Annotated in this window: 97 protein-coding genes, 3 tRNA genes and 1 pseudogene (1 of these 101 running past the window's edge); 42 read left to right on the plus strand and 59 right to left on the minus strand. The window is 39.6% G+C overall.

What is annotated here, in order from left to right; translation table 11 throughout:
* Positions 1 to 185: 185 nt before the first annotated feature.
* The 10 genes from E4661_RS11430 to E4661_RS11475 all read right to left on the minus strand — a co-directional run bounded on the left by E4661_RS11430 (position 186) and on the right by E4661_RS11475 (position 19684).
* Positions 186 to 587: a hypothetical protein gene (locus tag E4661_RS11430; RefSeq protein WP_136467454.1), complete on the minus strand. Its 402-nt coding sequence runs from the start codon at positions 585 to 587 to the stop codon at positions 186 to 188.
* Entirely contained in the window at positions 584 to 2347 is a 1764-nt protein-coding gene (locus tag E4661_RS11435; RefSeq protein ID WP_136467456.1) for a hypothetical protein, read from the minus strand. The genes E4661_RS11430 and E4661_RS11435 overlap by 4 nt, the downstream gene beginning before the upstream one ends.
* Positions 2348 to 2428: 81 nt before the next feature.
* On the minus strand, positions 2429 to 2809 hold the full coding sequence (locus E4661_RS11440) for a hypothetical protein (RefSeq protein ID WP_136467458.1): 381 nt from the start codon (positions 2807 to 2809) through the stop codon (positions 2429 to 2431).
* Position 2810: 1 nt separating this feature from the next.
* The gene (locus E4661_RS11445) at positions 2811 to 6080 is read right to left on the minus strand and encodes a fibronectin type III domain-containing protein (protein WP_168796365.1); all 3270 of its coding nucleotides are present in this window, start codon (positions 6078 to 6080) and stop codon (positions 2811 to 2813) included.
* A 144-nt stretch (positions 6081 to 6224) separates the two neighbouring features.
* On the minus strand, positions 6225 to 7580 hold the full coding sequence (locus E4661_RS11450) for a PKD domain-containing protein (RefSeq protein ID WP_136467462.1): 1356 nt from the start codon (positions 7578 to 7580) through the stop codon (positions 6225 to 6227).
* Complete coding sequence (locus E4661_RS11455; RefSeq protein ID WP_136467464.1) at positions 7577 to 10774, minus strand: T9SS type A sorting domain-containing protein; 3198 nt, start codon at positions 10772 to 10774, stop codon at positions 7577 to 7579. Before E4661_RS11455 ends, E4661_RS11450 begins: the two co-directional genes overlap by 4 nt.
* 3 nt (positions 10775 to 10777) lie before the next feature.
* Entirely contained in the window at positions 10778 to 12877 is a 2100-nt protein-coding gene (locus E4661_RS11460) for a fibronectin type III domain-containing protein (protein WP_205728952.1), read from the minus strand.
* Between the two features lie 92 nt (positions 12878 to 12969).
* A complete protein-coding gene (locus tag E4661_RS11465) occupies positions 12970 to 17691 on the minus strand; it encodes a hypothetical protein (protein WP_205728953.1) in 4722 nt (1573 codons plus the stop codon).
* Positions 17692 to 17931: 240 nt separating this feature from the next.
* On the minus strand, positions 17932 to 19518 hold the full coding sequence (locus E4661_RS11470) for a sulfatase family protein (protein WP_136467470.1): 1587 nt from the start codon (positions 19516 to 19518) through the stop codon (positions 17932 to 17934).
* Between the two features lie 94 nt (positions 19519 to 19612).
* A tRNA-Gln gene (locus E4661_RS11475) sits at positions 19613 to 19684 on the minus strand.
* Between the two features lie 169 nt (positions 19685 to 19853).
* Here E4661_RS11475 and E4661_RS11480 point away from each other — a divergent pair.
* Together E4661_RS11480 and E4661_RS11485 are read left to right on the plus strand one after the other, a co-directional pair.
* Positions 19854 to 23180, plus strand: a complete 3327-nt coding sequence (locus tag E4661_RS11480; RefSeq protein ID WP_136467472.1) for a glycosyltransferase family 117 protein — start codon at positions 19854 to 19856, stop codon at positions 23178 to 23180.
* A 236-nt stretch (positions 23181 to 23416) separates the two neighbouring features.
* On the plus strand, positions 23417 to 23758 hold the full coding sequence (locus E4661_RS11485; protein WP_136467474.1) for a hypothetical protein: 342 nt from the start codon (positions 23417 to 23419) through the stop codon (positions 23756 to 23758).
* 229 nt (positions 23759 to 23987) lie between these two features.
* Here the strand turns inward: E4661_RS11485 and E4661_RS11490 are convergent.
* A pseudogene (locus tag E4661_RS11490) lies at positions 23988 to 24152 on the minus strand (thioredoxin family protein); the annotation flags it as partial.
* A 224-nt stretch (positions 24153 to 24376) separates the two neighbouring features.
* Here E4661_RS11490 and E4661_RS11495 point away from each other — a divergent pair.
* Positions 24377 to 24733, plus strand: a complete 357-nt coding sequence (locus E4661_RS11495) for a hypothetical protein (RefSeq protein WP_136467478.1) — start codon at positions 24377 to 24379, stop codon at positions 24731 to 24733.
* Positions 24734 to 24735: 2 nt separating this feature from the next.
* Complete coding sequence (locus E4661_RS11500; RefSeq protein ID WP_136467480.1) at positions 24736 to 25287, plus strand: hypothetical protein; 552 nt, start codon at positions 24736 to 24738, stop codon at positions 25285 to 25287.
* Positions 25288 to 25561: 274 nt separating this feature from the next.
* Here E4661_RS11500 and E4661_RS11505 read toward each other — a convergent pair whose 3' ends face one another.
* The 3 genes from E4661_RS11505 to E4661_RS11515 all read right to left on the minus strand — a co-directional run bounded on the left by E4661_RS11505 (position 25562) and on the right by E4661_RS11515 (position 27966).
* Entirely contained in the window at positions 25562 to 25858 is a 297-nt protein-coding gene (locus E4661_RS11505) for a thioredoxin family protein (RefSeq protein ID WP_136467482.1), read from the minus strand.
* Positions 25859 to 25949: 91 nt separating this feature from the next.
* Complete coding sequence (locus E4661_RS11510) at positions 25950 to 27185, minus strand: metallophosphoesterase (RefSeq protein ID WP_136467484.1); 1236 nt, start codon at positions 27183 to 27185, stop codon at positions 25950 to 25952.
* Between the two features lie 58 nt (positions 27186 to 27243).
* The gene (locus tag E4661_RS11515; protein WP_136467486.1) at positions 27244 to 27966 is read right to left on the minus strand and encodes a copper homeostasis protein CutC; all 723 of its coding nucleotides are present in this window, start codon (positions 27964 to 27966) and stop codon (positions 27244 to 27246) included.
* Positions 27967 to 28005: 39 nt separating this feature from the next.
* Between E4661_RS11515 and E4661_RS11520 the strand changes: the two genes are divergently transcribed.
* The 3 genes from E4661_RS11520 to E4661_RS11530 all read left to right on the plus strand — a co-directional run bounded on the left by E4661_RS11520 (position 28006) and on the right by E4661_RS11530 (position 32861).
* Positions 28006 to 29004, plus strand: a complete 999-nt coding sequence (locus tag E4661_RS11520; RefSeq protein WP_136467488.1) for an isoaspartyl peptidase/L-asparaginase family protein — start codon at positions 28006 to 28008, stop codon at positions 29002 to 29004.
* Positions 29005 to 29151: 147 nt separating this feature from the next.
* Positions 29152 to 31986: a DNA polymerase I gene (polA, locus tag E4661_RS11525; RefSeq protein WP_136467490.1), complete on the plus strand. Its 2835-nt coding sequence runs from the start codon at positions 29152 to 29154 to the stop codon at positions 31984 to 31986.
* 14 nt (positions 31987 to 32000) lie between these two features.
* Positions 32001 to 32861 (plus strand): YihY/virulence factor BrkB family protein, encoded by an 861-nt coding sequence (locus tag E4661_RS11530; protein WP_136467492.1) that lies wholly within the window; start codon positions 32001 to 32003, stop codon positions 32859 to 32861.
* A gap of 15 nt (positions 32862 to 32876) precedes the next feature.
* Here E4661_RS11530 and E4661_RS11535 read toward each other — a convergent pair whose 3' ends face one another.
* A complete protein-coding gene (locus E4661_RS11535; RefSeq protein ID WP_136467494.1) occupies positions 32877 to 33314 on the minus strand; it encodes a MarR family winged helix-turn-helix transcriptional regulator in 438 nt (145 codons plus the stop codon).
* A 135-nt stretch (positions 33315 to 33449) separates the two neighbouring features.
* Between E4661_RS11535 and hppD the strand changes: the two genes are divergently transcribed.
* The 5 genes from hppD (at position 33450) to hisC (ending at position 39155) form a co-directional block, all read left to right on the plus strand.
* Positions 33450 to 34583: a 4-hydroxyphenylpyruvate dioxygenase gene (gene hppD, locus E4661_RS11540; RefSeq protein WP_136467496.1), complete on the plus strand. Its 1134-nt coding sequence runs from the start codon at positions 33450 to 33452 to the stop codon at positions 34581 to 34583.
* A 69-nt stretch (positions 34584 to 34652) separates the two neighbouring features.
* Positions 34653 to 35810 carry a homogentisate 1,2-dioxygenase gene (locus E4661_RS11545; RefSeq protein ID WP_136467499.1) on the plus strand — a complete coding sequence of 386 codons (1158 nt, stop codon included), beginning with the start codon at positions 34653 to 34655 and terminating at the stop codon, positions 35808 to 35810.
* 85 nt (positions 35811 to 35895) lie between these two features.
* On the plus strand, positions 35896 to 37116 hold the full coding sequence (gene fahA / locus E4661_RS11550; protein WP_136467501.1) for a fumarylacetoacetase: 1221 nt from the start codon (positions 35896 to 35898) through the stop codon (positions 37114 to 37116).
* Positions 37117 to 37146: 30 nt separating this feature from the next.
* Positions 37147 to 38058 (plus strand): flavin reductase family protein, encoded by a 912-nt coding sequence (locus E4661_RS11555; RefSeq protein WP_136467503.1) that lies wholly within the window; start codon positions 37147 to 37149, stop codon positions 38056 to 38058.
* The gene (hisC, locus tag E4661_RS11560) at positions 38058 to 39155 is read left to right on the plus strand and encodes a histidinol-phosphate transaminase (RefSeq protein WP_136467505.1); all 1098 of its coding nucleotides are present in this window, start codon (positions 38058 to 38060) and stop codon (positions 39153 to 39155) included. Before E4661_RS11555 ends, hisC begins: the two co-directional genes overlap by 1 nt.
* A gap of 13 nt (positions 39156 to 39168) precedes the next feature.
* Here hisC and E4661_RS11565 read toward each other — a convergent pair whose 3' ends face one another.
* Positions 39169 to 41829, minus strand: a complete 2661-nt coding sequence (locus tag E4661_RS11565) for a DUF5916 domain-containing protein (protein ID WP_136467507.1) — start codon at positions 41827 to 41829, stop codon at positions 39169 to 39171.
* 238 nt (positions 41830 to 42067) lie between these two features.
* Here E4661_RS11565 and rplM point away from each other — a divergent pair, with 238 nt between their 5' ends.
* The 9 genes from rplM to rpoN all read left to right on the plus strand — a co-directional run bounded on the left by rplM (position 42068) and on the right by rpoN (position 52072).
* A complete protein-coding gene (rplM, locus tag E4661_RS11570; RefSeq protein WP_136467509.1) occupies positions 42068 to 42523 on the plus strand; it encodes a 50S ribosomal protein L13 in 456 nt (151 codons plus the stop codon).
* Positions 42523 to 42909, plus strand: a complete 387-nt coding sequence (rpsI, locus tag E4661_RS11575) for a 30S ribosomal protein S9 (RefSeq protein WP_136467511.1) — start codon at positions 42523 to 42525, stop codon at positions 42907 to 42909. The genes rplM and rpsI overlap by 1 nt, the downstream gene beginning before the upstream one ends.
* A 219-nt stretch (positions 42910 to 43128) precedes the next feature.
* Complete coding sequence (gene rpsB, locus E4661_RS11580; RefSeq protein ID WP_136467513.1) at positions 43129 to 44235, plus strand: 30S ribosomal protein S2; 1107 nt, start codon at positions 43129 to 43131, stop codon at positions 44233 to 44235.
* An 80-nt stretch (positions 44236 to 44315) separates the two neighbouring features.
* Complete coding sequence (gene tsf, locus E4661_RS11585) at positions 44316 to 45140, plus strand: translation elongation factor Ts (RefSeq protein ID WP_136467515.1); 825 nt, start codon at positions 44316 to 44318, stop codon at positions 45138 to 45140.
* Between the two features lie 143 nt (positions 45141 to 45283).
* On the plus strand, positions 45284 to 45991 hold the full coding sequence (gene pyrH / locus E4661_RS11590) for a UMP kinase (protein ID WP_136467517.1): 708 nt from the start codon (positions 45284 to 45286) through the stop codon (positions 45989 to 45991).
* A 41-nt stretch (positions 45992 to 46032) separates the two neighbouring features.
* Positions 46033 to 46587: a ribosome recycling factor gene (gene frr, locus E4661_RS11595; protein ID WP_136467519.1), complete on the plus strand. Its 555-nt coding sequence runs from the start codon at positions 46033 to 46035 to the stop codon at positions 46585 to 46587.
* A gap of 76 nt (positions 46588 to 46663) precedes the next feature.
* Positions 46664 to 49048, plus strand: coding sequence for an efflux RND transporter permease subunit (locus E4661_RS11600; RefSeq protein WP_136467521.1), 2385 nt, complete (start codon positions 46664 to 46666; stop codon positions 49046 to 49048).
* 90 nt (positions 49049 to 49138) lie between these two features.
* Complete coding sequence (gene asnS / locus E4661_RS11605) at positions 49139 to 50572, plus strand: asparagine--tRNA ligase (protein ID WP_136467523.1); 1434 nt, start codon at positions 49139 to 49141, stop codon at positions 50570 to 50572.
* A gap of 45 nt (positions 50573 to 50617) precedes the next feature.
* Positions 50618 to 52072, plus strand: a complete 1455-nt coding sequence (gene rpoN / locus E4661_RS11610; RefSeq protein ID WP_136467525.1) for an RNA polymerase factor sigma-54 — start codon at positions 50618 to 50620, stop codon at positions 52070 to 52072.
* A gap of 596 nt (positions 52073 to 52668) precedes the next feature.
* Here rpoN and E4661_RS11620 read toward each other — a convergent pair.
* The 10 genes from E4661_RS11620 to E4661_RS11665 all read right to left on the minus strand — a co-directional run bounded on the left by E4661_RS11620 (position 52669) and on the right by E4661_RS11665 (position 59055).
* Positions 52669 to 53355, minus strand: coding sequence for a porin family protein (locus E4661_RS11620; RefSeq protein WP_240751468.1), 687 nt, complete (start codon positions 53353 to 53355; stop codon positions 52669 to 52671).
* Between the two features lie 85 nt (positions 53356 to 53440).
* Entirely contained in the window at positions 53441 to 53908 is a 468-nt protein-coding gene (locus E4661_RS11625; protein WP_136467529.1) for an ExbD/TolR family protein, read from the minus strand.
* 11 nt (positions 53909 to 53919) lie between these two features.
* Positions 53920 to 54540 (minus strand): ExbD/TolR family protein, encoded by a 621-nt coding sequence (locus tag E4661_RS11630; protein WP_136467531.1) that lies wholly within the window; start codon positions 54538 to 54540, stop codon positions 53920 to 53922.
* A 170-nt stretch (positions 54541 to 54710) separates the two neighbouring features.
* Positions 54711 to 55193, minus strand: coding sequence for an ExbD/TolR family protein (locus E4661_RS11635; RefSeq protein WP_136467534.1), 483 nt, complete (start codon positions 55191 to 55193; stop codon positions 54711 to 54713).
* Positions 55194 to 55202: 9 nt separating this feature from the next.
* Positions 55203 to 55808: an ExbD/TolR family protein gene (locus E4661_RS11640; RefSeq protein WP_136467535.1), complete on the minus strand. Its 606-nt coding sequence runs from the start codon at positions 55806 to 55808 to the stop codon at positions 55203 to 55205.
* 12 nt (positions 55809 to 55820) lie between these two features.
* On the minus strand, positions 55821 to 56258 hold the full coding sequence (locus E4661_RS11645; protein WP_136467538.1) for a hypothetical protein: 438 nt from the start codon (positions 56256 to 56258) through the stop codon (positions 55821 to 55823).
* A 27-nt stretch (positions 56259 to 56285) separates the two neighbouring features.
* Entirely contained in the window at positions 56286 to 57020 is a 735-nt protein-coding gene (locus E4661_RS11650) for a MotA/TolQ/ExbB proton channel family protein (RefSeq protein ID WP_136467540.1), read from the minus strand.
* Positions 57021 to 57097: 77 nt separating this feature from the next.
* Positions 57098 to 57185: transfer RNA gene (locus E4661_RS11655), tRNA-Ser, on the minus strand.
* 68 nt (positions 57186 to 57253) lie between these two features.
* Positions 57254 to 58285 (minus strand): asparaginase, encoded by a 1032-nt coding sequence (locus E4661_RS11660; protein ID WP_136467542.1) that lies wholly within the window; start codon positions 58283 to 58285, stop codon positions 57254 to 57256.
* A 2-nt stretch (positions 58286 to 58287) separates the two neighbouring features.
* On the minus strand, positions 58288 to 59055 hold the full coding sequence (locus E4661_RS11665; RefSeq protein WP_136467544.1) for a TatD family hydrolase: 768 nt from the start codon (positions 59053 to 59055) through the stop codon (positions 58288 to 58290).
* Positions 59056 to 59092: 37 nt separating this feature from the next.
* On the opposite strand from E4661_RS11665, the gene E4661_RS11670 reads away from it, so the two are divergent.
* Positions 59093 to 59536: a retropepsin-like aspartic protease gene (locus tag E4661_RS11670; protein WP_136467546.1), complete on the plus strand. Its 444-nt coding sequence runs from the start codon at positions 59093 to 59095 to the stop codon at positions 59534 to 59536.
* A 290-nt stretch (positions 59537 to 59826) separates the two neighbouring features.
* A complete protein-coding gene (locus E4661_RS11675) occupies positions 59827 to 60438 on the plus strand; it encodes a hypothetical protein (RefSeq protein ID WP_136467548.1) in 612 nt (203 codons plus the stop codon).
* Positions 60439 to 60564: 126 nt separating this feature from the next.
* Here the strand turns inward: E4661_RS11675 and odhB are convergent, their stop codons facing one another.
* The 6 genes from odhB to E4661_RS11705 all read right to left on the minus strand — a co-directional run bounded on the left by odhB (position 60565) and on the right by E4661_RS11705 (position 68641).
* A complete protein-coding gene (gene odhB, locus E4661_RS11680) occupies positions 60565 to 61785 on the minus strand; it encodes a 2-oxoglutarate dehydrogenase complex dihydrolipoyllysine-residue succinyltransferase (protein ID WP_136467550.1) in 1221 nt (406 codons plus the stop codon).
* A 25-nt stretch (positions 61786 to 61810) separates the two neighbouring features.
* A complete protein-coding gene (locus E4661_RS11685) occupies positions 61811 to 64606 on the minus strand; it encodes a 2-oxoglutarate dehydrogenase E1 component (protein ID WP_136467553.1) in 2796 nt (931 codons plus the stop codon).
* Positions 64607 to 64704: 98 nt separating this feature from the next.
* Positions 64705 to 65061, minus strand: a complete 357-nt coding sequence (locus E4661_RS11690) for a hypothetical protein (protein ID WP_136467555.1) — start codon at positions 65059 to 65061, stop codon at positions 64705 to 64707.
* 32 nt (positions 65062 to 65093) lie between these two features.
* Positions 65094 to 66371, minus strand: coding sequence for a metal-dependent hydrolase family protein (locus E4661_RS11695; RefSeq protein ID WP_136467557.1), 1278 nt, complete (start codon positions 66369 to 66371; stop codon positions 65094 to 65096).
* 114 nt (positions 66372 to 66485) lie between these two features.
* Positions 66486 to 67502: a UDP-glucose 4-epimerase GalE gene (galE, locus tag E4661_RS11700; protein WP_136467559.1), complete on the minus strand. Its 1017-nt coding sequence runs from the start codon at positions 67500 to 67502 to the stop codon at positions 66486 to 66488.
* 2 nt (positions 67503 to 67504) lie between these two features.
* Positions 67505 to 68641: a DegT/DnrJ/EryC1/StrS family aminotransferase gene (locus tag E4661_RS11705; RefSeq protein WP_136467561.1), complete on the minus strand. Its 1137-nt coding sequence runs from the start codon at positions 68639 to 68641 to the stop codon at positions 67505 to 67507.
* Between the two features lie 79 nt (positions 68642 to 68720).
* Here E4661_RS11705 and E4661_RS11710 point away from each other — a divergent pair, with 79 nt between their 5' ends.
* Complete coding sequence (locus tag E4661_RS11710; protein ID WP_313779658.1) at positions 68721 to 69965, plus strand: 3-deoxy-D-manno-octulosonic acid transferase; 1245 nt, start codon at positions 68721 to 68723, stop codon at positions 69963 to 69965.
* A 30-nt stretch (positions 69966 to 69995) separates the two neighbouring features.
* Positions 69996 to 71342 (plus strand): sugar porter family MFS transporter, encoded by a 1347-nt coding sequence (locus tag E4661_RS11715; protein ID WP_136467565.1) that lies wholly within the window; start codon positions 69996 to 69998, stop codon positions 71340 to 71342.
* 279 nt (positions 71343 to 71621) lie between these two features.
* Here the strand turns inward: E4661_RS11715 and E4661_RS11720 are convergent, their stop codons facing one another.
* Together E4661_RS11720 and E4661_RS11725 are read right to left on the minus strand one after the other, a co-directional pair.
* A complete protein-coding gene (locus E4661_RS11720; RefSeq protein WP_136467567.1) occupies positions 71622 to 72248 on the minus strand; it encodes a hypothetical protein in 627 nt (208 codons plus the stop codon).
* A gap of 16 nt (positions 72249 to 72264) precedes the next feature.
* Positions 72265 to 72564: an HPF/RaiA family ribosome-associated protein gene (locus E4661_RS11725; RefSeq protein WP_136467569.1), complete on the minus strand. Its 300-nt coding sequence runs from the start codon at positions 72562 to 72564 to the stop codon at positions 72265 to 72267.
* 183 nt (positions 72565 to 72747) lie between these two features.
* Between E4661_RS11725 and hemN the strand changes: the two genes are divergently transcribed.
* Together hemN and E4661_RS11735 are read left to right on the plus strand one after the other, a co-directional pair.
* Positions 72748 to 74106 carry an oxygen-independent coproporphyrinogen III oxidase gene (hemN, locus tag E4661_RS11730; RefSeq protein WP_136467571.1) on the plus strand — a complete coding sequence of 453 codons (1359 nt, stop codon included), beginning with the start codon at positions 72748 to 72750 and terminating at the stop codon, positions 74104 to 74106.
* A gap of 18 nt (positions 74107 to 74124) precedes the next feature.
* The gene (locus tag E4661_RS11735) at positions 74125 to 74946 is read left to right on the plus strand and encodes a universal stress protein (protein WP_136467573.1); all 822 of its coding nucleotides are present in this window, start codon (positions 74125 to 74127) and stop codon (positions 74944 to 74946) included.
* Between the two features lie 85 nt (positions 74947 to 75031).
* Here E4661_RS11735 and E4661_RS11740 read toward each other — a convergent pair whose 3' ends face one another.
* From E4661_RS11740 to E4661_RS11785, 10 genes are all read right to left on the minus strand, one after another.
* Positions 75032 to 76300 (minus strand): acetyl-CoA hydrolase/transferase family protein, encoded by a 1269-nt coding sequence (locus tag E4661_RS11740; protein ID WP_136467575.1) that lies wholly within the window; start codon positions 76298 to 76300, stop codon positions 75032 to 75034.
* A gap of 33 nt (positions 76301 to 76333) precedes the next feature.
* On the minus strand, positions 76334 to 77044 hold the full coding sequence (locus tag E4661_RS11745; protein WP_136467578.1) for a sulfite exporter TauE/SafE family protein: 711 nt from the start codon (positions 77042 to 77044) through the stop codon (positions 76334 to 76336).
* A gap of 3 nt (positions 77045 to 77047) precedes the next feature.
* Positions 77048 to 77494 carry a FixH family protein gene (locus E4661_RS11750; protein ID WP_136467580.1) on the minus strand — a complete coding sequence of 149 codons (447 nt, stop codon included), beginning with the start codon at positions 77492 to 77494 and terminating at the stop codon, positions 77048 to 77050.
* A gap of 12 nt (positions 77495 to 77506) precedes the next feature.
* Positions 77507 to 78916 carry a cytochrome c oxidase accessory protein CcoG gene (gene ccoG, locus E4661_RS11755; protein WP_136467582.1) on the minus strand — a complete coding sequence of 470 codons (1410 nt, stop codon included), beginning with the start codon at positions 78914 to 78916 and terminating at the stop codon, positions 77507 to 77509.
* Between the two features lie 71 nt (positions 78917 to 78987).
* Positions 78988 to 79875: a cbb3-type cytochrome c oxidase N-terminal domain-containing protein gene (locus tag E4661_RS11760; protein WP_136467585.1), complete on the minus strand. Its 888-nt coding sequence runs from the start codon at positions 79873 to 79875 to the stop codon at positions 78988 to 78990.
* Between the two features lie 4 nt (positions 79876 to 79879).
* A complete protein-coding gene (locus E4661_RS19425; protein WP_136467587.1) occupies positions 79880 to 80065 on the minus strand; it encodes a CcoQ/FixQ family Cbb3-type cytochrome c oxidase assembly chaperone in 186 nt (61 codons plus the stop codon).
* A 103-nt stretch (positions 80066 to 80168) separates the two neighbouring features.
* Positions 80169 to 82373: a cytochrome-c oxidase, cbb3-type subunit I gene (ccoN, locus tag E4661_RS11770; protein WP_136467589.1), complete on the minus strand. Its 2205-nt coding sequence runs from the start codon at positions 82371 to 82373 to the stop codon at positions 80169 to 80171.
* A gap of 2 nt (positions 82374 to 82375) precedes the next feature.
* Positions 82376 to 82585: a cbb3-type cytochrome oxidase assembly protein CcoS gene (gene ccoS / locus E4661_RS11775; protein ID WP_136467591.1), complete on the minus strand. Its 210-nt coding sequence runs from the start codon at positions 82583 to 82585 to the stop codon at positions 82376 to 82378.
* A gap of 59 nt (positions 82586 to 82644) precedes the next feature.
* A complete protein-coding gene (locus E4661_RS11780; RefSeq protein ID WP_136467593.1) occupies positions 82645 to 83100 on the minus strand; it encodes a hypothetical protein in 456 nt (151 codons plus the stop codon).
* Entirely contained in the window at positions 83093 to 85486 is a 2394-nt protein-coding gene (locus tag E4661_RS11785) for a heavy metal translocating P-type ATPase (protein ID WP_136467595.1), read from the minus strand. The genes E4661_RS11780 and E4661_RS11785 overlap by 8 nt, the downstream gene beginning before the upstream one ends.
* Before the next feature lie 102 nt (positions 85487 to 85588).
* Between E4661_RS11785 and E4661_RS11790 the strand changes: the two genes are divergently transcribed.
* The 4 genes from E4661_RS11790 to E4661_RS11805 all read left to right on the plus strand — a co-directional run bounded on the left by E4661_RS11790 (position 85589) and on the right by E4661_RS11805 (position 89038).
* Positions 85589 to 86278, plus strand: a complete 690-nt coding sequence (locus E4661_RS11790; protein ID WP_136467597.1) for a Crp/Fnr family transcriptional regulator — start codon at positions 85589 to 85591, stop codon at positions 86276 to 86278.
* A gap of 62 nt (positions 86279 to 86340) precedes the next feature.
* Entirely contained in the window at positions 86341 to 87030 is a 690-nt protein-coding gene (locus E4661_RS11795) for a Crp/Fnr family transcriptional regulator (RefSeq protein WP_136467599.1), read from the plus strand.
* 84 nt (positions 87031 to 87114) lie between these two features.
* Positions 87115 to 88017 (plus strand): universal stress protein, encoded by a 903-nt coding sequence (locus E4661_RS11800; RefSeq protein ID WP_136467601.1) that lies wholly within the window; start codon positions 87115 to 87117, stop codon positions 88015 to 88017.
* 85 nt (positions 88018 to 88102) lie between these two features.
* On the plus strand, positions 88103 to 89038 hold the full coding sequence (locus E4661_RS11805) for a threonine/serine dehydratase (protein ID WP_136467603.1): 936 nt from the start codon (positions 88103 to 88105) through the stop codon (positions 89036 to 89038).
* 4 nt (positions 89039 to 89042) lie between these two features.
* Here E4661_RS11805 and E4661_RS11810 read toward each other — a convergent pair whose 3' ends face one another.
* The gene (locus E4661_RS11810) at positions 89043 to 90146 is read right to left on the minus strand and encodes a bestrophin family protein (RefSeq protein ID WP_136467605.1); all 1104 of its coding nucleotides are present in this window, start codon (positions 90144 to 90146) and stop codon (positions 89043 to 89045) included.
* 109 nt (positions 90147 to 90255) lie between these two features.
* On the opposite strand from E4661_RS11810, the gene E4661_RS11815 reads away from it, so the two are divergent.
* Positions 90256 to 91173, plus strand: coding sequence for an AraC family transcriptional regulator (locus E4661_RS11815; RefSeq protein WP_136467607.1), 918 nt, complete (start codon positions 90256 to 90258; stop codon positions 91171 to 91173).
* Positions 91174 to 91230: 57 nt separating this feature from the next.
* Here the strand turns inward: E4661_RS11815 and E4661_RS11820 are convergent.
* Positions 91231 to 91312: transfer RNA gene (locus E4661_RS11820), tRNA-Leu, on the minus strand.
* Positions 91313 to 91409: 97 nt separating this feature from the next.
* On the opposite strand from E4661_RS11820, the gene E4661_RS11825 reads away from it, so the two are divergent.
* The 7 genes from E4661_RS11825 (at position 91410) to E4661_RS11855 (ending at position 100326) form a co-directional block, all read left to right on the plus strand.
* Positions 91410 to 92798, plus strand: a complete 1389-nt coding sequence (locus tag E4661_RS11825) for a dipeptidase (protein WP_136467609.1) — start codon at positions 91410 to 91412, stop codon at positions 92796 to 92798.
* Positions 92799 to 92908: 110 nt separating this feature from the next.
* A complete protein-coding gene (locus tag E4661_RS11830; protein ID WP_136467612.1) occupies positions 92909 to 93793 on the plus strand; it encodes a DMT family transporter in 885 nt (294 codons plus the stop codon).
* Positions 93794 to 93868: 75 nt separating this feature from the next.
* Positions 93869 to 94240 (plus strand): BlaI/MecI/CopY family transcriptional regulator, encoded by a 372-nt coding sequence (locus E4661_RS11835; RefSeq protein WP_136467614.1) that lies wholly within the window; start codon positions 93869 to 93871, stop codon positions 94238 to 94240.
* Complete coding sequence (locus E4661_RS11840) at positions 94237 to 96609, plus strand: M56 family metallopeptidase (RefSeq protein WP_136467616.1); 2373 nt, start codon at positions 94237 to 94239, stop codon at positions 96607 to 96609. Before E4661_RS11835 ends, E4661_RS11840 begins: the two co-directional genes overlap by 4 nt.
* Before the next feature lie 216 nt (positions 96610 to 96825).
* Entirely contained in the window at positions 96826 to 97926 is a 1101-nt protein-coding gene (locus E4661_RS11845) for a DUF4407 domain-containing protein (protein ID WP_136467618.1), read from the plus strand.
* A 343-nt stretch (positions 97927 to 98269) separates the two neighbouring features.
* The gene (locus E4661_RS11850) at positions 98270 to 98653 is read left to right on the plus strand and encodes a hypothetical protein (RefSeq protein ID WP_136467620.1); all 384 of its coding nucleotides are present in this window, start codon (positions 98270 to 98272) and stop codon (positions 98651 to 98653) included.
* A 32-nt stretch (positions 98654 to 98685) separates the two neighbouring features.
* Entirely contained in the window at positions 98686 to 100326 is a 1641-nt protein-coding gene (locus tag E4661_RS11855; protein ID WP_136467622.1) for a hypothetical protein, read from the plus strand.
* Between the two features lie 72 nt (positions 100327 to 100398).
* On the opposite strand, the gene rfbD is transcribed toward E4661_RS11855, so the two are convergent.
* Genes rfbD through rfbB form a run of 4 tightly spaced genes read right to left on the minus strand, consistent with a single transcriptional unit; the run spans position 100399 to position 103742 of the window.
* Positions 100399 to 101268 (minus strand): dTDP-4-dehydrorhamnose reductase, encoded by an 870-nt coding sequence (gene rfbD / locus E4661_RS11860; RefSeq protein WP_136467624.1) that lies wholly within the window; start codon positions 101266 to 101268, stop codon positions 100399 to 100401.
* Positions 101269 to 101280: 12 nt separating this feature from the next.
* Complete coding sequence (gene rfbC / locus E4661_RS11865; protein WP_136467626.1) at positions 101281 to 101829, minus strand: dTDP-4-dehydrorhamnose 3,5-epimerase; 549 nt, start codon at positions 101827 to 101829, stop codon at positions 101281 to 101283.
* A 3-nt stretch (positions 101830 to 101832) separates the two neighbouring features.
* A complete protein-coding gene (gene rfbA, locus E4661_RS11870) occupies positions 101833 to 102693 on the minus strand; it encodes a glucose-1-phosphate thymidylyltransferase RfbA (protein ID WP_136467628.1) in 861 nt (286 codons plus the stop codon).
* An 11-nt stretch (positions 102694 to 102704) separates the two neighbouring features.
* Positions 102705 to 103742, minus strand: a complete 1038-nt coding sequence (gene rfbB / locus E4661_RS11875) for a dTDP-glucose 4,6-dehydratase (RefSeq protein WP_136467630.1) — start codon at positions 103740 to 103742, stop codon at positions 102705 to 102707.
* Positions 103743 to 103967: 225 nt separating this feature from the next.
* Between rfbB and E4661_RS11880 the strand changes: the two genes are divergently transcribed.
* Complete coding sequence (locus E4661_RS11880) at positions 103968 to 105101, plus strand: hybrid sensor histidine kinase/response regulator (RefSeq protein WP_136467632.1); 1134 nt, start codon at positions 103968 to 103970, stop codon at positions 105099 to 105101.
* Between the two features lie 54 nt (positions 105102 to 105155).
* Here the strand turns inward: E4661_RS11880 and E4661_RS11885 are convergent, their stop codons facing one another.
* Both E4661_RS11885 and E4661_RS11890 read right to left on the minus strand, forming a co-directional pair.
* A complete protein-coding gene (locus E4661_RS11885) occupies positions 105156 to 105656 on the minus strand; it encodes a hypothetical protein (protein WP_136467634.1) in 501 nt (166 codons plus the stop codon).
* 429 nt (positions 105657 to 106085) lie between these two features.
* Positions 106086 to 106610 carry a hypothetical protein gene (locus E4661_RS11890; RefSeq protein ID WP_136467636.1) on the minus strand — a complete coding sequence of 175 codons (525 nt, stop codon included), beginning with the start codon at positions 106608 to 106610 and terminating at the stop codon, positions 106086 to 106088.
* Between the two features lie 427 nt (positions 106611 to 107037).
* Here E4661_RS11890 and E4661_RS11895 point away from each other — a divergent pair, with 427 nt between their 5' ends.
* On the plus strand, positions 107038 to 107874 hold the full coding sequence (locus tag E4661_RS11895; protein ID WP_168796366.1) for an RNA polymerase sigma factor: 837 nt from the start codon (positions 107038 to 107040) through the stop codon (positions 107872 to 107874).
* Positions 107875 to 107950: 76 nt separating this feature from the next.
* On the plus strand, positions 107951 to 108292 hold the full coding sequence (locus E4661_RS11900; RefSeq protein ID WP_205728954.1) for a hypothetical protein: 342 nt from the start codon (positions 107951 to 107953) through the stop codon (positions 108290 to 108292).
* 408 nt (positions 108293 to 108700) lie between these two features.
* Here the strand turns inward: E4661_RS11900 and E4661_RS11905 are convergent, their stop codons facing one another.
* From E4661_RS11905 to E4661_RS11935, 7 genes are all read right to left on the minus strand, one after another.
* Complete coding sequence (locus E4661_RS11905; protein ID WP_136467640.1) at positions 108701 to 109909, minus strand: glycosyltransferase family 2 protein; 1209 nt, start codon at positions 109907 to 109909, stop codon at positions 108701 to 108703.
* Positions 109910 to 110062: 153 nt separating this feature from the next.
* Positions 110063 to 110698: an acyltransferase gene (locus E4661_RS19635; protein ID WP_136467642.1), complete on the minus strand. Its 636-nt coding sequence runs from the start codon at positions 110696 to 110698 to the stop codon at positions 110063 to 110065.
* An 11-nt stretch (positions 110699 to 110709) separates the two neighbouring features.
* On the minus strand, positions 110710 to 111915 hold the full coding sequence (locus E4661_RS11915) for a glycosyltransferase (protein WP_136467644.1): 1206 nt from the start codon (positions 111913 to 111915) through the stop codon (positions 110710 to 110712).
* The gene (locus E4661_RS11920; RefSeq protein ID WP_205728955.1) at positions 111908 to 113074 is read right to left on the minus strand and encodes a glycosyltransferase family 4 protein; all 1167 of its coding nucleotides are present in this window, start codon (positions 113072 to 113074) and stop codon (positions 111908 to 111910) included. The genes E4661_RS11915 and E4661_RS11920 overlap by 8 nt, the downstream gene beginning before the upstream one ends.
* Before the next feature lie 3 nt (positions 113075 to 113077).
* Positions 113078 to 114286 (minus strand): glycosyltransferase family 2 protein, encoded by a 1209-nt coding sequence (locus E4661_RS11925; protein WP_136467646.1) that lies wholly within the window; start codon positions 114284 to 114286, stop codon positions 113078 to 113080.
* Positions 114287 to 114312: 26 nt separating this feature from the next.
* Positions 114313 to 115281 (minus strand): UDP-glucuronic acid decarboxylase family protein, encoded by a 969-nt coding sequence (locus tag E4661_RS11930; protein WP_136467648.1) that lies wholly within the window; start codon positions 115279 to 115281, stop codon positions 114313 to 114315.
* Positions 115282 to 115291: 10 nt separating this feature from the next.
* Positions 115292 to 115343 carry the final stretch of a UDP-glucose dehydrogenase family protein gene (locus tag E4661_RS11935; RefSeq protein ID WP_136467650.1) on the minus strand. It continues 1301 nt past the right edge of the window, so the window shows 52 of its 1353 coding nt (coding positions 1302-1353); the start codon falls outside the window, past its right edge; its stop codon occupies positions 115292 to 115294.

Consider the following 115343-nt stretch of genomic DNA (forward strand, 5'->3'; position numbering starts at 1 on the left):
CAGATAGGTGATGTTGATCAGCCCCCAACCGGAGTATCGGCCACCACCATGGTCGGTCACCGATTTTACGGTCACGGGAAAATCGCCCGCAGTGAACACCTGGTTCACCCCGAGGCTGGGCAAGGGGCGACTTAGTTTAATATGTCAAAGAACGTTCTTTATGCTTTTATGGCACGAGCATCCTGTTAGCCACTAGCTTGGAAAATTTTCTTTTTTATATATCCGCACAATTTTACCATGTCCTTTTGAGATAAAACCGCAATCTCTTCATGTCCATTTTTAGATAAAAAACTTATATAATCAATCCCATACTTTCTTTTTAAAACATATATTTCTAATGGTTCTATTGTATAGTTTTTTCTACTGCCATAACTATGCATTATCCAAGGCAACCCCCCAGAAAAATTTTCAATCCAACTAATTAGTTTTGGATAAATCTTATCCGTTTTGTCCAAATCTTTAAAATGAAAGCTAAAACTAGAGATACTTAATTTATCAAGTGGATTAAAAGAATTTATTTGAGGAGAACCAAGTTTATGGTAAGAATTAAGTGTATAATAAAGATTTTTTTCCAATTTAAGCATCATTGACGTATTATAGTGATTTTAACATCTATCGAATTGACCTCATTAATATGTTGTATAAAGTCATCATATCTGACCGGGTAATCATCAAATCTTACATCATAAACTTTTTCTTTATAAACATAAATTTCATGGTACTGAAACTCATCTACAAAACCCAGTTGTTTTACCTTTATCCAATTTCCATTTTTTCCTTCGACTCTAATAATTTTGCCCTCACCCACTGCTTCAAAAATATCTTCAGCAATTTCGCTACAATCATAACCAGACCAAACTTTAGTTTGATTTTTTGCTTGGAGGAATGCGTCATCTGCTTTTTTAAGCAAATCGGTCCCAACATTAGAGATTTCATCTCCATACTTTCTGCCCAGGTCATCCCATTGCTTTTGGGTAAAGTTACGCAAGGCCAGTAGAATATCCTTGACCTTCTTTATCTTGGTTACTGCCCCCAATCCCGTTGCAACAGAAAATATTTGAAGGTCGAGCAATGCCCTCTGGTACCGATCTTCGTTCACAAAGGAATAGTACCGATAAACCTTTAAGGTTTCTACAAGCTTCTCTGACACTTGACCGTACAACCTCTTCACCTCCTTCCAATCGGCAATAAAATCATAAAAATCCTCCACTGCTTGCCTGGTTTCATCGTACCTTTTGCATTGGTCTAGGTACTGCTCCAATTTTTCCTTTCTTTCCTTATCATCGAGCACAAACTTGTCAAGTTGCTCCTTCATCCAATCAAGAAGCTCTTTGCGTTCCTCTGCCACCTCAATGGTCTCTAAAAGCTTTGTAAGGCGATCTTGGTTTGCTTTTACAGCCTTTGGATTGCATTCTATATATGCTACTGTAAAAGAGTAGATAAGCTGTTGAATACCGTTACCCAAATCTTTCAATAACTGTGGCAGCTTTAAAATTTCTTTCCCTTCGATATAGGCTCCATCCACTAAACCTGAAAGATATGGAAGGTCACTGACAGAGTACAGATGTTCACCTGCTACCTCTGCGTCCCTCCAAAGACAATGGGGGACGACTCCCTTGGCTTGATAACTTGTCCAATGTTCATTATTGCACTGTTGCAAAAAGTCATATACTCTTTCCAATTTTTCTATGGTTTGCCAAAATGGGATACTTTTTTCTGGGTCGTTCAGAATTTGTGCCCCTATTTCTACAAAGGCATGGTTCTCTACAATGGTGGCGATTTCATTGATCCGTTCCCTACGCTCTGCATCGGCAATCTTGATATCCTCGATTTCTTGGAGCGACAATTGCCCTGTTCCTGCAATGCCCGCTTCTTGTTTTAGGTCTTGGAGCTCTTGTTGCAATTCTTGGGGCAGATGCTCCTTACCGGGGATATTGTCTATCTGTTGGGCAATGGTCACCTCCACATCATTGATCTTTGAGATGATATTCTGTTGCTCTTCCACACTTTGGGTTTCCGAAAGTTGGTCCAGCAAATCTTCCTTTTGGGAAAAAAGATCATTGAACAGGTTCTTGATGCCCCCGATTACGGCATCAATGGTATCATCCACATCCACAATTCCATTCCCATCGGCATCATAACTGGCCACCACCAAGCCCGCAACCATTTGGTGGTCGGTATTGATCTTGATATTGTTAAAAGTTACCCGGACATTGGCATCCCCCAGATAGGTGATGTTGATCAGCCCCCAACCGGAGTATCGGCCACCACCATGGTCGGTCACCGATTTTACGGTCACGGGAAAATCGCCCGCAGTGAACACCTGGTTCACCCCGAGGCTGGGCAAGGGGACTACTTAGTTTAATATGTCAAAGAACGTTCTTTATGCTTTTATGGCGCGACCGTCACGCTCGTACTAGTGGGAATACTAAACAAGAATTTTCATTTCTTTTAAATATTTTATGGCTTTTTGTTTGTTTAAATTGTCCTTTTGTTCATTACTTTTCTTGCCAAGAACATAATCAACGAATTCATTATTAATTTCTATATTATATTTTTCTAGATAATAGATTAAATAATTTGTCCAAATCCAATTACCATCAGTAAAATAAACTACCCCCCCTATAATATTATCATCTCCATTATAAAGTGATTTAATGATGTTCATTGTAACTGCTATAGTTTCTCCTGTTTTCAAATATTTTAGAATTTCATTCTTATATGGATTAATTGAATAATGAAATTCTTCAAAATTCTTAACCTCATTATTCATATTCTCATGTTCCTTTACAAATCCTAAAGCTTTCATATTATTGACCCGGTTTAAAAATTCTCCACTCTCCACTATTTGAGATAAGGTATGAACCATCCTCAAACACTGTAATTAATCCTTTAGGTGCTTTCACTTCAACTCCAATTTTATTTGCAAGATCTTTACCAATGGCATCTGGAAATACACCTGTATTACAAGATATTAATCGAATTGGTTTATTTTGGGAATATCCCATACTTTTTAGAAACTTCACCAAATTTCTATGAGTTATTTTCACCCATTTGCTGTCTGTGTTTACCATAAAATTGTCTGGAGTTCCATGAACAACAACATCATACCAGCCATTTTCTGGTTTAATCCATTTCGAAGCAAGCAAAGTTGCATCATCCATTCCCAACTTTGTAGCATCTAATATGACACCTATCTTTCCAGATGATTTTTCAATTTTTAATACTCCTTTTTTAATAAATACTTTGATTCTTTCCGGGATACTTGCCAGCCCCTGTAATAAATTGGAGGTCAACTTACCCGTCTTTAGCAATGCTTTTGCCTCCGCTATGCCAAAAAAGGCGCTGGCCACCTCAAAGATTAGTTTGCCCTGATTGTAGCGTCCCTGTGCATCTAAGGAAAGGGTCTCATCAATATATTTTTCAACCTCGTTCTTGACCAATGTCTTTATCCGTTCAAGGGAATCATCTGCATCTATCAATTTTTTCAGCATGGCCAGTACATCCATTGTTTTTTGCCGTATATCCATGCCCGTTTGGGTATGGAAGACAGGGTGAAGAGGGTTCCATGCACCAGAAACCTCTGCAATGCCATAGCCCATTTCTGCAATTTCCCAAGCACCATCTATGAAACCAGCATAGTAGGCTGCGGCAAGTGTATAAGGGTTTTCATTGTCCCACAGGCATCGTGGCACCAATCCTGTTTCTTGTTTTCCATAGCTTTCCCCGCATTCCCGGGCAAAACCAAGACTAAACTTGAGTAGGTCGTAGGCCGTGGTGCCCGCTATTATTTCAGTATCTATCTGTGGGAGTTGGTCATGGTAGGTTTCCAACAAATCATCCAAACCTACGGATAGGGCCACAATGGACGAGCCTATGGTATCCCTAAGGTCAAAACTTAGGGCATCGTTCATCAACTCCACCACCTGGTTTTGGGTAATCAGATTATCTGGGTAGTAATTGTTGCCAAAGGCAACTTTGTATTTTACTTGGCTGGCCTTAAGGTCGTAATGTATCCACAGCATATAATCTAGATTACCCACCGAAGCTATTCTCTGCTTTATTTGGGCAACATCCTCATCGGAACCAATGTTAGCCGTATTGGAAATAGAGACCAACAGTTGTTTGTTGTTGCTCAATGTTGTCTCCGTAACCCTTACATATTTCTCATCATCATTTTCGGGAAGCATTTGGGATAGATTCACCAATTCAGGTCCATCTTTAGGTCTTTCCTCTATATTGTCATCCACAACGATAAAGTCAATGACACCATCAAAATAGCCATCTCTACTTATTTGACTCCCACCATTGCTCTGAATGTTTGTATTGGCTTCTGCCTCTCTTACCCTATCCATAGCTTGTTGCGTGGCAGTTTTTACAGCTGTTACGCTTTCTCCTTTCGGGTTTTCACCTTGATTTATCAATGCATCGGTACTGGTATTTAAATCTTCCTTTGCTTCTTTAAGTTCTGCCACAGTTTCAGCATTTTGGGCAGTTTTGTTTATAGCATTGTCCAATTCATTGTCAAGAGTCTTTTTATGTCCTTCCAGTTCTTGAATTTGCTCGGGAGTTCCCGCCCAATTATCTAACAATTGGATTATTTGATCAATGGTATCATCCACATCCACAATTCCATTCCCATCGGCATCATAGCTGGCCACTACCATACCCGCTACCATTTGGTGGTCGGTATTGATCTTGATATTATCAAAGGTTACCTGGACATTGGCATCCCCCAGATAGGTGATGTTGATCAGCCCCCAACCGGAGTATCGGCCACCACCATGGTCGGTCACCGATTTTACGGTCACGGGAAAATCGCCCGCAGTGAACACCTGGTTTACCCCTAGGCTGGGCAAGGGGTCATGGTTGGTTATCTCTAATTCGGGAGGGATGCCACAGTTGTAATGGGCCATCTCCTCTTCTTTGGGGGTGGTCAATATATGTATGGCGGAGTAGGCCAACCCACCGTTCGGGCTGCACTCCCCGCCAACACGGAACTCGTACTCGGTATCCTCTTCAAGATCGCGTATGGTGGCCTTGTTGTTTTGCGTCCATAACCCAAACCAGTTATTGTCTCCATACCCCTTTTTGCGGTACTGTACCCGGTAGCGCAAATGCGGGCCATTCTGCCAGGTCACCTCCATCGCCCGAGAGTTGAGCGCCTTGGAGATTACATACCTTGGAGGGGAACAGTCGGCTCGGTACGTAAAATGGTAGATTTCGCTCTGGCCACTGTTCCTGAAGCCTGCGGTCGCTCCAAGGCCGTTGTCGGCAAAGGCTTTTACCTGCCATCCATAGGTCTTGCCTTCCAATAGCTGAATGTCCGCAGGGCCAAGCAGCAAGGTATTGGCAAAGGTGGTGGTCTGGTACAGTGGCGGACTGGCCAAAAAGGCAGCCTGAGGGTCCATACCAGTGTCCCATAGTTCTTTTAGCGTGAACTCGTACTGTACAGCCGGAGCGTTTATGTGCCGGGGCGTCCAATTGAACAGGATGTTCTGCGGGTCTTGCATCGTGACCAAATCACCACGTCCGGGCACATTGAGCAGGGGCGGGTCGTTGAGCATCAAAAATATGGAGGTACAGCTCTTTTGGGAGATACGCTGCCCCGAAAAACTATCGTACACCTCAAAGCAGAAATCATACCGCCCCTCGGGTAAGGGTCGGCCGTATTGGTGCGGGGCAATCCCCACAAGATTGTTCAGGGCAAAATAAGGGCCAAGGTCCAGAATGGTCAAACGTAGGTTGATACCACCGTCCAAAACTATCGGGGCAGCACCGGCCACAAAGTCATTGGTGCGAATGTCCAGGCCCTGTCCCTGTACATACATTTTGAGCCTTACCTGCCGACCTGATTCCTGGGCATCGGTGAGCAAGAGGTTCACAAAGAGTTTTTCGGTAGTAGCGGTCTGGTAGTCGGACAACCTGTAACCATACGGGGGCAGCAGTTGTGGGGTTACCTGTACGGGATAGGTTTGGGCGGATACCAATACATTATACAACAGGCAATGTACAATGAACAATTTCTTTAAAAGCCCTCCTTTCAAACCCCAAGCCATCACCTTTATGATATGGTTCATTTTTAATTTTTTATACATGTTTTATATACTTTCCACGAGCTTGACTTGATTATTTTTTTGCAAAACCCTTAACCATAAAAAAGTTCTTCACCCATTGATAAATCATTACACATTAATTATTGCTCATTGCCCACTGTTTACTGTTTACTGTTTTTGCACTTTAATGTCCACAACGATATATGAACTTGTCCCTGCTTGTATAAATTCTTTGATCTTGATGGCTCCTTTGCGCCCATCGCCTGTTTCAAAAAGTACGATTCTGGGAACTATGGAGTTGTCAAAATCTTGTATGCCACCTATGGTCTCTTCTATTTCCATGGTTTGAAAAAGGGTATTGTCTTCCATTGCATCAAATTCCGATATTGAAAGTGATGCCATGCAGTCACACGATTCCTGCAGGTTGATGAACTTTGTTTCGGAGGCATTCGCAATAGCATCAAAGGTGAAATGCTGCACCTGATCTGGCGAAATGAATCTGTTGAACAAAAAATTGGCATCCAAGCCAAAAAAAGCGATATCGAGAATGCTTCCATCTTGTAACGGAAGGTCTTCCTTTGCATAAACTTCTCTTGTTTTTGTGGAAAAGAATGCTCCGACTGTATTGGAATTGTGTGCGGTATTGATTCCCAACTGTACATTATTGAACACCCTAAGGTTTGTATTCGGAAAAACAGTGATTTCTTTGGAAACCGTTTGCGTTTCTTTTCCATTATCAGTTTTTAATTGTAGTGTATGGATTCCCGGCTCATATATGGTAATTGTTGGGTTTTCCTCGGTACTCGATGCTGGAACCGCCCCGTTGAACATCCATTCATAATTGACCCCACTAATACTGTTATTGACCATGGTCATGGTAACAGGAACCTGAAAGTCGTCATCTTCAAAGGCCACATCCAAATCGAACGCCGCCTTTAGATTTGGGGCAACAGTAATTGTTTTAGCCATGTTATATACTTCCTTTCCGTTACCCGCTGTTAAGGTAATCTTATGTTCCCCCTCATCTTTGAATAGTACCTTGCCCGGCTCTTGGGCAGTGGAAAAGGAAGGGTCGCCACCTTCAAAAATCCAGTAAAAGGTGTTGGCGCCTTTGGTGGTATTGACAATGTGTACTTCTACTGGGGAAAAATTGTCCTTTTGGATAACAGCCTCAAACCCTATCATGATTTCGGCATCAATCTTAATCTGGATTTCTTTGTTGGCTTTGCTCCCGTCACGGTTTGATGCATCTAACCGAATTGTATATTCCCCAGATTCTGCATAGGCTATTGTCCCAGGGTTTTTATCGGTTGAAGTGGATGGGGAGCCTCCTTCGAATGTCCAGTTATACGTATCTGCATCCTGTGTCAGATTGGTGATTTTTACACGAACGGGAACGGAATAATCGTTATTTTCCACTTCAGTGGCAAAGTCCACCTTTACTGGTATTGCGGTTTCTTTGGTGCATGTAACCAAAAGAAATAGCACTGGCACTAGATATCCATACTTACTATTTTTAATCATAAGACGATAATTTTTCTGATCTGACTTTCTTTCGGTGTCTCCAAAAGCAGAAAGTAAATTCCGGCAGGAAGGTCAATCACATATGGAATTTCATACTCTTGATCATTTTGAAATTGACGGTCGTCATAAGGCACATTTGAGGTAAAACCATACAAGCGTAGCGAAACTTTAGCTTCTTCCCTTAAGGAAAGCTTTACCGTAAATGAGCCTGTTGATGGATTGGGCGATACTATATATTCTTTTATAAACGGAGCTGGGGCATCGCCGACATCGGGTAATTGCCTTGCCTGCTCCACAATAATGTTCTTGGTAAAATCCTCATAACAGGCTCTCTGGTAATTACGAAGGGCTACTTCATAAGCACCGGGCTCATCGAACCGCAATACCACCAGCCCGGTACTTTTTTCCACTACATGGGCCTGTTCTGGAAAAATCCATTCTTCCGTTGTTCCGAGTGGATTGCTTGTATTTACCAAAACTATTTCCTCCCCTGCAAACGCTTGGGAGGTAATCAAAAATTCGGAGTCTATCTGGGTATCGGAAACAATAATTTCTATAGTGTCACTACTTGTACAGCCCAGACTTGTTGTTACCGTAGCCGTATAAATTCCCTCTTCGGAAAGGGCAACTTTGGGTGATATGCCGTTAAATCCTTTGTTGGAAGTCCATTGGTATGTGGCATCTGGATCTTCAATTGATATATCTACTTCATATACCTGACCCACGCATAGAACTTTCTCTTCTTCCAAGCCCAAATCCAAGGGTATCGGAGCCTCCAATTGAATTTCGACACTTTTTTCACAACCATTGGCGTCCATCACCTGAAAGGTATAGGTGCCCTGGGGAATCCCCGATATTGAAGTTGCTTCCAGGCCTGAATCCCATGAATAGGTGTATGGTTCAACACCTCCTATTATTTCTACGGTTATGCTGCCATCGCCTGCATCATGACAAGTAGGATTTTCCAATTCCACAATTTTAACATCAAGCGACCCTAGCTGTTCAATAATTACCTGACCGCTCACCTCGCAGCCAAGAGCGTCCATTACATATACAAAATAAGTGCCGGCTGCCAAGTCGTTCACCATTTCTGTATCGGTACCCGTCGACCACAAAACCTCATAAGGCGGGGTGCCGCCACTAATGGTTGCTGTTGCCGTACCATCTTTACCACCAAAACAGTTGACATCCGTTTTTTCCATATCAACCGTGAGAAGTTGTGGCTCATTCAACAAAAAAGTATAATCATTGGCCTGTTGCAGTATATTGTTCACATAGGTCCCCACAATTATTCCGTTAGCATCTTCAATGTTCACAGCATATTCACCCGCTCCAACGTTACCTAACACATTACCACTCACATCTGGAATGACCTCCCAAACATTTTGGTCATTCTTCTTTTTCCATGTATAGCTATACGCATAAAAACCATCAATAAGTGGATCAAACGGAACACCGCCGGATGCCGTTGCAGTCAATTCTGCATCATTCGAGGGGTTGTCAAAGGTATTGGCGCTGTTACAGGAAACGGACATACTTTCTTGCATACTGACCTGCAATGGGGGAGGTTGTGACAGCTCAAATCCCCAAATATCCTCACAACCAGCCTTGGTTGTAGCCCAGGCATAATTATTATCCCATGCAATTAGGGTGTACACACCTGCTCCAATGCTGTTCAATGTGACCTGATAACCCGAATTGGTCACTTCGGCCGCTGTTGTATTTAAAATATTATCATTTTCATCTTTCCATTGATAGTTATAGCTGTCGTTTAAGGGTGTACCCCCGTTAATCATTGCTGTAATACTCCCGTTTGTAAATCCAAAGCCCGCAGGTTCTTGGAATTGATCTAGCATAATCGATACAGGTTCCGAGGGTTCTACGAGGGTCAATTCATTTTCTCCATTTGGTGTTCCCGTGCAGTGGTTACCGTCGCGAACCTCTATAGTGTATTCTCCAGGAGCCAAGTCCTCTATGGTATGTTCACCGCTATTTCCATTTGAAAAATTGACCCATGGACTTTCATTGATACGGTATTGATAGTTATTTCCTGTTCCTCCATTTGCTTCGATTGAGATTGTACCATCGTTACCTGCATGGCAGTTTATGTTAGAAGAGCTTAGGGAAAAGTTTACGGGCTCTGGACCCTCTATTTGGAAGGGTGGCGAAAATTCCAGGCTGTTCCATGAATCATTTTCCACGTTATTAGTTGGATGCGTTTGGTATTTAACTTTATAATTGCCTTGCGCCAATGGCTTTACCCATACAAACGAAAAAGTATTGTTTCCGTTATCCACCAACGAGCTAGTGTAATCTTGAGCTATAATCTCGGTGTCATTATTTACATTGTATACCGAAACCACCAATTTTTCCTCTTCTTCCTCTTCCAAATCCCTGTCCAGAATCAATGTAAAACTCCCATCATTGGAATTCGGACATGAGGTTGTTTTAGAAGTTATATCGATTAATTGTGGAGAGCAAGAGATAATTGAAAATGTTACAACGGACGAATTCAGCGTAGTTTCCATGAAAGGCGCTGTAAACAAAAACCTTAATTGCAAGTTCCCTTCAAACAAAGTTTCAAAATTAGACCCCAAGGCTTCTTCAACGCTAACATTTAATGGATATCGATTGGAATAATTTGGCAGATCCACCCATTGATCGAACTTGTTAAAATATTGCCATTTCAATCCTTCCACAGTATGGTTTTGATTATCCTGATATTGTTCAAAAAGAGACTGCTCAGGACATCGGTCAACATCATCAGGCACATTCAGCTTTGGTATAAGAGCAGCATAATAATCTATAGGCATACATGTAATCTCAGAAGCTGTACAAATAATTTCTTCAGGGCCATCGTATTCAATCTCCATTGTATCGAATGGATGCAAATCTTCAGAATATGTGTAATCGCAGTACCAACCAAATGCCCCACATGGACCATTGCAATCATTACCAGGATCATCATTATATCCTTCTTGAAAGGAAATACTAATCTCTATTTCATTGGATATTACATCATAAGTACCTGTAGTATGAGATATATCGTAGTCATATGTATAATCTCCTATTGGGCAATCATTGCTAGGCATATTATTGAACACAGGAGTTTTAGAAAGAACGTATAATGTGGATTGTGAAAAACCATCATATATTCCAAATCCCAGTAAAATCAAGAACACTATTTTCTTCATCTTCTAATATTTTATATCCAATTGGGCAGTTTTGCTCAAACTACCGTCTTTATACACTGCCCTAATCATATACACATATGTATTATTGGGGTTTATATTTTTATCCACTAAGCGTTTAATACCGGGCAATACATGTGCTAATTGGGTCATCGACTTGTCTTTTATGCCTTTATAGATTATAAGCTTGTCCACATTATTGTGTTTATAGGCTGACCAATAGAGCTCAATGGATTTATTTTCCCTATCGATATATGCATTGAGCCCCTTTACCGATGGAGGCATGCTGGTTTTAGGAACAATAATGGTTAGCGGAGGTGCTGGGTCGGATTCTAAATTGCTGTCATCTACTGCGACAATGGTGTAGCTGTATTTTTGGTTTTCTTCAACTTCTTTGTCTGTCCAGTGGGCAGTAGGCAGTATGGCAGTGGGCAGTATTTCAGTTTGCAGTGGGGAAATCGACGGTTGCCCAGTGCCTACAGAATGTACCAATATCCAATCTGAATTTTCGGTTGCTTTTCTATAGATTTTATGCCTGATGACATCATCACTTGAACTATTTGCCCATTCCATATAGACTTTTCCATCTTTGATGTGATAAGATTTAAAAACGGGTTGTGTCGGCCTTATATAATCAGGTTTTTTGATTTCCAGAATATCCGAGGGTTCGGACATATTAAATCGTTGGTCTACGGCAATCAGTTGGTAAAAGACCTTGGGGTTAAGGTTTTTCACAGAAACACTATCATAAAAGGTAGTGCCACGATGTGGTGACACGGTAATCTGCGAGTATTCCTCATTTTTTAGATTTCCCCTGAAAATTCGATAGCCCAGAATATCTTTATCTTTGTTCTGGTTCCAAGTAAGGGTTACAACTCCCAAACTATCAATTGTTCCGGAAAATCCGTTGGGTTTTAATGGTGGAATGGAATCTACAGGTTGTACCAAGGCCGGAAACGATGTTCTGTTGCCTCCATGTTTGCCCACTGCGGTAATGGTCATGTAGTTTGTAGGCTGCAAACTGTCATATTGTATTTTTCTAGCTTCTGGTGGAATGTCCTTTACCACTACTTTATAGGGGCCGCCCGCCTTATCACTGCTATTGAGTTCAAAACCTTTTATATACTGATTACCTTCTTTCAAAAACTCCCATTCCAAAATCACTTTAGTATCATCTAAAAAGTATTTTGTGGTGATATGGGGCACATATTCCAAATTTTTCTCTCCCTTGCCTGAAATAATTGCTGAAGTGGGCCCAATCTCACTAAAAGGTGTCTTTCCTTTTATCCTATAGTAATATGTTGTGCCATTGGCAATGGAATCAACATAGAACATGCGTTTGGCGTCGGTCTTATCGCCATTATTCAGGCTTGTAAGTGGTAAATCACTTAAAGCTGTAAAATTGATACTGTCCTTTGAGCGTTCTACATAATAACTGTTATAAATTTGATGGTGAATGTCATAATTCCAGCTAAGCATTGCCTTCCCATCGAGAAAAACAACGGCCAAATCCAATGGTTTGGGCAGTGGTTCATAATCCTTTAGTCCTATGAACACACCTCCTTCTTTAATAATCATTTCGCTTTCGGGAACTAGAGAGCTTACTTTGTAAACATATTTTTCGTTGGCTTGCGCACTCCTGTCCACGTAAGCAAGACCTGCCATTTGGGCCGCAATGAAATCTTGGTCGGCCGCATAAAGCCCCCATGTAAAACGCTGTTCTTGTTCCTCGGCCAAATTGATTATGGTTGAAAGTTGATCTAATCCTTCCACCTCAAAACCTTCTCCGTATATGGACTGGGCCAAGACCGCAGCATTGTCGTTATCTTCAATAATGGGCATCCATTCCTGTAAAGGTTTAGGTTTAAAAACACCAATAAATTTTTCAATGGGCTCCAAAATCGTGGAATTGTTTCGGGTTATGGTGTAGCGTGTAAGTGCATATCCGTATATATTCAGTTTTCTCCAGGCCAAAGGGGTGGTAACTGCCCATCTAAGCATTATTTCACCATCTTTTTTAGGGCGGGCCATAACCACTATTTGTGGCCCATCAGCGTCTGTCTCACCTTGCTGGGCCGTGCTTTTTTGTGCAACAACAAAGCACATTATCGCAATTAGCACACTGCATTTTGGGGAACAAAAAGAAATTATACACCTACCCTTGCCAGAAAGATTTTTTACGCTTGTCAATTGCATTATTAATAGGGATTAATGTATTTGAATATGACAGATGAGCCCTTGATATTCCCAGGTAAAACATATTGCATCTTCACCTTATAGTCTCCTGATTTTATAGCGGGAAATATTCCGTTGATGATATAATCATATTGCTCAACCTTAGTGCTATATTTTGATGGTTCATGTAGGTATGCGTTCACGATTTTATATTGAATATCAATGAAGTCTTGTTTGTAATAAAATGGTAGATTGTAACGATAGGGAATTCTAGTGTCCAGCAAGTAATAAGTAGGGTTAGATTCTAAGTACGAACCATACCACGAAAGCACATCAACACCTTTTTTTGGTGGAATACCCAAATCATTACTATTCCTATCGACTGTAAATTTTGATTCCAATGGATAACCTCGATAGATTAGCGGGAAAATTTCTTGCTTATAATAATTGTCCTCCAAAACTGCTTCCCTAGCAATCAAAGGAGCAAACCCCGTGTGTTCATTACCATATAATTCTTCTTTACTGAACCTTTCTGAAGAACTCACATCAGCCTGAAGTGCATGGACATTAGTGTAAATAGGGTCTAAGTAATGATTGGTTACTTTTTTGTCCTTAATTTTTTCGGAGAACAAATTGTATCTGCTGGTATTAAAGTCGTATATCAAAAGTTCTGTTCCTTCTTCTTTCTTGAGTATAGTTTCCGCTTGTCTATTCCTTATTTCAATTGAAGTTCCCTTTTGATTCGAATCTTGGGAAACATAGCTTTCTTTTATGTTTGAACCATTATTTGAACTCGGTGGTTTACTAATGATTTTTAAAGCATATTTTTCTGAATTCCGAAGATTGGGAAAATCAAAATTGGCCATTTTTTGACCGCGATTATAAGTCAGTTCTTCTTTTAAAAAATCAGCATCATTTTCAAACGAAATGTGTTGTACCCATGCTGTATTTGGGCTGAACAAATAAGGTTGCCCCCTGTCCAATTTCACATACCCTTTTTTTCGTTCATTTTGATAAAAATATTTTTGGTCGATTACGGGGTAAGTGTATGCAATGTTTGTAATTGGAATATAATCTGGTGCCTCACCTGTTGTAAAAGTGCGTTCCTCCTTTTCTACCGCGATTTTTCCTTCATGGGTCAACGTAACCCAATTACCATTTTTAAGTTCTTGGAAATGAACCGCAACTTTTACATTGATAGCAGTGTTGGGAGGTAAAACATCAAAAGATTTAAAGCTTAAAGCATCATGATTTTCGTTCCATTCTAAATTTCCTTGAATTGGATTTCCGCCATTGGCAACGGTATATTCACCCAACAAAATCCGATACGTTTTGACTCCCTCATCATCCTCAAGATCAAACGATTTGTTTATCCGCATGTTGAAAATGGCCTGTGGAACGGCAAATACATCTACTTCATCGGAGCCGGAATCAGGCTTGACATCAGCGATTATTTTTAAGCCCCCCAATGGCGCCCCTCCTATAATTTCGCATTCCTCGCCCAATTCAATTTTGAACCTAAACCTTCCCTTTACGAGCCCTCCCAGAAGATTAAAATGTCCCCCCACATATCCTTTGAACCATGCTGGATTTGGTAACTTAGCTTGCAAGAGAACGGCTGCACCTGCTTTGATTATGGGTATTTTTTTGCGTACGAACAATAGTTTTATGTTGATGCCCAATTCCCCCTGTAAATAGGCATAAGCCTGGCCGTTAGCGTACCAACCATCAATCCCTATCTGTCCACTGCCTTTACAAGCTGTTTCCCCATAATTTTTTACCATTATATCGAAACCAAGACCAGCTTGAAAACGGGCATAGAACACTAAGAAAATCATGTCTCCCGTATCTACACTAAAATCGGAACCAAATGCAAATCCTCTTCCATCTCCCAGAGCATTTAAATCGCGCATATAATCGAGTGATTCCATATCCACGCCCAATATTTCGGCTACTACGGCAGGAGGTGGTGGACTTCCCGGAATATTGTCACCTATCATTAGATATGAAGTACTCTTAATCCCGAAACCTCCCAAACCTAATTGCAATCCTATCCTGTCAGATGGGGTACCCACATGCAGGTACCACTCGTCTGGCTCCGAATGAAATACTGCCCAACCAGCACGCCCATTGGGTCCCACTCCTTTAAAAAAGCCTCCTGGCGTATTAACATAAATTTCCATCTCGGCATGGAACGTATTGTTTTGAAAGTCCTTTTCCATTGCAAAATGAGCGTCAATCCCAACATCAAATGTCATTCCTTTTTGAGGAAAGCTAACTTTGCTATAATTGACCAAATTGGACTCTTTTAAGCGTTGTATGGATTGGTTGTTTTCACCAATAGAATTTATCTTGTTTTCCATTGCGGTAAGTTTCTCTTTGAACTTTTCACCGAATTGGAAATCCAACGCCTTTACCACATGGGCTTCCCCAAAGAACAATATTCGATTTAAACCGTTGTACCGATTAAATGCCATTTCGAAACCTACCTTCCCATTGAATGCACTTTCTGTAGTTAATGCAAAACCGATTAGTGCCCTAAAGCCTAGACCCGAATCAGCATCAGGAATGTATGATTGCCCTGATGGGACAAGAGCTGAATATGCTCCGGGTTTCTTTGTCATTCTATAATATGCCCCACCTCCAAATCCACTTACTTTAGCTGGTCCAATCATCATAGGTGGTTGCATTTGAGATATATCCGCGTAAGCATCAACAAACCAATATCTGAAGTCTTTTTTACCAAACCACGCCGAAGCATCTACACTTATCCCACTAAATGTTGCCCCTAATTCTCCATAGAAACCATCTCCGTACACTGGGTCATCATCCTTCAAGTCAACCATACCCCGAATCTGTATAGTTCCTAAGTCAGCCTCGATGAAAATCTTATTGATTTCAATGGTTCTAAAACGCCAACGATGTAAATCTTCATAATCTTCAAAACCCCCAACTATGGATAGCCCTGTGCTACCTGAAAAGCCATGCTCCATTAAATTGATATTTAAATCAAAGGAAAGCGCTGTTTCTATGTTATTTGCAGTGAGGGCTATATCTGAAATGGTCACTGGAAAATTGCCAAACTTCACCTCATCATTATACCCCATATAATCCACTTTAAAATAGGGAGCTTCTGTTTGCAATTGCATATTTTGAAAGGTTATCCCTTTAAAATCAATCGTCTCTTTATCTGGATTGGAAGTATTGTTACTTCCTTTAATGGTCAAATTGCCGTGCAGTACAGCTTTTGGTTTAAATCTATGCTCTGAAACCTGCAATTCAACAAAAGAATTAGGGGTGATTGTCGCCTTCGCTTTAAAAACATTGAATGGCAACGCATCATTTGTAGTGGCCGTGAGTATATATTCATCGTCCACGGGATTAATTATGGCTTGATAGTTCAATGATTTCTGGCTTAGCGAATAGTTATGGCCATTCTCAATATCCTCTGTGGTCACTTCTTTAGTAATTGGCAAAACAATCATGCCATCAAAACCAGCTTTTACTAAATTATTGGTAAGGAACTCCGCTTCTATATAATCTACGGAAAACTGCCAATTGGAAGCCATTCCTTCATTTATTGGCAATACATTGTCCGCTGAAAATTCTCCGGAGACTCCCATACCATCAATCAACAAGTGAGAGGCCTGAAGCACAATACGTTCTTCACTATTTCTTTTTTTAAACTGTTTTGGCAACACAATGGCCAATGTATTGACATAAACGCCTCTCCAGAGTTGCTCATACCCAGAAATTAAGTATTGCCCATACTCTTTAGGAAAAACCACGTTTGGAGAATTACGGATATCACTAAAATCAAAGACAGCTGTATTGAGTTCAAAAACCAAACCCGCTTTTCCCGACCCGTTCGAGCTTTCAGATTTAGTTAATTGAAAGGGAGGCAAGTCCACTTCAACAAGCATATCGTTCCAACCACTTATGACGGCCTGAAAATGACCTGTAACCTTAATATTGTTATCACGAATTAGGTTGTAATTGGCATCGACGGGCTCCAACATGCTTCTGGAGAACAGTAAATCAGCCGTAACCCCCAGTTCTTTAAACCCATAACAATCGATAGTAACATATGTGAGATTGGAGATGTTTCCACTCTGCATTTCAAGACCTCCTTTAAGAACCACCATAGCATTTCCACCATTTATTGGAATACCTACATCTCCTAAAAGAATCAAATTTGCATTATCGTAAATACCTCCCTTGTGGGAAAGTCTAATGTTGTTAGCTCCAAAAAGAAGCTCTTTTCTTTTTCCATGATTATCAGATTGTGGAATCACAATTTTAACAAAAGCAGTAACCACCATATAATCTGGCGTAATTTCTGCCTGGGAAATACCCAAAGTGTACGTAATGTTTCCGATTACCTTTTTTACACCAACAGGAAGAGTTACCATGTTATTTGGAGAGAGTTGATCTACATAGTTTTGCTTTACCTCTAACTCGTTCATGACTTGAGTTGCTCGTCGAACCAAATCATTGGTGGTATTGCTCAAAGCAAAATGTTGATTAATGTATTCTTCTGTGAATTCACTAATCATGAGTGAGAAACCCGATAGCTCTTTAGAAAGAAGTGTATCCAGTTCAGCAAAAGATGCTGGTTTGGATTCATTTTTATAGGTAGCTTTACCAACTCTATTGCTTTTCTTATTTATACCTCCACAAAAAGCAATGTTTGGCAACATGAGGATTAAGCCCAAAAGGCAAACCCTAGAAATGTATTTTATCACAATATTCGGATTGTTTCAATTGATATTCTGTATAAGAATTATCTTGATTGAAAAAATACGATGTAGAATAAATCTAGCTACTACCTATTTGACATAACCCCATTTTCAATTGATGGATGAGGGGTTTTATTGGATATAGTGATAATTTCTGTTTATATGAGAAGGGCTTTTGTCACGCTTCCTTTATTTAAAAATCAAAGTATGGACTCTGAGAAAAACCCCAGTTTATTTTGAATACTCTTATTTCGTGTTTTCCATCCACCATAGTTGCTTCCAAACTTCTTCTTCTCCATCATTCTTTTGTGCCACACCAGGCGTGCTTCTACCCTCCTTAATATACTTGGTCAACAATCCTTGTAGTTCTTCTGCCTTTTCCATATTTGAGGTCGATACATTGTTAGATTCTGCAGGATCCTCCCTTAAATTATAAAGTTGCGTCTTTGGCAATCCTTCTAAAACTTCCTTGTTGTTCGGTTTTGGAAAACTCCATCCGCCAGAACCGGGACACATAATCAATTTCCAATCTCCTTTTCGAATAGCAAAGCTTCCATTTATGGAATGGTGAACAGTTGCTTCCCTAAAATTACCATTAATCACCTCCTGATTTAAAAGCGGCAACATATTATAACTGTCTTCTGCTTCATTATCTTTTAGATCATACCCTACAATAGCAGCACAAGTAGCGGCAAAATCCGTAGTGCAAATAGTTTGGTCGCTCTGCGAACCGCTTTTAACTTTTTTAGGCCACTTTACAATATAAGGTACGCGATGCCCGCCCTCAAAAATATCCGCTTTATGGCCTCTGTAAACAAAGCTAGGGTAATGCCCCTGTTCAACCATCTCATTAATATCCGCTGCTGGAGAACATCCATTATCACTTGTAAATATCACAAGGGTATTATCTTCTATTCCTGCTTTTTTTATTGCTGCATTTAGTTTGCCCATGTAATCATCCACCATCATCATAAAATCCCCATATGGATTTAAATCACTTTTACCCTGCCATTCTTCGGTAGGAAGAATTGGTGTATGTGGTGAAGGCAACGCTAGGTAAAGAAAAAATGGCTCATCTTTTCCAGCCTGCTCTTCTACATATTTAATTCCCCTTCTAAAGAAATTAGGCGTAACATCATCATGAATAAAATCCTTGGAAGTAGGCCCCTTTCTCCACCAAGAGTATTTTCCAGTATTTACCGTAGTGGAATCTGGTATTTCGGTAGCCATACCATTCTCCACGTAAACATAAGGTGCCATATCCAATGAGCCACTATGGCCATAAGCATAGTCAAAACCTAAATCATTAGGAGAGTTTGTAACTGGTTTGGTATAATCTATATTGGCAAAAGTAGTGTCTTGCCACCCCGTTGTAGGTTCCACATCAGGATTTTTTAAAGCCCAGTCCCATCCCAAATGCCATTTGCCAATGAAAGCTGTGTGGTACCCATTATTTTTAAGGATTGAAGCGACAGTGGTCCTAGTATTGGGGATCAATGCTTTGGACGCTCCAATCAAAACCCCTTGTTTTAGCGTACTTCTCCAATTATATCTTCCCGTCATGATCCCATACCGTGTGGGCGTACAAACAGCCGAAGAAGTATGCGCATCGGTAAACTTCATTCCCTCCTGAGCCAACTGATCCAAATGAGGTGTTTTTATTTTACTCTCCCTATTAAATGCCGTAATATCCCCATACCCCAAATCATCAGCAAGCACAAAGATGATATTTGGGTTTTTATCTGGTTCCGGTTGTGCTTCTTTTTTATCCGCACAACTTAATACAAGTAACACTAAACAATATAGTAAATAGGTTTTTGGAAGGTGTTTCATAATGCCATAAGAATTTAAAGGCTGAATGTACCCAAATTACCCCAAACAAAAAATCCCGATTTCGTTTGAAATCAGGATTTTTATAGGTTTTATGTTGACCCACTAGGACTCGAACCTAGAACGACTGGACCAAAACCAGCTGTGTTGCCAATTACACCATGGGTCATTTACCCTTAAGAGGGTGCAAATTTAAAACAAACTTTTGTTTCGGCAAATAATTTATTGAGATTCGGAGCTTATTTTTTTATTTGACCCTTGTTAAAGGTTTTCCAAAATTCACAAGGCTTCTCTACTATATTTACTAAATTCGCCTCAACTTGGTAAACACCAACTATATGTTTGCAAAAGACTTCAAAAAATGGGACACTATATTAGGATGGGTCTCTTTTACCATAGCATTTATAGTTTATGCGATAACCGTCGAGCCCACAGGAAGTTTTTGGGATGCAGGAGAATATATCACCACTTCTTCTAAGCTTCAGGTAGGTCACCCACCCGGAGCACCCCTTCTACAAATGATTGGGGCGTTCTTTTCCATATTTGCCTTTGGTGATGCATCCAAAATTGCGCTAATGGTCAATGCCGTTTCAATTGTTTCTAGTGCTTTTGCTGTGCTTTTCACTTTTTGGACCATTACCAACTTGACCAAAAAGATGATTTCCAAAAAGAAGTCTTTATCCAACAGCAAGGCCATCGCTATTTTAGGAAGTGGATTGGTCGGGGCTTTGACCTTTACATTTTCAGATAGTTTTTGGTTCAATGCCGTAGAGACCGAGGTATATGCCATGGCCAGTTTAATTATGGCACTTTTACTCTGGTTGGGACTAAAATGGGTTGACAATTTGGACGACCCAAGGGGCAACCGATGGTTATTACTCATCTGTTTTGTTATTGGACTTACTTTTGGAATCCAGTTCATGGGCTTTTTGGCGATTCCGTCCATAGGTCTACTATACTACTTCAAAAAACACAAGACCACAACGGTAAAAAACTTTTTGGTCGCCAACATTATAGTGATTGCTATTTTAATGTTGGTCTATAAATTTTCCCTCACTTATGTATTGAAATTATTCGGATGGAGCGAGGTGTTTTTTATCAACAGCATCGGGCTGCCTTTCAACTCAGGTACCATCATCATGGGTCTAATTTTTGTGGGGGCCTTTTATTTTTCACTTCGTTATACTCGAAAAAACAACTTTCAAACCGGAAACCTCATTGTTTTGTGCTTAATGTTTTTGGTACTTGGCTTTTCTTCATGGTTAATGTTGCCTATCCGTGCCAACGCCGATACAATAGTGAATGAAAATGACCCTTCCGATGCACGTTCCCTTTTGGCATATTATAATCGGGAGCAATATCCAGGTGTGGAAAGTCCTTTTTATGGCGCTTATTATTCAGATACTTTTGCGCCCGCAGGTGAGGACAAGGATGATCGTCCAAAGTATGAAAAGGACGAAAAATTGGGTAAATATGTTATTGTAAACAACTATAAAAATGCCATTCAAGGCCCTCACGAAAAACATGTTGGTATTCTTCCTAGGCTTTGGAGCGACCAACATGCGGAAAACTATATGCGCTATTTTGGTGTTCTGGACTTCAAAATCAAATCCGAATACATTTCCAATAACGATTTAAGACAAGCTGTAGCACAATTCAAGGATGCACAGGCAAAAGGTGAAATTGATTCCGAACAGTACATTCGGTTTTTAAGGGAATTTAGTGACTACATCGAGGTAGAACCACCAACATTGGGACAGAACCTCCGATATCTTTTTGAGTTCCAGTTCGGATACATGTACATGCGCTACTTTATGTGGAATTTTGTCGGACGGCAAAATGATAAGCAAGGGCGCTATGACGAAAACGGAAACTGGCTCAGCGGAATTGGGTTTATCGATAGTCTTCGATTGGGAAGTCAAAACAACCTACCCAGTGATTGGGAAAATAACAAAGGTCGAAACACATATTTCTTCTTGCCCCTGCTATTGGGAATCATAGGCATCGTGTTTCAGGTTTCTAAAAACCCAAAGCACTTTTGGGCACTCTTTGTCTTTTTTATGTTCACCGGACTGGCCATTCAATTCTACACCAACCCCTACATCTTTCAACCTAGGGAAAGAGACTACTCCTTGGTGGGCTCCTTCTATATTTTCTGTATTTGGATAGGTATCGGCGTTTATGGCTTGTTCGACGAATTCCGTAAAATTTTATCAGCGAAAGTGGCTGCACCTGCAATCACAACACTTTGTCTTTTGGCGGTTCCGCTCTTGATGGGCTATCAAAATTGGGACGACCATGACCGCTCTAACCGATATACAGCAAATTCTACCGCAAAAGCCTATTTGGATTCTACCAAAAAAGATGCGGGCGCCATTTTGTTCACCATAGGGGACAATGACACCTTCCCTTTATGGTATGTGCAAGAAATTGAAGGCCATAGAACCGATGTTCGTGTGGTGAACACAAGTTTATTTGCCACAGATTGGTACATAGACCAAATGAAAAGAAAAGCATACGAGAGTGATCCTATCCCTTCTCAACTGACCCATGACAAATATCGATATGGCTCCAGAGATGCAGTGTATTACCAACCGTTGAGCGAGAACCGGTGGGACATTAAGGATTTTGTGAATTGGATTGGGAGCGATAAAGCCCAAACCCGGTATAAGTACATCTTGGAAAAACAAGGCGTGGATATCAGTAATGTTCCCGAAGGCACTCTCAATATCATTTACTACCCCACTAATAAAATCCGGATTCCAGTTAACAAAAAGAATGTTCTGGAAAGTGGGTTGGTTAAAGAAAAGGATTCTGCTTTGATTGTGGATTATATCGATATAGACCTTCCGAAAAGTGCGCTTCCAAAAAACCGAATCTTGATGCTCGATGTAATTGCCAACAACGATTGGAAAAGGCCCATTTATTTTTCTGGTGGAAGTTTCGATAGCGCAGAATACATTTGGATGAAAGATTACCTACAATTGGATGGCCTTGTGTACAAACTTGTGCCCATCAAGACCAAAAATCAAAGTTCGTTCGAAATGGGTCGCATTGACAGTGACCTCATGTATGATATTGTTAAAGATTGGGATTGGGGCAATTCTGGTGAGGATATTTATCATGATCCGCAAACCCGTTCCCAAGGGCTTTCCTTTAGGAGTAATTTGGCAAGGTTGATGGAAACACTAATTGCCGAAAATAAAATTGACAAGGCCAAAGATGTCATTGAATTGGCCATGACCAATATGCCAGTGGAAAAGTATGGCTTTTATGCTTTTGTAGAACCCTTTGTTGATGGCTACTATAAAGTAGGTGAAAAGGACAAGGCGAGGGCACTTTATGAAAAACTGAAGAAGGTTTATCAAGAGCGACTTGAGTACTATTCAGAAGTTCCTTTGGATGAGCAATACGAAAAGATTGATGACATCTTGGCCGATATGCAGGCCTACAGAAGAAATATCGACATATTGGTTGAGAACCAGGACAGGGAATTGGCCGAATCGGAAATGACCATTTTTAACGAATACATTGACAAGTTCTCACAATTTGTTGGTGAGGAAGAAGATGTTTTCGAAGAGCCCGTTTTACCAGATCCCGATATGCCAGATTCTATCCCATTGGACACTATACAAGAGATGGTTGATTCAACAGTGGCAGAATAAGAAAGTCTTATCGTTCTAAACACATTCCTTTCCCTATGTCATCCTGAGCTTGTCGAAAGAAGGGAAAGGCGACCGATTGGTGGACAAAAAACGATCCACTCTCATATACCATCCGTCAATTCAAAAGGGGCATTCGTCAATTTGGAGTGGATTTTTAGACAGAAATTTCCGAATTTCACTTATCGGTCGCTAAAGAATCATTGAAACGATTTTTAGCTTAAACGTTGAGCATAATTATGAGGTTAGGCATTATTATTTTTCTTCTCTGTGTTTTGACTCAATCTTGTATAGCTACAAAATATGATTGTGTAGATAAAAAAGCATGTCGTGAAATTGAGAATAGACTTGACTTAATAATCAGATTCAACCTATACTTTCAATCATCAAATGGAGAAATCCAAGAAGTGGGAATTTATCTATCAAATCTCACTGGGATTGAAACAGAGGCCGATGTTCAATATGAAGGACTGTTACCTCCGACATTGAATGATTTAGAAAAATGGAGTGCGTGGTACAATCTTAACCATAATATGCTCAGATATGATAGGAAGTCTGATTCGGTTTATGTAATCAAGTAACTATGCTCAACAGCGCGCATAGCCCATAGCTTAAATGCTTGAAACATCCAGGTTTTCCTATCTTTAAGAGTAATTGGCTCTTCGGACAAAACCAAGAAGGATTTGTCGCTATAAGGCCATGCACATTAACAATAAGTGCAATCTATTTTTACTACACAAATAGAAAGAAGCATCCACTTTAGTGGATAAAAAGAATCATAAAGCTCTTGAAATTCGTGTTAGCCTAACACTAAATATACTCGTTAAGAATACCAATAAGCGTATTGGCATCTTGCTCACCGCTTTGTCGCCAGACCATTTCTCCTTTTTTATAGATTATCAAGGTGGATAATCCCTTAACGCAGAGTGCTTGGGAAAGCTCTTTGTTTTTATCAACATCGACCTTTATCACCCTGAGTCCACTCCTTCCAATGCCTTGTGCAAAGAAAAGAGAAACCCAAAACCAGCTTTTCACTTCATCCTCAATTCAAAACAGGCATCCGTCAATTTGAACAGCATTTTCAACCGCAAATTTTCGTACTTCACTTACCTGTGCTGAACTTGATGTCAGCATCGTTGGATACAAATCATTAAAATGGATTCATATCCTTTTAGCTATAAAACACTAAAATCAAACATATGAAAATTAGAGTATTAGACCATTACAACTCATTAGAAAAAATTAATGAATTTCTCAAAACCAAAACAGAACTAGAAGTTTCTATTGTGCAAGATCAATGGCCAACCAATGGAGAATTAATGGTAACTATTGGAAAAAAGTGTGTCCTTATAAAAAAAAGTGCCACTGCTGGAGCCAAAATAAATCTTTTAGAATCAAATACAATAGAGATTAATCCTGTTCCCCCTAGCAATTATATAAACAATATGACACAAAGAGGTCTGTTAGCAGTAATTGTAGATGTAATAATTTCTGGAGGACAAAATAAAGTCGCTCAAGAAGTAGAAAATCACTTATCAGAAATTCAAAGTAAATAAAAATGAAAAAAATAATTTATATCCCTTTGCTATTACTATTGTTATCCTGTAACAAAGGAAAACGCAGTTATGAAGACAAAGTATCTATAGAAGAACTTAAAACAGAATTAATTTCAAAATTTGGAAAAGATGCGTATTATACCAAGTTAAGCATTACTAATAAAGACTATGGGTCTTTTGTTAGTGTTTCTCAAACTGACGAACCTTCCTCATTAAAAATGACAGATTGGAATTATTCGAAAGGTAGTTGGAAGCAAACTTCGGACGTAACTTTAGAACTTTTTCAAGGAGCAAAAGCAGTAGATTTTATGTTTCAACTAGACAAGATTGTAGATTTTGATCTAATCGGAAAAGTAGTTGAAGAATCAAAGAAAAAAATAATAGAAGAAAAAGGAATCTCAGAAGTTAGGGTTGAGAATATCATTATAAAAGCACCTAATGATGGAAATTTCAATAACATGAAGTATTATATTACAATTTCCCCAAAAAGTGGCGGGACAGATTTCGAATTTTGGTATAAGATAGATGGAACTTTAGATCATTTTGACTATTAATAAGTAACATTTTACAACAAAAACCAAAACTTAAAATCATTACGTAACTTACTCGAAATCTGCATATTAATTAATAAAAAAACAACAAAAAAGGCTCTGTCAAAGCAGTGAGAAGTCCGAAACTATCGCCTTTCAGACATTCGTAATACATATAGCCGAAATCGATAAGTACAATCCTATTTTTAATGTTTCTTTGCTATGCAAATAGGAAGAGACATCCACTTTAGTGGATAAAAAGAATCAAAAAGCCCTTGAAATTCGTGTTATTCCAACACTAAATATACTCGTTGAGAATACCGATAAGCGTATTGGCATCTTGCTCCCCACTTTGTCGCCAAACCATTTCTCCTTTTTTGTAAATCATCAAGGTAGGTAATCCTTTAATGCGGAGTGCTTGGGAAAGCTCTTTGTTTTTATCAACATCTATTTTGATCACTTTTCCTTTATCACCCAACGCAGCGGCAACATCGCGCAGCACAGGATGCATGGAAGTAGATTGATCGTTCCATTCTGCATAAAAGTCCAGCAACACTGGCACTTTTACATCGATAAGTTCACCAAATTTAGACATGTATACTTCTTCGGTTTACCTACCAAAAGTAAGAAAATTTGTTAAAATTCTATGGAAGTGATATTTTCCAGCGAAGCGAAGGGCGTTAAATTTAGGTTAAACCTTTCTTTTTAAGGGTTATAACCGTGATTTCAGGCCAAATCCCAACACGTCCAGGATAGCCGATAAAGCCAAAGCCACGGTTCACATTGATAAACTGGCCCAACTCTTCATATACCCCGGCCCAGTACTTGTAACGCCATTTTACCGGGCTCCATTTTACCCATCCGGGAATCTCCACTCCAAACTGCATGCCGTGGGTGTGACCACTTAACGTAAGTTGAAAATGATAATCATCTTTGATCACAACATCTTCCCAGTGCGAAGGGTCATGGCTCATCAATATTTTAAAGTCATCCTTGGAAACCCCAGCTTTGGCCTTCTCAAGATCTCCAGCTTTTTTGAATCCGCCTCTTCCCCAGTTTTCCACACCTAAAAGTGCGATTCGTTGTCCATCCTTTTCAAGGTATCTATGAGTATCCAACAAAAGATCAAAGCCCATGTCCTTTTGCATATTCTTTAAATCCGCAAGATTTTGGGCCTTGGCTTCATCAGAGGGCCATGAAGTATAATCCCCATAATCGTGATTGCCCAAAACGGAAAATTTCCCATCTTTGGCCTCTAGCGTCGTAAACAAATCTGTCCATGGTTCCATTTCCTTGGCTTTGTCGTTTACCATATCCCCTGTGAACAAAATAACATCGCTTTTTTGTTCATTGATCAGATCTATTCCGTAGGCCACTTTTTTGCGGTTGTCAAAACTACCGCTATGCACATCGGAAATTTGGGTGATCTGGTATCCATCAAAAGCTTCAGGCAAATCATCAAAGGTCAATTCGTACTTCAGTACTTTATAATTGTATTTCCCACGGTACATTCCATAGAGCAATGCCCCAAAGGGCAAGGCAGCAATCCCTAATGCGATTCCACTAATGAATTTTCTACGTGAAGGGAAAAATTGGGTCTGGGTTTCGGAAAGACCGGCTATTTTGCTATATCCAAACACGAACAATCGGACCACATCCTCCAGCAACAAAAAAATCCCCAATCCTACTCCTAGTAACAAAAAAGCAAAGAAAATTCCTCCAGCGTTAGCGATTTGTCCACGAATGCCATCTCCAGGGGTATAGTTCAACACTCGAATAATGAAATTGGCCAAAGCGATCAAAAAAAGTAGTCCATAAGCCCAGTGCAGCCAAATGTTTTTGAAAAGTGTTTTAAACCCTTGAAAACCATAAATGGCTGAAATTATATAAATAATGGAAAGAATGATTAAAAAACGGGGCATGCAATTGCTTTTTTTTACAAAGATATTTCTTTAGTTCTGGAACTGAATTATTTAGCGATCATTTAACGCTGTGTACAATTCGACGAACCTTGTCCAAGTTTGTTACAGCCACTTGGTTTTCGCTTAAATGCGATGCCGAATTCATTGGGATTTTATCCTCAAGATCCACCTCATTTCCAAATGAACTTCCAGAGAAATGAATAGCGCTCAATCCTACGGTTTTGAACTTGGCACTATTCTCAAGTCGTATTCCTCCACCCGCCATTACAACCGTCTTTTTAGAAATTTGATTCAATTCTCTAAGTAATTCCAATCCTTTTTCCGCTGAAGTTTGTAGGCCCGAGGTCAGTATGTAATCTACATTCAAAGTTTCCAGTTGACCCAATACCTCCTTTGGATTCGTTACCCAGTCAAATGCACGATGAAAAGTAAACTTCATGGGTCTTGAAGCTTTCACTAAAGCCGAGGTTCTATCCACGTCCAAACCACTATCGTCAAAGAGCACTCCAGAAACAATTCCGTCAACACCAATTTCCTTGCAAAAAGCGATGTCCTTCAACATTACTTGATATTCTAGGTCAGTATAGGTAAAATGACCACTTCGCGGTCTTATCAACACATGGACCGGAATGTTCAATCGTTCTTTGGCCAATTTTATTAATCCATAAGAAGGGGAAATCCCCCCTACTCCCAACTCACTACAGAGTTCAATACGGTCAGCCCCAGCCTCTTGGGCAATTAAAGCAGATTCCAGTGAGTTGGCACAAACTTCTACAAGCATATTGCTATCTTTAGCGGGACTAAAATAAACATCCAAATCATGCGAAGACGTAAATTTCTTAAAAAATCTGGGCTTACAACAGCAGGGCTCATGTCTGCCCCAGTTTTAGCCTCTTGCAAAACCGAAAACAAACTTGAAAACACCGCGGCAATCGCCCAAGTCACCAAACCTATTGCCATTTGTACCTGGAATTTTATGAATGCCACCGCAAAAGCTTGGGAGGTTCTGAGCAAAGGCGGAAACGCATTAGATGCTGTTGAACAGGGCGTTATGGTCGAGGAAGCCGATGTCACCAACGAAACAGTTGGCAAAGGTGGCAGACCGGATAGAGATGGAAATGTAACTTTGGATGCCTGTATTATGGATAAAGATGGTAATTGTGGGTCCGTAGTGTATTTGCAAAATATTGCCCATCCCATTTCCGTAGCAAGAAAAGTGATGGAAGAAACCCCGCACATAATTTTAGCTGGAAAAGGAGCCGAAAAATTTGCATACGAACAAGGCTTCCAAAAAGAAGATTTGTTTACGGAAAGTACCCGAAAGCAATATGAAGAATGGAAGAAAACTTCCAAATACGAGACCACCATCAATATTGAAAACCACGATACGATAGGAATGTTGGCCATAGATGACAACGGGGATATCGCTGGTGCCTGCACCACTAGCGGCATGGCCTATAAAGTAGCTGGCCGTGTAGGGGATTCACCCATTATTGGGGCCGGACTTTATGTGGATAATGAAGTAGGTGGAGCCACGGCGACCGGTGTCGGTGAAGAAGTCATCCGAACTGTAGGTAGTTTTTTAATCGTTGAGCTGATGCGACAAGGAAAAAGTCCTCAAGAAGCCTGCGAAGAGGGGGTAAAACGTATCATGAAAAAGAATGAAGGTCGAAAAGATTTCCAGATTGGATTTTTAGCCATCAACAAGCAAGGTGAAACTGGAGGTTATTGCGTGCACCCGGGTTTTACCTATCGGGAATATTCCGAAAATGGGCATGAGAACAAGCATGTGGAAAGCTTCTATCAGAAATCGGAATAAAGGAATAAGACCGCTTCACTTTCAGCTATGAGATATCTGATTTCTGACGCCTGAAATGTTATCCCTTTTTTCTACCTTTAAAAGCAGTTCAATTTTTATCGCGAAGGCTAACTTCGCACTTCTAATTTTACACATCTAACTAAAAATATGTCTGACCAAAAACGACTTTTCCTTCTTGATGCCTATGCCTTGATTTTCAGAGGATATTATGCCCTGATCAAAAATCCTCGTATCAATTCCAAAGGAATGGACACTTCAGCCATCATGGGATTTGTGAATTCCCTTTTTGATGTCATTAAACGTGAAAAACCGGATCATTTAGCAGTATGTTTTGATAAGGGTGGTAGCGTGGAGCGTACGGAGCTATTTGAAGAGTATAAGGCCAATCGAGATGAAACCCCGGATGCCATTAAAATTGCCGTACCCTATATCCAAGATATTTTGAAGGCCATGAATATTCCCGTCGTGGAATTGGCGGGATACGAAGCTGATGACCTCATCGGAACTTTAGCCAAACAGGCAGAAAAAGAAGATTATAAAGTTTTTATGGTCACCCCCGACAAGGATTTTGGTCAACTGGTCTCTGAAAATATTTTCATGTACCGCCCAGCTCGAATGGGCAATGGCATAGAAATATGGGGAATCCCCGAAGTGCAAAAACGCTTTGGAGTGGAACGTCCTGAGCAGGTAATCGATTATTTGGGAATGATGGGTGATGCTAGTGATAATATTCCCGGACTTCCAGGTGTTGGTGATAAGACGGCTAAAAAGTTCTTGGCAGAGTTTGGCACCATGGAAGGACTTTTGGCCAATACGGACCAATTAAAAGGCAAAATGAAGGAGAAAGTGGAGCAAAATGCCGAACTAGGTAGACTTTCCAGAAAATTAGCTGAAATCAAAATTGATTGTGACGTTACATTTAAGGCTGATGACTACGAAATGTCTGAGCCTGATGGCTCCAAAGTGCAGCAGATTTTTGAAGAACTGGAATTTAGAAGATTAAAAGAGCAATTCATCAAAATCTTCTCGGAAGAACCTACCGATCCTACTGCTGGTACGGAAGCTCCTAAAGTGACCAAAGAACCTCAAGCTGCAGGTAGCGGACAGTTCAGTTTGTTTGGAGGGAATCCGGCAGATGCCCCTGCCACCATCAAAGATGAGAACAGCAGGAACACTGTTTCAGATATTCAACATTCATATCAAAGCATTGTTCCCGGTCTAGGATTGAAGCTTTTTATGCAAAAGTTGATGCAGCAGACTTCGGTTTGTTTTGATACGGAGACCACGTCCATCAATCCACTTGAAGCCGAACTTGTAGGTATCGCCTTTAGTTGGGAAGCCAAAAAGGGATTCTATGTCCCCATTCCCGAAGAGAAGGAAACTGCAGAGGAAATTTTAGAACAGCTTCGCCCCTTCTTCGAATCAGAGAATATTGAAAAAGTAGGTCAAAACCTAAAGTACGATATCAAGGTGATGAAAAACTATGGTATTGAAGTCAAGGGGAAGCTTTTTGATACCATGTTGGCACATTACCTCATCAATCCAGATATGCGACACAATATGGATGTACTGGCCGAGACTTATTTGAACTACACTCCGGTTTCTATTACCGAACTTATTGGCAAAAAGGGTAAAAACCAATTGAGCATGCGACAGGTTCCTTTGGAAAAACAAACGGAATATGCTTCCGAAGATGCTGACATTACCTTGCAACTCGCACAACATTTTAGACCGGAACTGGCCGAAGCCAAAACCGACGAGCTTTTTGAAACCATTGAGGTTCCCTTACTTCGGGTTTTGGCTGATATGGAAACCGAAGGCATCAATCTTGACAAAGGCTTTTTGAATGACCTTTCCACCGAGTTGGATGGAGACATCAAATCGTTGGAACAGAAAATTTACGACGCAGCTAATCAAGAATTCAACATTGCTTCCCCCAAACAATTGGGAGAAATTCTTTTTGAAAAACTAAAACTGGTAGATAAACCCAAAAAGACCAAAACTGGACAATATTCTACGGCTGAAGATGTGCTTTCCTATTTGGCCAAAGACCATGAAATCATTCAAAATGTATTGGACTTTAGAGGACTTAGCAAGCTAAAAAGTACATATGTAGACGCCCTTCCTAATGAAGTGCAACAACATAGTGGCCATGTCCACACTGATTATATGCAAACTGTGGCTGCCACAGGTAGATTGAGTAGCAACAATCCGAATTTGCAAAATATCCCCATAAGAACAGAGCGAGGTCGTCAGGTACGTAAGGCCTTTATTCCAAGGGATGAGAATTACACCCTGTTGGCTGCGGATTACTCCCAAATCGAACTTCGCATTATTGCAGCATTAAGTGAAGAGGACACCATGATCGAAGCCTTTAAAAATGGAGAGGATATCCATGCTTCAACGGCCTCAAGGGTTTTTAATGTCCCTATTGAGGAAGTAACCCGTGAACAACGCGGAAATGCCAAAACAGTAAATTTTGGAATCATTTATGGCGTTTCAGCATTTGGGTTGAGCAATCAAACCGACTTAAGCAGAACCGAGGCCAAAGAGCTCATCGAAACCTATTACAAGACTTATCCCAAATTGCGAAACTATATGGGAGAACAGGTAGATTTTGCACGAGACAATGGTTATGTACAAACTGTTTTGGGTCGTCGTCGCTATTTAAAGGATATCAATGCTGGTAATCAAGTGGTACGCGGTGCAGCTGAACGAAACGCTGTAAATGCCCCCATCCAAGGTAGTGCGGCAGATATCATTAAAATTGCCATGATCAACATCCATAAAAAACTATCCGAAGGTGCGTATAAGACCAAAATGTTGTTGCAGGTCCATGATGAATTGGTGTTCGATGCCTATAAACCTGAATTGGAGGAAGTAAAGGCTCTCATAAAATCCGAAATGGAAAATGCTTATCAATTGGCCGTTCCATTAGATGTTGAAGTGGGAATTGGAGATAATTGGCTGGAGGCACATTAATTCAATGACCGAGTATGCTCAAGTTTTTCAAAGAGGTTTTTAATCATTTTTTTAATAGCAATACCTTTCAAAAAGGAGCCGCTTTGGCCTACTATGCCGTGTTTTCCATCTTTCCCATTATCATCATTTTGATTTCCGTGTTGGGAATGATCTTTGGAAAACAAGCAGTGTCAGGTGAGATTTTCGCCCAGTTGAAAGATATTTTGGGAAACGATGCTGCTTTGCAGATTCAGGATATGATTAAAAATCAGCATGTAAAGCACAATTCAATCTTTACAACCATTATTGGTTTTGTAACTCTGGGTCTCAGTGCATCTGGCATGCTCAATCAAATACATAATGCTTTCAACGATATATGGGGAATAAAAGCCCAACCTAAGAGCAGTATCCTCAGATATTTCACCAAACATTTTGCCTCATTTGGCATACTGATTTTATTGTTTTTTGTTTTACTGATAAGCACCTTGGCAAATTCCTTTCTTGTAAAGCATGGTGCCAACCTGCATCCTGATTATAAATTCTCGGTCGTATACGAGCATTTGACCTCTTTCTTTATCGTCTCGCTTATGTTTGCCATTATGTTCAGGTTTTTGGGTGATACCAGGGTACATTGGAAACCCGCCTTATTCAGTGGAATGTTTACTGGACTCCTTTTTATTTTCGGAAAAATTGGAATTGGAATGTATTTGGGCAAAGCCCATTTATCCACAACCTTTGGTTCGGCCAGTGTTTTAGCCTTGATTATGCTATGGGTCTACTACACCTCGCAGATTATGTTTCTTGGAGCCTCTTTTGTGAAGATTTTGAGCCATAGAATGAATTACAAAATCTTACCTAATAAAAATGCGGTTGAAGTAGCGCATAAGGAAGTTTAAATTAGATATTCTTTGTCAGTAGTTCTCCCCTATTTGGTCTAACACCTTTAAGAAAGTTTCAAACTCCTCGGTGTCCAATCCCTTAACGGCCTGTTTACGTAAAATTTGAGCATGGGGTTCAATTGTAGTAATCACTTCTTGTCCTTGTGATGTCAGTTCCAATTTAAAGCGCTTCATGTCACCATCAAAACGCGTTTTGGTAATCCATCCTTTGCGTTCCAACCCTCCAATGACTCGTGATGTTGTAGCGCGGTTCCTAAAGTTGGATTTCACAATATCCGATTGGGACGCCTCTTCTCCTAGTTGATATATACGATACAGAATCACCCACTGTTCAATGGTAAGGTCAATTTCCAGTTCCTTAAACTTTCTCAAATAAGCATCCTGAACCTTGCGAAGAACCAAATCCAAGTGTAATCCAATACCCGATATTTCATCAATGCGATTGAGCATAATTTTTTTCCGTATCCCACTTAAAGAACAATTTTAACAATTATTTACTCTAAACCCACCAAATATTATTTCAAATTTAGTATTTTTGTTGCATTAACAACAATTATTGAATATTAATTCAAAAATACAGCACCTATGGAAACATCTACATTACCCAAATTGCACGATGCAGCCAAAGACTTTATGCCCATTAATGGCACCGATTATTTGGAGCTTTATGTGAGCAATTCCAAACAGGCTGCACATTTTTACAAAACTGCTTTCGGATTCCAGTCGTTAGCTTATGCAGGTCTTGAAACCGGCTTAAAAGACAGGGAAAGCTACGTCGTGGTTCAAGACAAGATTCGATTGGTTTTGACCTCTCCATTAAAAAGCGGAACCGATATCGGAAGACACATTGATCAACATGGTGATGGTGTTAAAGTAGTCGCTCTTTGGGTCGATGACGCCACCTATGCCTATAATACAGCCATTGAAAAAGGCGCTAAGTCTTACATGGAACCTCAAACTGAGGAAGATGAAAATGGAAAAGTAGTCCGTTCTGGTATTTATACCTATGGGGAGACCGTTCATATTTTTGTAGAACGTAAAGAGTACAGTGGCATTTTTATGCCAGGATATAAAAAATGGGAAACCCCTTACTACAATCCAGAGTCTGTTGGTCTAAAGTACGTAGATCATATGGTAGGTAATGTGGGATGGAACAAAATGAACTACTGGGTGGACTTTTACGAAAACGTCTTGGGCTTCGTGAATATTCTTTCTTTTGACGACAATGACATCTCCACCGAGTACACCGCTTTAATGAGCAAGGTGATGAGCAATGGTAACGGACGTATTAAGTTTCCAATCAACGAGCCTGCTGAAGGAAAGAAAAAGTCCCAAGTAGAAGAGTATCTTGATTTTTATGAAGGCGAAGGCGTTCAACACATTGCTGTGGCAACCGATGACATCATAACTACAGTAAAACAATTAAGAAGCCGCGGAGTTGAATTCCTAAGAGTTCCAGACACCTACTACGAAGCGGTTACTGATCGTGTAGGTGAAATTGATGAAGATATCGCACCGCTAAGGGAATTGGGGATTTTGGTAGATCGTGATGATGAAGGATACTTGCTTCAGATTTTTACTCGACCAGTAGAGCCAAGACCTACCATGTTCTTTGAAATTATACAAAGAAAGGGTGCGCAATCATTTGGAAAAGGTAACTTTAAGGCACTGTTCGAAGCTATTGAGCGTGAACAGGAGGTAAGAGGTACGCTTCACTAGAGCATACTTCATAGTTCAAATTAGATTGAACATATTTTTTAAGCTTGAGTTTCAACTTAAAAAACAACTATGCCCATTTATCATAAACTCGGAAAAATTCCGCAGAAAAGACATACACAATTCACCAAACCAAATGGTGGTCTTTATTATGAGCAATTGTTCGGCACCATAGGGTTTGATGGAATGTCCTCGTTGCTCTACCAAAACCATAGACCTACCCAGGTCAAGGAAATTGGTGAAGCATTGGATGTTAGACCAAAAATCGCGGTGGAGAAAAACATCACCTCCAGAAAGCTGATAGGATTCGATATAGCACCTAAAGATGATTTCTTGGATGCTCGGGAGCCTCTTTTGGTCAATAATGATATCCATATTGGATTGGCAGCACCTAAAAAATCATTGACATCCTATTTTTATAAAAATGCGGACGCTGATGAAATGTTGTTCATCCATAAGGGTTCAGGTACGTTACGGACTTTCGTAGGGAATATTCCTTTCGAGTACGGAGATTATCTGATCATTCCAAGGGGTATGATCTATCAAATTGAATTTGATACCGAGGATAACCGAATTCTGTATTCGGAATCTTTTCGTCCAATCTATACGCCGAAGCGATATAGGAATTGGTTTGGACAACTCTTGGAACACTCCCCTTTCTGTGAGCGTGATTATAAATTGCCACAGGACTTAGAAACTTATGATGAAAAGGGCGACTTTTTAATCAAGGTCAAAAAACAGGGAATGTTGCATAGTTTGGTTTATACCACTCATCCGTTTGATGTTGTGGGCTGGGATGGATACAACTACCCATATGGATTTTCTATCCACAATTTTGAACCGATAACGGGTAGAGTGCATCAACCACCACCGGTACACCAGACTTTTGAGACGGATGCTTTCGTTATATGTTCCTTCTGTCCAAGATTGTACGATTATCACCCAAAGGCCATTCCTGCACCATATAATCATTCCAATATCGATTCTGATGAAGTGTTGTATTATGTGGATGGAGATTTTATGAGTAGGACCAACATCGCTCAGGGACATATTTCATTGCACCCAGCAGGAATTCCGCATGGCCCACACCCTGGCACCTATGAAGCAAGCATAGGCAAAAAAGAAACTTTGGAACTAGCGGTGATGATTGACACCTTTAAGCCGTTGCAGGTAACAGAAAATGCGTTGAAAATAGATGACGGTAGTTACTACAAGTCTTGGGTGGAATAGCAAGAAGTTAGACGATAGATGTTAGGTGTGAGACATTTTAAAATCTTCTCAAATCTAATTTCTCATATCTCATATCTCAAAAAACATGATTATAAACATACCTGAAAACTCAGATTTTTCAATCCACAATATTCCCTTTGGGATTTTTTCGACTGAAGACAGAACCCCCAGAGCTGGTGTTGCCATTGGTGAACATATTTTGGATTTGGTTGCTGTGGCCGAATTGGATGTGTTCGACTTTAACACGGCTGTTCTTGAGAAAGAAGTCCTTAACGATTTCATTTCTCTAGGTAAGGAGATAACCAATAGGGTAAGAAAAGATATTCAACATTGGCTTCAAGACGAAGATTCGGTCTTAGCCAGAAAACCTGAACTTTTCGTACTTCAATCCGATGCGCAGATGCATATGCCCGTTTATATTGGTGACTACACCGATTTTTACTCCAGTATAGAGCATGCCACCAATGTGGGCACAATGTTTCGTGACCCTGCAAAGGCATTAATGCCCAATTGGAAACACATTCCCGTGGGGTATCACGGTAGGGCAAGCTCCATTGTCGCCAGTGGGGAGCCTATTCACAGACCAAAGGGACAAACACTTCCAAAGGATTCTGACACTCCAATCTTTGGACCTTCGCAGCGCTTGGATTTTGAATTAGAAATGGGCTTTATCACTGGAAAAAACACAAATCTTGGAGAATCTATTTCAACAGATGAAGCCGAGGATTATATTTTCGGAATGGTCCTACTCAACGATTGGTCGGCCCGAGATATTCAAAAATGGGAATACGTTCCCTTGGGTCCATTTTTGGCCAAAAACTTTGCCTCACACATCTCTCCATGGATTGTTACCTTGGAAGCTTTGGACCCATTCCGGGTTTCAGGCCCCGAGCAGAACCCTAAAGTTCTCCCTTATTTGGAATTTGAGGGAACAAAAAATTACGATATCAACCTTGAAGTGGGTATCTCACCTGAAAATACCGAAGAACAGGTTGTTTGCCATTCCAACTTCAAATACATGTACTGGAACATGGCACAACAGTTGGCACATCACACTGTGAATGGGTGCAATATTAATATTGGTGACCTTTATGGTTCTGGAACTATTTCTGGAAAGGATGAAAATTCATACGGTTCTATGCTGGAATTGGCTTGGATGGGTACCAAACCACTCAAAATGAAGGATGGTTCAGAACGTAAGTTTATACAGGACGGGGATACGGTAATCATGCGAGGTTTTGCAGAAAAAGAGGGTAAACGCGTCGGATTCGGCGAAGTTTCTGCAAAGGTGCTTCCTGCAAAATAGATTTTATCTTAGCGAAAACTTTAGAACCCAATGTCCGTAGTAAAAACCATAGACCCAACAGCCATTCCACAACCTGATTTACATGGGTATTTGCTCACAGCAGTAGCACCACGCCCCATTTGCTTTGCAAGTACCATTGATTCAGATGGCAATGTGAATTTGAGTCCTTTTAGCTTTTTTAATGTGTTCAGCTCCAATCCGCCAATCATGATTTTTTCTCCGGCACGGAGCGGAAGAGATAATTCACTAAAGCATTCGCATCAGAACGTCAAAGAAGTACCCGAAGTGGTCATCAACATTGTGGACTTTCCAATGGTGGAACAAATGTCACTTTCGAGTACAGCCTATGAAAAAGGAGTGAACGAATTTATAAAATCCGGATTAACGGAGGTGCCAAGTAAAAAAGTTCGACCTCCACGTGTTGCAGAAGCTCCTGTTTCCTTTGAATGCACGGTAACTGAAATTATTGAGCTAGCTGATACTCCGGGGGCAGGCAATTTGATATTCGCCAAAGTGGAGTTTATCCATATCAATTCGGCTTTTTTAGATGGTGCAGGGAAATTGGATCCCAAAAAAATGGATTTGGTGGGCAGAATGGGTGGCAGCTGGTATACCCGGGCCAGTGGCGATTCACTGTTCGAAATTCCTAAACCCATTCGAACCAAAGGCATCGGTGTAGACCGATTACCAGAAGGAATTCGAAACAGTGAGGTTCTGACCGGAAATAATCTTGGACGATTGGGAAATATGGAACAACTTCCCACAAACGGTGAAGTTGAAGAAATCTCGAAAGATGATGAAATCAGGATGCTCTCCAAAAAATTGAAGAACAATCCTGAAAAATTGAAAAAAGAACTGCATTGGGTGGCACAACAAGTTTTAAATGAAAACAACACCGCAAAAGCATTGGCCATATTAATGTACGCTGAACAACTAAGTTAATGAGCAAGGAAATAGAATCCATTTTCAAATCCTATTTACAACCCAAAAAAGCTTACGAAGGAGGTAAAAGTGCACCATCAAATGATGGGCAAAAAATCTATAAACTTTCCTCCAATGAAAATCCATTGGGGCAATCCCCCTTGGCCACCGAAGCACTAATAGCAGCGGCCAAAAATGTCCACATCTATCCGGACCAAACAGATGTTCGCTTAAGGGAAGCTTTGGTCCAAGACTTTGGCGGTGAATTGGACAAAGAACAGTTCATTTGTGGAAACAGTGGTTCTGAAATCATTGATATGATCTTGCGCGCCTTTATCAACGAAGGTGATGAGGTCATTTTTTCCAACCCTTGCTTTTTGCCCTATTCTGTTTTCTCAAGATGGTATGGCGCCAAACAGATTGACATTCCCTTAAGGGAACCGGATTATTCCTTGGATGTAGAACAAATTTTGTCAGCCATAACGGATAGAACCAAGGTTGTTTTTTTGACCAGTCCCAACAATCCGACCGGAACTTATATTCCGAAAGCTGTTCTGGATGACTTTTTGGAGCGAATACCGAAAAATATTGTGGTTGTGCTGGATGAAGTTTACCGCCATTTTGCTGATGCAGATGATTATGTTTCGGGTCTACCTTATGTAAAAGAAGGCCATAACCTAATCGCCATCAACAGTTTTTCCAAAACCTATGGTTTAGCCGGGCAAAGGATTGGGTATTGCTATGCGACGCAGAAAATAGCACAATACCTCAGACAAATCCACAAGCCTTTTCTTTTACCGCATACTTCAACGGAAGCAGCTATTGGAGCATTAAATGATGTTGAATTTATTCAAAATACAGTCAAAACTGTTGTTGAAGGCCGTAAATTCCTTTCCGAAGCTTTTGACAAGCTTGGTATTAAATACTGGCCTACGCAGGCAAATTTCTTTTTGGTCGACCCTTCCTTACCAGAATTTGAGTTTACCGACTTTTTGATGCAACGTGGCGTTATGGTAAGACCTGTCTCCCAATTTGGAGCGCCTGGAAAAGTACGTATCACTATAGGTGACCAAGAAGCCAATGAGGCTTTAGTTGCGGCACTTGAAAAACTTCCCTGATTTCTTTCAACTTTTATAAGACGAATCGATAGGTTGCTTTTAAAAGGAATATGTTTTGAGGTTTTTGACCAAATATATTGTCGCCCAAACTGGACAACAGTCCATCTGATGGGTCCCCATTCTGAGAAACGTCTTGGGACCAAACCAGAAAAATTTCGGATCCAGGGATATATTCCCAGCGAATCACCAAATTAGAACGAAACTGGACAAAGGAAAAATCTGGGTTATCAAAACTAAAATCTTCTACTCCATTTAAATTCTCATCTATAGAATAGGTATCATCCACCAAGGTAACCTGATCTTCTTCATAAGATTGAAATCTATTTTCAAATTGTTTTGCTGTTGGATTGACGATGTGTTTAAAACTGGAATAGCGTCCCCTTGAAATAAAAGGTTGACCCCAGTATTGGATGGTCAAATTCGGGTTGATAGTATAATTCAATCGGAATGACATACTCAAGGTTCGCTGTCGAATATGCCCGTTCAGGTATCGTGGCGTCCCATTTACATCATCAAAATTGTCAATAAACTGTAACTTATCATTATTGGTACTCAGAGATGGAAAAGCTGAAATACGCAGAGCATTTATGGGTTGATACGTAGCTCCTGCTTCTACATAATAGAAACGGTTAGAATTGTCAAATGCCCTACTTGTACGTTGAAACATGTTAAAACTCAGTTTTTTCCTTCTGTCCGTGCCTACACTGTTCCACATATTCACTCCTGAAGATTGCCTCAATCTAGGGCCTCCCCTCAACGCAAAATTCGAATATTGCATTGCGGTATAAGTAATTCCCAAATTGGAAAACCAGTTGTTTTTCCAGTTTTGCCAGCTGTTGGTATTAAATCGCAACACATTGTGGTTTCCATTAAAATCCCAAGCACTCCAATGATTATAATTGATTCCTACTCTTCTGAATGTACTGTCAGGTTTTAGGGTCTGATAACCTATCCAAGTATAGTGACGAATGTCATCGGCCTGTCTTTGAAAACCGATATCGTTTAACTCAAGTTCAGGAGAGCGCCATGTTGCCCCAGATTCAAATTTCCAATGCCCGTTTCCGACCTTTCCTATTTGAAGGTTCCCTCCCGTTCCGGATAAAGATGTTTTAGTAGTGTCTAATTCCACATGATCTGCCCCAACACGTTGAAAAAGATGGGTTATGGATTCCTGCGTGTTTTTTATGGCCTCCTCACTCCCACTTACATGACTGAAAATGACATTGCCACCAACATACCAATCTCTTTCATTCCATTGATGTTTAAAATCTATTCCTCCGGTAAAAGCCGATTTGTGAAGAAAATCCAATTCTTGGGTCAAATTATCGCGATTTGTGGCCGTGAAAATTCCCCCGATGTATGAATTTCGATTATTAAAATCTTTTTGAAGTCTCCCTACAAAATAGTTGGTCAATGGTTCAACTACTTCTTTGCGTTCTTCTCCCACATCATTACTGATCAACGCATATCTTTTGGCGGTAACACTCTCGAGCACCCCAATGGCCCAACCATCTTTGGTTTTACCGCTAAATTTAGCTGCTCCAATAATGGGCGTGTTATCCGGTTGATCTACAAATTCATTATCGCCTGTACTGGGAGAACCCTGTGGGCTTCTTCCTATCCTTCTTGAATAAAAAACATTGTCAAAACCAAAAGTATCGCCAGCTTCAGATTGAGAAACCCTGAAGTCAAAAATGTTCTTGTTCTCCACAAAAAAGGGTCGTTGTTCCCTAAAGAATATCTGAAATCCATCCAAAGCGATGGCAGATGGATCCGCCTCTACCTGACCAAAATCTGGGTTCACGGTCAAATCAAGAGTCAAATCGTTGGTTACGCCAATCTTGGCATCAAGTCCCACAGTAACATCATTTTCACTCCCATCCCTGAAGGGGTTTCCATCTTCCGCTTCGTAGGTTTCCGCACTGGTCACCGTATAGGGTTGAATTTCCAATTGGTTCTGTGGCTCAATTTGCTTAAGCCCATGCAGTTCCCCAAACTCACTTACCCAGCCTGGAGTATCGATTGGTTTCCGTTGCCAAAGCGACCGTTCTTCAGCTCTAAAAAACCTTCGTGTAGATTGTAACCCCCAAACTTGTTCATCCTCTTTTCCAAATTTAAGTTGGCTTAAAGGTATACGTAATTCGGCAGTCCAACCCTCTTCATCAATATTGGTTTTGGTATACCATATTGGATTCCAACTCTCATCCCAATTATTACCGTTATTAGAAACAAATTCATCTCCTTTTACCCCTGCTGCTGTTACGGTAAAAGAGAAAGAAGTTCGTTTGTCATGATAACTGTCTATATTGAACTCAACCCAATCCCCTTCGAAACCATCCCTTCTCGACAATCGTTTAACAATTTTATCCGGTTCAGAATCGTAGCACCTTACACCTATATATAGGTTCTTACTGTCATAAACAATTTTGAATTTAGTTTGATGGCTCGGTGAGGTGTTCTCGTCCGGTTGAAATTCGATATAATCACCGGCCCACTCAACAAGGTCCCATGCCTCATCTGTTAAAAGACCATCCACAGTAGGTGGTACAGTTTGCTCTATGGGTTTGGTAACATAGATTTTTTTAGGAACTACCCCTGTAGAATCCTGTGCCTTGATGTTGATAGTAAAGAAAATAAGCGTGAAGAAAATGATGGGCCTTTTCACATTATTCATTTTTCTGATTGATGAGTTACTCTAAAGACCAATGAAAAATCAAATCGTTACACTAACATAAAATGTTCAATGAACTTTTAACAAAATGTATCGAGGAACCTCACTTTTGCACCCAATAGCCAATGCCGGTTTGGAAAAGTAAAAAAATTCCAAATCAACCATTTGTAATTCAATCTAATAATTGTACATTTGCAGCCCGTTTATCGGGATAGGTTTTTAAATCACTAATATTCTAGAAGTGGACACATTAAGTTATAAGACTGTTTCTGCCAATAAATCTACCGTTGACAAGCAATGGTTGTTGGTTGACGCTGAGGGACAAACGCTAGGAAGATTGGCATCAAAAGTGGCCAAGTTGCTTAGAGGAAAACATAAACCCAATTTTACCCCCCATGTTGATTGCGGTGACAATGTAATTGTCATCAATGCAGAGAAAATCAATCTATCTGGGAACAAATGGGAGGATAAAGAATATCAGAGATATACAGGTTATCCAGGAGGGCAGCGTTCTACTTCTGCCAAGGAATTGTTGAGCAAACACCCAGAGCGAATTATTGAAAAATCCGTTAAGGGAATGCTTCCAAAAAATAGACTTGGGGCTGATTTGTTCAGAAACCTAAAAGTATACGCCGGTTCAGAACACGGCCAAGAAGCACAAAAACCAAAAGCAATAAACTTAAACGACTACAAATAATGGAAGTGGTTCATAAGATTGGTAGAAGAAAAACTGCTGTAGCAAGGGTATATCTTTCAGAAGGAAAGGGAAATATTACCATCAACAAAAGGGATTTAAAAGATTACTTTACTACGGCAACATTGCAATATAAAGTAAAGCAACCATTTGCATTGACTGGTAATGAGGATGCCTATGATGTTAAGGTGAATGTTTATGGTGGAGGAATCACTGGCCAGGCAGAAGCAGTTCGTTTAGCATTGTCCAGAGCAATGTGCGAAATAAATGAAGAGAACAGAGCTGTTCTTAAGCCAGAAGGTCTATTGACTAGGGATCCAAGAATGGTGGAAAGAAAGAAATTCGGTCAGAAGAAAGCCCGTAAGAAATTCCAGTTCTCTAAACGTTAATATGTTCAGGCGCTTTGCGCCTAATTATATAAGTTCATTGAAAACCCTGAAGCATTTATTTATTTCAGGGTTAAATTTTTAACTAAGTTGTCGTTGTTCCAAAAGGGAAAAACAAATCAACTTTTTGGAATTTAGTTTAGCATCTAAATGGATAGGGCGAGCAAATTTGCGACCACCAATTCATTGCTACTACAACGGAACGTAAACTAATTACAAAAAATGGCAAACATTGAAGTCAAAGACTTACTAGAAGCAGGTGTACACTTCGGACACCTAACAAGAAAATGGAATCCCAACATGTCTCCTTACATCTACATGGAGCGTAACGGAATCCACGTTATCAACCTTTACAAAACAGTTGCAAAACTTGATGAGGCCAATGAGGCCCTTAAGAAAATTGCTGCATCTGGAAGAAAAATCCTTTTCGTAGCTACAAAGAAACAAGCTAAGGATATTGTAGCTGACAAAGTATCTAAAGTGAACATGCCTTATATCACTGAGAGATGGCCGGGTGGTATGCTGACCAACTTTGTCACAATTCGTAAAGCCGTTAAAAAGATGGCCGCAATCGATCGCATGAAAAAAGATGGTACTTTCAACACCCTTTCCAAAAAAGAAAGATTGCAAGTAGATCGTCTTCGTGCCAAGTTGGAGAAAAACTTGGGATCTATTGCTGACATGACAAGGTTGCCAGGAGCTATCTTTATTGTTGACACCATGAGAGAACACATTGCAGTTAAGGAAGCTCAAAAATTGAACATTCCAATTTTTGCAATGGTTGATACAAATTCTGACCCGAGACCGATTGATTACGTAATCCCAGCAAATGACGATGCTGGAAAGTCCATCGAGGCTATCCTGACTGAGGTAACCAGTGCCGTTGCGGAAGGATTGGCAGATCGTAAGAACGAAAAGCAGGAAGAAAAAGAAGCTGAGTCCAAGGCCGAAGCTCCAGCAAAAGCTGCTCCAGCCAAAAAAGAAGAAAAGCCAGCAGTTGAGGAAAAGGCTGCACCAGTTGCAAAAGAAGAACCAGCCGCTAAAGAAGTAGCCAAGGAAGAACCGAAAGCTGACAAAGCCGATGATTTGACCAAAGTTGAAGGCGCTGGCCCAAAGGCCGCTGAAGCATTGGTTGCAGCAGGCATTGATTCATTTGCAAAATTGGCAAAAGCCGACCCAGAGAAAATCAAGGAAATCTTGACTGAAGCTAGCTCTAGAATGGCACATTTGGACCCTACCTCATGGCCAAAGCAAGCACAGTTGGCCGCAGATGGTAAGTGGGATGAGCTAAAAGAATGGCAAGACAACGCCAAAGGAGGAGTTGAATAGCCACAGTTAATTTAACATTACGCTAAAACAAAGCACTTTAATAGTGTTTTACTTTACATAAATTTTTAAACGAGAAAAAAATGGCAAAGATTACCGCCGCAGAAGTAAACAAACTAAGAAAAACCACCGGAGCAGGAATGATGGACTGCAAAAAGGCTTTGGTTGAAGCAGATGGTGATTTTGATAAAGCAATAGAAATCCTTAGAAAAAAAGGTCAAAAAGTTGCTGCTAAAAGAGCGGATAGGGATTCCTCAGAAGGCGCAGCTATTGCTAAAGTCAATGCTGACAGCTCTACAGGAGTGGCTATTTCACTTAACTGTGAAACCGACTTTGTTGCCAAGAATGACAGCTTTGTTGCACTGGCTAACGATCTGGCAGATCTTGCTTTGGATTTTGACAATAAAGATGCATTCCTTGCAGCTACATTCAACGGAATGACCGTAGCGGAAAAATTGACCGAGCAAACTGGGGTTATCGGTGAGAAAATTGAGATTGGAAGTTTCGAGAAATTGAACGCTCCTTTCGTAGGCTCTTACATACATGCTGGTAACAAAATAGCAACTTTGGTTGGTTTATCCGCCAATGTTGAAGGTGCTGCGCAAGCTGCTAAAGATGTAGCAATGCAAGCCGCTGCAATGAACCCTGTTGCCTTGAATGAAGAAGGTGTTGATCAATCTGTTATCGACAAGGAAATCGAAATTGCTAAAGATCAATTACGTCAGGAAGGCAAGCCTGAAGCAATGTTGGACAATATTGCCAAAGGAAAACTAAAACGTTTCTTCAAAGACAACACTTTGGTAAATCAAGCCTTTATCAAAGATAGCAAGCAGAGCGTTGCACAATATGTAAAATCAGTGGACTCTGGTTTAGAAGTGACTGGTTTCCAACGCGTAGCTTTAGGATAACGTAAAGCTTATAAAATCAAGATAAAAACCATCCCTTAAAAGGGATGGTTTTTTTGTTTATTTCATTTTAAAAACGATCTCTATTTCACATAATCTGTCATAAATAATTTTGATTATTTTTGTCCCGACTTCAACATATCTCAATGCAATACAAAAGAATTTTATTAAAACTGAGCGGTGAGGCCCTTATGGGTGAACAACAATACGGTATTGACCCAAAACGTCTAGCAGAATATGCCGAAGACATTAAAGGTGTCATCGAAAAAGGTGTTGAAGTTGCCATTGTAATCGGCGGAGGCAATATTTTTAGAGGACTTTCTGGTGCAAGTCAGGGAATGGATCGTGTACAGGGCGATCATATGGGTATGCTGGCCACTGTAATCAATGGACTAGCATTACAAAGTGCTTTGGAAATTCAAGGTGTGGAGACAAGGCTACAATCCGCCGTAAAGATTAACGAGGTTGCGGAACCTTTTATTAGAAGAAGAGCCATGCGTCACCTGGAAAAAGGTAGAGTGGTCATTTTTGGTGGTGGTACTGGAAATCCATATTTCACAACCGATTCCGCTGCTGTTTTAAGAGCGATTGAGATCAAGGCCGATGTTATCCTAAAAGGAACCCGAGTGGATGGAATCTATACTTCCGACCCGGAAAAGGACAAAAACGCAACTAAGTTTGACAGCATCTCATTCAATGACGTGCTTTCAAAAGGTCTAAAAGTAATGGACACGACGGCCTTCACCCTAAGTCAGGAAAATGAATTGCCCATTGTGGTTTTTGATATGAACACTAGAGGAAATCTTATGAAAATAGTTTCTGGGGAAAATATTGGAACCGTGGTCAACATCTAAATTGGCATATGTTTTGATGCCAATCATAAAACTTTAAAATTATGGAAGAAGAAGTAACATTTATACTAGATAGCACCAAAGAGAGCATGGATGGAAGCATTTCCCATTTGGAAAAAGCTTTGGTCAAAATCCGTGCAGGAAAAGCAAGTCCAGTGATGTTATCTACGGTAATGGTGGAGTATTATGGCTCCATGACACCACTTTCACAGGTATCAAACGTCAATACACCTGACGCGCGAACTATTTCAGTTCAACCTTGGGAAAAAACCCTTCTTCCAGAAATTGAAACAGCCATTATGAATTCTAACTTGGGTTTTAACCCGATGAACAATGGTGAAATGATCATCATTAATGTACCTCCATTAACAGAGGAGCGGAGAATTCAACTGGTAAAGCAGGCCAAGTCGGAAGCGGAAGACGCTAAAGTCAGTATAAGAAGTGCTAGACAAGAAGCCAACAAGGAACTCAAATCCTTGGAAATTTCGGAAGATCGCTTGAAAAATGCCGAGGTTGATGTTCAAGACCTTACCGACACTTATAGCAAAAAAGTAGATGACATCTTAAAGGTTAAGGAAGCTGAGATAATGAAGGTATAATCTTACCTATTTTCCACCTCGCTTTCCTTAGGAACACCGACAATCATTTTTTACCTTTGCGCCCAACAAAACCCACATGGTAGCAAAGCTCACTCAAGGATTTTGGCCCAAGGTCGCCCGCATTATTTTAAGAAACAGGATACTCATCCTTTTATGCGTTGCTGCCTTCACTGTTTTTCTCGGACTTCAATGGAAACATATGCGGTTTTCCAACACCGAGGCCAATATACTTCCTGATGACCATCCCGCTACCATTCAATACAACAAATTCAAAAGCATATTTGGTGAAGAAGGAAATGCCATTGTTCTTGGTATTCGTGATTCTTCACTGTTCACCCCTAGCAAATTCAATCGATGGAATAAATTGAGTAAACAACTCGAAGCTTTCCCAGAAATTGATTTTGTGGTATCAACCGACAACTTGCAAGTTCTAATTAAAGATGACGAACAGCAAGCTTTTGTCATGGAACCGTTGGTCAAAAATCCTCCAAAAACCAAAAGTGAAGTTGATGAACTCAAGAATCATCTTTTCAATGAGCTCCCCTTTTATGACAATCTTATCTATAATGCCGAAAGTGGCACAGTGCAGACCATTGCGTACCTAGATAAGGATATTATGAACACCACGGTTCGAAATGAATTTATTCTGAACGATTTAGCTGATTTGGTCAAAAACTTTGAAGAAGAAACCAATCTTGATGTTCATGTTTCCGGTATGCCCTACATCCGAACATGGAATGCCAAGGCCATTGTAGACGAGATTGGACTCTTTGTTGGAGCGGCGTTATTGGTGACATCTATAATTTTCTTTTTCTTTTTCAGAAGCTTTCGCGCCACTCTTATCTCAATGTGTGTCGTGATTATCGGGGTAATGTGGGCTTTAGGTATTTTAGGATTGTTCCAATTCGAGATTACCATTCTGACAGCCTTAATTCCGCCCTTGATTATTGTCATTGGAATACCGAATTGCATTTTCTTGATCAACAAATATCAACAAGAGGTCAAAAAACATGGAAACCAGGCACTTTCTTTGCAACGGGTAATCTCCAAAATTGGGAATGCCACATTAATGACCAACATTACCACAGCTTCAGGATTTGCCACATTTATAATTTTGGACAGCGATCTTTTAAGGGAATTTGGCATTGTGGCATCCATCAATATCCTGTGTATCTTCATCCTATCACTATTGATAATTCCCATCATCTATAGTTTTATGCCGCTTCCCAAAACCAAGCACCTAAAGCACCTGAACAAAAAATGGATTGATCTTTTTGTGAATTGGATGGAACGCATGGTAAGGCATCACCGCATAGCGGTTTATATTACCACTGTGGTAGTTCTAATTCTCAGTATTATTGGAATTTATCAAATCGAGATTACCGGAAGTCGAATTGAAGATTTACCCAAAGACACCCACTATTTTAAGGATATCCAATTTTTTGAAGAGGAATTCGATGGTATCATGCCTATGGAAATTGTGGTGGACACCAAAAGAAAAAACGGTGCATCGAAACCTGCAACCTTAAAACGCATGGATCGATTGGGTAATCTTATCGAAGAAACCCCCGAGCTTTCAAAACCCGTTTCTTTGGTAAATCTGGTGAAGTACTCAAAGCAAGCTTTTTACAATGGTATTCCCAAATACTATCAACTTCCAACTTCCCAGGAGAATACCTTTATCATGGATGTTGCCCGAAAGTCGAAGAATGATGGGAACCTTTTAGAAAGTTTTGTCGACAGTACAGGTCAAACTGCCCGAATAACCACTTTTATGCGCGATGTAAAAATCGACCGTATGGAAGAAATAGAAGAAGATATTCAACAGGCCATCACCAAAATATTTCCGTCCGAAAGGTTCAGTGTCTTTATGACCGGAAAAGCACTGCTCTTTTTAAAAGGCACCAAATATCTGGTGAAAAATCTTCTGTTATCACTAGCCCTGGCCATTGGACTTATATCCCTTTTTATGGCCTATTTGTTCCGCTCGTTCAGAATGATCATCATATCGCTTGTACCCAACTTATTGCCATTGGTCATCACGGCAGGGCTAATGGGCTACTTGGGAGTTCCCATAAAACCCTCGACTATTCTAGTGTTCAGCATCGCTTTCGGAATATCTGTGGATGACACCATTCACTTTTTAGCCAAATACCGACAAGAGCTTGCCACACATAAATGGCATATTAAACGATCAGTGTATGCCGCACTTCGAGAAACCGGCGTGAGTATGTTCTATACCTCCATAGTGCTTTTCTTTGGGTTCTCGGTATTTATTATTTCAAGTTTTGGGGGAACCAAAGCTCTGGGCGGACTGGTATCGGCTACCTTGCTTTTTGCCATGCTGGCCAATCTTATCCTATTACCTTCCCTGTTGCTCTCTTTGGAAAGAAGTATCGCAAACAAAGAAGTATTGAAAAAACCTCAAATCGATATCTTACCCAAAGAAGGGGACAAATAGACCAGTAAACCCAAATAAATATCACGGTGGAGTTGCTTTCATTTTTCATCAAAAAGCTATCTTTACCGCTTAATTTTACGAAAGATCAAAATGAGTTCTTATTCCATAAAAGAACTGCTTCAAAAGCAGCCTATAGGAGAAAATGTAGTTGTAAACGGATGGGTAAAAACATTCAGAAGCAATCGATTCATAGCTTTGAACGATGGCTCAACCATCCACAACCTGCAATGCGTAGTGGATTTTGAGAATTTTGATGAGGATCTACTCAAGCAAGTATCCACCGGAGCGGCCTTGAAGGTTTCAGGTACACTTGTGGAAAGTCAAGGAAGAGGACAAAGTGTGGAAATTCAAGCCACTGATGTTTTTGTTCATGGTACCGCGGATCCGGAAACATACCCCATTCAACCTAAAAAACACTCTCTGGAATTTTTGCGTGAAAAAGCGCATTTAAGGGTACGCACCAACACATTTTCAGCAGTTATGCGAGTTCGTTCCAAACTGGCCTTTGCCATTCATGATTACTTCCAAAAAACTGGATTTTACTATATGCATGCCCCTATCATTACAGGGTCCGATGCGGAGGGAGCTGGCGAAATGTTCAGGGTGAGCACGTTGGACCTCAAGAATCCTACTATGGATGATAATGGGGAAGTTGATTATTCCGAAGATTTCTTCGGAAAAGAAACCAACCTCACTGTATCAGGACAATTGGAAGCGGAAACCTATGCTATGGGATTGGGCAAGGTATATACTTTTGGACCAACTTTTAGGGCAGAAAATTCCAATACCTCAAGACACCTTGCAGAGTTCTGGATGATAGAACCTGAAGTGGCTTTCTATGATTTGGACGCCAACATGGATCTTGCTGAGGATTTCATCAAATCCATTATTGGTTATGTACTTGAAAATTGCCAAGATGACCTGGAGTTTTTGGAAAAGCGCCTTTTGGATGAGGAAAAATCCAAACCTCAAAACGAACGTTCTGAAATGGCTTTAATTGAAAAACTGAAGTTTATAGTTGATAACAACTTCAAAAGGGTAACCTATACCGAAGCTATCGATATTTTAAGGAACAGCAAGCCGAACAAAAAGAAAAAGTTTCAATTCCCAATTGATGAATGGGGTGCTGACCTACAAAGTGAGCATGAGCGCTATTTAGTGGAAAAACACTTTAAGTGCCCGGTTATTCTTTTTGACTATCCAGCCAATATTAAAGCATTCTATATGCGCTTGAATGAGGATGGTAAAACGGTCAGGGCCATGGATGTATTGTTCCCTGGTATTGGAGAGATAGTTGGTGGATCTCAACGAGAAGAAAGATTGGAAGTCCTTCAGCAAAAAATAAAGGAACTTGACATCGATGAAAAAGAGCTGTGGTGGTATCTAGACCTTAGACGTTTTGGAACCGCCGTACATAGCGGTTTTGGCCTAGGATTTGAACGTATGGTTCAATTCGCAACGGGCATGGGGAACATCAGGGACGTGATACCTTACCCAAGAACGCCTCAAAACGCAGAGTTTTAAATTGAATTCTTAAATTTATAAGAAGGAAGATTGTAAGTCAATCCCATGCTAAAGCAACATCTACAGTTTAAGCTTTCCCAAAAACTGTCTCCACAGCAGATTCAGCTGATGAAGCTCATTCAATTGCCCACACAAGCATTTGAGCAGCGGTTGAAGCAGGAATTGGAGGAAAATCCCGCTCTTGAAAGTGGAAAAGCCGAAAGTGAAAACATGGATGAGGGATATGATGAGTTTGATGACTCTGCAGACAATGAAACCATCACAGCAGATGAAATCAACATAGATGATTATCTCAGTGATGATGAAATCCCGGATTATCGAACGCAGACGAGCAACTATAGTCCTGATGATGACGAAAAGAGCATTCCTTATGCTGCGGGTATTTCCTTTAATCAATATTTAATCAACCAGCTCAACACGGTCTATTTGGACGATGAAGAATGGGCCATCGCCGAATTTTTGGTGGGTAGTGTAGATGAGAGTGGATACATAAGAAGACCTCTAACCGATATTATGGATGATTTGGCTTTTACCCAAAACATTTATGTTGAGGAGGATAAAATTGAAAGAGTATTAAGAACCGTCCAAGAAATGGATCCACCGGGTGTAGCAGCTCGATCTTTGGATGAATGCCTTATTTTGCAACTAGAGCGCAAAGAAAAAACGCCATCAGTCGAGTTAGCCATTTCCATTTTGGAAAGATCCTTTGATCAGTTTACCAAAAAGCACTATTCCAAGCTGATTCAAAAACATCATATTTCGGAGGACGACCTAAAGGCAGCTATTTCGGAAATCGAACGTTTGAATCCAAAACCAGGTGGTTCTTATGCGGGAAACACCCGAATGATTGAACATATTGTTCCAGATTTCTCCATCAAAATTGTTGAGGGCGAACTAGAGTTGACTCTAAATGGGAGAAATGCCCCAGAGTTACATGTCTCAAAGGAGTATAACAACATGTTGGAAGGCTATAAAAATTCTAAGGAGAAATCCAAGTCGCAAAAGGATACGGTTCTGTTCATCAAACAAAAATTAGATGCTGCGAAATGGTTCATAGACGCAATCAAACAAAGGCAACAGACATTATATGTTACCATGAGCGCTATCATGAATTACCAAAAGGAGTATTTTTTAAGTGGTGATGAGCGGAAACTTCGCCCTATGATTTTAAAGGATATCGCAGATCAAATTGACATGGATGTTTCAACTGTATCCAGAGTTGCCAACAGTAAGTATGTGGACACGCCATACGGCACCAAACTCATTAAAGAGTACTTTTCAGAAGCCATGAAAAACGAACAAGGGGAAGATGTGTCTACCAAAGAGATTAAAAAGATACTGGAAACCGTCATTGGTGAGGAAGAAAAGAAAAAGCCATTAACCGATGATAAATTGGCCAAAATATTGAAAGAACGTGGGTACCCCATCGCCAGACGTACGGTAGCCAAATACCGGGAGCAACTGGGAATACCTGTTGCCAGGCTTAGAAAGCAAATCTGATGAACTATTTTCTAAGGTCAGTTTCTTACGTATTTCACCCTTTGCTTACGCCAATTACTGGTACTGTTCTATATTTTATGGTCGCACCGTACAGCACTTTAGAAGTTCAAAGTGGAAACATTCTACCTATATTCATTCTTACAGTTATCATTCCCATCATATTCTTTCTTATTCTGAAAAATCTAGGAGTCATCAGCTCTATATTTTTACCTACTGTCCAAGAAAGAAAATATCCTCTGTACATAAACTGTATATTACTTTTGATGATTCTTTACAAAGTAATCCCAAACAACTATGTTCATGAACTGTTTTATTTTTTCACTGGACTCTTATTAGCTACTGTTGCGGCATTACTCCTACTTTTTTTGAAATTTAAGACCAGCATGCATTTATTGGGAATGGGAAGTTTACTAATGTTCATAATCGGCCTTAGTATACACTTCGAAATCAATATAACTTTGGCCATAAGTGTATTTACAGTACTGACTGGTCTTGTAACCACCTCTAGGCTCTACATGAAAGCCCATAGCAGAGTTGAACTGTTGATTGGCTTTGTAGTCGGATTCTGCTCTCAGTTAATTGTTTTGAAATACTGGCTATAGGATATAGAAAATTATCCCGATGCGCAATACGCGTATATCTATCGCTTCTCCATTTTCAGTCATAGCCCCTTGCTTCAAAAGAGGATTTAAACCATAATAAGCGTGTACGTTCCATGTATTATATCCGAAGTTGAGCATAAGACCATACTGTAGTTTTTCAATATTGTCATTTGAAAACCTGGAAGATTCAGTTTCAGAAACCCATCTAGAGCTTCCAGAAAACACATATCCAAGTTTAGCACCTGCGTAAATTCGCCAAAACTTATAATCACTTGCTGTTGAAGTACGCCACCGAAGCTCAAAAGGAACTTCTATCGAATGCGTTTCAAACTTACTCCTCACCAGCCCTTCCACTCCACCAATTGCATAGGAAATTACATTATTTGCTTTGCTGGCCACTATGTTACTGTAGTATGAATTAGTGGCATACCCAAGACCCAGACCCACCCCGAAGTTTCTTTGTCTATTGAAGGGGATATCTTTTATAAACCCTGTTTGCAGATTGTACGATAGACTTGACTGAGTAACATTTTCCGGCTTATCCATTAGAAAGTTGAATCCAAGACCAATATAAAATTGGTCTTCAAGGTATTTATTGTCAACATTGTTTTTTTCTTGCCCTACTTGCGCGTTACCCAGAACACAGAACAACATTAGAATAGAAAAGTGAAGATGCCTCATTCCAAAATACATACATATAAAAAAACAATCCAAATTAAACATTTGAATTGTTTTCCAAGCTTTATCTTAAACTAATTAGTATGTTTCACTCCAAATTAGTTTCAAATGTGGTGTAATTTACTTTTAAAAGGTTTAGCTCACGAAGCTCCTGTTTGATATCAGCCACTATTCCAACATTGACTTCTTTATCAACCTTAAGGGAGACCGTTACCAGATTTTTGATGGCATCCGGTTTTTCGGACAATTTGGACAACACATAAGGGCCTACTTCAGAAATCGCAGCCAACCTATCATCGAGCTGAATTCTAGGTTCCGCCCCAAGTACTTTTTCAAGTTCTGGGGAAGGTTTTCCGACAAAAATCTCAATCACCCTATCTTTTTTGGCTAATTCCTTTACTTGATCAGCAGCGGGAAGGTTATTGTCTACCAACAATTTATGATCTTTGATCGTAGTCACCGTCATAAAAAAGAACAGCAACATAAATACAATATCCGGAAGTGACGCCGTTGAGACCGCTGGAAGTCTATTTTTACTTTTTTTAGAAAAACTCATATCCGTTCGATTTAAAGGTTAAAAGTAGTTTGCGCTTCTGACAACTTCATTGGATACATATCTCGAATTTGCTTGATTTGCTTCTTGAGCTCTTGCTTAACATCTATAGGTGTTTTGGCATCATAATAGTTCTTTTCCATATCGACAAAATCCTTATTGAACAATCTTTGGGCTTCCCGGTTTCGAAGGGCATTGTAAGCCGCAGTAAGTTCATTTTGCACCTCTACATAGCTTCCATAACTAGCCTCTCTATCGCTATTGAATGCAATGATAGCATCTGTCGGACTATCAGATGACTTGGAATTGCGCTCCCCCTTGCAATAATTGCAATAGCCATCATCATTCTGTTTAGCTCCTCCGTTATCCAAAAAGGCAATAGCCACTTTTCTTAACTCTTCCACGGGCAGTAAATCGTCCTCTACAAAAAGTTCATTGTTCTTGTTAAGGCTAACCCTAAAAATGTTCTTTTCGGGAATCTGTACAGGAGGAGTGGTATCCTTAGGCGGAAGTTTCCGATCAATCCCTACATCGGTTTGAATGGTAGTAGTCACAAGAAAGAAGATCAATAACAAAAAGGCAATATCTGCCATTGATCCAGCATTCACTTCTGGAATCTCATTGTTTCTGGCCATAATAAAATGTTTTGTTGGATTAATGATTTGATTTTATCCCGTTGGGATAACTAAATACTCACAACAACTATTCCAAAAAATGGCTACAAACTAAAGGATTAATTAAAGTAAGGAAATAAAAAAACGCTCCAAATTGATTGGAGCGTTTTTCACTAAATCTAAGTTAATATCTACTGCAGATTATTAAAAGCATTCCCTTCATAGGTGGTATAATTCACCTTGAGGGCATTTACTTCCCTTAATTGTTGTTTAATATCGGCAATAAGGCCCATATTGGCATCCCTATCAACCTTTAAAGCAGTAGTTAATACATTCTGTAATTCTTGCGGTTTTTTGGCACGCTCTGCCAAAATATAAGAACCGACCTCATCTACATTCGCAAACTTATCATTCAATTGAATTTTTGGTTCTGTACCAAAAACCTTTTGATAATCCTGCGTAGGTTTCCCTACATATATGTAGATTACACGATCTTTTTTCTCCAACTTTTTGATTTCAGTTGCATTTGGAAGCGTATTCTCGACCAACAAAGAACTATCTTTCATCGTAGTTACTGTCATAAAAAAGAACAGCAACATAAACACGATATCTGGCAACGATGCGGTTGAAACCGCAGGCAAATCGCCATCTTTCTTTTTTGCAAACTTTGCCATAGTTAAATTTTAGTTACTTGTTGTTTCTGCTTCTGATAGTTTCTGTGGAAACATATCTTGAATTTGCTTTACTTTATCCTTAAGCTCATCCCTAACACTGGATGGAGTTTCCGGGTTTAAATACTCGGCTTCCATATCAGTGAAATCGCGATTGAAGATACGTTGGGCTTCACGATTTCTCAACTCGTTATAAGCACCAACCAGTTCATTTTGCACTGTGATATAGGTACTGTACTTGGTCTCGCGGTCATTTTTAAGGGAAATAATCGCCTTTGAAGGATTATCAGAGGAAGCTGGGTCTTTTTTACCCTTACAGTAGTTACAAGTACCATCGGCTCCATTTTCCAAGAATGCTACAGCTGCGTTTTTCAAATCCTTAAGCTGCATCAATTCATCCTCAACAAGCATTTGACCATTTTTGTTCAAATTAACTGTAAAAATGTTCTTTTGCTTGATAACAACATCCTCTTCCGGTGGTTCAATCGGAGGCAACATACGATCCAATCCCGCATCAGTTTCAATGGTTGTGGTAACCAAGAAAAAGATAAGCAACAAGAAAGCTATGTCTGCCATGGAACCGGCGTTAACTTCCGGTGCTCCTTTTCTTCTAGGCATAACTTTAGGGTTTTACTTAACAAACATTTTTTTCAGTCCTGGAAAAACCATAAGAACTACTGCTACCACGGTAAGGATAAAGAAAACATTCAATCCCATACCAATGTTTTTTACAGTACTCTCCGTAGTTTCGATACCTCTTTGTGACATTGCATCTACCACAACTGCGTTATCGGATGACAATCCGTATGAAACAGCTACAACAATAGCAAGTCCTCCAAGTGCAAACAAGGTCTTTTTTAAACTTCCGGGTGTGGACAACAATTTTTTCAATCCAAAGAAAATCGTAGCCACCACCGCTATGGCCAACAATGCATACATAATAACGAACATAAAGTTCATTGCACCACTGTTGATGGCATCAGGGTCATCTTGGTTAGGCATTGCGAACCAAAGCGCAGCTGCCACAAGCCCGATGACTATAAGTGCTATTTTTACTAATTTATTCATGACTCTCGATAGTTTTAGTTTCGTAAATTATTTCTTGTGCGCAGCCAACATATCTATCAAAGATATGGAGGAGTCTTCCATGTCATTTACAATACTATCGATTTTAGCAATGATATAGTTATAGAAAATCTGAAGGATAATTGCAGTAATCAAACCAAATACCGTTGTCAATAACGCCACCTGGATGTCACCTGCAATCAAAGAGGCACTCAAGTTACCAACAGCTGCAATTTTCTGGAATGCCTGAATCATACCGATTACCGTACCCATGAACCCAAGCATAGGAGCAATAGCGATAAATAGCGATAACCAGGAAACATTCTTTTCCAACTGTCCCATTTGTACACCTCCGTAAGCCACAACGGCTTTTTCAGCAGATTCCAATCCTTCACCTGCTCTATCCAGTCCTTGATAGAAAATAGAGGCAACAGGTCCTTTTGTGTTTCTGCACACTTCTTTGGCAGCTTCAACACCACCGGACGCTAAAGCGTCTTCCACTTGTTGCTTGAGCTTGGCAGAATTGGTACTGGCCAAGTTCAAATAAATGATTCTTTCTATTGCCACTGCCAATCCTAATATCAAACATAAAAGTACAATACCCATAAAGGCAGGTCCACCTTGGATAAATTGTTCTTTCAATACTTGAGTGAAACTAGGAGCACCTTCGGCCGCAGCACCATCTTGAATAATCGCCGCTGATGCATTTGCAGTTCCCAAAACAAACATTCCGGCAGCAGCCAGAGTAAAGGATATTTTTTTCATTTCTTTCAAACTTAAATTTAGTTAGTTAATAATGTTAAAGATATAAAAATTTTATAATTGAAAAATTAAACATCTAGCAGAGAGGAAGGGATTCGAACCCTCGATACACTTTTGGTGTATACACACTTTCCAGGCGTGCGCCTTCGACCACTCGGCCACCTCTCTATTGTCCCTATTTTGGGGCGACCAATAAACAAAAAAATAATCAGTTACTAAAATTTGAGGCGTTAATTTTACTGCATCTCCCCGCGGAGCGATGTTTCAAAAATAGTCTTAAAGAGTTCGTCGGAAACTTTGTTCCCCAAGAGGTACATTGCTTTGGCTATTGCTGCTTCGGTTGTAATGTCCTTTCCGCTAATCAATTGCATCTCTTTTAGCTTCTCACTGGTCTCATAATGACCCATTGCAACCCTGCCGCCAGAGCATTGGGTTACATTAATAATATGTAAACCTGTTGAAGACGCCTTTTTAAGTTCATCCAAAAACCATTGGTCCATTGGCGCGTTTCCAGCACCATAGGTTTCAAGAATCAAAGCCTTTAGTTCTGGTATTCTTAGGATAGACTTCAATACAGATTGATTTAACCCAGGGAACAGCTTCAAAACAGCTACATTATCATCCATGTTTTTATGAACCTGCAAGGGCTTGTTTTTATTCAGCTTTTTAAAAAGATGCGTGTGATGTACATTTAAGTGTACTCCAGATTCCACCAAAGGCGGATAATTCAAGGAAGCAAAAGCCTCAAAGTGTTCCGCATTTATTTTAGTGGTCCTATTGGCTCTATACAGTTTATATTCGAAATATAGACCTACCTCTTGAACAACAGCCCTGCCCTTTTCCTTTAGTGCCGCTATTTGAATAGAGGTTATCAAATTCTCCTTAGCATCGGTTCGAAGGTCCCCAATAGGTAGTTGCGACCCTGTAAAAATCACTGGTTTGGAGAGATTCTCCAGCATAAAACTAAGCGCAGATGCCGAGTAGCTCATGGTGTCGCTTCCATGTAGCACAACAAACCCATCGTACTGATCATAGTTATCCTCGATCATTGTAGCTATAGCCACCCAGTGGTCCGGATTCATGTTGGAGGAATCAATGGGTGCATCAAAGGATATTCCCTTTAGTTTACAATCAAGCTGATTCAATTCAGGAATATTCGATGTCAGTTCCTTAAAATTGAAGGCCTTTAATGCACCTGTTTTATAGTCTTTAACCATCCCAATGGTACCACCAGTATAAATAAGCAGAATGTTAGTCGTGTCCTTCATCTTTATATACCAAAAACCTGTTTTGAGTTTTCTGTTGTTATTGAAGCAATTTCTTCCATTGATATCCCATATATCGAAGATAGTTTTTCCAACACCTTAATTATATATGAACTTTCGTTTCGTTTTCCACGAAATGGAACAGGTGCCAAGTAAGGAGAATCGGTTTCTAAAACAATATGCTTCAGGGCAATCTCATTTAAAAACTGATCTATTTTCCCATTTTTAAAGGTTGCCACTCCTCCAATCCCCAATTTCATATTACACGAAATCGCTTTTTCTGCCTGTTCAAAAGTACCTGTAAAGCAGTGGAAAATTCCATAAAGATCATCTCCCTTTTCCTGCTCCAGGATTTCAAAAATCTCATCAAACGATTCACGACTATGGATCACAATAGGAAGTTGATGCTTCTTAGCCAATTGAATCTGATATACAAATGCCTCTTGCTGTTGTTTCAAATAAGTTTTGTCCCAATAAAGATCGATCCCAATCTCACCTACCGCATAAAAACTTCTTTCAGAAAACAATTGCTCTACATGCGCCAGTTCTTCTTTATAGTTTTCTTTCACGTGTGTAGGATGCAATCCCATCATCAGAAACACGTTGTCAGGATATCGCGATTCTAAATCCATCATCGCATCTGTATAAGCGGAATCGATTGCCGGAATAAAGAATCGTTGCACTCCAGCATCAAGTGCTTTCTGGATTATCTCATCCCTATCTTCATCGAATGCCTCACTATATAAATGAGTATGGGTATCTGTTATAATCATAAAACAAAAATAGACTTATCTTTAAGAAAAAAAGTTGATGAAATCCCTTAAAAAGTTTTTAGCTTCTAAAAGCTATATAAGTGTTCCCTTAATCCTAACAGAAACCAATCATTTTGAAATTTCGGCGAAAATCAATGGTGTTTCTGGAAGGTTTATTTTAGATACGGGCGCCTCCAACACTTGTGTGGGTATGGACAAGATTGAGTTTTTCCATATGGTTTCCGAAGTTTCCGAAATAAAGGCCGCAGGGGCCGGAGCCACAGAAATGGAAACCTTGGTGTCCGCTAAAAACAAAATCCAAATCGGAGAATGGAAAAAGAAAAAACAGAAAATCGTGCTTTTCGATTTGGTCCATGTAAACCAAGCCCTGACCTCGCACAACTCACTTCCTGTTGATGGCATCATCGGCGCCGATATTCTTAAAAAGGGGAAAGCTGTTATTGATTATGATAAAAAACTTTTATTCTTGAAACCGAGATAGTTCCCAGTATGGGTTGACACGAATTACACAAATGTTCACCAATAGTTATCACATATCAAGAGTCACAGACAATTACATAGATTTCAAGGAAAATCGAAATCATATTGAAAAATGCAGGATGTGTACTAGAGTTGATTATAACAAAAGAGGACAGTTATATAAAAAAGGTGATTATGGAAAAGACCTATAATAAAGATAGGGGAACGTAGAGTAGGAACTGAAGCATATATAATTACAAAAGGACTAAATGTTGTTTCCTATTTAAAAAATTACTTTAATTATTACAACCAATGCACAAACAATTAGTAATATTATCCTCAATACTTTTGCTATTTGAATCCTGTGAAGCGGTCATTTCAGCAACTAACAAACCTTTGACCAATATCCAGAAATATACAATCTATAAAGATGAAAAACCTGTTGCTCAAATCCCACCATATAAAGCAACTATACCTTGTGATACTTGCTATATCTATAAAAAAATACAAATTTTAGAAGAACCTCTTATCCTTATAATTCCCATAGAGATAGTTGGCGGGCGATGGGAACAAATGCTAAATGTAAAAGAAAAAGAAGATGCACCGGGGGTATTGATTTTTACTAGATGGGCTACATTTTATAATGAACAGCTAGTGTATTTCAAAAAAAACGCAAATAACCAACTACAAATCGTAAAAAGTATAAGCCTTCAATCTGAAGACTACCGTAAGAGATTGGCAGAAAATGATTATGAACATGTCCCTGCCATTAGAGTATGCCTTGAAAATAAAAAGGTATTTAAAATTTCAGATACATTAAATACCATGAAGCACCCTGTATTTACACAATCTTATCCAACTTGTAATTATTGTTTATTGGAAAGCAAAGATTATAATGCTTGTCTTGAAAATTATCTAAAGTGAATTCTACCATTACAGAGAATTCCCAAGCCAAAACTTTGTACCTTAAATATAATATAAATAAGCGCAGTCGAGAACTATTCACAAGATGCTTTTATACATCTCGACTATGCTCGATGTGACAATTCGTTATAACTCTAAAGCCTTTTTCACATTGCCATCCATCAATAGTTCTTCTGGACTTTCCAAAGCTTCTTTTACTGCCACCAAGAACCCCACAGATTCTCTACCATCAATAATTCTATGATCATAGGATAGTGCTACATACATAATAGGCGCTACGACTACTTGGCCATCTTTGGCAATAGGACGTTCCACAATGTTGTGCATTCCTAAAATTGCACTTTGTGGCGGATTGATAATTGGAGTGGACAACATGGAACCGAATACACCTCCGTTAGTAATGGTAAAAGTACCTCCCGTCATTTCATCCACTGTGATTTCACCTTCTCGTGCTCGAATCGCTAATCTTTTCACTTCAGCTTCAACTCCTCTAAAGGTCAGATTCTCCGCATTTCGAATTACCGGAACCATTAATCCCTTTGGTCCAGATACTGCTATACTAATGTCACAGAAATCATAGGATAGCATTTCTTTACCATCTATCATTGAGTTTACTGCAGGATACATTTCCAAGGCACGAACAACGGCCTTGGTGAAGAAAGACATAAAGCCCAAACTAACTCCATGCTTTTCTTTGAAAGTTTCTTTGTATTGTTTGCGCAACTCAAAAATCGGAGACATATCCACCTCGTTGAAGGTGGTCAGCATAGCTGTTTCATTTTTAGCAGCAACCAAACGCTCAGCCACTTTTCTGCGCAGCATTGACAATTTAGAACGGCTCTCTCCCCTATTTCCGCCGGTTGGAGTTCCCATCGATGGAACCGCTTTTACCGCATCATCTTTGGTAATACGTCCATCTCTTCCTGTTCCAGACACGGAAGTAGCATCGATGCCCTTCTCATCCAAAATCTTTTTGGCGGCCGGGGACGGAGTTCCAGAGGCATAGGTTTCTTTTTTGGCTTCGACCTGTTTCGGAGCTTCAACCTTAGCCGGTTCCTCCTTGACTTCCTCTTTACTTTCTTTAGGCGCAGCATCTCCTTCGGGCTTGGCCGCACTGGTATCGATCAAACAAACTACCTCACCAACTGCAACTGCATCACCCTCCTCAGCTTTCAGGGTTATGATTCCACTTTCTTCAGCTGGAAGTTCCAATGTCGCTTTATCTGAATCCACCTCAGCAATTGCCTGGTCCTTTTCCACATAATCTCCATCTTGGACCAACCATTCTGCAATCTCTACTTCGGTTATCGATTCCCCTGGTGAGGGAACTTTCATTTCTAAAACCATTGTATCTAGTTTACGCTTTTGTAATTTATCTTCTTACCATGTTGTCCTTGGACTTGTCAAAGACATATTCTATAACTTGGGCGTGTCTTCTTTGAGAGCGAACTGCACTACCTGCAGCCGGTGCCCCATAAAATCTTCTGGAAGCCACCCTAAATTGTTTTGCTTCATCAAAATGCATCAACAAATGTCCCCAAGCTCCCATGTTTCTAGGCTCTTCCTGAGCCCAGACTACATCATTGGCATTTTTATACTTTTTGAGGATGCTTCTCATTTCCTTAGTTGGCAAGGGGAACAATTGTTCCAATCGCACCAAGGCTACATCATCCCGTTTTAATTCTTCCTTTTTGTCCAATAAATCGTAGTAAAACTTACCGGTACAGAAAACCAATGTTTTCACCTTGGAAGCTGAAGCCCTTGCATCATCAATGACCATTTGAAAACTTCCTTTGGCCATTTCTTCTTTTGTTGACAATACCTTTGGATGTCTCAATAAACTTTTTGGAGTGAAAACCACTAATGGCTTTCTAAATCCGGCTTTCATTTGTCTTCGCAACAAGTGAAACATATTTGCCGGTGTAGTCACATCGGCCACATACATATTGTCCTTGGCACACAACTGAAGGTAACGTTCCATACGTGCTGAGGAGTGTTCGGCTCCTTGGCCTTCATATCCGTGAGGTAATAGGAGAACCAGTCCATTTTGCAATTTCCATTTATCTTCTGCCGAAGAAAGGTATTGGTCTATGACAATTTGAGCCCCATTACTAAAATCACCGAATTGTGCCTCCCAAATGGTCAAGGTTTTTGGACTTGCCATGGCGTAACCATAATCAAAGCCCATTACCGCATATTCTGATAACAGTGAATTGTATATATGGAATTTGCCGTTTTGATTGGATCCCAATTCATTAAGTAAAGTAACTTCCTCCTCATGCATTTCGGTCTTGATCACTGCATGTCGATGTGAGAACGTTCCCCGCTCAACATCCTGACCTGTCATACGTACATCATAACCTTCTTCAATCAAGGAACCGTAAGCCAACAATTCTCCCATGGCCCAATCGAGCTGGTTATCCTCAAAATACATTTTATTACGAGCAGCAACTAATCTTTCCAGCTTGCGCAAGAATTTCTTTCCTTCGGGAAGGGCAGTGATACTTTTCGCAATGGCATCCAGTTTTTTCTGCGGGTAAGAGGTTTTGATATCTCCCAGCATCGCATCTTCGGTCACTTGACCAAAACCTTCCCATTCATCTTGCATAAACGGTGTGATCACCGTCTTTTCCACCTTACGGGAATCCAATAAATCTTCCTCAAGGTTTTTCTTGTACTCAGCTTCGAGGTTCTTTACATAATCCTTATCAATGATTCCTTCTGCCAGTAGTCGTTCCGCATAAATATCCCGTGGATTCTTATGTTTGGAAATGGATTTATATAATAAGGGTTGGGTGAATTTAGGTTCATCTCCTTCATTGTGACCATACTTTCGATATCCCAATAAATCTAAAAAGACATCCCTTTTGTATCGCATGCGATATTCTAACGCAAAGGTTGCCGCGTGCACCACCGCTTCGGCATCATCAGCATTAACGTGAAGTACGGGAGATAGGGTCACTTTGCCCACATCCGTACAATAGGTTGAAGATCTTGCGTCAAGGTAATTTGTTGTAAATCCAATTTGATTATTCACTACTATATGAATGGTTCCGCCTGTATGATACCCATCCAAGCGAGCCATTTGAATAACTTCATAAACTATACCTTGACCAGCAAAGGCTGCATCACCGTGCACCAAGATGGGCAACACCTCTGAAACATTTTCTTTGTGGTGTCGATCTTGTTTTGCTCTTGCAATTCCTTCAACAATACCATTCACAGTTTCTAAATGCGAAGGGTTTGGAGCAATATTCATATTGACCACTTTCCCTGAATCGGTTTCCCGTCTGGAAGTCCATCCCAAATGATATTTTACATCCCCATCAAAGATGGTTTCTTCATAATCCTTCCCATCAAACTCACTAAAAATGTCTTTTGGAGATTTTCCAAAAATATTGGTCAACACATTCAAGCGACCACGGTGGGCCATTCCCATTACAAATTGCTTCACTCCTGCACCCGCTGCCTTTTCAATAATGACATCTAGAGCTGGAATCAAGGATTCCCCTCCTTCAAGTGAAAAACGTTTTTGGCCCACATATTTGGTATGCAAAAAACCTTCAAAAGAAACCGCTTCATTCAGCTTTCTAAGGATATTTTTCTTTTCTTCAGGAGAAAAATTTGGGTGATTATCATTAACATTCAGCCAAACCTGAATCCATTGGATTCGCTCAGGGGTGCGAATGTACATATACTCCACCCCAATTGCATCACAATAAATTCGTTCCAGATGAGCAATTATTTCCTTTAGCTTGCTGGGTCCCTTACCTATGATTTTACCAGCATCAAATACGGTATCCAAATCCTCAGCGGAAAGTCCGAAATTGGACAGATCCAAGGTGGGGTCATATTTTCTTCGTTCACGAACCGGGTTTGTCTGGGTGAACAAATGTCCACGGGTTCGATAGCCATCAATAAGTTTTATAACTTGAAATTCCTTCTGAAGCGATTGCGGAATTTCTACTTGTCGACCATTGGACAATGCCAGAGTCCCGTTGGTTTCTGCTATATCGAGTTCATCCAAGGAACTTTCCAAGCCAAAATCGAATCCTTGAAAAAAAGCCCTCCAACTGGGCTCAAGACTATCGGGGCTCGTTAAGTATTTATCGTACAGCTCCGCAAAAAACGAGGTATGCGCAGCATTTAAAAATGAATATTTATCCATTGACAGTTTTTAGCTAAAACCTATCCAAAAATTTAACCAAAAATACAACAAATACTATTCTTAGGTCAACAAACTTGGCCATATTTGACAAAATCTACCTAGGAGTTATATTTATGTTTAAGCCAAACCTTCTGCCACTCCCTTTTTAATATCAAAAAGCATATTTGGGCGGATGCATCCGCGGCATCAAGCGGACCCATTTTCTTTATCTCCTTTTCTGAGATATCAACCACATAGAGCAGGTTCAAATATTGCTGAAATCTCTCCAATAAAAGAAAGTAGATTTTCTCTCGAAGCACATCATGCAACTGTAAAGGCTCCATATCACCTTCCAGCTTCACATCTATGTTAGCTAAAGAAAAATCTTTCCGAATTTGCTGAAGTAAGTTTGTATAAAGATGTTCCTTTTGCGCTGATTGCAACACTTCAATGCTTCTATCGAAATTGGATTCCATAGGGTATCTACGTCCAATTTTACAAATAGGATTTACTCCGACTTATAAATTTTTCCTTCTTTCATCACAAAATTCACATTTTCCAGCGTCTTAACATTCTTCAATGGGTTTTCATCAACAGCAACAATATCCGCAACAAAACCCTTTTTTAATTGCCCCAGCTCGTTTTTCATGCCCAAGAGCTCTGCATTGGTTATTGTAGCGGAACGTAGTGCATCAATCACTGGCATGCCCGCTTCATGCATATAAGTAAATTCTTTTCCATTGTCACCATGGGGTGATACACCTGCATCAGTACCAAAAGCAATGGGCACCCCCTTTTCATAGGCCTTTTTGAAGTTCTTCTCACTTACCGGACCAATTTCTTTAGCTTTTTTAGCCACAATCGGAGGTAAAAAACCTGGAATTTCTGCCATTTGTGCAGCAGCTTTCCCAGCAGAAATGGTAGGCACAAGATAAGTATTGTGTTTTACCATTAAATCCATAGTAGGTTCTTTCATTAAGGTACCATGTTCTATTGTTTTTATACCAGCTTTGATAGCCCTTCGCATACCTTCATCACCATGTGCATGAGCAGCAGTTAGCATTCCATAATCCTTCGCTGTTTCAACGATAGCTTCTATTTCTTCAGTAGTAAATTGAGGATTCTGTCCACTTTTAGCAACACTCAAAACCCCGCCAGTAGCAGTTATTTTAATAACATCGGCTCCATCTTTATAACGTTGTCTAACGGCTTTTCGAGCATCTTCCGGCGAGTTAACTACACCCTCTTTTGGACCAGGGTCACCCATTAAGGAAATTTTCATTCCATTGGTTGGGTCAGCATGTCCTCCGGTAGTCCCAATGGCTTTACCCGCAGTAAAAATTCGTGGCCCTACTACCAAGCCTTTTGCTATGGCTTTTCGCAGTGCAATATTTACCCCAGAGCCTCCTAAGTCCCTCACAGTTGTAAACCCAGCCAATAAAGTTCGTTTTGCATACACTGTAGACTGAAATGCCACATCAGCATCATTTTTAGTAAAACGATCTAAGTAACGAGTAGGGCTTGATTCTCCTTCGATATGAACGTGCATATCAATAAATCCCGGGAGCACTGTTTTATCCTTCAAATCGACAACTACGTCATCGGTGCCACCGGATTGGAATCCGTTTTCAATGGATTTAATGTTTTTCCCCGAAACAATAATGGTTTTTTCAGATAAGACCTTACCTGAATCCACATCAACTATTTGTCCACACTGAAGATAGGTGTCCTGAGCAGAAACAACGCCACAAAAAAGCGATATTACGAATAAAAGAGAGTTTTTCATTTTTATTTGAGTTAGCCTATTATGCTTTTAAATGTAAGCATACATTCCGTGATAACCATAAAATGAAAAACCCATAAAGAAAAAGCCCGTCTTGTTGACGGGCTTAAATATCATTTAATTTCGGATTTTCTGTTCCCAGTCCCATGCAGACTTCATTGAATCGTCCAAGGTGGAGTGTGCCTTCCAACCCAAAACGTTATTTGCTTTCTTCGTATCGGCATATGCCTGTATTACATCCCCAGCTCTGCGATCTACTATTTTGTAGTTCAATTTTTCGTTGGACACTTTTTCAAAACTTTGGATAACTTCCAAAACAGAACTTCCTTTTCCGGTTCCCAAATTGAAAACTTCGTAATTGGATTGGTTCTTTTTAGCCAAAAGACGTTGCAATGCAACCACGTGGGCTTTCGCTAAGTCCACTACATGGATATAATCTCGAATACATGTTCCATCTTCGGTAGGATAATCATCTCCAAAAACAGAAAGCTGTTCTCTTAAACCAACTCCTGTTTGTGTGATGAACGGTACTAAATTCTGCGGAACTCCTATTGGTAATTCTCCTATCTCAACTGATGGGTGTGCACCAATGGGATTGAAATAGCGCAATGAAATTGCCGCCAATTGTGGATTCACATGGCAAGTATCACTGATGATTTCCTCTCCAACCTGTTTGGTGTTCCCGTAAGGCGATTCTGCTGGTTTCACGGGAGCGTCTTCTGTAATTGGAAGGGTATCTGCCTGACCATAAACGGTGCAAGACGAACTAAAAATAAAGTTTCCCTTGTCCAATTTTGTTAGCTCTTGAAGCATATATACTAAAACTCCAAGGTTATTTTCGTAATAGAGCAAAGGATTCTCCACGCTCTCACCAACCGCTTTGGAAGCGGCAAAATGAATAACACCTTCCAAATCCCCATGCCTTTTAAAGAAATCTTGCACTTTGTTTTTATCGCGAAGGTCAAATTTTTCAAAAATGGGTTTCTTCCCCGTGATGGCCACTATTCCATCTAAAACATTTTCCGAAGAATTGGAGAGATTATCAATAATAACTACTTCAAAACCTTCATTCTGTAATTCGACAACGGTATGCGAACCTATAAATCCTAGTCCACCGGTTACAAGTATCTTCATGGTTAATTGTTTACAAAGTCTATGACCAAGTTGGTTATGTATTCTATTTGCTCATCATCCAGCTCCGTGTGCATTGGAAGTGAAATCACTTCTTTGACCAATTGATTGGTCACAGGAAAATCAGCTTCATTGTATCGCTCATCTACATAAGCTTTTTGCAAATGCAGCGGAATTGGATAATACACTCCACAAGGAACGCCATTATCGTTCAAATGTTGCACCAAATTGTCTCTTTTTTCGTTCAAAATACGAAGTGTATACTGATGAAATACATGACCATCCGCCTCTTCACGAAGTACTTTGGGCGTTATGATATCGGACTGTCCTTCAAACGCCTTGGTATATTTTTCAGCTGCTTCTCTTCTTTTTTTGTTATAAGCATCCAAATTGGGGAGTTTCGCTCTTAAAACTGCAGCTTGAATGGAATCCAACCGGGAATTTACTCCTACAACATCATGATGGTATCTTTTGTACATTCCGTGGTTCACCATCCCTCGAATGGTATGGGCCAAATCATCATCGTTGGTAAAAATAGCTCCGCCATCGCCGTAGCAACCTAAATTTTTGGAAGGAAAGAAGGAAGTTGAAGCTACATGACCTATAGCGCCTGCTTTTTGTTTTTTTCCATCTTGAGATATATATGAAGCGCCTATTGCCTGTGCGTTATCCTCAATTACATAAAGATTATGCTTTTCGGCCAGTTCCATTATGGCATCCATATTAGCACACTGCCCAAATAAATGAACTGGAACGATTGCTTTGGTTTTTGGTGTGATGGCTTTTTCAATGGCTTTTGGATCGATATTAAAAGAATCAGGCTCCACGTCGACCAAAACAGGTGTCAGGTTCAACAATGCAATCACCTCAACGGTTGCGGCAAAGGTAAAATCAGCAGTTATGACCTCATCACCTGGTTCAAGTCCAAGACCCATCATACAAATTTGCAGTGCATCGGTACCGTTGGCGCATGGAATTACATGTTTTACCTCTAAATAATCTTCTAACTCTTTCTGAAAGGCATGAACATGAGGACCATTGATAAAAGCTGAGGAATCGAGGACTTCGGTAATGGAGGAATTTACCTGCTCTTTTATGCCCTCATATTGACCCTTTAGGTCAACCATTTGAATTTTCTTCATCCGAAAAATATATGAGTGGACAAAATTAAGAAATAAAGCTTCCATGGCCTATTGTGGAAAGGATGTATTTTAGCGGAAAATGATTCTGGTGCGCATACTTTATAACTTTTTATTGCACTTATCTTGGATGGTATTACACATTGTGGCCATCTTCAACTCAAAAATCAATCTATTTGTTAGGGGTCGAAAGCATTCTGAGGCTCTTCTAAAAGCAAATCCCTTAGCCAATCAACAGGTTATTTGGATGCATGTGGCATCATTGGGCGAGTACGAACAAGGTCTCCCGATTCTTGAAAAGATTAGATTGACTTACCCAGCCCACAAAATTGTACTTACTTTCTTTTCTCCTTCGGGATATGAGGTCAAAAAGGATAAAGCCGAGGCAGATTTGGTTCTATATCTTCCGATGGATACTATTTCCAATGCAAAAAAGTTCATCAACACGTTAAAACCAGAACTTGCCATTTTTATCAAGTATGAAATCTGGCCCAACTATCTATATGAATTGAAGCAAAAGAACATCCCTACCCTTTTGGCTTCGGCCATATTCTCGAAAAGACAGGTTTTCTTTAAATGGTACGGGGGCTTTATGCGAAAAAGCCTCAAGGTTTTTGAGCATTTTTTTGTGCAGGATCAAAACTCGAAACGTCTTCTTGATTCCATAGGATTCACCAACACCATGGTAAGCGGAGATACTCGTTTTGACCGGGTTTCTAAAATTATGGAGCATAACAATCAGCTGGACTTTATGGACAGTTTCAAGGGAAATAGTTTTTGTTTTGTTATCGGAAGCTCATGGCCCGAAGACGAAAAAATACTGATTGATTATTGCAATACTTCCGAAGCTTCCATAAAATACGTAATTGCGCCCCATAACATTAAACAAAGCCACATAGAGGAGTTGAAAAGCAGCATCACTAAAAAAAGTATTTGCTATTCTGATATTGAAGGGGCAAAACTTCCTGATTTTGAAGTACTTATTGTAGACACTATTGGCCTGTTGACCAAAATATATAGCTATGCCGATGTGGCTCATGTAGGTGGCGGATTTGCCACAGGACTTCACAATACCTTGGAGCCGGCCACTTTTGGCATTCCCGTAATTATCGGTCCAAAGTATGATGGATTTAAAGAGGCCGAGGATTTAGTTGAGCAGAATGGCATTCATGTGGTGCACAATAAATTAGAATTCAAAAATTTAATGAATGGTTTTGTTTCCGATGATAATTTCAGGAAAACTACAGGAACCATCAATTCCGCATACGTAAATGAAAACAAAGGAGCCACATCCTTGATTTTCGAACATATCAAAACTTTTCTCTAACTTTTGTCGACTTAAATATAGCCGACCTTTATGAAAAATAGAATTTTTAGAATTTCGCTTACTGCCGCATTGGCTGGATTTTTATTTGGGTTTGACACCGTTGTTATCAGTGGTGCCAACCTACCCATTAAACAACTTTGGAATACCAGCCCGTTATTCCATGGCACATTCATTATGAGTATGGCCCTCTGGGGAACTGTTCTTGGGGCACTACTTGGAGGAATCCCTACAAAAATTTTGGGCAGAAAAAAAACCTTGTTTTGGGTCGGAGTGCTATTTTTTGTTTCTGCTCTCGGATGCGCTTTTGCACCTGAACCCTATTTATTTTCCTTTTTTCGGTTCGTAGGTGGAATTGGTGTCGGCATATCATCGGTGGCAGCCCCTATTTACATTTCTGAAATTACTACCAGCAACAATCGAGGAAAGCTGGGCGGATTATACCAATTTTGGCTTGTGTTAGGAATTTTGGTGGCTTTTATCTCAAATTGGGCCCTTAAGGGCTTTGATGGGGCCAATGATTGGCGTTGGATGCTAGGAATCGAAGGGCTACCCGCTCTTCTTTACATCCTTATGGTACTTAAAATACCCAACAGCCCAAGGTGGTTAATATCACAAAAAAAGGATGTCAACGCTGCCCGAAGTGTATTTAACAGTATTTATTCCCCCGAAGAAACAGAAAAGCAAATTCATGAAATCCAGACAAATTTGGAGCATTCCACAGCCAATGAAAGCCTTTTTCAAAAAAAATACTCCAATATTTTATGGTTAGGATTTTTGATTGCTTTTTTCAATCAATTGTCAGGTATTAATTTTGTGCTCTACTACGCGCCTGAAATATTGGAACAAGCAGGTTTAGGCGGCAAAGAATCTCTTTTTAACTCCATAGCTATTGGTATTGTCAATCTAATATTCACAATTATCGGTGTTAGGCTACTCGATAAGTTAGGGCGGCGTCAGTTAATTATTATTGGATCTATAGGGTATATTTTCAGCTTGATTATGGTGGGTATTTGTTTCCAGCAACAATTAGCACCATCGTTCACCATCTTTTTTATATGCTTGTTTGTAGCATCACATGCCATAGGTCAAGGTGCCGTAATATGGGTCTTCATTTCAGAGATTTTTCCAAATCGCGTACGCGCGTATGGCCAATCATGGGGCACCAGTACGCATTGGGTATTTGCGGCATTGATTACCTTGATCACCCCAATTTTTCTTGACAATCAAGAGGGTTATATGAAAGACTCTGTATGGTATATTTACTACTTTTTCGCCGGTATGATGGTACTGCAGCTTTTATGGGCTATCATCAAAATGCCCGAGACCAAGGGAATTTCATTAGAAGAATTAGAGAAAAAGTTGATTAAAAAAAGTTAGATTTGGAGCTAGTCAGGACAGAACATACCTTAAAACTGCCATTTAATCGAATATCAGTCAGGAGTTTATGGTCAATGAGTGAATAATTCCGTACATTGAAGGAAATTCACACTATTATGACTGATGAAATTTCCTTTGGCAATAAAATGCTTGTTGGCTTTTTGCGCTTAATGGTATTTGTGCTAGTTCTTATTTTGGTCGCAATCCCAGTTTGTATTTTACTGGATTTTATTGGCCTTTTATAATGTCCAAAACGGCACATCTTCCATTTTCCCCATGCTAAAAGAGCACTTCTTGTTCTTGCATTTTATTTTCAATTAGTTTGATGTAAGAATCAATTGTTTTATTCATATCCACTGGTTCAGGAACGTCTATATTTCCCCTCCAAATCAATTCCCTTTCTTTGTCCACACAAATACAATACAAAGAAGTTTCAGCACGATAGACTTTAAAGGTCTTGTCATATTCGGCATCGTAATATATATTTTGATGATCCAAATAGTCATTACTGAAATTTGTATACATATCACCTATGTTCCGTAGGCGTTCGCGAAAAGTTCTCTTATTTTCTGTACCAATCACTTTTGTGAACAAAATCGCATCAAACCCTTTGTCCAATAATTGCTGCTCAACCGTAGAAAGCTCTTGCTCTGACATTTTGGAAGAAGTGAATTTTACATCGAACAAATCAATACTGCGCATAGCATCAATTCCTTTTTGGTTAAGTCTATTCTTGACCCGTGTCTCAAACTCGATGCGTACATTTTCATCTTGGGCCATTCCCACCACTAGCACTTTATAAGCATCGAATAGGACGATATCCGGGTTTTTCCAAGTACTTACCAACTTGGCGGAAGAACACCCGGATAACATCAGGATAAAAAGAGCAATCAATTTCGCTTTCATCCGATTGGATTTTAATTCAATGAGCAATGAACATGCTCTGCCTCTTCTCTAGTTGACGTTTCAATTCATCAACAGTTTCTGCCATCGACTTTTCAAAGTCGTTTGTTTTAGTTTTAGCAAATATTCTGGGACCGGGAGCACTCAATTCAATCTCACAGACCTTGTCTTCTCCCGTTCTATCATTTTCAATTTTAAAAAGCACATTGGCTTTAATCAACCAGCTATACTTTTTCCCAACCCTATCGAGCTTTTTCAAAAGGAGTTTGCTCAACGATTCGCTCGTCTGCATTTTTTGATATTGAATGTTTACTACCATGACAATTTGCATTAATGTTTATACCAAATTACCTATGGAATCATGGAAAAAAAATGACATTTATCATTCCATCCATTTTTCCCTGCAAACCACAGATTAATGTTAACCCTTCATGGCAAACTGACAATTATCATGTTTTTTGTTTACACCCAAAACTACTTTTGAACCGTAACAGAAAAAATTATGTGCCAACTTGTTCAAAAATATAATGTACCGGGTCCAAGATATACCAGCTATCCCACGGTTCCATATTGGGATTTAGAGAATTTCTCGGGAAAACTATGGAAATCGAGTATCCTCAAAACATTTCAAGAAGACCCAAATGAAGGGATTAGTTTATACATCCACCTTCCTTTTTGTGAGAGCATGTGTACTTTCTGTGGTTGTCATAAGCGTATCACAAAACGCCATGAGCTTGAAATGCCATACTTAAAAACCGTTCTTAAAGAATGGAAGTTGTATGTTGACTTACTTGGCGCCAAACCGATGATAAAGGAGATACATCTTGGAGGCGGCACTCCTACATTCTTTTCACCTGAGAATCTCCAATTTCTTGTCGAGGGAATCTTTCGTCATGCCAAAAAAGATATAAATGCCCAGTTCAGTTTTGAAGGGCATCCGAATAACACAACCAAGCAACACCTACAGGCCCTTTTTGATGCAGGGTTCAAAAGGGTCTGCTTAGGTGTCCAAGATTACAGTCCAACCGTACAAAAGGCCATAAACCGGATTCAACCTTTTGAGAATGTCAAAAAGGTTACCGATTGGGCAAGGGAAATCGGATATACTTCCGTTGGGCATGACATTATTTACGGATTACCTTTTCAAACCTTGGAAGATGTAAAACAGACCATTACTAAAACCAACGCGCTTAAGCCCGATAGAATTGCATTTTACAGTTATGCGCATGTACCTTGGTTAAAAGGAAACGGACAGCGTGGTTTTAAGGAAGAAAACCTTCCTTCTTCTACCGAAAAGAAAACACAATATGAGCAAGGTAAAAAAATGCTGACCGATTCAGGGTACAAAGATGTGGGGATGGATCATTTTGCGCTTCCAACCGATGATTTATATAAAGCCTTATTGAACGGAACACTTCATAGAAATTTTATGGGCTATACCCCCTCAAAGACTAAACTCATAATCGGATTGGGCGTGTCCAGCATAGGAGATAGTTGGTACGGATTCGCTCAAAATGTAAAAAGTACAGAGGAGTACGAGCACTTGGTCGAACATGGGGTATTACCAATTTTTAGGGGACATATTTTGACCCAAGAAGATGAAATCATAAGAAAGCACATTCTAAACCTTATGTGTCAGTTCCAAACTAAGTTGACCCAGGAGGAGAAAGAGGAAATTGATTTTGATGGAATAGTCAAAAATCTTGAGGAACTTCAGTCGGATGGCCTGGTAACCATTGAGGCCAATAATATTCTCGTTACCAAAAAGGGAAGACCTTTCATTCGAAACATCAGCATGGCCTTTGATCTAAAATTGCATCGAAAAAAACCTGAAACAAGGTTGTTTTCTATGACCGTTTAATCTTAAAACCCAAATCCAATGAAAAACATTATCGTACCTGTAGATTTTTCAGAGCAATCGGAAAAAGCTCTAAAAGTGGCGGCAAACTTGTCAAAAGATAACAATGCCGAACTATTGATACTGCATATGCTCGAACTCTCGCCCGCAATCATGAGCGAATCAGGTTATGTATCGCAAGAACAAATAGTTCATTTAATCAGAATAGGGGAAAAGCGGTTTACCGAATTTTTGGACAAACCTTACATGAAAGATGTAAAGGTAACCCCGGTCATTAAACATTATAAAGTCTTCAGTGAAGTCAATGAGTTGGCACAAAAACACAATGCAGACCTTATAGTCATGGGATCACACGGCACAGACGGACTTCAGGAAATATTCATAGGGTCAAACACAGAACGTGTGGTAAGAACTTCGGATATACCGGTTTTGGTGATAAAAGATGATAATGACAATTTCAAAATTGACCGATTTGTGTTCGCTTGCGACTTTAAAGAAGAAAACGTAGCTGTGCTCAAAAAAGCAGTGGAAATTGCAAAATTGTTCAAGTCGCAATTACATCTTGTCTATATCAATACTCCGGGAGATGAGTTCTTAAGCAATGAAGATGCCTACTCTAGGATATCCAAGCTCTTGAACATGGCCACTCTGGGGCTAGAGGTTGATATTTATAATGACTACTCGGTGGAAAAAGGAGTCTTGAATTACAGTGAATCGGTCGCCGCAAACCTTATAGGAATTCCAACCCATGGAAGAAGAGGATTGTCACATTTTTTTATGGGAAGTATTGGAGAAGATATAGCCAATCATTCCAAAACTCCGGTAATCACCTTTAAAATATGAATTTGGTTTAGTTTTTAGTATTTAAATTTCAAAAACAAAGGGGAAGTCGTCTAGCTTCCCTTTTTTGTGAAAAATAACTAATCGATTAGCCTTTAAACCTTTCAAAAGCTGCTTTATCCAAAGCCTCCTGATGGTCAGGATGTGCAATGGATATCAATGCCTTGGCTCGTTGTTTCAGATTCTTGCCATAAAGATTGACCACCCCATTTTCGGTTGCCACATAGTGCACGTGAGCTCTGGTGGTAGTGACCCCAGCTCCTTCCTTTAAATACGGTGTAATCTTGGAAATTCCTTTATGGGTAATCGAAGGCATGGCGAAAATAGGTTTTCCACCTTCGGAAAGTGATGCCCCCCTGATAAAATCCATTTGCCCTCCCACACCTGAGAATTGAAATCCTCCAATAGTGTCGGCACATACCTGTCCGGTCAAATCAATTTCAATGGCACTGTTTATGGCAGTTACTTTAGGATTTCTTCTAATCTTGGCAGTGTCATTGGTATAGGCTGCTTCCCGAAAATCACAAACGGGATTGTCATCAATAAAATCGTATAACCTTCGTGACCCTACGGCGAAACAGCTGACAATCTTTCCCTGCTTTACCTTTTTTTCTTCCCCGGTAATCACTCCTGTTTCAATAAGAGGTAGAACTCCATCCGAAAACATTTCTGTATGGATACCCAAGCGTTTATGATTACTTAAATTGGATAAAACAGCGTTCGGAATGTTTCCAATCCCCATTTGCAAAGTGGCTCCGTCCTCAATCAAAGAGGCCACATGCCCTCCAATTTCATGTTCCACCTTCGAGATTTCTGTTGGTTCGTGTTCATGAATAGGACAGTCCACTTCAATGGCGTAGTTTATATTATCGATATGAATGATACCATCCCCATGTGAGCGGGGTACTTGCGGGTTTATTTGTGCAACCACTTTTTTGGCCGTTTCAATAGCGGGAAGGGCAACATCAACAGAAACCCCCAATGAACAATACCCATGTTTATCTGGTGGAGACACCTGAATAAAGGCCACATTCAACGGTAAAATATTTCTTCTGAACAATAAATGGATTTCGCTTAAAAAAATAGGTACGTAAGCGCCATTTGGCCCATTGATTGACTTGCGAACATTCCCACCAACGAACAAGCTGTTCATATAAAAACTCTCATTACAAGGAGCCTTGGTGTACCTGGCATCACCTTCTGTATGAATAGAAACAATTTCAACATTTTTGATTTCCTGATGCCTATCACAAAGGGCATCAATCAATATGTTCGGAGTCATGGCCGCGCCTTGAAAAAAGACTCGATTACCTGATTCGACTATACTTACCGCTTCTTGAGCAGATGTTATTTTCATTTATTATGTTTTTATGAATTTACGTAAAGCCATTTATGGTTGATGGCATTCTATGTTAGCGGAAACAGAATCAGTAGATATCGGTTTTGGCGAAACGTACGGAATTCCCAATCCCAATCCTCGAATTATGAACAATGCACCTATAAGCACCACGAATACAGGAATTAATTTACGAAACCTTGCCTTTAAGGGGCCATTGAAAAACCCTCTGGAAAACACTACTGCTGTCATCAAAGGAATGGTACCAGCCCCAAACAAAACCATATACAGCCCTCCTTGCAACGCGTTACCATAAGCAATCGCCCCCAATAACGCCATATATACTAGCCCACACGGTAAGAAACCGTTTAAAAACCCAATGGTCAACAAAGCATCCGGTGTTTTTTTATTTAGCTCCATTCCCAATCGAGATTTAACTTTTCCCAAAATTGAGTAAATGGGTTTGGACAAGACATTGGTTGCAAAATATTTCGTAGGAATTACAACCAACAGTATCATTATCACACCAACTACAATGGAAAGTTTTTGCTGAATTCCGAATAAAGACAGCCCCTTACCCAATAGTCCGAACAGAATTCCTATTACACCATAAGCCATAAGACGCCCCATATGATAAATAGAAACCTGAACCAGTTTTTTGAAATTATTTTGATGATCAAGCGGTAACATAAAAGCAATGGGCCCACACATACCCAAGCAGTGCAAGCTTCCCAAAAAACCCAATATCAGCGCTGATATCAACATTAATTAATAAGTTAATCGTTCCTTGAACAAAAAATTGTTTCCTTCGTATTGCCATTTGATGGTAATGTCCCAGCGACCGTCCACCAAGCTATTGTCAGGTATGAGCAAATGTGTTTTGGACAAACTTAAAGGAAAGTCTAAATCCAAATGCTTGTTAGACGGTCTGTAAAGGGACACTATTCCCGTAATTTTTTTTGGGTCGAATTTCTCAGGGAAAAAGATGGTTATTCCTTCTTCTGATTTCTCCAGTTTAAGTTTGGCTCCCAGTTCCATCGCCGATTTGGATGCGTCGATTTCCTTTTGATAAGCCAATTCCCGCTTATAATATTCCTGCGTGACCAAATCATGGTTTGCTTGGTCATCAGTACTCATCCGAATCACAAAGTATAGTATAAACGCTATAAAAGCGATGAACGCAATCACTATTCCTGTTCCCCAGTTTATTTTCATCTTAATTTTTTTTTAATTATAACTTCTCGGAGCCAAAAATTGGGTTACCGTAGTCTCTATAAGCTTATCACCGCTATAAACTCCGATTCTCAACTTATCTTTATCTCCAGTCAATGCCGAATTATTGATCTCTATAAACAATGTTCCTTCAGCTATTTTCTCAGCTGGGACCCTAAAGTTTTCCCCAGAAACTATCTTTATGGTTCCTTTATGGGACATAAGCTTAAAACTTACCCCATCGATATCTTTTGAGGTTTTGTTTACCAATTTATAGGTGTACACATTGCTGATAATGTTGTTTTCTTTTCGTTCGTACAACTGACCAGGAAGGCGTAATATGTTGGCCTCTACATCATTTCTCAAGAATAACATTCCTATTAAAATACCTACAAGCACAATCAAAACGGCCGTATAGCCCTTCATCCGAGCGGTAAATTTGAATTTGGATTTTTTGTTTATCTCGTCCTCGCTTGCATAACGAATCAGTCCACGAGGCTTTTTGATGCTGTCCATGATATGGTCGCACTCATCGATACATGCCGTGCAGTTTACACATTCTAGCTGGGTTCCGTTTCGAATGTCAATCCCTGTTGGACAGACATTCACGCACTGAAAACAATCTATACAATCACCATGACCTAACGCTTCGCGATCTTCATTCTTGCGAAATTTTTTGCGCCCATTTTCACCTTCTCCCCTTTTATGATCATAGGCCACAACAATGGATTTATCATCCAGAAGCACTCCTTGCAACCTTCCGTAGGGACATGCAATGATGCAGACTTGCTCCCTGAACCAAGCAAAGACAAAATAAAAGACGCCTGTAAAAATCAATAGTGGAACCATGGTGCCCAAATGAGCTGTAGGACCATCAAATATGTACCGAATGAGTTTATCACTTCCAATGAGATAGCCCAAGAAAATATTCGCAATCAAAAACGAAATGATGAAAAAGATGGTCCATTTCAACAGTCTTTTACGAATCTTTTTAGCATTCCATTCAGACTTAGCCAAACGCATCTGAGCTCCACGGTCTCCATCAATCCAAAACTCTATCCTACGAAAAACCATTTCCATAAAAATGGTTTGGGGACACATCCATCCACAAAAAATCCTTCCGTAAGCAACCGTAAACAATGCGATAAATATTACTCCAGCAATCATGGAAACCACGACCAAATGAAAATCTTGGGGCCAAAAAGGAAATCCAAAGATATTGAAGCGTCGTTCCAAAACATTGAACAACAGAAACTGGTGGCCATTGATCTTTATAAACGGAGAGGCAAATAGAAACAACAGCAGACCGTAACTCACATATTTGCGATATTTAAAAAAGCGTCCGCTTGGCTTTTTGGGAAATATCCAAGCCCTTTTGCCTTCTTCGTTAATCGTTCCTATGGAGTCCCTAAAATTCTCTTCCATTGTAATGTTTTATCAGTGCCTCCGTGCTTCGGACACCTCCTCTTTAAAAGGAGGAGGTGTTTCATTCCAACTTAATTAGCTGATTCTGAATCTACCCAAACTTCTCCTTCTGGAGCTTTGGGGTTAGCTGGTGTAGTACCCTTCAAGGTTATTATATAACTCGAAACCTGTGCGATTTCCAAAGGTTTTAAGCTTTGCTTCCAAGCAATCATTCCTTTTCCATCACGCCCACCTTCAGAAACAGTGGTAAAAATATTTTTGATTCCACCACCCAGAATCCAATGTTCATCGGTCAGGTTGGGCCCAATTCCTCCACCTCCATCTGCCATGTGACAGGCAACACAATTGGTGGTAAATATTTTTTCACCTGCAGCTAAATCGGCTGCTTCGGAAAGAAATTCAACGGTATTGGCATCGACCAGATCCTTAGCGGTCTTCTTGTATTTTTCAATGGCGATTCTCGCAGCCGCCACTTCTTGTTCATATTCTTCCGCTTGAGTATAATCCCCTGCGATGTGGAATCTAACCAAATAGATTACACTAAATACAATGGTTCCATAGAAAAGGTACACCCACCAGGGTGGTAATACATTATCCAATTCCCGGATACCATCATAATTATGGTCCATTATGATGTCTTTTTCCTGTTCAATGGCACGGCTCTTTGTCAAGTTTTGATATACACGCTTGGCCCACTTCCATTCAAGCTTCTTATTCTTTGAAGCCAAGTATTTTGCCTTACCTTCTTCAGAAAGTGTCTGAAACATCACATTTTCAATAGAATGCAATATCAGTTCTATGGCAATCAGAATCATTAAAACCAACAGCAGGAACAACTGCGTAATTGGATATTCGATAATTGCCGGTTTATCTCCAGAATCAATAAAATATTCCATCAACCCGAATATCAGGAAGAATAATACTGGAATACGTATCCACCATGGTGTTCTTGTGTTCATAATACTATAGTTTGTTGTGTTGATCGTTATCTAAAGGCAATTCTCCCATCTCTTTGATATGTGCTTTGGAGGCGGTAAAAACCCACCAAAACAGCAAAACAAAAAACACGAAGAAGATCAATAGTGATATCATCGGGTAACTAGCGATACCCTCGATACTTTCCATATGGTTTTTTACAAATTTCAACATGACATTAATTAGATTTGAGATGTCAGATTTGAGATGTCAGATAGGAAATCTTTAAAGCTTTGTTTCCCCCATCTTATTTCTTGTTTCTGTCATCTGAGTTCTTTTATTCTTTGTTTTGAGAGATTAATTCTTCTGTATTCTGAATTTTGATATCTGTACCCAATCGTTGCAGATACGCAATCAGAGATACAATTTCTCGATCGCGCATCTCTATAAAATCCTCACCATTTTCCCTTGCATATTTCTTATCTGCTTCATAAGTTCTCGCAAACTCTGGGTCTGCATACAGATTTTTCTCGATTTGCTCAGCCTGTTCTGCCATGGATTGCGGTGCATTTGCAATATCCTCATCGGTATAAGGTACTCCCAGTTTCACCATAGCTTCCATTTTGCTTTGCACATCGCTTCTATCGTGTTCATTTTGAACCAACCATTGGTAGGCCGGCATTATGGACCCTGGTGAAGTTATTTGAGGGTCATACATATGGCTTAAGTGCCAATTATCAGAATATTTTCCGCCTACACGAAGTAGGTCTGGGCCTGTACGTTTACTTCCCCAAAGGAAAGGGTGATCGTAAACGAACTCTCCAGCTTTGGCATACTCGCCGTAGCGCTCCACCTCGCTTCTAAATGGTCTGATCATCTGGGAGTGACAACCTACACATCCTTCACGTATGTAAAGGTCCCGCCCTTCCAATTCCAATGGTGTATACGGTTTTACACTAGTAATCGTAGGGATGTTAGATTTTACCAAAATCGTTGGTACAATCTGAATGATTCCCCCAATCAAAATGGCTATCGTAGCCAATATGGTCAATTGAACCGGTTTTCTTTCCAACCAATTATGGAAAGTCTCACCAGCTACACGTCTTTTTGAAACTTTGGTCAACGCTGGAGCTTCAGCCAATTCATCCTCGACCCTACTTCCTTTCTTGATGGTTACAACAACGTTATAAATCATAATCAGCATTCCCACGATGAACATAGTTCCTCCGATGGCCCTCATCCAATACATGGGAATAATTTGGGTAACGGTCTCCAAGAAGTTTCCATAAACCAAAGTTCCATCAGGATTAAATTCTTTCCACATCAATGCTTGGGTAAAACCTGCAACGTACATGGGCAATGCGTATAGTATGATTCCCAAAGTGCCTATCCAAAAGTGAAAGTTGGCCAAACTCTTTGAGTACAATGTGGTTTTGAACATTTTGGGCACTAACCAATAAATCATTCCGAAAGTCAGGAAACCATTCCACGCCAAGGCTCCTACGTGTACGTGAGCAATGATCCAGTCACTAAAGTGAGCGATGGCATTTACATTTTTCAAGGACAACATAGGACCTTCAAAAGTTGCCATACCATAGCCAGTAATAGCAACGACCATAAATTTCAATGTAGCATCGCTACGCACTTTATCCCATACCCCACGAAGTGTTAACAAACCGTTGATCATACCACCCCATGAAGGAGCTATCAACATTACTGAGAAAACAACACCTAAATTTTGCGCCCAATCTGGTAAAGAGGAATACAATAAGTGGTGCGGACCAGCCCAGATATAAATGAATATCAATGACCAAAAGTGAACAATGGACAATCTATACGAATAAATAGGTCTGTTTGCCGCTTTAGGGACAAAATAATACATCAACCCTAAGAACGGAGTTGTTAAAAAGAAGGCCACCGCGTTGTGCCCGTACCACCACTGCACCAAAGCATCTTGAACCCCTGCATAAACCGAGTAACTTTTTAATGCGGAAACCGGTAATTCCAAACTGTTGAAAATATGGAGTACGGCAACCGTCACAAAAGTGGCAAGGTAAAACCAGATAGCCACATAGAGGTGACGCTGCCTTCTTTTAAAGATGGTTCCAATGAGGTTCCAACCAAAGGCCACCCAAACAACGGCAATTGCTAAATCAATGGGCCATTCCAGTTCTGCGTATTCTTTTGAGGTCGTGTACCCTAAAGGCAAGGTAATGGCCGCAGCCACAATGATCAATTGCCATCCCCAGAAATTGAAATTGCTCAGTCCATCGCTGAACATTCTGGTTTTTAATAATCTCTGGGTCGAGTAATACACCCCAGCAAAAATTGCATTTCCGACAAAGGCAAAAATCACCGCATTGGTATGAAGGGGACGTAACCGTCCAAAACTCAACCAAGAAATGCCGTCTGTTAGGTTCGGAAACAAAAACATGAAGGCCAATAGCAGGCCTATCAGCATTCCGACAACGCCCCACAGCATGGTGGCGTATAAAAACTTTTGTACGATTTTGTTATCGTATCTAAATTGTTGTATTTCCATATTTATTGGTTTGTACTTTTAGGTTGTTCGATTTCTTTGTTCTCTGAAATGCCACTATCCACATCTGGCAATAATTCATCTTCAAAAAGCATTCTTACCGAAGGGGTATAGGCATCATCGTATTGTCCATTCTTTACCGAAAGGACAAAGGCTGCAAAAAAGACAATTGCAACACTTATGCTTATTGCCAACAACACATAAATAACACTCATACCTATTCTAATCTGAGGGTAAAACTACTTTGATGGTTTCTTGAAAAAAATGACATATATCAGCTTTTATTTTTAATTATCCCTGTTGCCAAAGGTCGCTTCTGAATCAAGGTCAAAAGTGCCGCTACTATGATTACATTCTTCCCTATATACTGTCCCAAAAGTGTAGGCACCAAAGGTGGTTCTTGAAAAGATTCGGAAGGAAACAATAGCAAGGGAGCAAATGTCAAGGCCATGTGAAAAAGTGCAATTATTATTGTTTGTCTTCTCCAGATATTCATGAGCAAGCAAACGCCTATACCCACTTCCATAATCGCCAATAAGACAATGGAAAGTGAATCGGGTAAAAATCCAAAAGTCAATTCGTGAATGGTATTTTTGGCCAATCCTTCTGCCGGGCTGAGGCTTGGGAAGAACTTAAGTGTCCCAAACCATATGTACACCAAGCCTATACTTATTGCCAATACATTTGGTTCTACTTTTTCCTTAATGTGTTCGAGTTTAGTCTTAATCATTATTGTTTTGAGTTGAGTTGAGTTTTTTTCCAAGCAAATTGGTCATCAGCGTAGTGAACACCACAATACTAATGGAGCTCAAAGGCATCAAAATAGCAGCCACAACGGGCTGTAACTGACCGGTAACCGCAAAGCATAACCCAACAAGGTTATAGCAGAGTGAAAGGATAAAGCTCATTTTGATGATTTTGATGGCCTTTTGGGAGAGCTTCATAAATGTGGGGAGTTTGATAAAGTTTGAAGCATCCAGAATACCATCACATGCAGGAGAAAACACATTAATGTCTTCCGATATGGCAATACCGACATCGCTTTGCGCCAAAGCTCCGGCATCATTTAAACCATCACCAACCATTAGCACCGTATTGGTTTCCTGAAGTCGTGCAATGTACTCTAGCTTATCTTTAGGCTTCTGATCAAATAGCAGTCTTATTTTTCCTGGCAGAAGAGACTGCAGTCTTTTTTTCTCACCGTCGTTGTCCCCAGATAGAATTCCAATGTCCATGGATTTCCCTAGCTCAACAAACAGGTCCTCTGCACCTTCGCGGTATTTATTCTTAAAAACAAATCGACCTTTAAAATCCTCATCTGCACTGATATAGACCGATGTATTTGTATGGGAGGCTACGGTTTTTTCTCCCACATAGGCAGCAGAACCTACTTTAATGCTGTGTTCTTTGCTCCTACCTTCAATACCCAAACCTGTATGTTCCTGAAATTCATCCAATATTTCAATGTCATTTGACTTAAGAATGTTATATAAGGATCTACTTAGAGGGTGGTTGGAAGCTCGTAATGTGGTTTTTAACAAGGCCGTCTCTTCATCGGTCAATTCTATTCCCTCGTAACTCACCACATCTTTATTTGAAGTGGTAATAGTTCCCGTTTTGTCAAAAATGGCCGTATCGACCTTGGCCAGTCTTTCTATGACATTGGCATTCTTTAGATAGAATCCATATTTACCGTAAATCCGGAGCATGTTTCCCAGCGTGAAGGGAGCCGCAAGTGCAATGGCGCATGGACAGGCAATAATCAATACTGCGGTAAACACATTGAGCACCATATTAGGTTGATGGAACAACCAAAATACACTCGCTACAAGGGCAATACTCAAAACTGCCATTGTAAAACGTCTTCCGATACCATCGGTCAATGATTGAAAATCGGATACTTTGTCTTTCTGAAATACCGAATTTCCCCATAGTTCGGTCAGATAACTTTGTGATACAGATTTTAAAACCTCTACCTCAAGAACTCCTGAAAGCTGTTTGCCACCAGCAAAAAGTTTGTCTCCTGATTCCTTAAAAATGGCTTGGGATTCACCAGTAACAAAACTGTAATCGATTTCGGCATCACCCTTCATCAAAATACAATCAACCGGAATGATTTCTTGGTTACGAACCAATAAACGGTCACCCTTTTTTACTTTGTAAACCTGTACATTTTCTTCTTTACCATTGGTGTTCAAGCGAGTCACCGCAATGGGAAAATAGGATTTATAATCCCTCTCAAAAGAAAGAAAGGAATAGGTTTTTTGCTGAAAGTACTTTCCAAGCAAAAGAAAAAACACCAACCCGGTCAAACTATCAAAAAAACCAGAGCCCAAATCAAAAACAATATCCACGGTACTCCTCAAAAACAAAGTCAGCACACCTAATGCAATGGGTACATCAATATTCAAAAGTTTGGACCGAAGTCCTTTTATGGCAGACTTAAAATAATCCTGTGCAGCATAAAACACCACGGGAAGGGAAAATGCAAACATCAACCATCGAAACACAAGTTTGTATTGATCCAACCAAAATTCCTCTACCTCAAAATACTCGGGAAAAGACAGCAGCATTACATTTCCAAAAGCAAAACCGGCAACGCCTAGTTTATAAATTAACGACCTGTCTTTCTTTTGATTCTTTTTATTGAATTCTTCCAAAGAAATGTACGGTTCATAACCGATGCTACTTAAAAGCATGACCAAAGCCTTCAATGAAAAATCGTTCACATCATAAGTGACCCGAATGGTCTTCTTTGGAAAATCTACCTGCGAATTTTTAATGGCCGGATGCAATCGGTTCAGGTTTTCCAAAACCCAAATACACGAACTACAATGTATGGTAGGTATGCTCAGACCAACCACCTGGATACCTTCCTCATCAAACTCTACCAACTGCTTTACAATCTCCTCATTTTCGAGAAAATCATACTTTTTCGGAATCTCATTCGGTGATGTTCCTGCGTTCGCCTCCAAATCGTAGAATTTGGAAAGTCCATTGGAAGTAAAGATCTCATAAACCGTTTTACATCCATTACAACAAAACGCTTTGTCATCAAAAAGAACTTTTGTCCGATTGCAATCATCACCACAATGATAACACTTTGAAGCAATCATACACATTTGCATTTATACCTAATGCAAAGGTGAGGGCTACCATCGTTAAAAAACATGATATTTGTCAGGTTTTAAATAGTTCACTGCCAGTATCTTTGTCTTATGGGAAAGTGTACTGAAATACAGGCACATCAACTTCGGAACTTTAAATCCCTTTCCAAAAAGGCACTCGACAAAGTCGTAAAAACTTCCGAGCAACTTTTTTTGCCCAAAGGCTCCATAGTTTTTGAAGAAAACCAACACCTCAACAGACTGTATTGTATTAAAGAGGGTGCTTGTAAGTTTAGTACGCTAGATAATTTAGGTCAAGAGCACATACTGCGCTTTTTGGGGGAAGGCGAAGTCATGGGAAAACGTTCGCTTGTGTCCAACAAAGGTGCAAAAGTATCTGCAACCACTTTGACAGATACTGTTCTTTGCAGTTTTGACAAAAACGAAATATTGCAAAACTTAAAAACAAATGCGGATTTCTGCAATGACTTGCTGAACGCTTTTGTAGAAGACATTAGTATAAATGAGCATACTAGGATTATTTTTTGCACGCACAATGGTATCAAGAAACGTTTGGCCAGTTTACTTTTATACCTAGCGGACAAATTTGGTCAAGAACCTAACGGCAAGTTATTCATAAGATTAAAAAGAGAGGATATGGCTGCAGTATTGGGAACATCACAGGAGTATGTCGTTAATCTATTGACCTATTTTAAACGTAAAAAGCTCATAAAAATAGAACGAAGTGAGGTTTTCATCGTTTCGAAAAGGGGGTTAAATGAAATGATTTTAAAAAATTAAAAAATTGCAGTTTTTCTTATTGAAATATGGAGTAATTTTAAACGTCAGGTAAATTTTTAGTCATGGAAAGCAGGTGTGAAAATTGTATAATACGGCAGTTCAATTCGTTACGAGCCATGAACAAGGAAGAATTGAAGAAGGTCTCCGATACAAAAACTACAAAAAAGATAAAAAAAGGAGAGTCCCTTTTTGAAGAAGGTGATAAGTTAAATGGTGTCTACTGCGTTCGAAATGGAGTTTCCAAACTTTCGAAGTTAAGCGCCAACGGAAAAGACCAAATCGTAAAGCTGGCGACCAAAGGGGAAGTTATCGGGCAGCGCTCCGTAATTTCCGAAGAATCTACCAATCTTTCTGCTGTTGCAGTAAATGATATGGAGGTATGTTTTATCCCCAAGGAAAGCATTGTGCACACCCTGCAAAAAAATCCAAACTTTACTTTGGAAGTACTCCGCCACATGGCCCACGACCTTAAGGAGGCGGACGATGTAATCGTAAACATTTCGCAAAAAACCGTAAAACAGCGCGTTGCCGAAGCCATTTTATACCTTAAAAACAATTTTGGCGAAGATGATGAAGGCTTTTTGGCGCTTACCCTGTCCAGAGAAGACATTTCCAATGTAGTTGGAACGGCCACAGAATCCGCAATCCGAATTATCTCAGAGTTCAAGAAAAAGGGATTGATTCATACCTCGGGCAAAAGAATCGGCATCAAAGATGAGCGCAAACTCACCGAAATGGTAGAGGGTTTCTGAGGTTGAAAATTCGAAAACTGACATTTGTCATAGTATTCCCTATTACATCGATCTAATTTTATTCCATCTTTATTTTTTGATGGAATGGAAAAAGTTCTAATACCTACCGATTTTTCAGAGAATGCATGGAATGCCATTGACTATGCCATGCAACTGTTCCGAACCAGGCGATGTACCTTTTATTTGCTCAACACGTATACGCCAGTAATTCCCAGTAGTCGTTTTATGGCTAAAATGATTGATGGTGTGCGCATTGTTGATGCCGTCAGAAATTCGTCCGAAGAAGGATTACAAAAAACTGTGAGCCAAATAAAGAAAAAGTACCGCAATCCCAATCACGAATTCAAAATGATTTCCTCATTTAATTTATTGGTTGACGAAATTATGGACATTGTTGATTCAGAAGGCATTCAACTGATTGTTACCGGCACTAAGGGAGCTTCAGGTATTGATGAAGTTTTTATGGGAAGTAATACGGTTCGGATCATTAAGAACGCTAAAAAATGTCCGGTCTTGGCCATTCCACAGCATTTTGAGTTCATAACTCCTTCAGAAGTTGCCTTTGCAACGGATTTTAACCGCTTCTATACTTCATCAGAATTGAATCCACTGCTGGAACTGGCCCAAATGTTTCAGGCCACCATTCGAATTGTTCATGTTCAATATGGTATCAAAGCGCTTTCCGAACTGCAACAGTTCAACCTTAACATGTTAAGACGATACTTAAACGGCACCGAACATTATGTGCATACGGTTTCTGAGTTAAACTCAGTTTCGCAAACCTTGGAAGTATTTGCCAAAGAGCTAGACATACATTTACTGGCATTGCTCAATTACCAGCACAGCTATATGGAGAAAATGACCCGGGAACCGATTGTTAAGCGCACTGCATTCCATACCCAAATTCCTTTATTGGTTATACCCGAACTGGGCATGGAAGGAGCTTCCAACAGTGTTGGGGCACAACAGAACTCAGTTGTCCATTAATTTACAGAGAGTGCTCTTTTAGGATCCAAACAAAATCCTGTAATCCTGCTTATCTTTATGTATTGTTCTAACATAAAGAACCCTAATGGACAAAAAAGAACTCATTGATTGTCATGAACGTATAAAGCCGTTCATCCATAATACCCAAGTGTTTACTTCTACGCTGATTAATGAACTTTTGGAGGCCGAGGTATATTTTAAGTGCGAAAACTTTCAAAAAATGGGAGCATTTAAAATGAGAGGGGCCACCAACGCCATTATGCAACTTTCCCAAGCGCAACGAGAAAATGGAGTGGTCACACATTCCTCTGGCAATTTCGCCCAAGCACTTTCTTTAGCAGCACAAAGTTTGGGAGTTAAAGCTTTTATAGTGATGCCCAAAAGTGCTCCGCAGGTTAAAAAAAATGCTGTGAAAGGATATGGTGGTATCATCACAGAATGTGAATCTACCCTAGAAGCAAGGGAAAGCACCACAAAAGAAATTGAGCAACGTGAAGGAGCAACCTTTATCCACCCTTCAAATGATGATGACGTCATTTTGGGACAGGGAACAGCCTGTAAGGAGTTATTGGAGCACCATCCTAATCTGGATTTTGTATTCACCCCGGTAGGTGGAGGCGGGCTTATTGCCGGAACGGCCTTGGCAGTACATTATTTTGGAAAAAATTGTAAAACCATAGGTGGTGAACCTCTTGAAGTGGACGATGCCTACCGCTCCTTAAAAAGTGGGAAAATTGAAACCAACACGTCAACAAATACCATTGCCGATGGGCTCAAAACCCAATTGGGGGATAGAAATTTTCCAATCATCCTCAATCATGTGGACAAAATCATCCGCGTTTCCGAAACGGAAATCGTAGATGCCATGCAACTAATATGGGAACGCCTAAAAATTGTTTGCGAACCTTCCAGTGCCGTTGCTCTTGCCGCTTTAATCAGAGACAAAGAGCACTTTAAGGAGAAAAAAATCGGAGTTATTCTTTCTGGCGGAAATGTAGATTTAGAGAATTTGCCTTTTTAACAGGTCACATCACAATGTCGTTCTTCCATTGGTATGGAGCCGGAATATTCTCATCATCAATTAATTGTCGGATATCAATTTCAATCCCTCGACTTAAATCCGTAATAGGTACGTCATTCGGACCTCCTTCAAATGGATTCTCGGTATTCTCCCCTATCGCTTCCATGGTATGAAAAACCCATGCTACCAAAGCGCTAAAAGGAATCGAAAACCAAACAAAGTGCTTCCCAATGAAAAGCTGAAGGTTTTGTGTAAACTCAAAATAAGCTGGGTTCGCTTGCAAATAATCCACCACTTTATAGCCAATAACCTCAAACCCTTCCATAATTCCGAAGGGCACTAAAAGGATAAAGATCCAAACAAAAACATAGTTTAATGTGGCAAATTGGCGTGGGTATGGAAAATTCTTGATACGTTCACTTTTTCCCTGAAGGGTATAGAACTCAGTGAGCATCGACATCATTTCCATATGTCGGAAGTCTTCGATAAGTCCTTCGTTCATCAATTCACCCAAACACTTGGATTGAATGCCCAACAATTGGGAAGCTTGGTTTCCTTTGGCAAAAACCTCATCCATTTCTTGTTTCGAAATATATGGAGATATTGCCTCCTCAATAGGTACGGTGTCTTCGTAAACCGTGTATTGGGTCGCTCTAAACTCACGGTTCGATTTTGAGCTTTTCAGGTGCATTTCCCAAGGTTTGTCCTTACGCAATTGGTATCGAAGTGCTGTCAACCAAGCTACGTGACGGTGAACCAATTCCCTCTTAATTTTCTTTAGTTCTTCATTATCCTTTGAACTTTTGGCATGCGTAGTGGTTATAAAATCCTTTACCATGATGGTCCATGAACGGGATGCATTTACAATACCTCCCCATATTTTTCGAGCCTCCCACAAACGGTCATAAGAGGCATTGTTCTTAAAACTGACAATAAAAGCAACGGCAGTACCCAAAGCCCCTAAAGGAAGCCATGGCACATGTAGCCATTTCCATCGGAGTATATCAAATAAAAAAACCGGTATAGCACCCAATAATAGAAAAAGGAAAATATGTCTTCGTGTCCATCGAATAACTCCCTTTATCGGGAATATGCGTCTTGTGTACATAGGCTGTGAGCTGTATTGTTGGTTCTTCTAAAAATAGGGAATTTCTAGAAGATTTTGTAAAGCGGAAAAATTGATTTCATGTATTTTTATACCAACTCTTCATTTATAAATGACTTCAAACAATACCAATATACAAGCGGATTACACAACTAGAATTAATCGGGTTTTTGAATATATCGATGAAAATCTGGATACTGAACTTTCCCTTAACACCATTGCAGAGATTGCCTTTTTCTCTCCGTTTCATTTTCATCGGGTTTTTAAGTTTATCACTAATGAAACGTTGAATCAGTATGTGACAAGACGACGGATTGAAAAATCAGCTTTGGATTTGTTGCACAAGAACATTCCAGTAACTGAAATATCGCTTAAGCATGGTTTTGGTGATATTTCTTCGTTTTCTAGAGCTTTTAAAAAGTTCTATGGAGTCAGTCCAACCGAATTTCAAAGACAGAACCCTAACCGATTTAGCAAGATTCGTCAACTGGAAAGCAAGATTGGTCAACCCTATCCTGAGCTTGAAAAATACATTTGTGTCATTGATAATCTAAAAAATTGGATAAAAATGAACGCAACAATCGAAGTTAAACAGATACCTAAAATGGAGTTGGCGTATGTTTCAACCATCGGCCCTCAAAATCTGGGTGGAGCTTTTCAGAAATTGATACTATGGGCAACCCCTAAAGGACTCATGAGCGAGCAAACCAAAATGGCCACTGTCTATTTTGACAGCTTTAAAGTCACCGAACCTGACAAAGTCAGAATGAATGCCTGCATATTATTGAATGAAGAAGTCGAAGTCGAAGGAAAAATTGGGTTAACTACCATTGAAGCACAAAAATGCATCGTCGGAAGTTTTGAAATTAGTCTACATGAGTTCGAAAAATCTTGGACAGGTCTTTTTGTATGGATGAATGAAAACGGGTATAAAAAAGCGGAAAACAATCCGTTTGAGATTTACCACAACAATTTCAACGAGCATCCCGAAAGAAAAGCCATTGTTGATTTTTGCATTCCGGTTGAATAGCACCTCCAAAAAAAGACAACAAAAAAGCCGAGAAATATCTCGGCTTTTTCTTTGCTGTGCGGGTGAAGGGAGTCGAACCCCCACGCCTTGCGGCACTAGATCCTAAGTCTAGCGTGTCTACCAATTCCACCACACCCGCAAAAAGGTGTGCAAATATAAATCAATTTTCCGATTCGGAAAGACACTCTATTTAAAAACTTGTTTTTTGTACTTTTAGTGTCCTTTTAATCGATTACATGGAACAAATAAAAGACTACATCAATACCCATAAAGACCGATTTATTTCTGAATTGGTCGAACTCTTAAAAATACCATCAATTAGTGCGGACACTGCCTTTTCTCAAGATGTTTTGGAAACGGCGAGAGCAGTTGAAAAATCCTTGGTTGAAGCAGGTTGTGAGAATACCGAGATTTGCGACACCAAAGGCTATCCCGTTGTTTATGGGGAAAAAATCGTAGACCCCAATCTCCCCACTATTTTGGTCTATGGCCATTACGATGTGCAACCCCCTGACCCTATGGAACTTTGGGAATCGCCTCCCTTTGAGCCTATCATCAAAAAAACCGAATTACATCCCGAAGGGGCCATTTTTGCCCGCGGGTCTTGTGATGACAAAGGCCAGATGTTTATGCATGTAAAGGCTGTGGAGTTCATGATCAAGAACAACCAATTGCCTTGCAACGTCAAATTTATGATCGAAGGCGAGGAAGAAGTGGGCAGCGATAGTTTGGCCGATTTTCTGGAAGAACACAAAGAAAAATTGTCCAACGACATAATCTTGATATCCGATACGGGCATGATGGCCAACGACGTACCTTCCATTACCACTGGACTTCGAGGATTAAGCTATGTTGAAGTAGAGGTTACCGGCCCAAACCGTGATCTTCATTCCGGAATTTATGGTGGTGCCGTGCCCAATCCCATCAACATCTTGAGCAAAATGATTGCTTCGCTTCACGATGAGAACAATCATATCACCATTCCCGGTTTTTATGATAAGGTGGAAACGGTTTCTGATGAGGAAAGAGCCGAAATGGCTAAAGCTCCTTTTAGCCTTGATGCATACAAGCAAGCGTTGGACATTTATGATGTATATGGTGAAAAAGGTTATACCACATCTGAACGATACTCCATTCGTCCGACCTTGGATGTCAATGGAATTTGGGGTGGCTATACCGGCGAAGGTGCCAAAACCGTAATAGCCAGTAAAGCCTATGCCAAAATATCCATGCGTTTGGTCCCGGATCAAGATCCGGAAGAAATCACTGAATTGTTCACCAAGCATTTCGAATCCATTGCGCCAAAAAGCGTTAAGGTGAAAGTCACTCCCCATCATGGCGGATTGGCCTATGTGACCAAAACGGACAGCATCGGGTACAAAGCAGCCTCCAAAGCATACGAAACCACTTTTGGAAAGACACCGATTCCGGAACGAACCGGAGGAAGTATTCCCATTGTGGCCCTTTTTGAGCAAGTCTTGCAAAGCAAGACCATTTTAATGGGCTTTGGTTTGGATAGTGATGCCATCCACTCCCCTAACGAACATTTTGGGGTGTGGAACTACTTAAAGGGCATCGAAACCATTCCATATTTTTATAAATACTATACTGAATTATCAAAATAAGGGTGTTGCCCCTCCGGTTCAAAATTGAACCGGAGGGGCCGCGCTATCCGCTTCTAGTTTTGGCTCAAAGCTTGCGCTCGCCAAAAGCTAACCGCTAGTATCGCTAACACATGAGCAACCAACACCACAACCACCTTGTTTATCTACTTTTAGCAACCCTTTTCATCAGCACATCGGGTGCTTTGGGAAAGTTTATAGACATGCCCGTTCCAGTGACGAATTGGTGGCGTTCTTTTTTGGCCTTGTTTGTATTGTACGCATTTTGCAGATATAAAAAGATTCCCTATCACTTAAAATCAAAAAAGAACATTGTTCCTTTTGTACTCAGTGCCTTGTTCATGGCGGGGCATTGGATAACCTATTTCTATGCTTTAAAATTCTCTAATGTTGCCTTGGGAATGCTTTCATTATTTACCTATCCTATCATAACCGCATTCTTGGAGCCTTTGTTCATAAGAACAAAATTCGACCCGATTTATATTCTGCTAGGGGCTTTGGCTCTTTTGGGCATTTACATCCTAGCTCCCGAATTTGACTTGGAAAGCACTATGTTCCAAGGTATCTTTTTCGGGTTGATATCAGCGTTGTTCTATGCCTTAAGAAACATCATTTCAAAAAAGTTGATTTCCGAGCATCACTACAATGCAACGGCCATTATGTTATATCAAATTGGTATTGTGACCATTGTGCTCACTCCTACTTTATTTTTTATGGACACCTCAAACATTACAACACAGTATCCCTATATTATTCTTTTGGCCATTATTACCACAGCGGTTGGCCATACCTTGTTGGTAAACAGCTTAAAACATTTTACAGTAAGCACGGCTAGTATCATTAGTAGCGTACAACCCGTTTTGGGCATTATTATCGCCTTCATTTTCTTAAAGGAAATTCCCAGTTGGAACACATTTTGGGGCGGAATGATTATTCTTTCAACAGTAGTTATTGAAAGTATTCGAAATCAAAATAAAGCCAAAAGCAATCAAAATTAGACTTAAACAACCTCACATTTGTAGAATTAATATTTTTATTCTATGTTTGTAGAGTTAATTCTAAATCCATAGAACATGTCATTGTCAAAATCCGAAGAAGAATTGATGAACATCATCTGGAAACAGAAGAAAGCTTTTATGAAAGACCTTTTGGATGCGTTTCCCGAACCTAAACCTGCTACCACGACCATAGCCACACTTTTAAAAAGAATGATAGACAAGGGTTATGTGAGCTATAAAAGCTTTGGACGTTCCAGGGAGTATTACCCATTGATCAAAAAGCAGGATTACTTCTCCAAACAGGTAAAGGGGTTGATCAAAAACTTCTTCAATGACAGTCCTGGGCAATTTGCTTCATTTTTTACCCAAGCTACCGACCTTAGCAAAGATGAGCTGGAGGAGCTTAGAAAAATTATCGATTCCGAAATCAAAAAGAAAAAGTCATGATGGAATATCTTCTAAAGTCCACCGCATGTTTGACCATCTTGCTTTTGTTCTATAAAATCTTCCTTGAGCGGGAGAACATGCACGTTTTTAAACGGTTTTTTCTAATAGCTGCTTTGTTGGTTTCCCTGACCTTTCCCCAGATAATATTTACAACCTATGTGGAAACACAATCAGTGATTTCAGTACCGATAGAGCCCGTTGCCTTTACTTCTAATTTTGTGGAAACTACCATGCCCTCAGAAGAACCGTTTGACCCAAAACCACTGTTATGGATCATTTATTTTATAGGCGTTTTGTTCTTTACGTTTAGATTTTTTCATGGCTTGTTCAAAATTTCAAAAAGAATACGTCTAGGTCTCAAATTGCCTGAAAATTTGTCCATCAAAGTCCTTCACAACGAAAGTTTAGTACCCCATACCTTTTTTAAGTTCATTTTCTTGAATCGAAAACAGTATGAAGCAAAGCAGATTCCCAACGAAGTGCTTTTGCACGAAGAAGCCCATGTGCGCCAAAAACATAGCATCGATATAATTTTGATTGAGCTGCTACAAATTATCTTTTGGTTCAACCCTCTATGGTGTTGGGCAAAGCATCTGATCAAGACCAATCACGAATTTCTGGCTGATCAATCGGTCACCCATCAAACAAAGAATATCACCCATTACCAACATCTGCTTTTATACTTTGCCGATAATGCAAAACAACAATCGCTTGCGCATTCTATCAATTATTCATCCATAGAAAAAAGACTTTTAGCCATGAAAAAAATAACATCAAAATCAAAACAAATTCTATTAAGCCTATGTGTTCTTCCGCTATTTGCCTTACTGATTTATAGTTTTAGCACCACGGAAACAGTAGAAAGAGTTGAAACCTCAGGAGCACTATTGCAAAAAGTGGTTGAGCAACAAGAAACCAAAAAAGAAGGGATTTCTGAAGCGATGATACAGGAATACCGTGATTTGGTCAAAGCAACCAAAAATTCCAAGGACGGAATAATCATACGCATGGGAGATTATGAAAGAGCCAGTGCAATTTATGGGTTGATGTCAGATGTACAAAGAGCATCTGTAGAAAAATATCCAGAGCCTCCAATGGTAAATTTAGGCAAAACCCAGAAAAAAAGTCCAACAGCAGTCGAATTTGAATCATGGAAAGATGAAACCAAGTTTGCCATTTGGATAAATAGCAAGCATGTTCCAAATTCAGCATTGGACAAGTATTCCATTGATGATATTGTCCATTATTCAGGGAGTTTTGTCCATAACAATGCGCGAAGCGAAAAGTTTCCACAAGAATATCAGTTTCATTTGTTTACCGAAAAAGGGTTTGAGCATACTTATGAAAAAGCCAATGTAAATGAATATAGTCGTTTGGCTAAAATCTATACTGACCAAATTGAAGTGTATTTAAAAAACAAAAGCGAAGCAAGTTATGCTGAACTGCGCATTGCCTACACACTTGCTCATAAAGCTTACAATAAATTGACACAAGATGAGATTAAAAAGTATGGGGTAAAAGAAATTCCGCCATTGCCAACTTCCAACAAATCGGCAAACCTAAAAAAACAACGTGACATTAAAAAAGTAAAGGGTTCCACGACACCACAAATTATTTACACTGCCCGAAATATTGAAATCGAAATTCTTGACGAAGACACCTACCGTGTCAATCAGACAAAAATCGACAAAAACCAATTATTATCCACTGTAAATCAATTACATCAGGACATTACTCCAGAAATACGAAACAACATCCTCAACATTCATGTAAGTTCACCAAATGAGGTATCCAATGCTGATGTTTGGTTTATTTACAACTCTCTTTGGGATTATGGCTTTTATCGTATTGTTGCGCCCAATCAAGAAGTAAACCGATATAAAGGAAATACTCCAATGATTGATGAGGTGGCCCATACTATCCAAAAAAAACTAAAAGCAAATATTACACCTAACCCTCAAGTGAAATCTTCTGTAGGGTCCAAAATAAATTTTCTGATCCATGCGGAAAAACTGGGTGCAATGTTCACCCATATCGATGCTTCTTACCAGCACTCCCTATATCATTCCAATATATCCTTGAACGAAGCCATTGAACTGGTCAAAAATGATACAAAAATGCAACTATACCCTAAAAATGACCGTTATGGGACATTTGTTCTTTTATCCAATAATATTGAAAACAATATTCCTAAACTAACCTCAAATAACAAGGTCAAACATTTTAGAGCCTTGAATGTAATTGGTGCCAGATATTACTTAAACAACATTGAAGTCACTTTGAAGGAAGCCATAAGGTTTGTAAGGAAAAACCAAAATGTCATGGTAACATCGACCATAAACCCACCCGTGGTTAAAATTGAAAAATAGTATCTTCTCCTTTTGGAACAAATGCTATCTAAAACCTTCATTTTGAAGATTTTTTGTAACAAATTGTTGGAAATTGCGTTCTATAGTCATTGTCCGTTCGAGCGCAGTCGAGAACCAATGACCTCTCGACTGCTCCTTCGACACTTTGCCTTGCTCAATACAGGCAAGCTCAGGATGACAAAGAGAACTAATCATCAATCAAATTAGAACACTATCATGTTACAACGCTTTTTTATCTTCTGCTCTGGAGCGGATACCCAAATTTTAGCCACTTGTTCCAACGGAGAACGCAATAAATATGCTGGTATTGGCGCCACGGTTTTCTTTACCGCGGTCATGGCATTTATAGCCAGTGGTTATGCCTTAAATACGGTTTTTGACAATATCTATACCTCAATTTTCTTCGGATTGATTTGGGGGTTATTGATTTTCAATTTGGACAGATACATTGTCTCCACCATAAAAAAACGGGATAATTTCAAGAGTGAACTGCTCCAGACAACGCCACGAATCATATTGGCCATAATCATTGCCGTAGTGATTTCCAAACCGCTTGAAATGAAGATTTTTGAAAAGGAAATCAATCAGGTTTTATTGGAGGAGAAAAACGCGATGACGCTAGCCAACAAAGAGCAATTGGCCTTGCAATATACCCCCAAGATTCAAAGCTTAAATCAAGACATTGCCGCCTTGAAAACAGAGATAGCAGAAAAAGAAGCAGAGACCAATGCGCTTTACGATACCTATATTTCAGAAGCCGAAGGAACGGCAGGTACCGGTTTACTAGGAAAAGGTCCAGTCTACCAGGAAAAACGTGAAAAGCATGATGCCTATTTAGCGGAATTACAACAGCTCAAAGAAACCAACGGGGTCAAAATTGCTGATATCGAATCGCAAATCGCAGCCCTAAATACAGAATACGAAAGTGTAGTAGCAGGTTCGCAACCCATTATCGATGGTTTTGATGGACTCATGGCAAGAATCAATGCCTTGGGTAAGCTTCCTTGGTTTCCTTCCTTTTTTATATTTCTTTTGTTTTTGGCCATTGAAACCGCACCTATCATTGCCAAACTTTTGGCGCCCAAAGGAGAGTACGATTACAAGTTCGAAGAACAAGAAAGCGTGGTCGCCACCTGGGTGACTCAAAAAGTAGCGCAGCGTAAGTTATTGTTCTCTACTGATGGTGAACTCAACCAAAAAATCTACGAGGACATCAAAAACGAAGAAGAACTCTATCGCTACAAAAAGGAAAAAGCAGAGGAATTGCTTAAACTTCAGGCAAATGCCTTTCATAATACCCAGATAAAAGGACTCTAAATAGAAACGACCTTAGCTCCTTAGGTGTCCACTTCAGTAGACGGAAAGGGTAAACCATCCCTTCCGTCCTTCGTACACCTTCCTTTTCTTCGCTAAAGCTTCGAAAAGGGAAAGAACCAAAACCACCTTTCCCCTCATCCGTCAACTCAAAACGGGTATCCGTCAATTGACCCATAGTTTTTAAGCCGACATTTCCAAACTTCACTTACCTGTACTGAACCTTTCTCACAATTATATGATAGACTTAAGTATATCTCAAAACAAAAAATCATTCTCGCCAAACTGTCGTGAAAATCTTGTTGAAGGATTAAAGGTATGGTTGGTAATTAAACCTCTTCAATTTATGTTTACTGATAAAATGGAAAAACATGCTTCAGAGTTGCAAAATTGTAAAGAAGGAAGTGTTGGTTATGATATGCGCCTAATGCTCAAAAAACATGAATTGAAAGTAATTCCAAAATTTGAAAACCACGATTTAAAACATCTTTTACTTGGTTACGGAATGACTTCAATTGAAGAAATAAAAATGCAGATGTTTTTACTTGGGAATGGAAATTATACCATTTACTGTCTGCTTTTTGTAGCATCAGGCATCCTCTTTCCAAAAGATTGGCGAAATTTTTATTTTGAATACAGAAAAGGTAAAAAAGCTTCTTCCATACTCGACCTATCAATATATGACTGTATGAACATGAAAACTGAAGAATTGAAAGCTATTTATAGCTAAGGTACAGCCCTTGACTTTTTGGCTATTAAGCAATGGTGAATATCAACAATGTTGGCAGTAATCAAAACACTGGAATAAAGGAAATGAAAAAAAACATGCTTTTAATTTTAGGAGGGTTTGTTGGGATATTGATTTTGTTTTTAGCGATATATAGCCAGTGGTGTAAAAACAACAGAGAAACCACCATTTCTGAAGGGGAAGGTTCAATTTCCTCAGAAAACAAAAAAATCTTTGCTCAAAATGATACTGTTAACCTAAACGCTGAATACTTTAAGATATACGGAGATAATGCTTCAGGTGATTCGTTTGCGATAGAATTTTATGAACCAGAGCCGACAGGAGATTTTTATGCACATATGATTCAACTAAAGGGCTCATTGTATGTGAAAACAATTCCAAAAATTGTATATGATATCGCAAATAGTAGACATCATACTCCAATAGCAGATTTAATTCCAATAAACATAGACTCTTTATCGAAAAAACCGATTTACTTAAGAAATAAGTTTAGCAACGATGAAGAAACATATATAGTGCTGGAAGTTGTCCAAAACAAATTGGCAAGAATGACATACGAGTTTGGAATTCAAAATACAGGTATATGCATTCCCGTTCATTTTAACGGAAAACCCACAATGATGTTTTTCATTTTTAATAATATGAATGGCTACTTAATGAAGACTAGAGATGGATGGGAAGGCAAAATAGGAGCAACAACCTTTACAAGCGAGTATTTTGAAGAAACTACGATTTTCTTGCCTAGAGATATGACTGCTTTTCAAAACTTAAAACTATTGGAAAGATCTTTTTATTATGAAGCAGGTGATTTTGTTATTGAGAAAGGACAGGTGTATAGCCGCCGTATTTTGAACAAGCCTTTGTTAAAAACAACAATGGATACTTTATACTCAGTTGGCAAAACACATTACAAAAATCTAATAGTTGGAGAAAAAAACAATAAGAAATATTTGTTTAATGGTTTACTACAAGATATTACCCCTCCTGATGGTTTTCGAGCTATTGGCAATGGCGAAATATTTTCTGTTTTAGCCAACGATAATAAAGTGTATTCTATAAATGACATTGGTACGCTATCAAAAATGGATAATTTAGAAAAAATGAAAGAGGGTGACACAGACGAATATCATAACTATCAATATGAGATAAAAGAAAGAAATGAAACTTCATTTTATATTACCTGTAAAGGAGGATACGGAACCAATAGTTTATTGGAAACTTATAGAACAACACCAATAAGTAAATTAGGACTTGCACAGGAAGTTACTTTTGTGAACAACAAAAAAAGAATACGTGTTTCAACAAGAAACATATATGAAATACATAACTATTTAGTAGCAGAGGTAAATGGATTCTATGGTTTATATGAATTTGACAACATAGTTAATTACAACTTTGAAGAGGGTATGGAAGAAGTTGTCGTAAACACAGAACTAACATCTTTGCTACCAAATAAATACACACAAATGTATGCCCATGAAATGACACAACTTGTGTTTTTCGAAAAAAAAGGGTTAAAAGGCTATTTTCCTTTGCATGCGAGAGGGAGATATAAAGAACTATCACCTTTTATCAATAATGCTTTTGCTAGATTTACGTTACCAGATGGAAAAAAAGGGTGGCTACAGCATAATGGGAAAGAGTATTTTGATTAAGTATATAAGAATTTTAAACTTTTAAGTTTCGGAAAAAGAGTTTCTTTCCTTGCCATGCCAGGATGACAAAAACTAAATATTGATTCTGGAATACGCCTTTAAGGCAACTGCAAGACTATCTTTCCAATGTGGAATTTGAAGTCCAAAAGTGTTTTTGATCTTGGATTTATCCAGAACGCTGAATTTGGGTCTTTCTGCGGGAGTTGGGTATTCTTCCGAACGAATAGGTTTTAGGTTGATGTCTATTTTATACTGCTGAAAAATTTCCTTGGCAAAATCGTACCAACTTCCTACCCCTTCGTTGCTATAATTGTACACCCCATAATCAATGCTATGTGCTTTGATGATATGTAAAACCACATGGGCCAAATCCAAAGCGTAAGTCGGAGTTCCTACTTGATCATAAACCACTGAGAGCTCATCTCTTTCAGCTCCCAATTTGAGCATAGTTTTCATAAAATTATGTTCATGTTCAGAATACAACCATGAGGTACGGATGATAAAATGCTCTTCCAAATTATTGATAATCGCCCGCTCACCTTTGTATTTGGTATCGCCATAAAACCCGATAGGTCTGGCAATATCTTCTTCCAAATAAGGGGTGTTCAAGAAACCATCGAAAACGAAATCAGTGGAGATATGAATCAATACCGTACTGCTCTCATTACAGTTCATGGCCAAATTTCTAGCTCCGGTCACATTGATACGATAGGCCAAATCATTTTCTGATTCTGCCTTGTCCACATTGGTAAAAGCTGCACAATTGATACAATAGGCGTAGTTGGATGAAACCAATTCTTCGTGCACAGCATCAAAATCGGTAATATCCAATTCTGAGGAGGATTTGAACACAAATTCCAAATCTTCAGCCTGTCCTTGGGAAGCAATGGATTTAAATGTACTTCCCAACTGCCCTGATGCACCTGTCACCAATATTTTCATACTTCGTATTTATTAATGTGGAACCGCTTCCTTAAAAACGGGTAAAAACTTGTCTTTTTCTGAAATGATCAATTCTTCTTCATCCAATATCCAATCGATATTAAAGGTTGGGTCATTATAAATGATTCCTCCTTCGGATGCTGCGTTATAAAAGTTGTCACACTTGTACGAGAACTTAGCCGTATCGCTCAAGGTCACAAAACCATGGGCACAACCACGGGGAATGAACATTTGTTTTTTGTTGTCCGACGAAAGTAAAGTCGAGACCACCTTTCCAAAGGTATTTGACCCTGGTCGAATGTCGACCGCAACATCCAATACCTCACCGTCCAGCACACGCACCAATTTGGCTTGGGCATGCTCTCCTTTCTGAAAATGAAGTCCTCTTAAGACTCCCTTTGTGGATAGCGATTCATTATCCTGTACAAAAAAAGGTTTTGCCCCGGTCAACAACTCGAATTTCTCTTGATTGTAGCTTTCAAAGAAGTACCCTCTTTTATCCTCAAAGATTTTGGGCTCAATGATAAAACAGCCTTCTATTTCGGTCTTGTGTACTTCCATGCTTTATGATAAAACTTCTAACAATCGCTTGCTGTAACCACTTTTCAAAAACGGTTCGGTAAGCTTCTTGAATTGATTTTTGGTAATGTATCCCATTTTGTAGGCCGAAGATTCAATGGCTCCTATTTTAAGCCCTTGACGTTCTTCAATCACCTGCACAAATTGGGATGCTTGCATCAAGGATTGGAAGGTTCCGGTATCTAACCAAGCCGTACCCCGATCCATAATGCTAACCTTGAGTTTTCCTCTTCGTAAATATTCTTGATTGATGTCCGTTATCTCCAATTCTCCCCTTGCGCTGGGCTCTATATTCTTTGCGATTTCCACCACATCATTGTCATAAAAGTAAATTCCAGGAACTGCATAGTTCGATTTTGGCTTTTCTGGTTTTTCGGCAATGGAAATCACTTTTCCATCCTCATCAAACTCAACCACACCATAACGTTCTGGGTCATTAACGTGGTAGGCGTAGATAATACCTCCATCTGGATCATTATTGGATTGCAACAACTCGTCCAATCCCGTTCCGTAGAAGATGTTGTCACCAAGAATAAGGGCCACCTTATCATCTCCAATAAATTTTTCACCTATGATAAAAGCTTCCGCCAACCCGTTAGGTTCATCCTGTACGGCATATTCAAATCTACAACCGTATTTTCTGCCATCACCCAACAGGCGTTGGAACATAGGTAGATCATGTGGGGTTGAAATAATCAAAATTTCCCAAATTCCCGATTCAATCAAGGTTGAAAGCGGATAATAGATCATGGGTTTATCGTAAATGGGCATCAACTGCTTGCTTACCGCCAAGGTGATGGGGTGCAAACGTGTTCCTGAACCTCCTGCTAAAATTATTCCCTTCATCTTTTTTTGGTTTAAGCTAAGCTTTCGCTTTTGTTATTGATGAACTTGTTCAAATACCAATCAATGGTTTTATCAATACCGCTTTCAAAATTCTCGTCAGCTTCCCATCCCAAATCATTTTCAATTTTTGAAGCGTCAATCGCATATCTAAAATCGTGTCCGGCCCTATCCTTCACATAAGTGATCAGATCTTTATAGGATGCACCTTCGGGCCTTGGATGTTTTTGATCCAAAAGATCACATACCGTCTGTGCAATGTAGAGGTTGTTTCTCTCGTTACGGCCTCCTATATTATAGGTCTCTCCAGAAACTCCCTTTTCATAGGCCAGAGCAATACCCTTACAATGGTCTAAAACGTACAACCAATCTCTAATATTGGAACCGTCTCCATAAATCGGTATGGGTTCTCCAGCTAACGCTTTTCGAATTATTGTTGGAATGAGTTTCTCATCATGCTGCTTTGGGCCATAATTGTTTGAACAATTGGTGGTCACCACATTCATGCCATAGGTATGGTGGTAGCTTCTAACGATAAAATCTGATGACGCTTTTGAAGCACTGTACGGACTGTTGGGCGCATAGGGTGTAGTTTCCATAAATAAGCCTTCTTTCCCTAAAGTTCCATACACCTCATCGGTTGAAACATGGTGGAATCTTGAATGTTTATAGGCTTCTTTGTATAATCCTGGGCTCACCATCCAATATTTTTTGGCCACGTCAATTAAATTGAAAGTTCCCAAAATATTGGTCTGCATAAAGGCATCCGGATTGGTAATGGAATTGTCCACATGCGATTCAGCAGCAAAATGGATAACCCCTTGGATATCATATTTCTGAAAAATATCTTCGATGAGTTTTCGGTCGCAGATATCACCTTCAATAAAGGTATATCGATCATGACCATCTACCTCCTGTAGGTTCTTAAGATCACCAGCGTAGGTAAGGGCATCGATATTGACCAAATGGACATCCGTATTCGCTTCTAAAAAATAGGGCACAAAGTTGGATCCTATAAACCCCGCTCCTCCCGTAACTAAAATATTTGTCATACAGATTTTGCTTTCGTATTACTTGCTTTGTAAATATAATCCTACTTTTTATGGTCGTTCAATTATTGTTGTGAATGGCTGGTTTTTGTTGGTGGAACTCTTTAATATAGGTTTTAAAGCTACGCAAACCAATTTATATGGCTCTAATATTCGCTTTCTGACAGGTAAACCTGAAAAACGTAAAATCTTTTTCCTACTTTAGTAATGGACTCTTTTATACCTTAAATGGAAAACCAAGTTACGGAAAAACCCTATATCCTGGCTGTGGATGATGAACAGCTGAATCTTGAACTCATCCGATTTATTCTAGAACGAAACGATTGTCACTTTGAAGGCACAAGTGACGATGATTACTTTTTTGAGTTATTGGAAAAAAGAAAACCAGATCTTATCCTTCTGGATGTGATCATGCCGCGCATAGAAGGTTTTGAGCTTTGTGAAAAAGTCAAAGGGTTTGAAGAATACAAAGATATTCCCATCATTTTTTTGACAGGAAAGGTGAATATCAAGGATAAAGTAAAAGGTTTTGAAGTAGGTGGGGTTGATTATGTGACCAAACCCTTTAACGAACAGGAGCTTGTGGCGCGCATTCAAACCCATGTGGAATTAAAAAGGGCCAGGAATCAAATTGAAGAGCAAGCCAAAAACTTAAAACAATCCAATGATCTAAAGGACAGGATGTTTTCTATTATTGGTCATGACCTGCGCTCCCCTTTGAGTGCCGCGAAGTTGAAAATGGACTTTATCATGAGGGGAATCATTGACCCCAAGGACGATGAATTCTTGGATGAAACGGTCTATGATCTTTTAAAGACTATGGATGAAGCACTCAACTTGCTGCAAAACTTGCTAGGTTGGGCAAAGTCTGAAAGTGATCAAATCCAGATGATTCCCGAGAAACTAAACCTTAATGATTTGGTTGAGCAGACATTCCGGCTCCTAAAATTGGGGAGCGACCACAAAAGTATTCAGATGTTGAACAATGTTCCCGAAGGGATTTTTGCCTTTGCCGACAACAATATGATCAAAACGGTGCTTCGGAATATTGTCTCGAACGCCATAAAGTTCACGCCAGTGGATGGTGCTATCAAAATTAATTATAAGAAAGCTAAAGATCGGGCTGTTATAGAAATTGAGGACAACGGCAACGGAATTCCCAAAGAAGACATTAAAAAAATCCTGAACCCAAACGAACATTTTAGCAAATTGGGTACAGAAAAAGAACCAGGAACCGGTCTGGGACTTATTCTTTGTCAAAATTTTGTCCAAAGAAACGGAGGTGCTCTAAAAATCAAGAGTCAAGTTGGGGAGGGTAGTACGTTTTATTTTGACCTGCCTATGTATTCTGATCAGGACTGATTTAATCCTTACCATTTTAATATGTGTAATGGTTACCATTGTTGTGTGCTGTATTTAGATATTCGTCATTGAGCCACCAATTACTTGTAATAATGGTTGCATTTTTTTATCATAGTCTCTAATTTCTCTTACAATAATATCTGTAATAATTAGTCGCCCATTTATGTTTTTAGCGGTTGTATAATAATATTGAGTTTCCTCATCAACTTTGAAACTTTTTGTTATGAAAGTGTCAGATATTTTTAAGTCATCATAAGGTTCATATGCCCCTTCTGTTACAAACTTATCATACAAATCCAATTTTAGGTTTTCAAAAAACTTACTATCAATTTTTACTTCATTGTTAGCTTTGTTTTCATAATTCACAAGTGACATTTGCAATCTCCCATCATTTGTTTTTGCTCGAAATCTATCGCTTTCAAAGGGAATCCAATCTACTGGTAAATTTACTATAATAAAAGTATCGATTAGATGCCTTTTAAAATCTGTAACGAATTCAAAACTTTTATCTTTTTCTAGTTTCTTTTTATTCTTACGAAATGAAAATAAGCTCATATAAATTATTTAATTAGTCTATAGTCGGTTTTAGTATCGCAGCTAAAAATCGTTTTAATAATTGTTAAGCATCCGATACCGAAACACGTTTGGCACAGGTAAGTGAAGTTCTAGGTTTTTGACTTAAAAATTATGCACCAATTGACGGATGCCCATTTTGAATTGACGAATGAGGGGAAAATCAGTTTAGATTCCTTCCCTTTTCTTCGACAACCTGTCCTCCGCACGAAGCTTCGGAAGGAGGAAGCTTCGAAAAGGAAGGTATTGCACTTATCGGTTTGTATAAGCTTCAGTTTGGGAGAAAGGGCGGCAGCCTTTTGAACCGTATTAAAGCTGGTTTAAATATCGTGAATTAGTTTTTTATAGTAGAACCCAAATTGAGTTTATGCGTTGTTACCTAAGGTTTTATTTGTTTGAAATTCAGAATGACTACTGGTTTATAGTTTTCCAATTAGTTTTAGTGTTTATTATTCCAATAGTAATAGCTATAACACTTCCAAAGCTTGCTCCCCAAATAGAACCTCCGACCCAAGCATATGCTAACATATCTTTGGTTTCAGTAGGAACCATTCGAAATGTGCTTTGATAGAATTCAGGGCTTAACAATGCTAATCCTAATGCGATTATTCCACCAATAGCCCATAATAAATATATATTCGTTGTGATTTTCAATAGTTGTTTCACTCCAAAACTCAATGATGCATTTCCTTTCGTTATGACACTAAAAGAGATAGAATAGATTAAAGAAAAAATGATTCCATTTAAAAGTCCTTCAAATATTCCTTGTGCGATGCATGCTCTCCAAATATTTTCAAAATCCCACCTCATTATATTTTTAAAATAAATAGGACTTATGTAACCGTTGATTAAGTTAGTTGTACCTCCTATGAATGCTCCTAAAAATATTGTGAATAGGATGATGAGTATCGTTGTTCTAAAGCTTTTTAGTTTCATTTCTAATGTTACGTAACGTTTAAGATATGGTCCGTTTAATGAACTATATCGTCCGATACTAAACTAAATTCAGCACAGGTAAGTGAAGCTCTAGGTTTTTGACTTAAAAAACATGTGTCAATTGATGAATGCCCGTTTTGAATTGACGAATGAGGGGAAAATTTGGTTTGAGTTTCTTCGCTAAAGCTTCGAAAAAGAAGGTGGATTGACACTTTGTATGCAAACGGAAGGTATTGCACTTATCGGTAACGTATAAACGCAGTAGCGGATTTTATACATCTACTTTTCGGTTTAGCAATATACTTAAATAAATGCAAAAATGGTTTGAGTTTACACCTAAACCGCTATTGTGTTTATGCAATGTTAGCCACTGGTTTTTATTCGTTTTGTCACACTTCGTATCTTTCAACTGTCTAATTTAATGAGTATGGATAACAAACTTAACATATTGGTCAAAAAAGCCAATTCAGGTGATAGGAAGTCTTTGGAATTGGTCATTCTTGAAATCAAGAATTTGGCATATAATCTGTCGCTTAAAATGTTGTTGTTTCCTGAAGATGCCAAAGACGCCACCCAAGAAATTCTAATAAAAGTAGTTACTCGTTTAAGTACTTTTAATCATCAAAGTCATTTCAAAACTTGGGTATATCGAGTTGCAACGAACTATCTTCTTAACCATAAAGGAAAAAAGTCAGTTGAATTTGCAATGCCTTTTGAGGATTATGCAAATCTTATCGATTCAGGTCAGTCAGATGTTGTTCGATATGCAACCAATGAGGGCGAGCTTTCCCTTTTAGAAGAGGAAGTAAAAGTCAGTTGTACACAAGGTTTGTTACTTTGCTTAAAATCAGAAGATAGGTTGGTTTATATCCTTTCTGAAATATTAGAATTCAATGGTAATGAAGGTGCCGAAATTCTTGGAATCAACCCAGAGAGTTTTAGAAAGAAGTTATCCCGTTCGCGAGAGAAAATCAGAAATTTTCTGAATAATAAATGTGGTTTAGCAAACGCTAAAAATCCTTGCAGATGCAACAAAAAGATTGATTTTTTAATCAATCAGAATGTAATCAATCCTAAAAGTTTACGATTTGCCGAGTTCACTCAAAGAAGTATCGATTTAGTCAGTCAGATTGGTAATTTGGAAAAATCCGTTGCTATTTATCATTCAACTCCAACTATTCCTGCGCCTGCAACGATTATGAAAGCCATAAAAGAAACCATTTTAATAGATAAGAAATATGATAAACCAAAACTTCGTTTTTAAACAATTTGCTATTATAACCTTAATTGTTAGTATTTGGATTAACATTTCTGAAGTGTTCCGTTATTTTGTTTTCGTGATGCCAAGAGTAAAGTCCTTTTTTGGAAATCAATATGGAATTGCAGAAATGGATTTGGGGGTTTTTTCCATTTGGGGATTTTGGGATACGTTGTTGACGGCAGTTTTGATATTCATTTTTTGGTTGTACGCTAAATCTTTCGGCAATAACAATAAGTCAGTTTTGGTTTCCAGCACACTGGTTTGGGTGTCAGTTTTCGTTATTTTTTGGGTTGCTACTGCCAATATGGGATTATCAAACTGGAAGATTCTTCTAATCACACTTCCTTTAAGTCTGTTGGAAATGATTGTAGGCGCTTGGATTGCCTCTAAATTATATGCAACTAACCGTTGGTCGTCTTAACTTGTGGCTAACGTTTAAACTAAAAATCGTTTTAATGATTCTTTAGCAACCGATAAGTGAAGTTCGGGAGATTTTCACAAAAAAATTAAGGCCAATTGACGGATGCCCTTTTTGAATTGATGAATTAGTGGTAAAAAATTGATTTGAGCTCTTTCCCTACCCTTCGACAGACTCAGGGTGACAGCAAAGGTGGACGAAGGATGGAAGGGATAGATTCCGTATCAAGTACGGAATGACATATTACACGGTTTTAGCCTTTCTGTCCACTAAAGTGGACACAGGAGTATCTAAAAAAATATGGTTTTCGTCAAACTGAACTTGTTTCAGTTTCTCATAAATACTTGGTCATATTGTTGAGATTCTGAAATAAATTCAGAATGACATTTTACTTTAGACTTCAAAATACAATCAAGCAACCGCCTCAGTGCCTGCTCCGCGTTGCGCGCGTTCCCATTTTACCGATTGGTTTCCTTTAATATATCTGCCAAATCCAAGATAAACGGACAGGTTCATGATAAAAAAGTAGTACGGGATAAAAAGTATTTTTAATCGAATCTGCCTGTTTTCCAAAAACCACCCCAACAAAGCGGCAGCGTAGAACAACACTTGCCCCCAAAATAGAATACTGAACAACCCTAGGAAAAACAGTCCTTCATTTTGTGCCAACACATAATTCATGGGAATAATTAAAAGCAATAATAGCGGAGTCAAAGTCCAGCGCAATACGCGATGAGAAACATATTGAAAGGACAACGTTCCATATTTGAAGAAATTCAACAATGCCCTCAAGCGAACCACAGACTGAATTCCTCCAGCTGAAATTCTGATTTTTCTTTTGAGCTCTTCCTTTACATTGGCCGAAGCGGTCTCAATAGCATAGGCCTCTGGATTGTATTGAATGGTATAGCCAGACATAGCAACTCGCAACGAAATGATAAAATCATCCAACAAGGTATCTTTTTCCACTTCTTGCCATAATTCTGTGCGAATGGCGAAAAGTTCTCCTGCTGCCCCGACTACGGAATAGAGTTCCGCATCCCATTTTTTGAGTTGTGATTCGTATTTCCAATACATGCCCTCACCAGCACCCGCTGCGCTATCAGCTTCTTTGGAATAGATTCGTTTTTCTCCGGAAACGCAGCCTACTTTTGGGTTTCTGAACAAGCTAACTATTTCCCTAATCGAATTCTTCCCTAAATCGGTATTGGCATCTGAAAAAATAACTATTGGAGTTTTCACGAATTGTACCCCACGGTTCATGGCTGCGATTTTTCCAGCTCTTTCATCTTTATGATAAACGGTTACACCTTCATATTGCTTTAATAAATCGGGAGTTCCATCATCTGACCCATCGGTTACCCAGATTTGGGTGACCTTATCTTGCGGATAATCCAAACTTTTGGAGTTTTTTATTTTCTGATCTAAAAAATCCTTTTCGTTAAACGCGGTAACAAAAAGGGTTACTTCAGGTTCATAATCTTCATTTCCTTGGAATGGTTTTGCCAATCCCAAAAGCCTCCTCACCTTGATTATAAGGAACAACAGGATTCCATATCCTAAATAGGAATAAAAAATAATAAACAACGAAATCCAGAAAATTACTTTTAAAACTTCCATTATATCTCTTTAAAAATTATTTAAACTCCTTCCCTTTTAAAGGGAAGGTGGATTGATGCCATGCATTAAGACAGAAGGGATAATTTCACCCTTTCCGTCCACTCAAGTGGACACCTTTCCCTAAATAGGGAAAGGAACTTAATCGCACCCCCATTAAACAACTACCAATTCTTTTTCAACTCGTTCCCATTCCCCAGTATCAGGATTGAACGTCTTGATTACCTTAGCCGGATTGCCCACTGCAACGGAGTAAGGAGGAATGTCCTTGGTGACAACGCTCCCCGCCCCTATTTGGCACCTTTTACCTATGGTAACGCCAGCTAGGACTACCGAGTTGGCACCGATATGGGCTTCATCTTCTATTACTGTTGGCTTGATATCCAAAGGTTGGTCACTTGAGTTTTTAGACCCATCTGCAAAGCCATGGTTAAAGCCCGAAACAAAGACATGTTGCCCCAATCCGGAACCATGTCCCATGACCACTGGACCAATAACCACACTTCCAATTCCAACCCTTACCTTATCTCCCAGAATAACATCTCCAGAACCATTATTTACCGTACAAAACGACTCAATGGTCGTCAATTCTCCCACATCAAATCGATTCCAAGGAAAGACATCTATTCTACTGTTTCTTCTTATGGTGGAACCTTTGCCTCTTTTATGCTTGAGTGGATTCAAAAACCAGCGCACCCATAACCTAGGTCTGGGATTCCGTTTGGGAGCAATTAATCTAAGCGCCAATTGCTTGGTTTTTGGGTTGGATTTTATCTTACTAACTATTCCCATAACTAAAGTTTTTAGGCCGTCTGCTGTTTTACTTTAAGAATGCAATTGTAAATCTCATTGACGTTGTTTTCCCAACTGTGCGACAATCCAAAGGCTCTCCGTTTTTCTTCCAACTCTGGAGAATTCTCAGCTAAAGCTTTTTCTATCAATTTCACATAGTCCTCAGCGGTTTCACCCAAGTAAGTATGGTCTTTAAAATATTCCATGGCCTTTGTGGCCGAAGCAACTGTTGGTTTTCCCATGGCCAAATACTCATCTATCTTTCGAGGGTAGTTCCCCATAGTGGCATCATTGATCAACTGCGGATTGATGGCCACATCAAAACCTTTGATATAATTGGGCAGTTCTTTGGCATCCCTGCTTCCCAAAAAATGAACGTTGTCCATTTCATGCAAAGTGGAAACATTGAACATGTCATCTTCAGGCCCGACCAAAACAATACTCCATTCGGGTCTGGCCTTTGCCATTTCTTCCAAAAGGGAAATACTCAATCTTCTGCTGCTTAAAAATCCTACATAACCAATAATGGGTTTGGGAGTGGATTTTAAATCTTTTGGAATACCAATTTCCCGTAGCTGATCATTGAAAAGAGAAGTATCACAACCTTGGCCCACCATATACGAATGATCTGTATACTGTTTGCCATATTCTGTATAAAGAGTAGAGTTGTTTACTACACAATCAGCATCTTTGATGAGTCTGGGTTCCAGTCGTACTCCATTTTTCCTCCAATAGGGGTTTTTGGTCAGATAGTCCCTCATATAATACACGTAAAAGGAGGGCTTCAACATCGTTTTTATATGTTGCCCCAAGAACATGGAACTATCATTGAAGATGATATAATCCTTAAACCCCAATCTTTCTATCGCACTTTGTACATCTTTGGTAAAGCGCTTTGCATTTATTTTGTTCAGGGTATCAAAAAGGAATTGATTTTTTATAAAATTGATGGACTCCGTCATGGTCTTCGGATACAGATTCCATATACTTTCGTTTAATTGCACCAAATCCGAATCTTGTCCTTTTTTGACCCTGATCCGCTTTTTTATTTTTTCTGTGTGCTTTTCCCGATGTCTTGAAATTCTGTCCATTGGAGGGTTTACATACAAGACACGATTGTTTTTTGCGAACTCCGCAGCGATATTTTTGCAGTTACTGCCAATTTCAATATCCCAAGCTTGTATGCCCATTACAATGATGTCCCTATTTTTAATCATTTTGTTCAACTTTTAATTGATTGTGAACATCTTCATATAGTTCCAGCACATTCTTGGCCATAGATTCCCAAGAGAAGTGTTTTGCCCTTTTAATTCCTTTTTCGGCCAATACCTTGGCCAAAACCTTATCTTCCACTATAGCTCTAATCGCATTGGTAATCTCTAAAGGATTAAATGGATCTACCATTAACGCGCTCCCCTCACCCGCTACTTCCGGCATGGACGAAGTGTTGGAGGTAATCACTGGTACTCCACAGGCCATTCCTTCAAGAATTGGGATTCCAAAACTCTCCCGAAGCGATGGATACAGGAATATCGCACTCTGACTTATGATCGCAGGCAAATCGGTATTGGAAACATATCCCGTTAAATGAATCAGTTCCCGTATCTCGCGTCCACCAGCAGTATCCAAAAGTTTGAGCAATTCCCCTTCATCATAATCCAACATCACCAATTTATATTGGCCTGGATATATCTTATTGAAATCGGCAAAGGCTTTCAACACTCCCTTAGTGTTCTTCTTGGGATCCGTGTTCCCTAAAAAGAAAAAGAAATTATCAGGAAGCTTATATTTTTCTTTGGCTGATGCTAGCTCACCCAAATCTGTAACTTTTTTGAAATGAGATCCGACGCCGTTATATATTGCCGTCAACCTGTCATCTTTAAACCCAAAATAGTTATTTATGCGTTCTTTTTCATAGTTGGAGACAGTAATGACCTTCTTACTTTTTCGAATCACCGGAGGTACAAAATACCTTCGATACATATTGCCCAATTTCTGGTACCATGTACCTTCTTTTTTGAAGAGACTGATACTTTCCAAATAAATAATGTCGTGCAATGTGGTTATAATCGGAACTTTAGAAAATAAAGGCCCTGTATTGCTTGTGCAGTGCAGTACATCACAACCTTCTTTATGGGCAGCTCTAGGCAGGGCGATTTGTTCCCATCCTGGATATCCCCATTTGCTATCCAGCTGAACAACTTTAAAGTTGGGCGCATTTGGAATGCAGGTATCGTCGAAGTCGGGTTTCACAAAAACCACATATTCGTTTTTTTGGTCAATTCTTTGGAGGTTTTTGATCAACTCCAAAGCAACCATATCCATCCCGTGCTTCTTTTTTCTAAAAAGACGTTGTCCCTCAATTCCTATTTTCATTTTTTATTGACTGTTAATGGTTCCGTGCTGGGTGTGTATAAACTTCTTATTGGCTCCCTTTAATTTGAATAGAGACAAGAACATTACCGCAAAAGCTTTAGGTAAGGTCATTAATGCATTGAAGGTTGATTTACTGTAAAATTTCCTTGGAACCGCAAAGGCAAAAGCTAAAATGACCAAGCCAAAACTTGTATACCAAGCATATGCTGGCACCATCATCATATTCGATGGCCAAATCAAGTTTAGTATAAAGTATGCAAACGTAAGTACTGCTACCAAGCCCAATAGAAGCACTCTGGGTGGTGAAACCATTTGATAGACCTTGTCAAAAAAATCGATATTACCTTTGGTAAACAACTCCTTCAGGCCTGGCATAAAATACCTCCCAAAATAAACGAATTGTGCCGAGAGCCATCGCTTGCGTTGATTGGCAAAAACTTCCGATTTTTGAACCTTTTCGTCCAAAACCAAAGCATTGTCCAAATACTCGATTTTGGTTCTATTCTTCAGAAGTTTCAATTCCAATTCCTTATCAAAGCCGCCAACGGCTTTCACGTTTGCCATGGTGTTCTTAAAAAAGTAATAGTCAAATGCCATCCCTGATCCTATCAAGGCCGAAGAAAGTCCTACAACCCTATGCCCCTTTCTAAAAATGTGGTTATTGATCTCTTCACTGATCGCATCAAGAATGGCGAAAGAAGTATTGGTGTTTTTTGCAATACGGTGTCCCTGCACCACTTTGTATCCTTGGTTGAAGGCTTGATTGATTTTTTCGACAAAATCTTCTTCCATAATATTGTCCGCATCCAAAATCAAAGCCACATCGTAATCATCCCCGATTACTTTCATAGCTTGGTTGAGTGCTTTGGATTTGGTGCTCTTTTCAAACGAGACTTCTACTACCCTTAAGGGTAATTTGTGAAGTTTGTCCAAAGTGCTTTGCTGAAAAGAATCTGCAATGATTACAACTTCAAAAAGATGTGAAGGGTACGTCTGCTTCAATGCTTGCTCTGCCACGTCAACAATTACACTATCTTCTTTGTAACCGGGAATGAGCACGGCAAACTTGCGTTGCTTCTTTAATATTTCTTTCTTTTTTCGGACTGAAAATAAGCCAGCAAAGGAAAAAAAGAATACATAAATGGATGCAAACCCGAAGTACCCTATTAAAAGTATTTCCAAACTATTGACCAAAATTTTGATTACATCCATGTTATGTATCCGTATTAGCTATTTAATTATCCTTCTACCAATTCTTTAATTGACTTTTCCTTCAGCAGATTATCAAAGTACTCGATGGTCTTGCCCAATCCGGTCCTTAAATCCACACTTGGCTCCCAGCCTTTCAATTTTTCTTGTGCAAGTGAAATGTCCGGTTTACGTTGCATGGGATCATCTGATGGCAACGGTAAGTGAATGATTTTCGACTTAGAACCTGTTAAATCGATGATATTCTCAGCCAGTTCCAACATGGTGAACTCCCCAGGGTTTCCGATGTTGATAGGACCGATAAAGTCATCTTCGGTATCCATCATTTTAATCATTCCATCGACCAAATCACTTACATATTGAAAGCTTCGCGTTTGGGTACCATCTCCAAAAATGGTGATATCCTTTCCTTGGAGCGCCTGCATGATAAAGTTGGAAACCACTCTACCATCATCCGGTTCCATTCTGGGACCGTAAGTATTGAAGATTCGTATGATCTTTACCAATACATCGTTGGAATTGTGATAGTTCACGAACAAGGACTCAGCACAGCGCTTACCTTCATCGTAGCATGAGCGTATTCCGATTGGATTGACATGTCCCCAATAATCTTCTGGCTGCGGATGCATCTCTGGATCACCGTATACCTCACTTGTTGAAGCTTGCAGAATCTTTGCTTTGATTCGTTTAGCAAGGCCAAGCATATTGATGGCTCCCAAAACCGACGTTTTAATCGTTTTGATAGGATTGTGCTGATAGTGCACGGGTGATGCTGGGCATGCCAAGTTATAAATTTCATCAACCTCAAGAAAATAAGGCAAGGTCACATCGTGACGTATTACCTCGAAGTACGGGTTGTCCATTAAATGGACAATCTTACTTTTTCTCCCTGTAAAGTAGTTATCCATGCTAACCACTTCGTTACCTTCTCTTAAGAGTCTTTCGCATAAATGGGAACCTACAAATCCGGCGCCCCCGGTTACCAATATTCGTTTCATTATTCCCTCTTTAAATTTTTACGGTTTCTTTTTCTGTACTATTGATCACTTTTCTTCCTATG

This window comes from Flagellimonas onchidii (genome assembly GCF_004804315.1).
Classification (GTDB): Bacteria; Bacteroidota; Bacteroidia; order Flavobacteriales; family Flavobacteriaceae; genus Flagellimonas; species Flagellimonas onchidii.

Coding starts and splice junctions, on each gene's coding strand:
- E4661_RS11430 (WP_136467454.1), bottom strand. CDS start 587: ATGATGCTTAAATTGGAAAAAAATCTTTATTATACACTTAATTCTTAC.
- E4661_RS11440 (WP_136467458.1), bottom strand. CDS start 2,809: ATGAAAGCTTTAGGATTTGTAAAGGAACATGAGAATATGAATAATGAG.
- E4661_RS11445 (WP_168796365.1), bottom strand. CDS start 6,080: ATGAACCATATCATAAAGGTGATGGCTTGGGGTTTGAAAGGAGGGCTT.
- E4661_RS11450 (WP_136467462.1), bottom strand. CDS start 7,580: ATGATTAAAAATAGTAAGTATGGATATCTAGTGCCAGTGCTATTTCTT.
- E4661_RS11455 (WP_136467464.1), bottom strand. CDS start 10,774: ATGAAGAAAATAGTGTTCTTGATTTTACTGGGATTTGGAATATATGAT.
- E4661_RS11460 (WP_205728952.1), bottom strand. CDS start 12,877: ATGTGCTTTGTTGTTGCACAAAAAAGCACGGCCCAGCAAGGTGAGACA.
- E4661_RS11470 (WP_136467470.1), bottom strand. CDS start 19,518: ATGAAACACCTTCCAAAAACCTATTTACTATATTGTTTAGTGTTACTT.
- E4661_RS11480 (WP_136467472.1), top strand. CDS start 19,854: ATGTTTGCAAAAGACTTCAAAAAATGGGACACTATATTAGGATGGGTC.
- E4661_RS11485 (WP_136467474.1), top strand. CDS start 23,417: ATGAGGTTAGGCATTATTATTTTTCTTCTCTGTGTTTTGACTCAATCT.
- E4661_RS11495 (WP_136467478.1), top strand. CDS start 24,377: ATGAAAATTAGAGTATTAGACCATTACAACTCATTAGAAAAAATTAAT.
- E4661_RS11500 (WP_136467480.1), top strand. CDS start 24,736: ATGAAAAAAATAATTTATATCCCTTTGCTATTACTATTGTTATCCTGT.
- E4661_RS11505 (WP_136467482.1), bottom strand. CDS start 25,858: ATGTCTAAATTTGGTGAACTTATCGATGTAAAAGTGCCAGTGTTGCTG.
- E4661_RS11510 (WP_136467484.1), bottom strand. CDS start 27,185: ATGCCCCGTTTTTTAATCATTCTTTCCATTATTTATATAATTTCAGCC.
- E4661_RS11515 (WP_136467486.1), bottom strand. CDS start 27,966: ATGCTTGTAGAAGTTTGTGCCAACTCACTGGAATCTGCTTTAATTGCC.
- E4661_RS11520 (WP_136467488.1), top strand. CDS start 28,006: ATGCGAAGACGTAAATTTCTTAAAAAATCTGGGCTTACAACAGCAGGG.
- polA (WP_136467490.1), top strand. CDS start 29,152: ATGTCTGACCAAAAACGACTTTTCCTTCTTGATGCCTATGCCTTGATT.
- E4661_RS11530 (WP_136467492.1), top strand. CDS start 32,001: ATGCTCAAGTTTTTCAAAGAGGTTTTTAATCATTTTTTTAATAGCAAT.
- E4661_RS11535 (WP_136467494.1), bottom strand. CDS start 33,314: ATGCTCAATCGCATTGATGAAATATCGGGTATTGGATTACACTTGGAT.
- hppD (WP_136467496.1), top strand. CDS start 33,450: ATGGAAACATCTACATTACCCAAATTGCACGATGCAGCCAAAGACTTT.
- E4661_RS11545 (WP_136467499.1), top strand. CDS start 34,653: ATGCCCATTTATCATAAACTCGGAAAAATTCCGCAGAAAAGACATACA.
- fahA (WP_136467501.1), top strand. CDS start 35,896: ATGATTATAAACATACCTGAAAACTCAGATTTTTCAATCCACAATATT.
- E4661_RS11555 (WP_136467503.1), top strand. CDS start 37,147: ATGTCCGTAGTAAAAACCATAGACCCAACAGCCATTCCACAACCTGAT.
- hisC (WP_136467505.1), top strand. CDS start 38,058: ATGAGCAAGGAAATAGAATCCATTTTCAAATCCTATTTACAACCCAAA.
- E4661_RS11565 (WP_136467507.1), bottom strand. CDS start 41,829: ATGAATAATGTGAAAAGGCCCATCATTTTCTTCACGCTTATTTTCTTT.
- rpsI (WP_136467511.1), top strand. CDS start 42,523: ATGGAAGTGGTTCATAAGATTGGTAGAAGAAAAACTGCTGTAGCAAGG.
- rpsB (WP_136467513.1), top strand. CDS start 43,129: ATGGCAAACATTGAAGTCAAAGACTTACTAGAAGCAGGTGTACACTTC.
- tsf (WP_136467515.1), top strand. CDS start 44,316: ATGGCAAAGATTACCGCCGCAGAAGTAAACAAACTAAGAAAAACCACC.
- pyrH (WP_136467517.1), top strand. CDS start 45,284: ATGCAATACAAAAGAATTTTATTAAAACTGAGCGGTGAGGCCCTTATG.
- frr (WP_136467519.1), top strand. CDS start 46,033: ATGGAAGAAGAAGTAACATTTATACTAGATAGCACCAAAGAGAGCATG.
- E4661_RS11600 (WP_136467521.1), top strand. CDS start 46,664: ATGGTAGCAAAGCTCACTCAAGGATTTTGGCCCAAGGTCGCCCGCATT.
- asnS (WP_136467523.1), top strand. CDS start 49,139: ATGAGTTCTTATTCCATAAAAGAACTGCTTCAAAAGCAGCCTATAGGA.
- rpoN (WP_136467525.1), top strand. CDS start 50,618: ATGCTAAAGCAACATCTACAGTTTAAGCTTTCCCAAAAACTGTCTCCA.
- E4661_RS11620 (WP_240751468.1), bottom strand. CDS start 53,355: ATGAGGCATCTTCACTTTTCTATTCTAATGTTGTTCTGTGTTCTGGGT.
- E4661_RS11625 (WP_136467529.1), bottom strand. CDS start 53,908: ATGAGTTTTTCTAAAAAAAGTAAAAATAGACTTCCAGCGGTCTCAACG.
- E4661_RS11630 (WP_136467531.1), bottom strand. CDS start 54,540: ATGGCCAGAAACAATGAGATTCCAGAAGTGAATGCTGGATCAATGGCA.
- E4661_RS11635 (WP_136467534.1), bottom strand. CDS start 55,193: ATGGCAAAGTTTGCAAAAAAGAAAGATGGCGATTTGCCTGCGGTTTCA.
- E4661_RS11640 (WP_136467535.1), bottom strand. CDS start 55,808: ATGCCTAGAAGAAAAGGAGCACCGGAAGTTAACGCCGGTTCCATGGCA.
- E4661_RS11645 (WP_136467538.1), bottom strand. CDS start 56,258: ATGAATAAATTAGTAAAAATAGCACTTATAGTCATCGGGCTTGTGGCA.
- E4661_RS11650 (WP_136467540.1), bottom strand. CDS start 57,020: ATGAAAAAAATATCCTTTACTCTGGCTGCTGCCGGAATGTTTGTTTTG.
- E4661_RS11660 (WP_136467542.1), bottom strand. CDS start 58,285: ATGAAGGACACGACTAACATTCTGCTTATTTATACTGGTGGTACCATT.
- E4661_RS11665 (WP_136467544.1), bottom strand. CDS start 59,055: ATGATTATAACAGATACCCATACTCATTTATATAGTGAGGCATTCGAT.
- E4661_RS11670 (WP_136467546.1), top strand. CDS start 59,093: ATGAAATCCCTTAAAAAGTTTTTAGCTTCTAAAAGCTATATAAGTGTT.
- E4661_RS11675 (WP_136467548.1), top strand. CDS start 59,827: ATGCACAAACAATTAGTAATATTATCCTCAATACTTTTGCTATTTGAA.
- odhB (WP_136467550.1), bottom strand. CDS start 61,785: ATGGTTTTAGAAATGAAAGTTCCCTCACCAGGGGAATCGATAACCGAA.
- E4661_RS11685 (WP_136467553.1), bottom strand. CDS start 64,606: ATGGATAAATATTCATTTTTAAATGCTGCGCATACCTCGTTTTTTGCG.
- E4661_RS11690 (WP_136467555.1), bottom strand. CDS start 65,061: ATGGAATCCAATTTCGATAGAAGCATTGAAGTGTTGCAATCAGCGCAA.
- E4661_RS11695 (WP_136467557.1), bottom strand. CDS start 66,371: ATGAAAAACTCTCTTTTATTCGTAATATCGCTTTTTTGTGGCGTTGTT.
- galE (WP_136467559.1), bottom strand. CDS start 67,502: ATGAAGATACTTGTAACCGGTGGACTAGGATTTATAGGTTCGCATACC.
- E4661_RS11705 (WP_136467561.1), bottom strand. CDS start 68,641: ATGAAGAAAATTCAAATGGTTGACCTAAAGGGTCAATATGAGGGCATA.
- E4661_RS11710 (WP_313779658.1), top strand. CDS start 68,721: ATGATTCTGGTGCGCATACTTTATAACTTTTTATTGCACTTATCTTGG.
- E4661_RS11715 (WP_136467565.1), top strand. CDS start 69,996: ATGAAAAATAGAATTTTTAGAATTTCGCTTACTGCCGCATTGGCTGGA.
- E4661_RS11720 (WP_136467567.1), bottom strand. CDS start 72,248: ATGAAAGCGAAATTGATTGCTCTTTTTATCCTGATGTTATCCGGGTGT.
- E4661_RS11725 (WP_136467569.1), bottom strand. CDS start 72,564: ATGGTAGTAAACATTCAATATCAAAAAATGCAGACGAGCGAATCGTTG.
- hemN (WP_136467571.1), top strand. CDS start 72,748: ATGTGCCAACTTGTTCAAAAATATAATGTACCGGGTCCAAGATATACC.
- E4661_RS11735 (WP_136467573.1), top strand. CDS start 74,125: ATGAAAAACATTATCGTACCTGTAGATTTTTCAGAGCAATCGGAAAAA.
- E4661_RS11740 (WP_136467575.1), bottom strand. CDS start 76,300: ATGAAAATAACATCTGCTCAAGAAGCGGTAAGTATAGTCGAATCAGGT.
- E4661_RS11745 (WP_136467578.1), bottom strand. CDS start 77,044: ATGTTGATATCAGCGCTGATATTGGGTTTTTTGGGAAGCTTGCACTGC.
- E4661_RS11750 (WP_136467580.1), bottom strand. CDS start 77,494: ATGAAAATAAACTGGGGAACAGGAATAGTGATTGCGTTCATCGCTTTT.
- ccoG (WP_136467582.1), bottom strand. CDS start 78,916: ATGGAAGAGAATTTTAGGGACTCCATAGGAACGATTAACGAAGAAGGC.
- E4661_RS11760 (WP_136467585.1), bottom strand. CDS start 79,875: ATGAACACAAGAACACCATGGTGGATACGTATTCCAGTATTATTCTTC.
- E4661_RS19425 (WP_136467587.1), bottom strand. CDS start 80,065: ATGTTGAAATTTGTAAAAAACCATATGGAAAGTATCGAGGGTATCGCT.
- ccoN (WP_136467589.1), bottom strand. CDS start 82,373: ATGGAAATACAACAATTTAGATACGATAACAAAATCGTACAAAAGTTT.
- ccoS (WP_136467591.1), bottom strand. CDS start 82,585: ATGAGTGTTATTTATGTGTTGTTGGCAATAAGCATAAGTGTTGCAATT.
- E4661_RS11780 (WP_136467593.1), bottom strand. CDS start 83,100: ATGATTAAGACTAAACTCGAACACATTAAGGAAAAAGTAGAACCAAAT.
- E4661_RS11785 (WP_136467595.1), bottom strand. CDS start 85,486: ATGATTGCTTCAAAGTGTTATCATTGTGGTGATGATTGCAATCGGACA.
- E4661_RS11790 (WP_136467597.1), top strand. CDS start 85,589: ATGGGAAAGTGTACTGAAATACAGGCACATCAACTTCGGAACTTTAAA.
- E4661_RS11795 (WP_136467599.1), top strand. CDS start 86,341: ATGGAAAGCAGGTGTGAAAATTGTATAATACGGCAGTTCAATTCGTTA.
- E4661_RS11800 (WP_136467601.1), top strand. CDS start 87,115: ATGGAAAAAGTTCTAATACCTACCGATTTTTCAGAGAATGCATGGAAT.
- E4661_RS11805 (WP_136467603.1), top strand. CDS start 88,103: ATGGACAAAAAAGAACTCATTGATTGTCATGAACGTATAAAGCCGTTC.
- E4661_RS11810 (WP_136467605.1), bottom strand. CDS start 90,146: ATGTACACAAGACGCATATTCCCGATAAAGGGAGTTATTCGATGGACA.
- E4661_RS11815 (WP_136467607.1), top strand. CDS start 90,256: ATGACTTCAAACAATACCAATATACAAGCGGATTACACAACTAGAATT.
- E4661_RS11825 (WP_136467609.1), top strand. CDS start 91,410: ATGGAACAAATAAAAGACTACATCAATACCCATAAAGACCGATTTATT.
- E4661_RS11830 (WP_136467612.1), top strand. CDS start 92,909: ATGAGCAACCAACACCACAACCACCTTGTTTATCTACTTTTAGCAACC.
- E4661_RS11835 (WP_136467614.1), top strand. CDS start 93,869: ATGTCATTGTCAAAATCCGAAGAAGAATTGATGAACATCATCTGGAAA.
- E4661_RS11840 (WP_136467616.1), top strand. CDS start 94,237: ATGATGGAATATCTTCTAAAGTCCACCGCATGTTTGACCATCTTGCTT.
- E4661_RS11845 (WP_136467618.1), top strand. CDS start 96,826: ATGTTACAACGCTTTTTTATCTTCTGCTCTGGAGCGGATACCCAAATT.
- E4661_RS11850 (WP_136467620.1), top strand. CDS start 98,270: ATGTTTACTGATAAAATGGAAAAACATGCTTCAGAGTTGCAAAATTGT.
- E4661_RS11855 (WP_136467622.1), top strand. CDS start 98,686: ATGGTGAATATCAACAATGTTGGCAGTAATCAAAACACTGGAATAAAG.
- rfbD (WP_136467624.1), bottom strand. CDS start 101,268: ATGAAAATATTGGTGACAGGTGCATCAGGGCAGTTGGGAAGTACATTT.
- rfbC (WP_136467626.1), bottom strand. CDS start 101,829: ATGGAAGTACACAAGACCGAAATAGAAGGCTGTTTTATCATTGAGCCC.
- rfbA (WP_136467628.1), bottom strand. CDS start 102,693: ATGAAGGGAATAATTTTAGCAGGAGGTTCAGGAACACGTTTGCACCCC.
- rfbB (WP_136467630.1), bottom strand. CDS start 103,742: ATGACAAATATTTTAGTTACGGGAGGAGCGGGGTTTATAGGATCCAAC.
- E4661_RS11880 (WP_136467632.1), top strand. CDS start 103,968: ATGGAAAACCAAGTTACGGAAAAACCCTATATCCTGGCTGTGGATGAT.
- E4661_RS11885 (WP_136467634.1), bottom strand. CDS start 105,656: ATGAGCTTATTTTCATTTCGTAAGAATAAAAAGAAACTAGAAAAAGAT.
- E4661_RS11890 (WP_136467636.1), bottom strand. CDS start 106,610: ATGAAACTAAAAAGCTTTAGAACAACGATACTCATCATCCTATTCACA.
- E4661_RS11895 (WP_168796366.1), top strand. CDS start 107,038: ATGGATAACAAACTTAACATATTGGTCAAAAAAGCCAATTCAGGTGAT.
- E4661_RS11900 (WP_205728954.1), top strand. CDS start 107,951: ATGCCAAGAGTAAAGTCCTTTTTTGGAAATCAATATGGAATTGCAGAA.
- E4661_RS11905 (WP_136467640.1), bottom strand. CDS start 109,909: ATGGAAGTTTTAAAAGTAATTTTCTGGATTTCGTTGTTTATTATTTTT.
- E4661_RS19635 (WP_136467642.1), bottom strand. CDS start 110,698: ATGGGAATAGTTAGTAAGATAAAATCCAACCCAAAAACCAAGCAATTG.
- E4661_RS11915 (WP_136467644.1), bottom strand. CDS start 111,915: ATGATTAAAAATAGGGACATCATTGTAATGGGCATACAAGCTTGGGAT.
- E4661_RS11920 (WP_205728955.1), bottom strand. CDS start 113,074: ATGAAAATAGGAATTGAGGGACAACGTCTTTTTAGAAAAAAGAAGCAC.
- E4661_RS11925 (WP_136467646.1), bottom strand. CDS start 114,286: ATGGATGTAATCAAAATTTTGGTCAATAGTTTGGAAATACTTTTAATA.
- E4661_RS11930 (WP_136467648.1), bottom strand. CDS start 115,281: ATGAAACGAATATTGGTAACCGGGGGCGCCGGATTTGTAGGTTCCCAT.